Origin of the sequence: Collinsella sp. CLA-AA-H167, from assembly GCF_040095305.1 — a bacterium.
Taxonomy (GTDB): Bacteria; Actinomycetota; Coriobacteriia; order Coriobacteriales; family Coriobacteriaceae; genus Collinsella.
The window spans coordinates 1-115,343 of the sequence record NZ_JBBNGA010000002.1 but is presented as its reverse complement, the minus strand read 5'-3'; the positions used below and the strand labels follow the sequence as shown (position 1 = coordinate 115,343).

Annotated in this window: 90 protein-coding genes and 7 tRNA genes (1 of these 97 running past the window's edge); 40 read left to right on the top strand and 57 right to left on the bottom strand. The window is 58.9% G+C overall.

Annotation, left to right across the window (positions count from 1 at the left end; all coding sequences use genetic code 11):
* Both AAAT03_RS02650 and AAAT03_RS02645 read right to left on the bottom strand, forming a co-directional pair.
* Positions 1–77: the 5' end (the start) of an amidohydrolase gene (locus tag AAAT03_RS02650; RefSeq protein WP_117840351.1), read on the bottom strand. Its footprint begins 1,570 nt before the window's first position; the window shows 77 of its 1,647 coding nt (coding positions 1–77); the start codon lies at positions 75–77; its stop codon lies off the left edge, out of view.
* 2 nt (positions 78–79) lie between these two features.
* Positions 80–1,291, bottom strand: coding sequence for an MFS transporter (locus AAAT03_RS02645; protein WP_124785728.1), 1,212 nt, complete (start codon positions 1,289–1,291; stop codon positions 80–82).
* A 210-nt stretch (positions 1,292–1,501) separates the two neighbouring features.
* Here AAAT03_RS02645 and AAAT03_RS02640 point away from each other — a divergent pair, with 210 nt between their 5' ends.
* On the top strand, positions 1,502–2,275 hold the full coding sequence (locus tag AAAT03_RS02640; protein ID WP_349102538.1) for a helix-turn-helix transcriptional regulator: 774 nt from the start codon (positions 1,502–1,504) through the stop codon (positions 2,273–2,275).
* Positions 2,276–2,299: 24 nt separating this feature from the next.
* On the opposite strand, the gene AAAT03_RS02635 is transcribed toward AAAT03_RS02640, so the two are convergent.
* Complete coding sequence (locus AAAT03_RS02635; protein WP_349102537.1) at positions 2,300–3,943, bottom strand: ATP-binding cassette domain-containing protein; 1,644 nt, start codon at positions 3,941–3,943, stop codon at positions 2,300–2,302.
* On the bottom strand, positions 3,943–4,830 hold the full coding sequence (locus AAAT03_RS02630; protein WP_349102536.1) for an energy-coupling factor transporter transmembrane component T: 888 nt from the start codon (positions 4,828–4,830) through the stop codon (positions 3,943–3,945). The genes AAAT03_RS02635 and AAAT03_RS02630 overlap by 1 nt, the downstream gene beginning before the upstream one ends.
* Positions 4,831–5,029: 199 nt before the next feature.
* Between AAAT03_RS02630 and glmU the strand changes: the two genes are divergently transcribed.
* The 5 genes from glmU (at position 5,030) to gltA (ending at position 11,090) form a co-directional block, all read left to right on the top strand.
* Complete coding sequence (gene glmU, locus AAAT03_RS02625) at positions 5,030–6,442, top strand: bifunctional UDP-N-acetylglucosamine diphosphorylase/glucosamine-1-phosphate N-acetyltransferase GlmU (protein ID WP_349102535.1); 1,413 nt, start codon at positions 5,030–5,032, stop codon at positions 6,440–6,442.
* A gap of 193 nt (positions 6,443–6,635) precedes the next feature.
* The gene (locus AAAT03_RS02620; protein WP_089573682.1) at positions 6,636–7,622 is read left to right on the top strand and encodes a ribose-phosphate pyrophosphokinase; all 987 of its coding nucleotides are present in this window, start codon (positions 6,636–6,638) and stop codon (positions 7,620–7,622) included.
* A gap of 224 nt (positions 7,623–7,846) precedes the next feature.
* Complete coding sequence (pth, locus tag AAAT03_RS02615) at positions 7,847–8,476, top strand: aminoacyl-tRNA hydrolase (protein ID WP_192934494.1); 630 nt, start codon at positions 7,847–7,849, stop codon at positions 8,474–8,476.
* Positions 8,477–8,850: 374 nt separating this feature from the next.
* Positions 8,851–9,690, top strand: a complete 840-nt coding sequence (locus AAAT03_RS02610) for a sulfide/dihydroorotate dehydrogenase-like FAD/NAD-binding protein (RefSeq protein WP_117647773.1) — start codon at positions 8,851–8,853, stop codon at positions 9,688–9,690.
* Complete coding sequence (gene gltA / locus AAAT03_RS02605) at positions 9,681–11,090, top strand: NADPH-dependent glutamate synthase (protein ID WP_349102534.1); 1,410 nt, start codon at positions 9,681–9,683, stop codon at positions 11,088–11,090. Before AAAT03_RS02610 ends, gltA begins: the two co-directional genes overlap by 10 nt.
* A gap of 459 nt (positions 11,091–11,549) precedes the next feature.
* On the opposite strand, the gene AAAT03_RS02600 is transcribed toward gltA, so the two are convergent.
* The 11 genes from AAAT03_RS02600 to purF form a co-directional block, all read right to left on the bottom strand.
* Positions 11,550–12,173 carry a cytidylate kinase-like family protein gene (locus tag AAAT03_RS02600; RefSeq protein ID WP_117840354.1) on the bottom strand — a complete coding sequence of 208 codons (624 nt, stop codon included), beginning with the start codon at positions 12,171–12,173 and terminating at the stop codon, positions 11,550–11,552.
* Between the two features lie 170 nt (positions 12,174–12,343).
* Complete coding sequence (locus AAAT03_RS02595) at positions 12,344–12,982, bottom strand: amino acid ABC transporter permease (RefSeq protein ID WP_117840355.1); 639 nt, start codon at positions 12,980–12,982, stop codon at positions 12,344–12,346.
* 3 nt (positions 12,983–12,985) lie between these two features.
* Positions 12,986–13,732, bottom strand: a complete 747-nt coding sequence (locus AAAT03_RS02590; protein WP_035136546.1) for an amino acid ABC transporter permease — start codon at positions 13,730–13,732, stop codon at positions 12,986–12,988.
* 25 nt (positions 13,733–13,757) lie between these two features.
* Positions 13,758–14,633: a transporter substrate-binding domain-containing protein gene (locus AAAT03_RS02585; RefSeq protein WP_082435536.1), complete on the bottom strand. Its 876-nt coding sequence runs from the start codon at positions 14,631–14,633 to the stop codon at positions 13,758–13,760.
* A gap of 8 nt (positions 14,634–14,641) precedes the next feature.
* A complete protein-coding gene (locus tag AAAT03_RS02580) occupies positions 14,642–15,373 on the bottom strand; it encodes an amino acid ABC transporter ATP-binding protein (protein WP_117803476.1) in 732 nt (243 codons plus the stop codon).
* 319 nt (positions 15,374–15,692) lie between these two features.
* On the bottom strand, positions 15,693–16,136 hold the full coding sequence (locus AAAT03_RS02575) for a GatB/YqeY domain-containing protein (RefSeq protein ID WP_006235801.1): 444 nt from the start codon (positions 16,134–16,136) through the stop codon (positions 15,693–15,695).
* A gap of 54 nt (positions 16,137–16,190) precedes the next feature.
* Positions 16,191–17,411 (bottom strand): peptidylprolyl isomerase, encoded by a 1,221-nt coding sequence (locus tag AAAT03_RS02570; protein ID WP_349102533.1) that lies wholly within the window; start codon positions 17,409–17,411, stop codon positions 16,191–16,193.
* A gap of 224 nt (positions 17,412–17,635) precedes the next feature.
* A complete protein-coding gene (locus tag AAAT03_RS02565; protein ID WP_161194393.1) occupies positions 17,636–18,100 on the bottom strand; it encodes a PTS sugar transporter subunit IIA in 465 nt (154 codons plus the stop codon).
* A 125-nt stretch (positions 18,101–18,225) separates the two neighbouring features.
* Complete coding sequence (gene purN / locus AAAT03_RS02560) at positions 18,226–18,927, bottom strand: phosphoribosylglycinamide formyltransferase (RefSeq protein WP_349102532.1); 702 nt, start codon at positions 18,925–18,927, stop codon at positions 18,226–18,228.
* Positions 18,917–20,020: a phosphoribosylformylglycinamidine cyclo-ligase gene (gene purM, locus AAAT03_RS02555; RefSeq protein ID WP_195534941.1), complete on the bottom strand. Its 1,104-nt coding sequence runs from the start codon at positions 20,018–20,020 to the stop codon at positions 18,917–18,919. Before purM ends, purN begins: the two co-directional genes overlap by 11 nt.
* Before the next feature lie 157 nt (positions 20,021–20,177).
* Positions 20,178–21,848, bottom strand: a complete 1,671-nt coding sequence (gene purF, locus AAAT03_RS02550) for an amidophosphoribosyltransferase (protein WP_349102531.1) — start codon at positions 21,846–21,848, stop codon at positions 20,178–20,180.
* A gap of 286 nt (positions 21,849–22,134) precedes the next feature.
* Between purF and AAAT03_RS02545 the strand changes: the two genes are divergently transcribed.
* A complete protein-coding gene (locus tag AAAT03_RS02545) occupies positions 22,135–23,364 on the top strand; it encodes a putative ABC transporter permease (protein WP_117778665.1) in 1,230 nt (409 codons plus the stop codon).
* A 90-nt stretch (positions 23,365–23,454) separates the two neighbouring features.
* On the opposite strand, the gene AAAT03_RS02540 is transcribed toward AAAT03_RS02545, so the two are convergent.
* From AAAT03_RS02540 to AAAT03_RS02495, 10 genes are all read right to left on the bottom strand, one after another.
* Positions 23,455–23,871 carry a molybdenum cofactor biosynthesis protein MoaE gene (locus tag AAAT03_RS02540; RefSeq protein WP_117646157.1) on the bottom strand — a complete coding sequence of 139 codons (417 nt, stop codon included), beginning with the start codon at positions 23,869–23,871 and terminating at the stop codon, positions 23,455–23,457.
* Positions 23,872–23,938: 67 nt separating this feature from the next.
* Positions 23,939–24,937 carry a sortase gene (locus AAAT03_RS02535; protein ID WP_349102530.1) on the bottom strand — a complete coding sequence of 333 codons (999 nt, stop codon included), beginning with the start codon at positions 24,935–24,937 and terminating at the stop codon, positions 23,939–23,941.
* A gap of 35 nt (positions 24,938–24,972) precedes the next feature.
* Positions 24,973–25,437 carry a 5-(carboxyamino)imidazole ribonucleotide mutase gene (purE, locus tag AAAT03_RS02530; protein WP_006235810.1) on the bottom strand — a complete coding sequence of 155 codons (465 nt, stop codon included), beginning with the start codon at positions 25,435–25,437 and terminating at the stop codon, positions 24,973–24,975.
* 217 nt (positions 25,438–25,654) lie between these two features.
* On the bottom strand, positions 25,655–32,068 hold the full coding sequence (locus AAAT03_RS02525; RefSeq protein ID WP_349102529.1) for a discoidin domain-containing protein: 6,414 nt from the start codon (positions 32,066–32,068) through the stop codon (positions 25,655–25,657).
* A gap of 511 nt (positions 32,069–32,579) precedes the next feature.
* Positions 32,580–33,020 carry a MarR family winged helix-turn-helix transcriptional regulator gene (locus AAAT03_RS02520; protein WP_349102528.1) on the bottom strand — a complete coding sequence of 147 codons (441 nt, stop codon included), beginning with the start codon at positions 33,018–33,020 and terminating at the stop codon, positions 32,580–32,582.
* Positions 33,021–33,124: 104 nt separating this feature from the next.
* On the bottom strand, positions 33,125–33,451 hold the full coding sequence (locus AAAT03_RS02515; RefSeq protein WP_117646153.1) for a hypothetical protein: 327 nt from the start codon (positions 33,449–33,451) through the stop codon (positions 33,125–33,127).
* Positions 33,452–33,646: 195 nt separating this feature from the next.
* Complete coding sequence (locus tag AAAT03_RS02510) at positions 33,647–34,474, bottom strand: PTS system mannose/fructose/sorbose family transporter subunit IID (RefSeq protein WP_349102527.1); 828 nt, start codon at positions 34,472–34,474, stop codon at positions 33,647–33,649.
* Entirely contained in the window at positions 34,474–35,331 is an 858-nt protein-coding gene (locus AAAT03_RS02505; RefSeq protein WP_089572605.1) for a PTS sugar transporter subunit IIC, read from the bottom strand. Before AAAT03_RS02505 ends, AAAT03_RS02510 begins: the two co-directional genes overlap by 1 nt.
* Positions 35,332–35,403: 72 nt before the next feature.
* On the bottom strand, positions 35,404–35,892 hold the full coding sequence (locus tag AAAT03_RS02500; protein WP_089572604.1) for a PTS sugar transporter subunit IIB: 489 nt from the start codon (positions 35,890–35,892) through the stop codon (positions 35,404–35,406).
* 79 nt (positions 35,893–35,971) lie between these two features.
* Positions 35,972–36,406 carry a PTS fructose transporter subunit IIA gene (locus AAAT03_RS02495; protein ID WP_089572603.1) on the bottom strand — a complete coding sequence of 145 codons (435 nt, stop codon included), beginning with the start codon at positions 36,404–36,406 and terminating at the stop codon, positions 35,972–35,974.
* A 308-nt stretch (positions 36,407–36,714) separates the two neighbouring features.
* Here AAAT03_RS02495 and AAAT03_RS02490 point away from each other — a divergent pair, with 308 nt between their 5' ends.
* Positions 36,715–37,497 carry a GntR family transcriptional regulator gene (locus AAAT03_RS02490; protein WP_349102526.1) on the top strand — a complete coding sequence of 261 codons (783 nt, stop codon included), beginning with the start codon at positions 36,715–36,717 and terminating at the stop codon, positions 37,495–37,497.
* A gap of 219 nt (positions 37,498–37,716) precedes the next feature.
* On the opposite strand, the gene carB is transcribed toward AAAT03_RS02490, so the two are convergent.
* From carB to rpsF, 12 genes are all read right to left on the bottom strand, one after another.
* On the bottom strand, positions 37,717–41,031 hold the full coding sequence (gene carB / locus AAAT03_RS02485) for a carbamoyl-phosphate synthase large subunit (RefSeq protein ID WP_117646150.1): 3,315 nt from the start codon (positions 41,029–41,031) through the stop codon (positions 37,717–37,719).
* A 98-nt stretch (positions 41,032–41,129) separates the two neighbouring features.
* Positions 41,130–42,635: a glutamine-hydrolyzing carbamoyl-phosphate synthase small subunit gene (carA, locus tag AAAT03_RS02480; protein ID WP_349102525.1), complete on the bottom strand. Its 1,506-nt coding sequence runs from the start codon at positions 42,633–42,635 to the stop codon at positions 41,130–41,132.
* Positions 42,636–42,842: 207 nt separating this feature from the next.
* A complete protein-coding gene (locus AAAT03_RS02475; protein WP_349102524.1) occupies positions 42,843–43,808 on the bottom strand; it encodes a hypothetical protein in 966 nt (321 codons plus the stop codon).
* 19 nt (positions 43,809–43,827) lie between these two features.
* Positions 43,828–45,600, bottom strand: coding sequence for an ABC transporter ATP-binding protein (locus AAAT03_RS02470; RefSeq protein ID WP_118094026.1), 1,773 nt, complete (start codon positions 45,598–45,600; stop codon positions 43,828–43,830).
* 247 nt (positions 45,601–45,847) lie between these two features.
* The gene (locus tag AAAT03_RS02465; protein WP_349102523.1) at positions 45,848–46,543 is read right to left on the bottom strand and encodes an NUDIX hydrolase; all 696 of its coding nucleotides are present in this window, start codon (positions 46,541–46,543) and stop codon (positions 45,848–45,850) included.
* 21 nt (positions 46,544–46,564) lie between these two features.
* A complete protein-coding gene (purD, locus tag AAAT03_RS02460) occupies positions 46,565–47,869 on the bottom strand; it encodes a phosphoribosylamine--glycine ligase (RefSeq protein WP_349102522.1) in 1,305 nt (434 codons plus the stop codon).
* Positions 47,870–47,987: 118 nt separating this feature from the next.
* Positions 47,988–49,274 (bottom strand): adenylosuccinate synthase, encoded by a 1,287-nt coding sequence (locus AAAT03_RS02455; RefSeq protein ID WP_089572585.1) that lies wholly within the window; start codon positions 49,272–49,274, stop codon positions 47,988–47,990.
* A gap of 93 nt (positions 49,275–49,367) precedes the next feature.
* Positions 49,368–50,759: a replicative DNA helicase gene (dnaB, locus tag AAAT03_RS02450; protein ID WP_022094074.1), complete on the bottom strand. Its 1,392-nt coding sequence runs from the start codon at positions 50,757–50,759 to the stop codon at positions 49,368–49,370.
* A 224-nt stretch (positions 50,760–50,983) separates the two neighbouring features.
* Positions 50,984–51,523: a 50S ribosomal protein L9 gene (gene rplI, locus AAAT03_RS02445; RefSeq protein WP_022094073.1), complete on the bottom strand. Its 540-nt coding sequence runs from the start codon at positions 51,521–51,523 to the stop codon at positions 50,984–50,986.
* A 15-nt stretch (positions 51,524–51,538) separates the two neighbouring features.
* On the bottom strand, positions 51,539–51,805 hold the full coding sequence (rpsR, locus tag AAAT03_RS02440; RefSeq protein ID WP_006235829.1) for a 30S ribosomal protein S18: 267 nt from the start codon (positions 51,803–51,805) through the stop codon (positions 51,539–51,541).
* Positions 51,806–51,877: 72 nt separating this feature from the next.
* The gene (gene ssb / locus AAAT03_RS02435) at positions 51,878–52,330 is read right to left on the bottom strand and encodes a single-stranded DNA-binding protein (RefSeq protein WP_006235830.1); all 453 of its coding nucleotides are present in this window, start codon (positions 52,328–52,330) and stop codon (positions 51,878–51,880) included.
* A gap of 48 nt (positions 52,331–52,378) precedes the next feature.
* The gene (gene rpsF, locus AAAT03_RS02430; RefSeq protein WP_006235831.1) at positions 52,379–52,672 is read right to left on the bottom strand and encodes a 30S ribosomal protein S6; all 294 of its coding nucleotides are present in this window, start codon (positions 52,670–52,672) and stop codon (positions 52,379–52,381) included.
* Between the two features lie 505 nt (positions 52,673–53,177).
* Between rpsF and AAAT03_RS02425 the strand changes: the two genes are divergently transcribed.
* The 4 genes from AAAT03_RS02425 to AAAT03_RS02410 all read left to right on the top strand — a co-directional run bounded on the left by AAAT03_RS02425 (position 53,178) and on the right by AAAT03_RS02410 (position 55,718).
* Positions 53,178–53,268, top strand: a tRNA-Ser gene (locus AAAT03_RS02425).
* A 48-nt stretch (positions 53,269–53,316) separates the two neighbouring features.
* A tRNA-Ser gene (locus AAAT03_RS02420) sits at positions 53,317–53,407 on the top strand.
* A gap of 369 nt (positions 53,408–53,776) precedes the next feature.
* The gene (locus AAAT03_RS02415; RefSeq protein WP_229057814.1) at positions 53,777–54,466 is read left to right on the top strand and encodes a TRIC cation channel family protein; all 690 of its coding nucleotides are present in this window, start codon (positions 53,777–53,779) and stop codon (positions 54,464–54,466) included.
* Positions 54,467–54,572: 106 nt separating this feature from the next.
* Positions 54,573–55,718, top strand: a complete 1,146-nt coding sequence (locus AAAT03_RS02410; RefSeq protein ID WP_349102521.1) for a polymer-forming cytoskeletal protein — start codon at positions 54,573–54,575, stop codon at positions 55,716–55,718.
* Positions 55,719–55,940: 222 nt separating this feature from the next.
* Here the strand turns inward: AAAT03_RS02410 and AAAT03_RS02405 are convergent, their stop codons facing one another.
* From AAAT03_RS02405 to AAAT03_RS02330, 16 genes are all read right to left on the bottom strand, one after another.
* Complete coding sequence (locus tag AAAT03_RS02405) at positions 55,941–57,584, bottom strand: isopeptide-forming domain-containing fimbrial protein (protein WP_349102520.1); 1,644 nt, start codon at positions 57,582–57,584, stop codon at positions 55,941–55,943.
* Complete coding sequence (locus tag AAAT03_RS02400; RefSeq protein WP_349102519.1) at positions 57,577–61,293, bottom strand: FctA domain-containing protein; 3,717 nt, start codon at positions 61,291–61,293, stop codon at positions 57,577–57,579. Before AAAT03_RS02400 ends, AAAT03_RS02405 begins: the two co-directional genes overlap by 8 nt.
* 424 nt (positions 61,294–61,717) lie before the next feature.
* Entirely contained in the window at positions 61,718–63,556 is a 1,839-nt protein-coding gene (gene typA, locus AAAT03_RS02395; protein WP_006235837.1) for a translational GTPase TypA, read from the bottom strand.
* 117 nt (positions 63,557–63,673) lie between these two features.
* Positions 63,674–64,123, bottom strand: a complete 450-nt coding sequence (locus AAAT03_RS02390) for a hypothetical protein (RefSeq protein ID WP_349102518.1) — start codon at positions 64,121–64,123, stop codon at positions 63,674–63,676.
* Between the two features lie 30 nt (positions 64,124–64,153).
* Complete coding sequence (locus AAAT03_RS02385; RefSeq protein WP_117820634.1) at positions 64,154–64,510, bottom strand: hypothetical protein; 357 nt, start codon at positions 64,508–64,510, stop codon at positions 64,154–64,156.
* 33 nt (positions 64,511–64,543) lie between these two features.
* Complete coding sequence (locus AAAT03_RS02380; protein WP_117756926.1) at positions 64,544–65,044, bottom strand: bifunctional nuclease family protein; 501 nt, start codon at positions 65,042–65,044, stop codon at positions 64,544–64,546.
* Positions 65,045–65,228: 184 nt separating this feature from the next.
* Positions 65,229–65,305: transfer RNA gene (locus AAAT03_RS02375), tRNA-Ile, on the bottom strand.
* Between the two features lie 4 nt (positions 65,306–65,309).
* Positions 65,310–65,385: transfer RNA gene (locus AAAT03_RS02370), tRNA-Ala, on the bottom strand.
* A gap of 67 nt (positions 65,386–65,452) precedes the next feature.
* Positions 65,453–65,529 (bottom strand) — tRNA-Ile (locus tag AAAT03_RS02365).
* A gap of 299 nt (positions 65,530–65,828) precedes the next feature.
* Positions 65,829–68,540: a DNA gyrase subunit A gene (gene gyrA, locus AAAT03_RS02360; protein ID WP_349102556.1), complete on the bottom strand. Its 2,712-nt coding sequence runs from the start codon at positions 68,538–68,540 to the stop codon at positions 65,829–65,831.
* A gap of 186 nt (positions 68,541–68,726) precedes the next feature.
* Positions 68,727–70,757 (bottom strand): DNA topoisomerase (ATP-hydrolyzing) subunit B, encoded by a 2,031-nt coding sequence (gene gyrB / locus AAAT03_RS02355; RefSeq protein WP_117769723.1) that lies wholly within the window; start codon positions 70,755–70,757, stop codon positions 68,727–68,729.
* A 105-nt stretch (positions 70,758–70,862) separates the two neighbouring features.
* Positions 70,863–71,426: a DciA family protein gene (locus tag AAAT03_RS02350; RefSeq protein WP_349102517.1), complete on the bottom strand. Its 564-nt coding sequence runs from the start codon at positions 71,424–71,426 to the stop codon at positions 70,863–70,865.
* Positions 71,413–72,519 (bottom strand): DNA replication and repair protein RecF, encoded by a 1,107-nt coding sequence (gene recF / locus AAAT03_RS02345; RefSeq protein ID WP_349102516.1) that lies wholly within the window; start codon positions 72,517–72,519, stop codon positions 71,413–71,415. The genes AAAT03_RS02350 and recF overlap by 14 nt, the downstream gene beginning before the upstream one ends.
* A gap of 9 nt (positions 72,520–72,528) precedes the next feature.
* Positions 72,529–73,632, bottom strand: coding sequence for a DNA polymerase III subunit beta (gene dnaN / locus AAAT03_RS02340; RefSeq protein ID WP_349102514.1), 1,104 nt, complete (start codon positions 73,630–73,632; stop codon positions 72,529–72,531).
* A gap of 238 nt (positions 73,633–73,870) precedes the next feature.
* Positions 73,871–75,595, bottom strand: coding sequence for a DnaA/Hda family protein (locus tag AAAT03_RS02335; protein WP_349102513.1), 1,725 nt, complete (start codon positions 75,593–75,595; stop codon positions 73,871–73,873).
* Between the two features lie 15 nt (positions 75,596–75,610).
* Positions 75,611–76,963 carry an ATP-binding protein gene (locus tag AAAT03_RS02330; protein ID WP_349102512.1) on the bottom strand — a complete coding sequence of 451 codons (1,353 nt, stop codon included), beginning with the start codon at positions 76,961–76,963 and terminating at the stop codon, positions 75,611–75,613.
* 345 nt (positions 76,964–77,308) lie between these two features.
* Between AAAT03_RS02330 and rpmH the strand changes: the two genes are divergently transcribed.
* The 9 genes from rpmH (at position 77,309) to AAAT03_RS02285 (ending at position 82,348) form a co-directional block, all read left to right on the top strand.
* Positions 77,309–77,443, top strand: a complete 135-nt coding sequence (rpmH, locus tag AAAT03_RS02325; RefSeq protein WP_019127408.1) for a 50S ribosomal protein L34 — start codon at positions 77,309–77,311, stop codon at positions 77,441–77,443.
* Positions 77,444–77,463: 20 nt separating this feature from the next.
* Positions 77,464–77,802: a ribonuclease P protein component gene (gene rnpA / locus AAAT03_RS02320; RefSeq protein WP_349102511.1), complete on the top strand. Its 339-nt coding sequence runs from the start codon at positions 77,464–77,466 to the stop codon at positions 77,800–77,802.
* On the top strand, positions 77,799–78,023 hold the full coding sequence (gene yidD / locus AAAT03_RS02315) for a membrane protein insertion efficiency factor YidD (protein ID WP_022093804.1): 225 nt from the start codon (positions 77,799–77,801) through the stop codon (positions 78,021–78,023). Before rnpA ends, yidD begins: the two co-directional genes overlap by 4 nt.
* A 29-nt stretch (positions 78,024–78,052) precedes the next feature.
* Positions 78,053–78,823, top strand: coding sequence for a YidC/Oxa1 family membrane protein insertase (locus AAAT03_RS02310; RefSeq protein WP_055251326.1), 771 nt, complete (start codon positions 78,053–78,055; stop codon positions 78,821–78,823).
* A gap of 44 nt (positions 78,824–78,867) precedes the next feature.
* Entirely contained in the window at positions 78,868–79,437 is a 570-nt protein-coding gene (locus AAAT03_RS02305; protein ID WP_349102510.1) for a R3H domain-containing nucleic acid-binding protein, read from the top strand.
* Between the two features lie 168 nt (positions 79,438–79,605).
* Complete coding sequence (gene rsmG, locus AAAT03_RS02300) at positions 79,606–80,271, top strand: 16S rRNA (guanine(527)-N(7))-methyltransferase RsmG (RefSeq protein ID WP_233547406.1); 666 nt, start codon at positions 79,606–79,608, stop codon at positions 80,269–80,271.
* A gap of 134 nt (positions 80,272–80,405) precedes the next feature.
* On the top strand, positions 80,406–81,206 hold the full coding sequence (locus AAAT03_RS02295) for an AAA family ATPase (RefSeq protein ID WP_117584022.1): 801 nt from the start codon (positions 80,406–80,408) through the stop codon (positions 81,204–81,206).
* Complete coding sequence (locus tag AAAT03_RS02290; RefSeq protein ID WP_349102509.1) at positions 81,199–82,104, top strand: ParB/RepB/Spo0J family partition protein; 906 nt, start codon at positions 81,199–81,201, stop codon at positions 82,102–82,104. Before AAAT03_RS02295 ends, AAAT03_RS02290 begins: the two co-directional genes overlap by 8 nt.
* Positions 82,094–82,348, top strand: coding sequence for a hypothetical protein (locus AAAT03_RS02285; RefSeq protein WP_349102508.1), 255 nt, complete (start codon positions 82,094–82,096; stop codon positions 82,346–82,348). The genes AAAT03_RS02290 and AAAT03_RS02285 overlap by 11 nt, the downstream gene beginning before the upstream one ends.
* Positions 82,349–82,546: 198 nt before the next feature.
* Here the strand turns inward: AAAT03_RS02285 and rlmN are convergent, their stop codons facing one another.
* Complete coding sequence (gene rlmN, locus AAAT03_RS02280) at positions 82,547–83,599, bottom strand: 23S rRNA (adenine(2503)-C(2))-methyltransferase RlmN (protein ID WP_118094008.1); 1,053 nt, start codon at positions 83,597–83,599, stop codon at positions 82,547–82,549.
* An 85-nt stretch (positions 83,600–83,684) separates the two neighbouring features.
* On the opposite strand from rlmN, the gene AAAT03_RS02275 reads away from it, so the two are divergent.
* Both AAAT03_RS02275 and AAAT03_RS02270 read left to right on the top strand, forming a co-directional pair.
* A complete protein-coding gene (locus AAAT03_RS02275; protein ID WP_349102507.1) occupies positions 83,685–84,650 on the top strand; it encodes a D-alanine--D-alanine ligase in 966 nt (321 codons plus the stop codon).
* Positions 84,644–87,538, top strand: a complete 2,895-nt coding sequence (locus tag AAAT03_RS02270; protein WP_349102506.1) for a helicase C-terminal domain-containing protein — start codon at positions 84,644–84,646, stop codon at positions 87,536–87,538. The genes AAAT03_RS02275 and AAAT03_RS02270 overlap by 7 nt, the downstream gene beginning before the upstream one ends.
* Here the strand turns inward: AAAT03_RS02270 and AAAT03_RS02265 are convergent.
* Positions 87,535–88,452, bottom strand: a complete 918-nt coding sequence (locus tag AAAT03_RS02265; protein ID WP_253057054.1) for a WYL domain-containing protein — start codon at positions 88,450–88,452, stop codon at positions 87,535–87,537. The genes AAAT03_RS02270 and AAAT03_RS02265 overlap by 4 nt on opposite strands.
* Positions 88,439–89,461 (bottom strand): WYL domain-containing protein, encoded by a 1,023-nt coding sequence (locus AAAT03_RS02260; RefSeq protein WP_117776720.1) that lies wholly within the window; start codon positions 89,459–89,461, stop codon positions 88,439–88,441. The genes AAAT03_RS02265 and AAAT03_RS02260 overlap by 14 nt, the downstream gene beginning before the upstream one ends.
* 198 nt (positions 89,462–89,659) lie before the next feature.
* Between AAAT03_RS02260 and AAAT03_RS02255 the strand changes: the two genes are divergently transcribed.
* Positions 89,660–92,857 carry a hypothetical protein gene (locus AAAT03_RS02255; protein ID WP_349102505.1) on the top strand — a complete coding sequence of 1,066 codons (3,198 nt, stop codon included), beginning with the start codon at positions 89,660–89,662 and terminating at the stop codon, positions 92,855–92,857.
* A 21-nt stretch (positions 92,858–92,878) separates the two neighbouring features.
* A complete protein-coding gene (locus tag AAAT03_RS02250) occupies positions 92,879–93,097 on the top strand; it encodes a hypothetical protein (protein WP_022094153.1) in 219 nt (72 codons plus the stop codon).
* 66 nt (positions 93,098–93,163) lie between these two features.
* On the opposite strand, the gene AAAT03_RS02245 is transcribed toward AAAT03_RS02250, so the two are convergent.
* On the bottom strand, positions 93,164–96,595 hold the full coding sequence (locus AAAT03_RS02245; protein WP_349102504.1) for a SpaA isopeptide-forming pilin-related protein: 3,432 nt from the start codon (positions 96,593–96,595) through the stop codon (positions 93,164–93,166).
* A 297-nt stretch (positions 96,596–96,892) separates the two neighbouring features.
* On the opposite strand from AAAT03_RS02245, the gene AAAT03_RS02240 reads away from it, so the two are divergent.
* The 15 genes from AAAT03_RS02240 (at position 96,893) to AAAT03_RS02170 (ending at position 114,675) form a co-directional block, all read left to right on the top strand.
* A tRNA-Gly gene (locus AAAT03_RS02240) sits at positions 96,893–96,967 on the top strand.
* A gap of 555 nt (positions 96,968–97,522) precedes the next feature.
* The gene (gene purB, locus AAAT03_RS02235) at positions 97,523–98,866 is read left to right on the top strand and encodes an adenylosuccinate lyase (RefSeq protein ID WP_349102503.1); all 1,344 of its coding nucleotides are present in this window, start codon (positions 97,523–97,525) and stop codon (positions 98,864–98,866) included.
* Between the two features lie 298 nt (positions 98,867–99,164).
* Complete coding sequence (locus AAAT03_RS02230) at positions 99,165–102,515, top strand: Ig-like domain-containing protein (protein WP_349102502.1); 3,351 nt, start codon at positions 99,165–99,167, stop codon at positions 102,513–102,515.
* A 369-nt stretch (positions 102,516–102,884) separates the two neighbouring features.
* Positions 102,885–103,826 carry an IS256 family transposase gene (locus tag AAAT03_RS02225; protein WP_349102501.1) on the top strand — a complete coding sequence of 314 codons (942 nt, stop codon included), beginning with the start codon at positions 102,885–102,887 and terminating at the stop codon, positions 103,824–103,826.
* A gap of 135 nt (positions 103,827–103,961) precedes the next feature.
* Positions 103,962–104,798 carry a transporter substrate-binding domain-containing protein gene (locus AAAT03_RS02220; RefSeq protein WP_349102500.1) on the top strand — a complete coding sequence of 279 codons (837 nt, stop codon included), beginning with the start codon at positions 103,962–103,964 and terminating at the stop codon, positions 104,796–104,798.
* Positions 104,795–106,594, top strand: a complete 1,800-nt coding sequence (locus AAAT03_RS02215) for a GGDEF domain-containing protein (protein ID WP_349102499.1) — start codon at positions 104,795–104,797, stop codon at positions 106,592–106,594. The genes AAAT03_RS02220 and AAAT03_RS02215 overlap by 4 nt, the downstream gene beginning before the upstream one ends.
* Positions 106,595–106,707: 113 nt before the next feature.
* Complete coding sequence (locus tag AAAT03_RS02210) at positions 106,708–106,971, top strand: TIGR03905 family TSCPD domain-containing protein (RefSeq protein ID WP_117735816.1); 264 nt, start codon at positions 106,708–106,710, stop codon at positions 106,969–106,971.
* Positions 106,971–108,182, top strand: coding sequence for a hypothetical protein (locus AAAT03_RS02205; RefSeq protein ID WP_349102498.1), 1,212 nt, complete (start codon positions 106,971–106,973; stop codon positions 108,180–108,182). The genes AAAT03_RS02210 and AAAT03_RS02205 overlap by 1 nt, the downstream gene beginning before the upstream one ends.
* A 153-nt stretch (positions 108,183–108,335) precedes the next feature.
* Positions 108,336–109,058 (top strand): response regulator transcription factor, encoded by a 723-nt coding sequence (locus tag AAAT03_RS02200; protein WP_006236208.1) that lies wholly within the window; start codon positions 108,336–108,338, stop codon positions 109,056–109,058.
* Positions 109,059–109,069: 11 nt separating this feature from the next.
* Complete coding sequence (locus tag AAAT03_RS02195) at positions 109,070–110,635, top strand: HAMP domain-containing sensor histidine kinase (RefSeq protein WP_117786700.1); 1,566 nt, start codon at positions 109,070–109,072, stop codon at positions 110,633–110,635.
* A 118-nt stretch (positions 110,636–110,753) separates the two neighbouring features.
* Positions 110,754–111,632, top strand: a complete 879-nt coding sequence (locus tag AAAT03_RS02190) for a phosphoribosylaminoimidazolesuccinocarboxamide synthase (protein WP_349102555.1) — start codon at positions 110,754–110,756, stop codon at positions 111,630–111,632.
* On the top strand, positions 111,633–112,208 hold the full coding sequence (locus AAAT03_RS02185; protein ID WP_055251296.1) for a hypothetical protein: 576 nt from the start codon (positions 111,633–111,635) through the stop codon (positions 112,206–112,208).
* A gap of 89 nt (positions 112,209–112,297) precedes the next feature.
* Positions 112,298–113,578, top strand: coding sequence for an aminopeptidase (locus AAAT03_RS02180; RefSeq protein WP_349102497.1), 1,281 nt, complete (start codon positions 112,298–112,300; stop codon positions 113,576–113,578).
* 28 nt (positions 113,579–113,606) lie between these two features.
* A tRNA-Lys gene (locus tag AAAT03_RS02175) sits at positions 113,607–113,679 on the top strand.
* Between the two features lie 198 nt (positions 113,680–113,877).
* Positions 113,878–114,675: a TraX family protein gene (locus AAAT03_RS02170; protein ID WP_349102496.1), complete on the top strand. Its 798-nt coding sequence runs from the start codon at positions 113,878–113,880 to the stop codon at positions 114,673–114,675.
* Positions 114,676–115,343 lie beyond the last annotated feature (668 nt).

The window sequence follows — 115,343 nt, the reverse complement described above, 5'->3', positions numbered from 1 at the left end:
GCGCGAGGCTCAAGTTCCTCGGCCGTAAACAGCGCCGTCGTCTTAAGGACGATATCGGCGGGAACCACCGATTCCATGGCTACTCACCGTCCTTGGCGGCGGCAGCCTGCATGGCCTTGCGGCCGAGCTCGGGCAGGAAGAAAACCGGAACCACGGAAAGCAGGAAGCAGAGGCTCTCGAGACCCATGTTCATAGTGTAATCGGCACCGGCAATGGCGGAGATACCGATAGGCAGGAAATAGCTCATGAGCAGGGAAATGGTGCCTACGATACCGCCAGCGGAGCCAGCATACTTATCACCAATCTCGGGAAGGAGGACAGGCATGGACTGCATGATCGGGCCGTTGATGGCGGTAAAGAAGCCATTGATGACCAAAATCGTCCACAGAAGGAAACCAACCGGGGTGTACCACGTCACGAACATCGATATGGCACCGATGAGAGTAGTGACGATGAGAAAACCCTTGAACTTTCCAAGCTTATCGCAGAACGCAGGCCCAACGATGCAGCCGAAAAAGCTGCCAACGGTAACAATTGCGGCCATGAAACCAGCAGTGGCGACGTCTATGCCCTTGCCAAGCTGAAGCGCCTGAGGCAGGAAACCGGCATAGGCAGTGGTAGAGGCAAGTCCAAAACCGACGCCGATGGAGATTAGCCACACGCCAGGACTCTTGATAGCAACCTTGATGTAGTCGAGCACGGGCTCGGGCTCGGGGAGCGATTGCCCCTCGGGCACATCTCGGTCAAGCACAATCCAAAGAACCCAGGAAATGGTCATGACGACAGCAGCGACCATATAAGAGTTAAAGACGCTGCCGAACAAGCCAGCGCAGATCTGAGCGACAACGATGGCAACGCACGAAGCCGCGTAGAACAAGCCCATGGCGAAACCAGTCTGTTCACGGAACCAGGTGCCGAGCACCTTGATGAGGTTGGCGTTGAGTGCCGAGATTCCCATGCCAATCAGGAACATCGATGTCATCTGCATCGTGAACGAATCGAGCGTAAAGCAACGGAGAAAACCGCCGGCAACCGAAATTGCGGTGCAAACCGTGACAACTTTCTTAGAACCGATACGGTCACCAAGGGCACCCAGCGGAATTGAGAAGAAAACGGCGGTAAGCATAGGAACGAGGAACAGCATCGAAAAGCCGACGGTATCGATATTGAGCATAGGCATGACCTCGACGGCGAGTGCTGAGACCTGGTACTGCATGTAGTTAGCCATAAAGCACAGCAAGCAAACGACTGAAACAATCGCCCAACGCCATGAAGGAAGCTTCTCTTCCATGATGACTCCTTTAATAAGTCGGAATAATCAAACAGCTTGGAGAACCGGGCCCTGGCTCTTAGGTATTCATATTTTGCGATTGGCCCCTCACCGAAACCATTCGGCTAACGGCTTATCATCATTCGAAAAAAGGAGTAGTATCTCTACGCAAATTAACTAAAATGCCAGCTAAACCACTACGCAATCTCATCGGAGGTCATCTTGAGCTTTTTGTCCGATTCTGAATGGCTCTGCTTAAACGATCTCGTGCTTTCGATTAATTCCATCGACAGCGACCGCGAGTTTCGCTCGACCGTCCTCAAAAAGCTGCGTTTTCTCATCCCCTACGAGTCGGCTGCATTTTTCCTGAGCGACCTTTCCAGGGATCTCGTATCCACCCCGCAAGAATGGAAAACGCGCGTCTTTCTTGACCCTCTTGGCATCGATGTCCCCGCTGGGATGCTCGAGCTCTACACCGAAAAGTACTGGCAGCAGGACATGATCGTCGCCCACCGCAATCTTACGCGCTCGACGGTGCTGCGCGAGTCCGATCAGCTCAGCCCTGGCGATATCGACAGCAGTTATATGAAGGATTATCTTGGCGGCCGCCCCGTCGTCAACGTCAGTTTCTTTAATGACGAGGGCTTTTTGGGATCGCTCAATCTTAATCGCAAGAAAGAAGAGGGCGACTTTAGCGATCGCGAAGTTCAAATCCTTGAGCTCATCGAACCACACCTCACGAACCGACTATCAAAATGGCGTGTGCGCGCCGACCGCAGCTCGTCTGAAATCGTATTTGCTCACGACTACGACGTCTCAGCGCGCGAAATCGATGTGTGTCGTTGCGTGTTATCGGGCATGGACAACGCGGCCATCGCCGAAGAGCTCTCCATCAGCACTGGCACCGTTAAAAAGCATCTGGAGAACATCTTTCGAAAAACACAGGTCAACAGCCGCGTTGGGCTCATGGCGCTCCTTCAGCAGTACACGGCGCTCAAGCAGTAAGACCGTTCTCGCCCGCGAACCCGCTCACGCCCTATAAAACACGTTGTCGGCAAAGAAGTCGGTCGGCGGCTCCATGCAGGCGATCTCGCCATCAAACATCATGGCGATGTCGTCGGCTACCTGCTCGGCAAAATCCAGGTCGTGCGTTGCCATGATGACGGTGCCGCCAGCCTTCGCATGGTCACGCAGGGCGCGAGCGATGATGCGGCGGCTCTCCAGGTCCAAGCCCTTCGTGGGCTCGTCAAGCAGCAGCAGCTCGGGGCCAATCAGCAGCAGCTTTGCCAGCGCGAGCAGCTGGCGCTGTCCGCCCGAGAGGTCGTAGGGGTGACGCGTCTCCAGGCCGTCCAATCCCAGTTGCGCCGCACGCTCCCGCGCCAAGTTCTCGTCATATCCGCAGGTCGAGGCCCATTCCATCAGCTCATCGTGAACCGTCTCGGCAACCAGCAATGCTTTGGGGTTCTGAGGCAGCAGCGCCGCCGAGGCCGCTCCGCGCACCATGCGGCCGCGCTGCAGCTTGGCGGTCTTCGCCAGCACCGAGAGCATCGTCGACTTACCGCATCCGTTGCCGCCCACGACCGCATGCACCGCACCGGCCGAAAACGCCACGTCGAGCCCGCGCAGCACCCAACCGCCCGCGCGATCGTAGCGAAACCAGCTCCCTGCCAGGGTGGTAGCCGACCCGCCGTGCATTTTTTGGAGTATTCTGCTCCCATCCGTGCGCGGGAAGGCTTCCGAGCCGTTCTCGAGCGACGTTTGCGCCACAAATTCGGACGATTTGTCCAATTCCGAACTTTTTTTCGCGCTCGATACGTCCCCGGGCGGCTCCAGAGAGCCCAAATTGTCCTCACGCCTGCTGAATACTCCGTTTTTTGCACATCGGACGGCACCCCACCCCAACATGTCGTCGGAAAACAACGATTCTCGGCGTCCCAAAGAAGCCATATCCGCCACCTCGCGCACGCGACCGTCCTCAATCCGGTACGCACACGTCGCATACTCGAGCATTGGACGCGGTTGATGCGTAGCCACAACAACCGTGCAGCCCAACTCACGGTTCACGCGAAACAGCGCGTGCAGAAAATTCTTCTCGGCAACGGGATCGAGCTGAGACGTGGGCTCGTCGAGTAGCAGCACACGCGGACGCAGCGCCAGGACGGCGGCAAGCGACAGCAGCTGCTTGCGGCCGCCCGAAAGCGTATCGGTATCGCGATGAAGCCAGTCCTCCAGACCAAAGAAATAGCTGGTCTCAGCTACGCGACGGCGCATCTCATCACGTGCTAGCCCCAAGTTTTCCAGGCCAAACGCCATCTCGTGCCACACGGTTTCGCACACGATCTGGTTCTCGGGATCCTGGAACACATAGCCCACGCGCTCCGCCGATGCCCGCACGTCCATGTCGGCAACGTTCTCGCCCAGCACGCGCGCATCACCAGTGCGCTCGCCCGCCGGCGCGATCTCGGGCTTGAGCAGCGACAGCAGCGTCGACTTGCCCGAACCGGTACCGCCAACAAGCAGCGCAAATGCACCTTGGGGAACACGCCAATCAAGCCCCTCGAGCACCGGTGCCTCGGCCCCGGGATAGGCAAAACTAAGGCTCCGCACCTCAATCGCCAGCATATCCGGGTCGCACGCCGCGCCCGACACCGGGCCCCTATCCAACCGAGCCATCAGCCAAACCTCTTCTCATCAATCGCGTGCAACGCGCAAGGCAGCATCATCCAGGCAGCGTACACGACATAGCCCAGCCACGGCGCCGGAACCGAGAGCTGCGGATAAAACGAATACTGCGTCGTCGCGGTCCACGCCACCGCCACCGCGACAGCACCAAACAGTGCGAGCCCGGCCAGCGCGGCAACGTCGCTGCGCCCCAGTCGATACCGCGCATACGTCGTACGACGCGTCGCGGCACCCCACCCGCGCGAGCGCGTCGCGTCCGCGCGCTCCAGCGAATCTTCCATGCCCCAGCCCATCAACACGCTCGACGCCCGCAGGCGCGAGCGTACGGGGTCGGCCGGCGCGCGGCCCGGCACATCAATCGCATCCTGCACCGCCAGCACCGTACGACCGCGGCGTAAAAACTGCGGGATAAGCCTCATGCACATCGAGATCATGAGCGCAATCACCGGCGCGGCATTGCCCAGCAGCGCGAGTACCTTGTCGTATTCGAGCATCGATGCCGCCGCCTCAAACCACAGTATGCTCGCCACAAACAGCCCGCCCATGCACAGGCCGTATACCATGCTCTCCAGATACACCGCGCGCATGCCAATACGGAACAGCTCCGTCGAGCCCGAGGCGCTAAACAGCGGATTGAGCACCGCAACGATCAAAATTACCGGCAGCTGCCAGCGGAGCGCGCCCAGCGTGCGGGCAGCCCCACGCGTCGCAAATCCATACGCCAGCCCGCCCGCAAGTGACAGCGCAATCAGCACCGGCTGCATCGAGAACATAGTGAGCCCCAGCGTCAGCACTATATAGAGTGCCGGCACAGCCGGATGAGACATCGAGAATGCCGCGACGGGCTCGCCGCCAAACCCCTCTCGTATGTTGTCCACGGGTACCCCCGTCCCCTCGCTCAAACGACAGCTCCACAGCACCGCCAACGCCGCACACAAGCAGTGCAAACGCCACGCCGGCGGCGCAAGCCTCAACCGCCGCAAACCAATCGTTACGCGCTCGTCATATGCCTGCGGTATCATATTGCGCCGTGTATCGTTTCAAAACACACGTCTCTATAACGTAACAGGAGATCACATGGACGCAACCGCAATTATCCTCGCCGCCGGCGAGGGCACCCGCATGAAGTCGAACCACTGCAAGGTTTCGCACAAGATCCTGGGCAAGCCCATGGTCCAGTGGATCGTCGACGCCACCATCAAGGCCGGCTGCAGCCGCGTCGTGGTCGTCATCGGCAGCCACGCCGACGAGATGCGCGCCCTTATCGACGGCGCCTATGCCAACAGCGCCACCAAGGTCGAGTGCGTCGAGCAGACCGAGCGCCTGGGCACCGGCCACGCCGTGAAGGTCGCGCTCGAGGCCTGCGGCATCACCGAGGGCCCGGTCGTCGTGCTCAACGGCGATCTGCCGCTCATCACCGCCGACACCGTCGCCAAGTTCGCGCAGACCGTCGCTACCGGCGAGCTCGCCTGCACCGTCATGACCATGACCCCGCCCGACCCCTTCGGCTACGGCCGCATCAAGCTGGGCGCCGACAGCCAGATCGAGCGCATCATCGAGCAGAAGGACTGCACGCCCGAGCAGGCCGCCACGCTGCTCGAGTGCAACGCCGGCTGCTACGCCTTCGACGGCGCGCAGCTCGCCGCCCACATTGACGAGATCGGCAACGACAACGCGCAGTCCGAGTACTATCTGCCCGACATGCTCGAGATCCTCAAAGGCCACGGCCAGGCGGTCTCCATCTTCCACTGCGACGACTACCGCGACGGCCTGGGCGTCAACAGCCGCATCCAGCTCGCACAGCTTACCGCCATTGCGCGGGGCCGCATCAACGAGCACTGGATGGCCGAGGGTGTTACCTTCATCGATCCCACGCAGGCCTGGATCGGCCCCGATGCCACCATCGGCCGCGATACCGTCGTGTGGCCGCAGACGCACCTGATCGGCCACGTCACCGTGGGCGAGGAGTGCCAGCTCGGCCCCAACAGCCGCCTCACCGACACCACCGTCGGCAGCGGCTGCACCATCGATGAGACCATCGCCATCGAGGCCGTCATCGAAAACGGCGTCGACTGCGGCCCGCGCGCCTACCTGCGCCCGGGCACCCACATGCTCGACGGCTCCAAGGCCGGCACGCACGTGGAGATCAAGAAGTCCACGATCGGCGAGGGCTCCAAGGTGCCGCACCTGTCCTACATCGGCGACACCACCATGGGCTCCGGCGTCAACGTGGGCGCGGGCTCCATCACCTGCAACTACGACGGCGTTCACAAGCACAAGACCGTCATCGGCAAGGATGCCTTCATCGGTTCCGACACCATGATGGTCGCACCCGCCCAGATCGGCGACGGCGCGCTCGTTGCCGCCGGCTCCGTCATCACCGAGCCGGTCCCGGCCGACGCACTCGGCCTGGGCCGCGCCCGTCAGGTAAATATTGAGGGCTGGGCCGCCGATTACCGCCGCCGCCTGCACGAGGACGACGAGGTATAACGTTTTATCAAGCATCTAAGGAGCTGTTCCCATGGGGACGGCTCCTTTTTCTATGCTGACCTGCGCGGCCAGATGAGTGGTCGGTTCGTGTCCGTTGACGGTAAAGACGTTATCAAGACCCGATTAACCCCGCCGCGCGGTTACAATGCAAAAAGGCATCTATATGGCATTCGATGTATAAAGGAGAAGGGTAATGCCGATTAATGATCCCGAGAAGTCGGAGAATATGCGCAAGTCCATTCGCGTGTATTCCGGTTCCTCCAACCGTCCCCTCGCTCAGAAGATCGCTGAGTACCTTGGGGTCGAGCTTTCGGGCCTTACGCTAAAGCAGTTCGCCAATGGTGAGATTTACGCCCGCTACGACGAGACCGTCCGCGGCGCCGACGTCTTCCTGATTCAGTCCGTGGCCGGCGGCAACGTCAACGACATGCTCATGGAGCTGCTCATCGCCACCGACGCTGCCAAGCGCGCATCCGCCCGCTCCATCACCGCCGTCATCACCCACTACGGCTATGCCCGCCAGGACCGCAAGGCCGGCCCGCGCGAGCCCATCACCGCCCGCCTCGTCGCCAACCTGCTCGAGCGCGCCGGCGTCAACCGCATCATCACCCTCGACCTGCACCAGGGCCAGATCCAGGGCTTCTTCGATATCCCGGTTAACCACCTGTCCGCACTGCCGCTGTTTGGCCAGTACTACAACGACATGCACTTCGACACCGACAACCTGGTTGTCGTCTCCCCCGACGTGGGTCGCGCCAAGGCCGCCAAGAAGCTGTCCGACATGCTCGGCTGCGACCTGGCCATCGCCCACAAGGGCCGTCCGCGCCACAACGCCGCCGAGGTCATGGGCATCATCGGTGACATCAAGGGCAAGACCTGCATCATCAACGACGACATGATCGACACCGCTGGCACCCTGTGCGCCAACGTCAAGGAGCTCAAGGCTATGGGCGCCGGCGACATCTACGTCTGCGCCACCCACGGCATCTTCTCCGGTCCGGCCATCGAGCGCCTGAACGATGCCCCCATCGTCGAGTGCGTCGTCACCGACGCCATCCCCGTCGAGGTCGGCGGCAAGATCAAGACCATCTCGGTCGCCGAGGAGTTCGCTCAGGCCATCTCCGCCGTTTACCACGAGGAGCCCGTCTCCACGCTCGTCGGCGGCGACTTCGCGCTGTAGTCGCATCGTCCTTGCAACCCGGCGCATCGCCGCCGGAACAGAAGAAACCCCCGCGCTCCCCCTTGCTTCGCAAAGGTCGCGCGGGGGTTTCTTCTGTTCCGGCGGCTCGCTCTGCCGCGGCCGCGCTTTTGTCTGGTGGGATTTCGCTGAAACGAAGTCTCGCCTTCGGCGGGCGTGGTAGCCTTTGTCGTTGAACGAACTACTTATGTAACGAAAGGAAGCCTATGGCAGCTGCACAGCCGCTTAAGATTCGCATGGTTGCCGGACTCGGCAACCCGGGTGAGGAATATGCCGAGACCCGCCACAACGCCGGCTTTAAGGCGATCGATGAGCTGGCCCGTCAGGCCGGCGTCACGTACTGGAAAAACCAGGCCGGCGCCGAGGTCGCGCTCATCAATATCAACGATGCCGAGGAAGAGGGCGGCAAGCGCCAGATTGTGCTGGTCAAGCCGCAGTCATACATGAACACCTCGGGCGGCCCCATCTCCAAGCTCTGCCGCGAGTACAAAATCAAGGCCGAGGAGCTGCTCGTAATCCACGACGAGCTCGATATTCCCGCCGGCGATGTGCGTGTTAAGGTGGGCGGCGGCCACGCCGGCCACAACGGCCTGCGCTCCATCATCGACAAGATGGGCAGCCGCGACTTCAGCCGCATCCGCACCGGTATCGGCAACCCTCCCGGCAAGATGGCTGTCGCCGACTACGTGCTCAAGCAGCTGCGCGCCCGCGAGGCCGAGGACTTCCAGGACACCTGCGCCCGCGCCGCAGACGCCGCCGGCCTGGCAATCGTGCACGGCGTGATCTATGCCCGCGACCACGTCAACGGCTCCGCCTCCGCCAACGGCAAGCACTAAAACCTACCATTTAGGGACAGGTTTATTTCGGCAGGTTTTATCTGCGTAAACGCCGCAGTCGGCACATCGCAATAAACACGCTGCCACCATACATGCATAACGCCCCAAAGGGGGCCGGCCTCACCGATGCGCGAGGCCGGCCCCCTTTGCCGTTTTGCCTGATAAAACCTGCCAAAATAAACCTCTCCCCCTTTGGTAGGCCGAAGTGGATAAACCCTTTTCCCGACCGCCGAAGACACACGTAAGCGACATGTCCATGAGGGTATAATTTGCACCGTATGTCTGCACAACGCCTGTGCGCGTACGGTTTTATTCGGGCTACCGTCCATTTCCGTGGAGGCACGGTTCGGCGGCCCTAACAAGAGAGGGGTTCTATGTATAAGATCCTGGAGAAGACGCAGTTCTCGGAGAAGGTGTTCAAGTTCCGCATCGAGGCGCCTGCAATCGCCAAGCATGCGCACGCTGGACAGTTCCTCATGGTTCGCGCCAACGAGACGGGCGAACGTGTCCCGTTTACCCTGGCCGGCTGGAACGGTGACGAGGGCTGGGTCGAGTTCATCTTCATGGTGATCGGCAAGACCACCGAGATGCTTTCCACCTACGAGGCCGGCGAGTCGCTGCGCGACGTCGTGGGCCCGCTGGGCGTTCCCACCGAGATGGCTGAGGGCCCCTGCGCCGTCATTGGCGGCGGCGTCGGCCTGGCAATTGCCTTCCCGGTCGCCAAGCACCTGGTCGAGACCGGCCACGAGGTGCACGCCATCATGGGCGCCCGCACCAAGGACCTCCTGCTCATGGAGGACCAGTTCCGCGAGCTCCTCGACGAGGACCACATCCACATCACCACTGACGACGGCTCCTATGGCGAGCAGGGCGTTGTCACCGCTCCGCTGGAGCGCCTGCTGCAGGACAAGGCCGTGAGCCAGGTCTTCTGCGTCGGCCCCGTTCCGATGATGAAGTTCTCGACCCTCACCGCCCAGAAGTACGACACCCCCATCACCGCGTCGCTCAACCCCATCATGGTTGACGGCACCGGTATGTGCGGCTGCTGCCGCGTCGAGGTGGGCGGCGTGACCAAGTTCGCTTGCGTCGACGGCCCCGACTTCGATGCCACCCTGGTCGACTGGGATGACCTTCGTGCCCGCCAGGCCGCTTACCGTTCCGAAGAGGGCGCGTCCCTCAAGGCCTATGAGGAAAAGAGCTGCGCATGCCACTAGTTAACGGTCGTTTCGTTGCCGATATGAAGTCGCCCCGCACCCCCGATAACGAGGAGCCGGCTGCCGAGCGCGCCTGCGACTTCCGCCCCGTCGACAAGGGCTTCACCGAGGAGATGGCGCTGGCCGAGGCCGAGCGCTGTCTCAACTGCAAGAAGCCGTTCTGTGTTGAGGGCTGCCCCGTCAACATCAACATTCCCCGCTTTATCGAGCAGATCCGCGCGAAGGACTTCGGCGGCGCTCTCGATACCATCCGCGAGGACTCCATGCTTCCCGCCATCTGCGGTCGCGTCTGCCCGCAGGAGAACCAGTGCGAGGGCAAGTGCATCCGTGGTAAGAAGTCCGAGCCCGTGGCCATCGGCCAGCTCGAGCGCTTCCTGGGTGACCGCCCCGAGCTCGCCTCCACGCCCAAGATGGCCCCCAAGAACGGCAAGAAGGTCGCCGTCGTGGGCTCTGGCCCGTCCGGCATCACCTGCGCCGGCGAGCTCGCCCGTAACGGCTTTGACGTCACCGTCTTTGAGGCCTTCTTTACCGGCGGCGGCGTGCTGGTCTACGGCATCCCCGAGTTCCGTCTGCCCAAGGCGGTCGTCAAGCGCGAGATTGACGGCCTGGAGGACATGGGCGTCAAGTTTGAGTACAACTCCGTCGTGGGCAACATGGCCACGGCCGAGGAGCTGTTCGAGCAGGGCTTCGACGCCATCTACGTGGCGACCGGCGCTGGCCTGCCCAAGTTCCTCAACATCCCCGGCGAGAACCTGCCCAACGTCTTCTTCGCCAACGAGTACCTCACCCGCGTGAACCTGATGAAGGCCAACAAGTTCCCCGAGTACGACACCCCCACCAAGCACGGCAAGAACGTCGTCGTCTTTGGTGGCGGCAACGTGGCTATGGACGCCGTCCGTACCGCCAAGCGCCTGGGCGCCGAGCACGCCATCATCGCCTACCGTCGTACCGAGGACGAGATGCCCTGCCGTCGCGCCGAGCTGCACCATGCTAAGGCCGAGGGCGTCGAGGTTCTGCCGCTCGTCTCCCCGCTCGAGTTTGTCGCTGGCGAGGACGGCTCCGTGTGCGCCGTCAAGGTCCAGAAGATGGAGCTCGGCGAGCCCGACGAGTCCGGCCGCCGTCGCCCGGTGCCCATCGAGGGCGCCATCGAGGAGATTCCCTGCGACGTCGCGATCTCGGCTATCGGCACCAACGCCAACCCCTTCGCAAAGAAGATCGGCGGCAAGATGGAGCTCAACAAGTGGGGCTACATCGTTGCCGACGAGGAGACCGGCCAGACCACCGATCCCCGCATCTGGGCCGGCGGCGACATCGTCACCGGTGCCGCTACGGTCATTCTGGCGATGGGCGCCGGCAAGAAGGCCGCCGCTTCCATCACCAAGAGCCTGCTGGGCGAGTAATCACCTGCAGTGCTAGCCATCAAACGGCAAAGTCCCCGTCGAGCACACGCCCGGCGGGGACTTTTTTATGCCGGCCGCCCAAACCACCACGATGGGGCAGGCACCTTTGTGGTGGTTTGGGACTTGCCCGGTCGTTTTGTCTCAATCTGTAACAGCTGGAGTCCGTTGAGCCCTGCAGTTGTTACAGATTGAGATATTGTGCCGGCCGGCCACGCTGCATCTCAATCTGTAACAGTTAGAGACCAAATATGCCGCCTGGTGTTACAGATCAAGACGTTGGGCTGACGGCCGAACGGTTCATCTCAATCTGTAACAGTTAGAGCCATTTTCGCTGGCTTGGTGTTACAGATCGAGACTATGCAAAAGCCGAGGATAGGCACTGCCGCCAAGGCCTTCCCCTCAGCCTAAAACAAAAACCACCACAAAGGTGCCTGTCCCCTTTGTGGTGGTTTTGGTCGGCTAGCCTTCGAGCTGCGCCACTTTATAGCGGTAGGCTGCGGCGATGACGTCTTTACAGCCCTCGCGGCCCAACTTGGCGCGGTTGACGACGATGTCCTTGCCGCTCGTCATCTTCCACTTTCCGGCGCTGTAGCGCTTGTAGAACGCCTCGCGCGCCTTCTGCTGCTGCTTGACCAGCTTGGCGCCCTTCTTTTTGTTAAGGCCGCGCTTCTTGCGCACGATCTCGACGCGGTCCTCAAAGGGTGCGGTCACCAACACGGCAATGTGGTTGGGGTTGTTGTGAAGCAGATAATCGGACAGGCGGCCTTCGATAATGCAACTCTCGGTCTCGCCCAGGTCCAAAATCACCTGGCTCATCTTTTGGAACAACTTGTCCGAGTACGAGCGCGCGTCGTAGCGGTCGGGCAGAAACGCCATGTTCTCCACAGCCAGACGCTCGTCGTAGGCGGCCATCTTATCGAGCGACTCGCCCGCACGCAGCGACGCGCGCACCAGCAGCTCGTTGTCGTACAGAGGAATCCCCAACTCGTTGGCGAGGATGCGTCCGATCTCGTGGCCCTCGGCACCAAAGTCGCGCGCGATGGTAATGACCACAGGACTCTTCTTGTTCTCCAGATCGCTCATCGCGATTCCTTTCTAACAAATGAGAAAAGGCAATTCCTGATTCCCATTTTGTCACTTACGACCGTCCTGGTTTCCCAAGTGCGGCAGATTGCCCCGAAAGAGGAGCGCCGCGTACTAAATGTACGCAAGCGACGATTGAGGGGCAAGGTGCCGTGCTTGGGGAAGCAGGACTATGCGGCCACGATGCGGCGTTGATATGCCCTCACCAACAACGAGATACCAAAGTTGAGCATAAAGTACATCGCAAACACCAGGCCGTAGAGCATAAGTACCTGCGACAGATCAATCGCGTGGGCCATCACGACGTTTGCCGTGTACATGAGCTCGGCCACGTTAATGCCCGAAAGATACGAGCTGTCCTTAATGACGGTCGTGCATTGGCTAAACAGCGCCGGAATGATCGTCTTAAACGTCTGCGGCAGAATGATGTAGCGCATGGTGGCAAAAAAGCCGAAGCCTTGGCTCTGCGCTGCCTCAAACTGGCCGCGCGGAATCGAGTTGAGGCCGCCGCGCACAATCTCGGCCATAACAGCGCTGGTAAACAGCGTAAAGGCGATGGTCGAAATCACAATGTCCAAGCCCTGCACCGTAAAGTAGATAAACAGGATCCACAGCAGGTTCGGCGTGCAACGGAACAGCTCGATATAGGCACTCACCAAAATACGGAACGGGCGGGGCGCATAGCTTTTAACAAGCGCCAGCACCGTGCCAAAGATGAGCGAGAAAAAGATCGACAGCGCCGAGATCTCGATCGTCTTAACAAAGCCGCCCCAAATGTAGAGCAGGTTGGTCGCGTTGAAGATTTCCATGCGCTAGGCCTCCTCTACGTTGTCGAGCCCCAGCTCGGCGAGGCTCACGCCGCGCGGACGCTCCTTGGAGCGGCGCTCGAGCCACTGCACCAGCATGGCGAGCGGAAAGCAGATGATGAAGTACATAAGGCAGCAGACGATGTATCCCTGCAGGTAACCGTACAGACTCACAAAGTTGTCGGAACGGTACATAAGGTCGCCGCCGGCCACAAGCGCCAGCACCGACGTGTTCTTGACTAGGTTGAGTGCCTGGTTGCACAGCGGCGGCAGAATGATCTTGAATGTCTGGGGCAGCACGATGTACCAGTACGCCTGCGCACGGGTGAAGCCCTGGCTCTGCGCCGCCTCCATCTGACCGCGCGGAACCGCCTCGATACCGGTGCGGATGACCTCCGAGATGTAGGCCGCGTGATACAGGCCCACGCCCAAGAAGCCCAGCACGAACGGCGCGATGCGCACCGGCTGGTCGGCACCGGTTATGGCCTGCAAAAACTGCGGACCAGCCATGTACATAAAGAGCACCTGCACGGGCAACGGGGTGTTCTGGTAAAACTCCACGTATACGCGGCTTATGGCGCGCAGCACGCGCGAACGGGTGGTAGAGAACACACCCAGCAGCGTGCCCAGCACCAGCGACAGCAGCAGACCGGCAACGACCACCTGTAGCGTCACGCCAAAGCCCTCCCAGAAGGGCCCCATGTTTTGAAATGTCGTCGACCAACGGTCGGCGTCAAATAATCCTTCGAGCATTTGATTCCTTCCTTGGACGATGCGCCTATACAAGACCCCAGGTCTTGACCTCTTGGTCGAGCCAGCCGTCGGCCAGACGATCGCAAATCACCTGATCGACCACGGCCGAAAGGTCGCAGCCCTTCTTGGTCGCCACGCCGTAGCCCTGCTCGCCAAACTTGACCTCGGGCTGCAACAGCTCAACGGTCTCGTTCATGTAACCGGCCAGCGTGGAGCGGTCCATGGCAAAGACGTCGATATTGCCGGCGTCGAGCGAGCTCTTGATGATGGGGTAGCCGCTAAAGGCCCTAAACTCGGGCTTGCAGCTAAAGCCGTTGTCCTTGATCATCTGCTCGATCAGGCCCTGCGTGGTGGCACCCTGGCTCACGCCGATGACCTTGCCGTCCAGGTCCTCAATCGAGGTAAAGCCCGAACGCTTCTTGACCATGAGTCCCACGTAGTCGGTGCGGTACGGCGTCGAGAAATCCCAGCTCTTCTTGCGCTCGTCGGTGATGGTGTAGGTCGCTGCGACCACGTCGAGTTGGCCGTTATCGATCAGCGGGCCGCGTGTCTTGGGCGTTACGTCGGTAAACTCGACAAGCTCCTGGGCACGGGCTTCCTTGTAGCTCACGCCAAAGACAGCGGCGGCGATCTGGTAGCACAAATCGACTTCCATGCCCTCAAAGCGGCCTTTGGCGGTGTCGTAATAGCCGTAGCCGGGAACATCTTTCTTGACGCCGGCATTCAGATGGCCGCGCGACTTGATGGCCGCAAGCTTGGATCCCTTGTCGGAACCCTCGCCGCTGGTGGAGTTGCCGCAACCGGTGAGCGCGGTCCCCGTCAGCGCGAGCATGCCGGCGCCCGCCAGCTGCAAAAAGTGACGGCGCGACACGGCCGCCCTCGTCATATCCGTCATGTCCATCACCGCGCCTAGTGCAGAATCTTGGACAGGAACTCGCGGCAGCGCGGGTTCTCGGGGTTATCGAAGAAGTGCTCGGGCGTGCCCTCCTCCAGGATGCGGCCGTCCTCCATAAAGATGACGCGGTCGGCCACCTGGCGCGCAAAGCCCATCTCGTGCGTCACGCAGATCATGGTGATGTCCTCCTGCGCGAGCTCAATCATAACGTCCAGAACCTCCTGGACCATCTCGGGGTCGAGCGCCGAGGTCGGCTCGTCAAACAGGATGATGGGCTGCTTGGTGCACAGGGCACGGGCGATGGCGATGCGCTGCTGCTGACCGCCCGAGAGGTTCTGCGGATACTCGCCGGCCTTATGCGCCATGCCGACGCGCTTGAGCGCGGCGACGGCGATCTCGGTCGCCTCCTCCTTGCTCTTCTTTTGCAGCTTGATGGGCGCGAGCGTCAGATTGCCCAGCACCGTCATGTTGGGATACAGGTTGAACTGCTGAAACACCATGGAGCTATATTTGCGAGCCATTTCCAGGTGATTCTTCTTAGTGAGCGGCGTACCGTCGATGATGACCTCGCCCGACGTGGGCTCCTCAAGATAATCGACACAGCGGATGAGCGTCGACTTACCCGAGCCGGAAGGCCCGATCATTACGAGCTTCTCGCCGCGCTTGACGGTGAGGTTGATATCTTTGAGCACATGCAGGTCGCCAAAGTACTTGTTGAGATGCTTGATCTCGATCATGTCTGCCATGAATGTCCCTTCCCTGCGTTTACACGAGTTGAACTATTGTACGGAAAGAACCACGTTTCCGCAGCCCACACTACATTCCCGTAAAGAACCCGCAATCTTCCACCCACTCATTGGGCACTCATTTAAGTCTGTCCCCAGTGAGCGCCCAACCGCCCTTGTTGAGCATAAGCCAGCGAAAACCCGTACACGCGAGCAAGGTGACGTGAAATGAAAGGGCGCAGACCTTATGGTCGCGCCCTTGAAATTGAACGTCAGATTGCCGCGTGTACGGGTTTGCAGCGTCGAGCCGTTACGCGGTTTGGTAAAACCGCGTAACAAATTACGCGAGTTTGGCTCCGACGATCTTTGCCGCGGCCGGCTTATCGAAGTTGCCGCCAGTGGCCTTGCCGAGTGCACCCATAACCTGGCCCATCTGCTTCTTGGACGTGGCGCCCAGCTCGGCGATGACCTGCTCGATCAGAGCCTCGAGCTCCTCGCCCGAAACCTGCGCGGGCAGCAGGCTCTCCAGAATCTTGACCTGCTCGGTCAGGTTGTCGGTACGCTCCTGGTCGGTGCCGGCCTTGATGGACATCTCCAGTGTCTCGCTCGTCTGCTTGATCAGACGCTTGATCATGCTGTTGACGTCTTCCTCGGTCACATCGCGGCGCTCATTGACCTCGATATTCTTCACCTCGGCCTTAACCTGGCGAATGATGGACAGGCGAACCTTGTCCTTGGCCTTCATGGCCGCGATCATTTCCTTCTGCAGCTCTTCGTTGGTCATCTGCAAATCCTCTCTAATAGCGTGGGCGGCACTCGCGCGAGCACCGCCCCATGATTACTCAGTCGTCGACGAATCGTCGGTCGAACTCTTGGTGATGCCCTTCAGACTCACGTTATAGGGTACGTCCTTGGGCATGGGGTTGACGGTAATGTCGGCGTCCTTCTTGTACTGCTCCAGCCACTCACTGTACGCGGTACTGGCCGCCTGCGTCTTCACCACGTTGGAGACGTACTTCTTGATGGCCTTGGGCACCTGGTTGATGTCATCAACCTGATTATCGACATGGAAGTAGTCGGTGCACTTGATGATGTGGTAGCCATAGGTCGACTCGATGACTTCGCTCACGTCGCCCTTGTTGAGCCCCTCGAGCGCCGTCTGGTAGCTGTCGACAAAGGTGGTGAGCTTATCCCAGCCCACATCGCCCTTCTTCTCCTTGGAACCGGTGTCCTCGGAGTACTGCTCAACGGCGTCCTCAAAGCTCAGCTCACCGGAGTTGATCTTGTCCAGGCACTCCTGCGCCTTGGCCTTGGCGGCAGCCTTGTCCTCATCGGAAGCGTCGGAATCAACCTTGATCAGGATGTTCGACGAGCGACGGGCGTCGTTGTAGCTGGACAGGTTTTCGTTGATGTAATCGACAATCTCGCTGTCCTTGGGTTTGCTCGTGGGCGCGACGGCATCCTTGAGTTTCTGCTGCGCCAGACTCTCCTTGAGCGAATCCTTGTAGGTATCCTCGGTATAGCCGTAGGTCTTGAGGGTCTTCTTAAAGGCCTTGGCACCGCCCGCGCTCTTGCACGCGTCCTTCCAAGCCTTCTCGACCTCCTCGTCCGACACCGTCACGCCGTTCTCCTTCTGTGCCTGTTGAAGCAGAATCTGCTGCGTGTAGGAGTCGATGAGTTGCTTGCGATACTTCTTGGGCGTGAGGTCGTTGTCGACCAGATACTGCGCCCAGTCCTTGTCCTTGGTGTAGCCGTAGGACGTGCGCATGCTCATGATCTGCTTGGTCACGGTGTCCTCGGTGAGGTTGGTGCCGTTGATAGTAGCAGCAACACCGCCGGTCAGCTTGTAGCCCGAGGTGTCCTCGGCCTGCGACATAAGGCCGGAGCACGCCATCGCCGAGACGGAAAGCAGCATCGCCAGCACGCCGATGACCACCAGAACGATCTTGACGGTCTTGGACACGCGGGTCTTGCGCTGCTTCTTGCGAGAGTTGGAGGCGGCGCGAGCCTGCTGCTCGGGCGTCGGCTCGAGTGCGGGGTTCTTTTTCTTATTTGCCATAGTTGGCCTTTCGCATAACGAATCGAACAAACGCCATTGTGTCACAACGCAGCCCCCGCGGCACGCTTGGTGCATTGGGGACAGGTTAATCTGCACCATTTTGGTGCAAAGGGGACAGCTCTGGCAGCCGGCAGTTAGGGACGTTCCTTTTCTGCCGGCAGTTAGGGACAGTCCCCAAGTGCCGGCACATAAGGAACGTCCCTAGGTGCCGGCTTAGCCCCACCTTAGAAGTGGCGGCGGATGGCGTCGACCATGCCCTGCGGCGTGGTCTGGCCGAGCACGTCGGCTGCGGCATCGGCGTCCATAAAGATGTTCATGAGCGCCTGCAGAGCCTCGACCTGGCCGCCCGGCTCGGCGATGCCCAGATTGATGACGATCTGCGCCGGCACCGGAGCGCCCATGCCAGCCATAGCGTTAAATGTCACGGGCGCGGAGGGCTTCACCACCGCGATATAGGGCTTGGCCACAAACCCCGGATCGGTATGCGGAATGGCAATGTTTGCCGCCGGCATGGCAAGACCCGTGGGATAGGCATCCTCGCGCGTGCGAACGGCGTCGAGCCAACCGTCGGCAATGTAGCCGCGCGGAGCAAGCTCACTCTCGAGTTGCGCAAACACCTCACCCGGCGTCGCACACTCCCAATCAAAAAACACCAGCTCAGGCGTAAACAGCGCTTCGTTATCCGCCATGCGCTCACCTCTCTCACCTAGTCATTCAGGAACGTCCCCGATGACTACCCAAAACAAAAGGTGGCCACGCGCGCCTTGGCGCCAATGACCACCCTGACCACTCAACTAAATTGTACTGTGCGCCGCTAGACGCGGGGCGCATCAATTGCGACCTTGCCGCTCTCCAGCACGTGGACGCGGCCGTCGGCGAGCATTTGCACGACCTCGGGATACAGCACGTGCTCAATCGCGTGGATGTGCTCCTCGAGCGCGTCGACATCCCAGCCCTCCTCGACAGCCAGCGCACGCTGGGCGATGATGGGACCGTTGTCGTAGACCTCGTTGGCAAAATGCACGGTCACGCCAGTTACCTTGACGCCGCGCGCAAAGGCATCGTCAATCGCATGCGCACCGGTAAAGCTCGGCAGCAGCGCCGGATGCAAGTTGACCACGCGGTTGGGAAACGCCGCCAGCAGCGGTGTGTGCACCATGCGCATATAGCCGGCCATCACCACGTACTCGCAGCCGCGCTCGAGCAGCTCGTGCGCGATGATCTCGTCGGCGGCAATAGGGTCGGCATAGACATCCTTGGACAGCGTGAGCGTCTGGATGCCCGCGCGCTCAGCGCGCTGCAAACCCTTAGCCGAAGGACGGCTCGACACCACAAGCTCAATCGAGGCGTTGAGCTTACCGGCGGCGATCAGATCGGTCAGCGCCTGCAGGTTGGTACCCGAACCGCTGATGAGCACACCGATCTTGAGCGGCTCGACCGTATCGGTGCCGGTCGGACGGGTGTAGGGCACAAAGCCCAGGCCCTCACTAGCAGCCATCTGCTCGTTAGCGCTCATCGGAGTACACGACCTTACCGGAACCCTCGACGCACTCGCCCACGCGGAACGGCTTCTCGCCCAGCGCGACCAGGGCTTCGGTAACCGCGGCCTCGTCCTCGGGGGCGACGATCAGGCACAGGCCGACGCCCATGTTGAAGGTCTTGCATGCCTCGTTGGGCGCGAGCTCGGCCTGACGCGACACGTAGGTGATGACGGGCGGAACGTCCCAACCCATCTCGGCGCCGTTGCGGGTGACCACGGCGTCGACGTCGTCGGCGAGTGCACGGTTGAGGTTCTCGGTAATACCGCCGCCGGTGATGTGGGCGATAGCATGCACGTTGACGCCGCCGCGCAGCAGCTCCAGGATCGGCTTGACGTAGATGCGCGTGGGGGCCAACAGAGCGTCTGCCAGCGATGCACCGCCGAGCTCCTCGAGCGGACGGCTCAGCTCCTCGGCCTTAGCGGCGGCCTCGGGCGTGCCCGGCTTAATACCGTCGACGCCAATGACCTTACGCACGAGCGAGTAGCCGTTGGAGTGCACGCCGGTGGAAGGCAGGCCCAGGATCACATCGCCCGGGCGGACGTTTGCGGGGTCGAGCATCTTGGGACGGTCGACGACGCCCACGGTAAATCCGGCAAGGTCGTAGTCGGCAGGAGCCATGACGCCCGGGTGCTCGGCCATCTCACCGCCCACGAGCGCGCAGCCCGCGAGCTTGCAGCCGTCGGCCACACCCTTGATGATCTTTGCCATGTGCTCGGCCTCGATGTGACCGATGGCGACGTAGTCCAGGAAGAACAGCGGCTCGGCGCCCGAAGCCAGAATGTCGTTGACGCACATAGCGACCAGGTCCTGGCCCACCGTCTCGTGACGGTCCATGATCTGGGCGAGCACGAGCTTGGTGCCCACGCCGTCGGTACCGCTAATCAGGATCGGGTCTTCCATATCCTTAAGCGCGGCAGCCGAGAACAGGCCACCGAAGCCGCCGATGCCGCCGATAACCTCGGGGCGATTGGTGTCCTTGACCATCTGCTTAATCGCGTCGACGGCGCGGCCGCCCTCAGCGGTATCGACGCCGGCATCCTCATACGTCACATGCTTGCTGTCGCTCATCTGAGCCTTCCTCTCCCACTACCGTGGCGCCGCGCGGGCGCCAAACGGTGCTCATAGTTGTCCTCGATTCGGTGCATGCCATAACAGCACGCGCCGTCATATCAACAAAACAGCAGGTAAAACCTACCAAAATAAACCTGTCCCCATATGGCAGGTTTTATGCCTCGCCGTGCTCCTCTTCCCAGCTGCGGTCGTCGTATTTCTCGATCACGGCGTCGTCGTCAAAGTGCAGCGGCTTGTCCAGGTTGCGGGGCTTAAAGCCCTCCATAAACTTGTCGCGGCCAAAGCTCTCGGGAATCGCCACGGGGTAGCGGCCGGTAAAGCACGCATCGCAGTAACCGCCCTTGGGCATGACCTTAAGCAGGCCCTCGACCGAAAGGAAGGCCAGCGAATCGGCGCCGATATACTCGCAAATCTCGTCGACCGTCTTGTTGGCGCTGATAAGCTGCGACTGCACGTCGGTATCGATACCGTAGAAGCACGGCCAGATGACCTCGGGCGAGTTGATGCGGATATGAATCTCCTTGGCGCCGGCGTTGCGCAGCATCTTGACGAGCTGCACCATGGTGGTGCCGCGCACGATGGAGTCGTCGATGACGACCAGGCGCTTGCCCTCGATGTTGTCGCGCAGCGGGTTGAGTTTCATACGCACGCCCATGGCGCGCAACTCCTGCGTAGGCTCGATAAACGTACGGCCCACGTAGCGGTTCTTGATAAGGCCCTCGCCAAAGGGAATACCGCTCTCGTGCGAATACCCCTCCGCAGGCGGCAGGCCGGAGTCGGGCACGCCGATGACCAGGTCGGCCTCGACAGGCTCCTCATGTGCCAGCTGACGACCCATGTCGTAACGGCAGGCATAGACGCTCTTGCCGTTCATGATGGAGTCGGGGCGGGCAAAGTAGACCTGCTCAAAGATGCAGCTGGCGGGCTCTTCGGCTGCAGGCACGCCCTGCTCGGATACCAGGCCCTCGGCGCTGATGCGCAAGATCTCGCCGGGACGGACGTCACGGACGTACTCGGCACCCACGATGTCGAGTGCGCAGGTCTCGGAAGCAACGACCCAGCCGCCGGCGCGCGTGACACGGACGGCGGAGTCGACCGTCGCGGCGCCGTCCTGCGACGGCAGCTGCGAAACGGCTGCGGCATCGGCCTGGTCCAGACCCTCGTCCACCAGCTTGCCCAGCACGAGCGGGCGAATGCCGTGTGGATCGCGGAATGCGTAGAGCGCCTGCTCGTTGATGAGCGTCATGGCGTAGCCGCCGCGCACGAGCTCCATGGTCTTGCGAATACCCTCGCGCAGGTGGCCCGTACGCTGGGTAAAGTAGCCGATAAGCTTGGTCGCGACCTCGGAATCCGAATTGGAGAGGAACGGCACGCCCAGCTCGATCAGCTGACGGCGCAGCTCGTCGGTGTTGACGAGGGTGCCGTTGTGCGCGAGCGCGATAATGACGCTGTTGATGGTAGAGAGGTGCGGCTGAGAGGCTTCCCAGCTCTTGGCACCGGCGGTGCCATAGCGCACGTGGCCCACGGCCAGCTGGCCGGAGAGCGTCGACAGGTCGGCGTTGGAGAACACGCGGTCGAGCAGGCCCAGATCTTTGCGGACCATAACCGTGCCGCCGTCACCCACGGCGATTCCAGCCGATTCCTGGCCACGGTGCTGCAGCGCACGCAGGCCAAAGTACGTCAGTCGAGCCACGTCGCGATCGGGCGCCCATACGCCGAAAATGCCACATTCCTCATGCAGCTGGTCGGAGTCCGGATCATACGTCGACATGGTGTTCACCTGTCCCGCGGCACGCTCGGCCGCGCGGATGGTTTCTTGAGACATGGTATCCCCTCAGAGCCTCGTATTTTTGGCGTTACCCGCCTTATTATACGCACGGCGCGACGTGCTCCCCAGCGCATGAGCAGCGCTTTTTAAAAGCCCACCGAGCTAATAATCAGTTTTGTTGCCAAACATTTTATCGGTCTGTCCAGTGTAAGTGCCCGCGCCCCCAGATGGCCGCCGCGTCTGCCGTTGGGGATTACAAAGTTGCAATTGGGACGTTCGTCCTGTCTTTTGGCAGGTCGGCGGCGTATCCTTATAACCTACAACAAAGCGAGAAAGGTTCTGTATGGATCGAAACGAACTCGACCCTAGCGTCCCCAGCGCCACAGAGGTCAAGAAGATTCCCCTCATCATTAAGGTGTACGCCGTCCTGTGCATCCTTTCCGGCGTGGGCACGCTCCCGTCGGTCGCTGCCTTTATGTGGCAGGTCATCACGGCACTTGTTAACGGCAACGCCACCGAAAAGCTCGGCGACAACACGCTCGTCGCAGTCGGCCTTATCGTCGCCGGCATCATGCTCTCTGCGGCAAGTGCCGTCATCCTAATCATCTTTGGCCTGGACCTTATCAAAAACCAGCGCCGCAACGCCGCCCGCCTGTCCTACATCCTTATTGCATTCACCGTCGTCGAGCTTTTGGTCGACGTGATGCTCCAGGGTATCGGGCCCTTCTTGCTGCGCCCCGCTATTCAGCTCGGCATCCTCATCGCGCTTTCGGCCACCGTCGACCCCACGCTGCGTCAGGAGCGCGAGCTGCAGCGCCGCCTGCAGGAGATGCTCGACCGCGATGCCGCCGCCGAGGGCATGCTCGGCCGCGATGAGACCGGCGAGGGCTACATCAAGCTCAACTACTTCAACCTGTTCTGGGTATTCTTCGTCTGCTGCGTACTGGGACTTATCTTGGAGGACATCTGGCACATGACGGTCAACGACCCGGGCGTCTACCAGGACCGCGCCGGCATGCTGTTTGGCCCTTTCAGCCCCATCTACGGATTTGGCGCCGTGCTCATGACCATGGTGCTTAACCGCTTCTACAAAAAGAACCCCATCATCATTTTCCTGGTGAGCGCTGTGCTCGGCGCGAGCTTTGAGGTGTTCGTGGGCTGGTTTATGCAGACCGCGTTTGGCGTGGTCTCGTGGAGCTACTCGCACATAACGCTGTTTGGTTTGCCCGATCCGCTCGTGGTCCTCACGGGCGGACGCACCTGCACGGGCTTTGCCTGCCTGTGGGGCCTAGGTGGCCTCATCTGGATCAAGCTGCTGCTACCGAGGCTGCTTAAGCTCATCAACAAGATCCCCTGGAAGAGCCGCTACTCGGCCACCGTCATCTTTACCGTCATTATGCTGGTCGACGGCGTCATGACGCTGCAGTCGCTCGACTACTGGTACCAGCGCGTTAACGGCACGGAGCCGGACATTCCCGTCGCACAGTTCTACGGCAAGTATTTCGATAACGACTACATGGAGAACCGCTTCCAGAGCATGACCATGAGCCCCAAGGACGCCACGCGCGTTTAGCGCCCGCCGCGCCCAAAACGCAAAATGCCCGCCGGTATCACACGTACCGGTGGGCATTTTTATAAACGATCCTTCTATCGACGCAATCCTCTATGCCTCGCGCTCGACCTCACTCACGCATTCGTTCTTGATGGTGCCAACGAGCGCCTGCAGTGCATCGACCACGTGTGGGCGAATGTCCCCGCCGATAAGCACGAGCATGATGTCGTCACCTACGGTAAGCTCGCCGCTTGCCAGCCACACGCGCACATAGCCGATACCCGGCATCGCGCGCGTAGTCTCGATAGCAGACCGTACCTTTTCGGCGTCGTAGTCAAAGACCATGCCGCCCACCCTGTGGCCTGGCGCCACGCCATCGGTCTCGACTCCGCGCACCTCAGCCTTGGGCGTCGCGCGCACCACACCGTTATGCGTCAGATACATCCCACAGCCTGCCGCCGAAGCATCGGCCTTGGCCTCGCGCAGCCAAGCATCAATCGAAGGCATCAATTTGCCACTCTCGAGCATCATTTCTCCCTTACCGTCGTCGAGTAGCCAATTTGGGACGGGGCCTTTTTAGCTACTCTCGAACAACTTATTCCTCGACCGGCGTGAGCACCATGACGGCGCGTGTGTTGCTCAGCGACAGCGAACGACAGGTCACAAGCGTTACAACCTTAGTTGCCGAAGCGGCACGATCGGTGGCATCACTCGCCACGGCAGAAGCGCCGTCGAGCATCTCGGACAGGTAGTTCTTGAGTCCGTCGTCGCCCTCAAAAAGTGTCGTGCGCGCCTTGGCATACGTGTCCTCGACCACCTTGGTCGCCAGCGGACGCAACTTATACGTCGCATCGCGCGTGATGTAGTACACATATTCAATGCTATCGAACGTTGCCTGGTCAGTCGTATCCGAAATCACGTTGAACATCGACCCATCGTTCATATGGTGGCCGTAGATCGTGGTCTGCTGGTCGACCATTCCCGGCGCGGTGTCATCGCTATCCAAGAAGATGGCACCCGAGGCGTTAGACGTGCCATCGAACAGCGTGTTGAGGTATTTGGAGTTGTTGTTGGTCTGCACCACGGGATAGTTGATGTTGGTTCCCGGCACGTAAATCCAACCCACAATCTCGGGGTTCGTCTGAGCAAGCGCATCAAAGTCGATAATCGGCACGCCGCTGGCGTCCTTATCGCTTACATATTGCTTCTCGATTTTCTGATACGAATCGCTCGCCTGCTTATAGCCAATCTGGGCATTAATAAAAATAGCGGCGGCGGCGACAATCAGACCGATACCGATGATGATGAGCAGAATGGGAATAATGGAGTGGCGCTTTTTGCGCGGCGGCTCGGTGCGATCCGACGGCGCGGCATGCGATGAAGACCGGGGCGGCTTCTTAGCGGAGCTATAAGACGAAGGACGATATGCGGCCGGCGCGTCCTGTCGACGATGCGTCGCCGGTGTCACGGGGCGCGGCGCGCGCGGCTGCTGAGGAGAGGATGTCCGACCCTGCTGTGCCGCACGGGCAGCACCCGGCTTCGACGGATCGGGAATCTGAGAAGCCTTGAATCGTTTTCCCTGATAATCGGACATGGCTCTCCTTATACTGCGGTGAAACGGCGGAACGCTTAGGCGTCAGCCATCTCCTGCTTCATCTTCTCGATAACCTTGCGGTACTCGGGGTCGCAAGCACCCAGAATCTGTGTGGCATAGATGGCGGCGTTCTTGGCACCGTTGATGGCAACGCAGGCCACGGGCACGCCCGAAGGCATCTGCACCATCGACAGCAGCGAATCCATACCGCCCAGGTCACTCGTCTTCATAGGCACGCCGATAACCGGCAGCGGCGTAAAGGCAGCCACGACACCACCCAAGTGAGCGGCCTTGCCGGCGGCGGCGATAATCACTTTGATACCGCGATCGGCGGCAGTCGAAGCCCACTCGTGGACCTTCGCCGGCGTGCGGTGCGCGCTCGCAATGACGAGCTCATAGGGCACACCCAGTGCCTCGAGCTCGGCGGTGCAGCCTTCCATAACGCCCAGATCGGACTTGGAACCCATGATGATCCCGACAACCGGCTTCTGATCTGCCATAAACATAGACCTCCTGTTGAGAGCGGTGACGCAGCGAATCCGCGACCCTTAACTGCAAATAATTCAAGTATAGCCACCGATGCCGATGTGTTCGGTGAGAGACGGAATGCTTTGCGAGATTAAGGCCGAAGGGTCGGAGCTTTCCGCCTACATTCAAAAAGCATGCCCACCGTCCTTGGGTGGGACGGCGGGCACGCTTGCTTAGCTGTTGCTGGGGCTACTTGGCCTTGCTGCGACGATGGAAGAAAGCGCCGATCGCGGCGATGATGGCGCCGAGACCACCGACGGTCACGACGGTCGCCGCCGTCTGGTCGCCGGTATTGGGGATCGCCGAACCGTTCTTCTTGCTGCCCTGGGCCTTGTCGCCTGCGGGCTTGCCCGCCTGGTTGCCGCCGTTCGAGCCATTGCCGGAACCCTGGTTGCCCGAGCCGCCCTGGTTGCCGGAGTCGGCATCCCTGAGGCTCTCAATGGCCAGCTTGAGCTGGTCATAGGCCGCCTGGAGCTGGGTGTCGGAAGCATTCTCATCACCCAAGACGTCCTCGGCGTAGGTAATGGCATCCGTCAGGGCCTTGACAGACTCGTCCGTCTTGCCCCTGGTGTCAGTCTCCTTCGCCTGCTTGACCAGGGCCTTGAGCTGCTTCTTAGTCGGATTCTCGACCGGGACCACCGGGGTCTTCTCGAGCGCGCCGCGGGCGCTCTCGAGCGCCCTGAGCGCCTGGTCGACCTCGTCCTGCGTGGCGTCCTCATCGCTCAAGATGGCGCGGGCGCTCGCCAGGGCGTTCTCGAGCGCCGTCCAGGAGGCCTCGGTGTAGTCACCGGCCTTGAGGTCGCCGGCAGCAACCTCGGCATCAACCTTTTCGATCGCGGTAGCGAGATCATCCTTCGCCACCGGATCGGGGACGGCCGTACCGTAGAACTTGAGCTCCGCCATGCTGCAGTAGGCATCAACGTCGCCACCGCCGGCGTGAATCACCTTGACGGTCACGTAGCGACCGCGCGCGGCGCCAAAGCTCATCTGCTTCCAGTCGCCACGGTCGGTGAGCACGCGGCCGTCGTTGTCGAAGGCGAACGTACCCATCGACGCGGCGGTGCCCATCTCATAACCGTCGGCAGTGTCGGAGACCAGTATCTCGGCCTCGAAGATATCGCCGTTAGTGCCGCCGTCCTGGCGCGGCAGGAATGTAACGTCGGTGAGATCGTAGCCGCGGCCCAGGTCGACACTCAGATACTGGGGCATACCGGTCCCATGGGCCCAGTCGCTGTGCCAAAGCGTCCGCTCGTCGCCGTCGAGAGCGTTGACGGCGTTGCTGCCCTCGTAGTCGGCCTCACTCGAGAAGTCGGCCACCTTGACGTTCTTGCGGTTCTCGGGCGTGTTGATGAGGATTTTCTCATCGACAGGGCGCATCTTGAGGCCGTCGATTGCCTTCTCGATCTTGGCAGTGGCGTCTGCGACATCCTTCTTGCTATAGCTGCCCTGGCCGCTGTCGAGGAGCTTCCGAGCCGCCTCGACCGCAGTGGTGAGAGCTGCATAGGAATCCTTGGTGTAGACGGACTCGCTGTAGCCCGCGGCCTTGGAAAGCGCTGCCACGAGCGCAGAGGTATCGACACCAGCCTTGACCTCGACCTCATAGGATGCGGTCTTGGAGGGGTCGAGTACCGACGCCACCGTGATCTTTGCCTTGCCGGCCTTGTTGGCACGCAGGTAGTAGCTCACGCTGTCGCCAGCCTGAACAGCGGAGACGCTTACCACAGAGGGGTCGGAGCTCTCGACCGTCACATAGGGGTAGCCAGCGCTCTCAGGCGTAGCCTTGGCGTCGACGGGCGTAATGTCGCCTTCAAAGAACTCGGTCTGGTTCTTGCCTAGCTCGACACCCTCGATGGCCTCGACACCCTGCGTGTAGTTGAAGTTGACCTCACGCAGTGTGAGCATCTGGTCACCCGATGCCTCAAGCGGCGTGACCTCGACCTTGGTCGCCTTCTTGCCCTTGTTCTCGGCAGAGAGGTCAAAGGCGTAGCGAGCCAGGAAGGAATCGTACTCCCCGCCCGCGAACTCTTGGATCGAGCCATCCTCGAACGTCACGACGGCCTTGATCTTCTGTACGGTTCCGTTGCCGCCGTTGCGGTTAACGACCTCGACGCTATCGAGTTTCGACGGCGTCTTAAATGCGAATGTCATCGTGGTGGGAAGCTTCACGTAACTCGGTAGCTTACCCTCGCTGTCCCAGTTGCCACTCCAGTTCCACAGGAACTCAAAGCCGTTGTCGCCCTCGTTATTATCGAACAGCGCGTTATAGCTCTTCTGCTGGATAAGTTTCTCGACGTTGGTCCCGTCGTCGGTCGTGAGCTCATCGTTGGTCATCGTGATGTTGAAGGCATCCTGGGCGTACTCGGCGACCGTTGGCTGAGGAACGTCCGGCATCGTCACCGTGCCGTCGCTCGCAAACTCAAGTGCGTCGCATGCCGGGCCGATAAGCCAAGATGTCGAGGGCAGTTCGACCTTTCCGGCGGTCTTGGCCTTGAGCTTGAAACTCGCCACCGCGCCAGTACCGTTGTAGAGCTTGCCATCGCCGCGGTTGGCAAAGGCGAGATTGATAGTCTGCGTTCCGTCCACGAACTGGACCTTCTCGCGAGACAGGTTCTCCATGCCGGCAGTCGAGCCGTCCTGCGCGATGCTCTCGGACACAAACTCGAACTGGTCGCTCTTGAAGTTGACGAGGGCGCCCAGGGCGTTGACGTTCTTGGCGTCGGCCGCATAGACATCAACGGTGATCTCATCACCGGCCTCGACCTCGGTCTTGCTCGGAATCACCGCGAGCGAACCTGCGACCTTGCCCTTTTGTTTAGTGCCGCCGTCAAGACCCGCCATGGTGAACGAGTAATCGTAGACGTCGTAAACGCCGTTATCGTTGAGGTCGGCGAAGTGGTCGCGGATCTGCGAACCGAACGTCGGGGTATCGGGCTCGCGATTCTCGAGGCCCAGATAGTTCTTCATGTTGGAGTAGTCTCCGTCGGAGATCGTGGCCTTGTTGAGGTTGGAGCCCACGGCGAAGCCATCCGTGCCGTCGGTCTTGTAGATGGCAATCTCGGACGCGGAGAAGAAATTGCCGACCGAGGCGAGCGGTGTCATGCGCACGTAACGGGCGGCCACGGTGCCGTCAAACGCTACCGTCTTACAATCAGCGGAACGTGCCCAATCGACCTCCTGGCTCGTCCAGTGGACGCCATCGAGACTCGTCTCAACACGCATCTTGGTCACGGTGCCGTTGCCGGCGTCATCGCGCGGATAGTACTCGAGCTTATCGAGCTTGTAAGCGCGTCCATAGTCAACGGTAAGCGCCTTGCCCAGATCGTTGCCACCGGAGTGGAAACCGCCGTCGCCCGACTGGAACTCATGGTCGAAGGCGAGCTCGGCCTTATGGCTGCCGTAAAGTGAGCCCTCCCAGGTGATTTCCTCGGCGTCGGGGACGTTCCGCCACGGATCGAGTGCGGAGTTCGCCTCGAGCACATCGCTCCAGGCGGAGTAACCTTCGGCGTTGCGCGAACGAATCTGGTAGGTGTGCTTGCTATTGTAGGCGAGGTCGGTGTGCGTGAACTCGGCCGCATCACCCACGGCAAACACAGTGCCGTCGACCTTAAGGTCGTAGGAGGTAGCACCATCGACCTTTCCCCAGGTGAGCTTGATGCTCGTTGGGGTCGTGGCGTCCTCGGGGGCAGCAAGGTTCGTGGGTGCGGAGAGGTTCTCGTTGAGGCGATCGGCTGTGAGCGTGGCGTCGGCGTTCACGAAACCGCCCAGCTCAAGCGTCTGCGCCGCTGCAGCAACATCGGTCTTCGCGAACTTGACGTAGACCTTGGGGTTCGTGGTGATCTTGGTGTTGTTGAAGCTCTCGCCCTGCTCGGCCTCGGTGCCGTCCGCATCGCTGCCGTAGTGGTTGAGGTTGGGGGTCTCGCTGTAGAAGTAGACCGCCTGGCCGGCCTCGGGGGTCGCGGCGTCAAAGGTCTCCTGCGAGTCGACCTCAACCACGTTGAGTGCGGATCCGCCGTTCTTGGCGACAACGCTCGTGGGCTTGGCGGACACATTGGCCACGAAGGTCGTGGTGCGGTTGGAGTCGTAGCCGTTGTAGCCGCCCTGCGAGGCCTCGGCGGTAAAGGTCGCGGTGCCGCCTGCGGCCTTGGAGCTGTAGACGGTGCTCACATGCTCACCGTAGGAGATATTGTCGATCGTGCCGTAGGAATCGTCCTCAGTCGTGTTGTTCTCGATGGAGGAGCCGTCGTCCTCGTACTGCGTAAAGGTGCCGTCGCCCTCGGTGGCGAAGAACTCGACGATACGCTGGCTGCGGTCGGTACCCTTGGTGTTGGTGTCGCTCACGGCCTCGGGGTTGTTGTTCTCGGCGTACATCGGCACGATAGCGTTGGCCTTCACAAACAGCGGCAGCTTCCAAAGCGGAGCCTCGTAGTTGTTGAGAACCTGGCCGCCGCGATACTGCTTACCCGAGAAGTAATCGATCCAGATGGTGGGATTCTCGTCGGTGCCGTAGTTGGGGAGGTAAATCCCATTGCGAATGTCGTTGCCGTTCTCGTCTGCCTGGGTATCCTGATACACCGGTGCCACTAGGAAGTTCTCACCGAACATATACTGGTACTGCGTCGAAGTGCTTGCGGCGTACTCGGAGTTGTCGGAAAGCAGCATGGCGCGGATCATGGGCAGGCCGGCATCGCCGTTACCCGTGTCGATGTTGGCCGCCGAGGCCGCGCTCGTGTAGATATAGGGCATGAGCTGCGCCTTGAGCTTGAGGTAGAAGCGCGAGATGCCTGTGTAGGGATCGCCGTGCGTCATGGGCGATTTACGGTAGGTGCCCCAACCGTCCATGTCAAGCATAGAGGGCGTGAACGTCTTCCACTGGTAGTCACGCGCAGAGATGATGGGGTCGCCGCCAAAGATGCCATCCATGTCGGAGCCGATGTTGGGGTTGCCCGAAAGACTCTGACCGATATACGTGGGGATATGGAAGCGAATGTACTCCCAGTTACCGCCATACTGGTCGCCGGTCCAAATGCCACCAAAGCGCTGCGTGCCGGCCCAACCATCGAGCGTGATGATGTTGGGGCGCTTGTTAGCGCCGGTCGTCACCGTGTCATAAGCTGTCTTGATGCCATTAAGACCAAAGGAGTAGCCAGATCCAACCCAGGCAACGTCGGTCTTAAGGGTAGTGATGCCTCCCGTCTTGACCTCGGCGTCGAAGTCGCGAAGCAGATGCCACGGGGTCTCAGGGTTGCTGTCGGGCTCAAGGTTGGACTGGGTCCACAAGCCCGTGCTCACACCCTTGGAGTTGGCATACTCGGTGAACTTCTTAAGGTTGTCGACATTGGCACGCACAGCGTTAAGACGGTCGGCCGAGCTCGCTCCGTCGGAGTTGACGCCGCCGGTCTTGTAGTAACCGTTCTGGCCATAGCCGGCGCCGTAACCGTCGTTCGGCAGGAACCAGCCGAGCGGCATGTCGTTGTCCTCGTAGTCATCGATAACCTGACGAGCAGAGAACTGGCGGTCGAAATCGGTCGCTTTCATGTTCTCGGTATCAACCGTAGGGCCCTCACCGTTGAGCGTCTCGGCCGCAAGTGTGCCGTCGAGCTTGTAGCCCGTCGACATGCCAGACTCGTACTTAACGTCGCCCTTCTCGCTCGAGGACTTGCTGCCCTTGGTCTCCCACTTCTTTTGACCCGAGGTCGTTGACCAGCCATCACGGTTATAGGCATTAAGATGACCAAGGTAGAACCCGTACTCGGGCAGCAGTACCGGGTTACCGGTCACCTTGTAGTAGTCCTGCAGCATCTCGGTTGCCACGTTCGAAGCGCCCTCGTTGGTCGCCACGAAGTAGTAGGCATCAAACTCATTCTCGCTGTGCAAAGTCGTGACCGTCGATGAGTCCGTGGAACCGAAGTCGTAGGAACCCTCTGCAAACGTGTTTCGGAGTACGCCGTAGCCGTCACTCGTCCAATAAAACGGGTTGGGCGAGGCAACGCCGCCATCGGTCCAGTTGTTCGTGTTGGAGATGGCGATGGTCTGGTTGGTGTGCAGGAAGCGTCCGTTCTGGGTGCCGCCGCCAAAGAAGTTCTCGGACTTCTCCTTGGCGAGCGTCTGGACGGTACCCTTCTTATCAAGGTCGAGGGACGCGGACTCGGAAACCACGACACGGTCGCCTGACTTGATACTCATCTTGCCAGTCGCCTTGTCCAGGATCACGGTCGCCTTTCCGCCGGTGATCTCGATAGTGTCGCCCTTGTCGGCAACCGTCGCACTCGGCTTGCTGTAGGTGTCCGAGGTATCGGGCTGAGCCTGGATCTTAGCCGTGTGGGACTTACTACGCGGCGTGGCGTACTCGGAAAACTCACCCTTGGGGTCGACGTTATAACGGAAAATACCGTCCTCGAGGAACGTAATACGGCCCTTGATGCCGTCAGCGAAATCGATGTCGACGACATTCGAGGCAGACTGGGACACGGTCGCCGAGTCGACGCCCTTGAGTGGCGTGGCAATCGCCTGCTGGGGATTGGCAAACACGAGCGTCGCTGCAGTGGCAACGAGGACCGCGCTTCCCTTCACCCACCGTTTCGTAAAAATGGAATTCCTGCGCATCTGGTCTCCTTTCTTCCGACATGCTGAGGTACCGAGGACGCCCCCCGGCAGCATGGGAAAACGTATCAAACGGAGATGTTCGGTACATTCCGCACAATGGGGGCCACCCGTTACCAAGGGGCCAACTGGTAGTAACCAGATAGCCACCTACTAGGTCATATCAACATATGGGAGCACTTGCGCACCCAAGTTCGGAATTCTCCCAGCGGCAGCAAAATAAGCGTCAACGGCAAGGTGGGCTTAATAAGCCATACCAATTGGTTCTTCAGTCAAATACCAATCTAGCAAAAATGTACTGTTTGTCTGGTATTACACAGACCATACCTTTCCCTCGGGAACTGGGCTTCGCGAAGTTTCCCGAGGGAAAGGCTCAGCCGCCATCCTGCAACCTACCGGGGATTGCCATGACGTACGTTGGCTGATTTGGTTTGGAATGAGATGTTGACGGTGGCTGATGGGCACAACTGTCCCGGGTGCATTTCAAGATGCACCTAAATGTCTGTCTTTATCCTTATAGATTGTCCAGGTAGTCGTCGGCATCATAGGTAAGGCTGTAAGCTTTATTCAGGATGCGCACGAGCTCCTGGGCATCGTGCTCGCCGAGCGCTGAGAGTTGTTTCGAGAGCGATGCCACACTCTCGGCATTTTTTTTCGCCGCGAAATCACGGCCTTCCTCGGTAATGCTCACCAGCACACGCCGACGATCGTTTGGATCAGTCCTGCGCTGAACGTAACCCTTACTCTCGAGTGAATCCAAGATATGCGACATGCGCGCACGGGAGAATTTCAGCTTCTTGGCAATCTCGGAGGGAATGACATCACCGTCAATACCCGATAGATACTGTAAAACCGGTGCCTCGCCCACACTGACGCCGCCGGCAGCACTCAAGGATCCCTTGGCAAGGGAACGTGAGTACACAATCAGTTTTCGAGCGACGTCATCGTAATCCACTGGGGATATTGTCCTTTGCAACTCTAGAAGGGCCATAAAACCGTCATTTGCCGTACATTAGTTAACATTCGCAACAATTATTTATGATACCCCAACGCGGAAGTCTATTGCTCGTCCTTCTTGCGTCGCATAAGCTCCTCAACGTCGACACCAGCGGCCTCGAGCATGCGCTCGACATTCTTTTTGGCGTTGGTCGTGCCGACCTTAAGCACGATCGAAAGCGGAGTGCCCACCACCAGGCACACGATGCCCACGGGGACACCCCAGCCGGGGCCGCCCTGCATACCCCACATCCCCATCAAAAAGCCAATCGCCACGAGCGAATAGCCCAGGCGCAGCCAAACATTGAGCCGCTGAATAGCATCGGTCTGCATCTTTGCCTCGCGAATCAAGTCGTCGCGCGAAAGGTCGTGTCCATGTTTCTCGTGCATATGGTCCTCCTCGTGCAAAGTGTGCATCATGCGCAAGTGCATCGTTTGTCGAATACGTCATCTTTCAAGAGCAATATAGCGGGTGTCGTGTAGGCGATGGAGGTCGCTGGCCATATTGCCCTTGAAGGGCGGCGCAAAATCAGAAGGCCGTGCGGTTGAGGCCGCACGGCCTTACAGGGGGCCAGGGGATGATGACTAGTAGCTCAGTGCCGGGTCGAAGAAGCCAATGAGAACGCCCACAAATGCGATCACAACGAGGATCAGCATCATAACGATGGGGTTGACCTTCTTCTTGGTCATCATGTACCAGCAGAAGATGATGAAGATCATCGGCAGCAGGTGCGGATAGATGCCATCGAGCGTGTCCTGGAACTTACCGCCACCGGGCAGCACCAGGTTGGGGCTGCAGGTGATGGAGACCCAGGTAGCACCGACTGCACCGATGACCATGGTACCGACCATCACGATGGAATCACGCAGAGCCTTGGCCTTGGGGCCGACGAGGGCCTCGACCGCCTTGCCGCCGAGCTCATAGCCCTGGTTGTAGGCAAAGCGCATGCCAAGGAACATGAGCAGGTTCCACACGACAATATAGAAGATGGCGCCGAGCGGGGAGCCGCCGGTCGAGAGACCGAGGGCAATACCGAGCAGGATCGGGATCAGGGTACCGACGATCAGCGAGTCGCCAAGGCCGGCGAGCGGGCCCATGAGGCCGGCGCGGATGCCGTTGATGGCGTCGTTGTCGATGGCCTCGCCGTTTGCGCGAGCCTCCTCGAGGCCGGCGGTGACGCCGACAATCATGGTGCCGATCTGCGGCTCGGTGTTGAAGAACGCGGAGTAGGTCTGGAGGGCCTGCTTCTGCTCCTCGGGCGTGTCGTAGAGCTCCTCGACAATCGGAAGCATGGCGCACAGGTAACCGAAGGTCTGCATGTGCTCCTGCGAGAAGCAGGTCAGGTTGCCATAGGACCAGTTACGGAACGACTTGGCAAGCGTTTTCTTAGAGAGCTTTTTCTTCTCTGCCATTAGATGTCCTCCTCTTCCTCATCATCTGAGCCCGAGGCGATAGCTGCCTTGGGAGCGTTTGCGAGGTCGATCTTGAGCGAAGCGATCTCATAGTTGATCAGGGCGAAGAAGCAGCCGATGCCGGCAGCGGCGATCAGGTTGCAGCCCATAACAGCGGACAGGGTGAAGCCGAAGAAGAACGTCAGGAAGTCCGTGGGCTTAGAGATGACCTGCTTGAGCAGGATGGCGATACCGACGGTAGGCAGCAGCGAGCCGACGGTAAACAGCGTCTTCATCGCGATGCCGTCCATGGGCATGTAGGTCTTCATGAGGTCGACCATGGCGGTGCCGCCCATGGTGATGATGAACGTCGGGAGGAACGAGCAGACGATGTGACCGATCCAAGGCAGAACGTTGTTGACCAGGTAGAGCTTGTGGAGATCGCCCTTCTCGAGCCACTTCCAGCCCATGCCCTGCCACACCAGGTTGATGGTGGCGGTGCCATAGAAGAGCACAGTGCCGAGCGTGCCGACGGCGGCACCGAGGGATGCGGCCATGCCGGCAGCCTCAGCGGAGGCGGGATCGATGCCCGAGTTCTTGATGGCGAGGATCGCCAGCGGGATGCCGATATAGGACACGGCGCGGACGTCGGCGGAGACGGTTCCGCCGGGGGTCACGAGAGCGATGTAGACAACCTGGATGGCAGCGCCGACGAGGATACCCGTCTGCATATCGCCCATGATGATGCCGACGATGAGGCCGGCGACCAGAGGACGACCCAGAGTGTAGTTGCCGATCGTCGTGCCGCCCATGCCAGGCAGTGATGCCAGGCAGGCGAACAGGCCGAACAGCGCGGCTTGGAATGCATTGATTGCCATGCTTTCCCCTTTCTTTATTCCTCAGCCCCTTTCACCAAGGGCTGTAGATACCAAAATGCGGCTGGCACCTAACTAGAAGCCAAACTGACCGCGGAACTTGGGCCATTCACCGATGGACTTCTCCTTGATAAGGGCGAACTCGACCGTGTAACCGGCGTTGGTGAGATCCTCGAGCGCCTGGGCCTCTTCCTGCGTGATCGACTGGTTGTTGCCAAGCTTGGTGGTGCCGGGACGATCGTTGCAGGGACCGACGATGATGCGGTCCATGCCGGGCTTAAAGCCAAAATCGACGAGAAGTTCCTTCATGTCGAGCGGGTTCTTGGTGATCAGGAAGTACTTGGTGTCGGACTTGAGAACCTTCTCGGAGACCTCCTTGAAGTGCTCCTTGGTCCACACGAACGTCTTCTTGCCCGAGGCACTCTTGTAGGCCTCCTTGAGCACGGGGTTGGACGCTGCAGCGTCGTTGACGGCGATAAGACCGTCGCAGGGATACTCGAGGGCCCAACGGGTAACGGTCTGTCCATGGATCATACGGTCATCAATACGGATGAACGAAATCATGCGTTCTCCCTTTCTTTATCACCGGGGGTCTTTCCTCTTAACCCCCGCTCCATCACGAAAATTTGGGCGGATGCGCTGCCTAGATGTCGTCGTCCTCGTCGTCGGCGTCATCGGTCGGGACAACGAGCTCGGACATACCGTTCTTGCCCTCCTGCAGCATCATCTGCTTGAGGGAATCCAGGTCCATGGTGGCAAGCCCCATCATGGCGGTCATAGCCATGGGCAGATTCATACCGCCGAAGGCAATGGTGTGGGCGAGCAAACCCTTCTCGGCCAGCGTGTTCATGGCATTGGTGAGCGGCGATCCGCCCAGGATGTCACCAAGCAGGACAACCTCGTCATCGGCGGTAACGGGAGCGAGCATCGCCTTGACGTTCTCGACATACTCGTCAGCGCCCATGCCGTCCACGAGACTCGTCGACAAGATGTTCGGGGCGTCATTGCCGAGCATCTTGAGGACACTGTGCAGTCCGGGAGCGAGCGTTCCGTGACTGACCATTACCAGATACCGCATGCGGTCTCCTCTCGACCTGCCGTGTGTCGCACGGCTTTGCTTTTTGCTGAGATTATTGTTGCGCCGGGGCATGTTCGGTACAAGAAAATAGTTGCGAACGGCAACTATTCATCGGTTAACGGTAGCAACTATTTTTGTGCCTAAATTATTTTTTCTTCTAATTATTTTTAAAATAGCAGGTAGATTGCCTGATAAATGTTTTATGTTCCTTATGCACCATACATACCAGCAAGAATCGGGCCTGGCATCTCCGGTTTGCCCCGCAGTGTCAGACCATGTCACGTACGCCCACGACATGGAGGTACCCCATGGATATGATCTCGTTTCTCGCCTCCGAACCCTTCGACCGCAGCGGTGATACGCCGCTCTATGTCCAGCTTAAACATCGAATCGCTCTGCTTATCGCCAGCCAGGCGTTCGATACCAAGACGCCGCTGCCACGCGAGCTCGAAATCTGTGAGCGGCTGGAGTTATCGCGCGCGACCGTGCGCCGTTGCTTCCAAGATCTCGTCATCGAGGGGCGCGTGGTGCGCAAGCGCGGCCAGGGCACGTTCATCAAGCCCCAAACTTCAGCACCCGGCATCGACCTGGCCCTGAATTTCAGCGCGCGGATGCGCGAAGCGGGACGGGTTCCGAGCTCGCAGATTCTCGCCTTTTCAAGCATACCGGCCGTCCGCGGCATCGCCTCCGGGCTCAAAGTGCCCGAAGGGACACCCGTCTGGGAGATTCGCCGCCTGCGTCTCGCCAACGACAAACCCATGGAGCTCAACTACGTCTATATCCCCGTGTCACTTTGCCCCGAGCTCACGCGCAAAGACGTGGATGGCTCGCTCTACGCCTACATCGCGGAAAAGACCGGCATCCTGACCGCAAGCGTCGATGCCGTCTACGAGACGGTCAACCTCGACAAGCATGAGGCGCGTCTTTTGGGACAGAACACCGGTAAGGCGGCGATGCGCATCGTGCGTTCGACCTACGACAAGACGGGAACCCCGTTCGAGGTAGGCGTGCTCATCAGCTGCGACGGTCAGGCAAAGCTGCACGTGCACATCGCCGCCGACAAAACAACCTTCACCGCCACAGCCCAATAAATCCAAAACGTGGGCGCCGTCGTTCAAACGAACGACGGCGCCCACACTCATTTTCTATTCAGCCCTAGTCATCGCACAAAGCCCCTTCGGCAGCACACGGTGCAACCGAGTCACCGTAGGCCGGGGCGGAGGGGGCTGAGTTTCCCACTGAGCGACTCTGCTTGCAGCCGGAGCGAAGGGGGAAACTCAGCCCCCTCCGCCCCGGCCGGCCAGTTCAACCTACACCGTATGCTGCGGCAGGTCCTGCAGGGCGATGACGTCCATGCCCATGTCGTTGGCGCTGCCGTGACCCTGCTGGTCCTCACGCACCGCCTCGATGGCACTCACGTACGTGTTGGCGGCAGACATCGCGGTCACGCAGGTCACACCGCGTCGCACTGCCTCGGTGCGCAGCAGATAGCCGTCGCCGCGCGAGCCCGGACCGTACGGCGTGTTGATGATCACCGCGATCTTGCCATCGGCGATGAGGTCGCCGATGTTGGGGCGCTCGCCGTCGTGCGGGCCGCTAATCTTCTCCACGATCTCGCACGTCACGTTGCCTCCACGCAGCACGCGCGCCGTACCCTCGGTAGAGCAGATGTCAAAGCCCAGATAGCGCAGGATACGGGCGACCGAAAGGATATGGCGCTTGTCGCGGTCGCACACGCTAATGAACACCTTGCCGCAACTCGGGCCGGGCAGCTTGTAGTCGATCGCCAGCTGCGTCTTGGCGTATGCCTCGGGATAGCTCTTGGCGATACCCATGACCTCGCCCGTCGACTTCATCTCGGGCCCCAGGATGACGTCGGCGCCCGGGAAACGGCCCCAGGGCATAACGGCTTCCTTCATGCAGAACCAGTCCAGCTGACGCTCATCGCTCGGCAGGCCCAAGCTCGCGATGGAATCGCCCGCCATGATACGCGCCGCGCACTTGGCCAGCGGCACGCCGGTGGCCTTGGAGATAAACGGCACGGTACGGCTGGCACGCGGGTTGGCCTCGATCACGTAGACGGTCTCACCCTTGATGGCATACTGCACGTTGACCAGGCCGCGTACGCCCAGCGCCATCGCGATGCGGCGCGTGGTCTCGCGGAGCTTCGCCTGCAGGCTCTCGCTAAAGCTAAACGGCGGAATGCAGGTCGCAGAGTCGCCGGAGTGAATACCGGCCTCCTCAATATGCTCCAGGATGCCGCCGATGTAGACCTCTTCGCCGTCGCACAGGGCATCGACATCGGACTCAATCGCACCCTCCAGGAAGCGGTCGAGGTACACCGGGTAGTCGGGGCTAATGCGCGCAGCCTCGGCCATGTAATCGCGTAGATGCCCGGCATCGTAGGCGATCATCATGCCGCGGCCACCCAGCACGTAGCTCGGACGCACCAGCAGCGGGTAGCCGATGTGCGCGGCCACGGCCTCGGCCTCCTCAAACGAGGTGGCCTGACCCGCCGGCGGGTACATAATGCCCAGCTTGTCGAGTAGGGCGGCAAAGCGCTCGCGGTCCTCGGCAAAGTCGATGGCGTCGGGCTTTGTGCCCATAATGTTGACGCCGCTCTCCTCGAGCATGCGCGCCAGTTTAAGCGGGGTCTGGCCGCCGAGCGTCACCACGACGCCGTCGGGGCGCTCGACATCGATAACGTCCATGACGTCCTCGTAGGTGAGCGGCTCAAAGTACAGACGGTCGGACGTGTCATAGTCGGTCGAGACGGTCTCGGGATTGCAGTTGACCATGATGGTCTCGAAGCCGCGGGCCGCCAGCGCGTAGCTCGCGTGCACGCAGCAGTAATCGAACTCGATACCCTGGCCAATGCGGTTGGGGCCGGCGCCCAGGATCATCGCCTTGGGCTTGTCCGCCGGCGTGGTCTCGTCGGGAGCCACGCACTTCTTGGCATCCGGGCTCGTGCGGTAGATGTTCTCGTACGTCTTGTAGTGGTACTCCGTGGCGCTCGAAAACTCCGCAGCGCAGGTATCGACCGTCTTCATGCTGGGAACCACGCCCAGACCCTTGCGATAGGCGCGCACAAAGCGCTCGTCCGAGCCGGTCAGCGCGGCAATCTCGGCGTCGCTCGTGCCGTACTGCTTGAGCAGGCGCATCGCGTCGGCGTCGATATCCTCCACACGCAGGCCGCGGATGCTCTCCTGGACCTGCACCATGTCGTTGATACGGTTGAGGTACCACGGATCGATACCGCAGATGGCATGGATGTGGGCGATGTCCCAGCCACGGCGCAGGGCCTCGACCACAAAGAAGATGCGGTGCTCGGTCGGGGTTGCCACGGCCTGAGCGAGCTCATCGTCGCTCAGCTTGTCGGCACCCTCCTTGCCACCGGCGCAGATGCCCTGGTGACCGTCCTCCAGTGAGCGCATGGCCTTGCCGAAGGCCTCCTCAAAGGTGCGGCCGATCGCCATAATCTCGCCCACGGCCTTCATGCGCGTGGTGAGCGTGGGGTCGGTACCCTTAAACTTCTCGAAGGCAAAGCGCGGCACCTTGACCACACAGTAGTCGATCGTGGGCTCAAAGCAGGCGGGCGTTGCCTTGGTGATGTCGTTGACGATCTCGTCGAGCGTGTAGCCCACGGCCAGGCGAGCGGCGGCCTTGGCGATGGGGAAGCCCGTGGCCTTGGAGGCCAGTGCGGACGAACGGCTCACGCGCGGGTTCATCTCGATGACGATCAGACGGCCGGTCTGGGGGTTCACGGCAAACTGCACGTTGGAGCCGCCGGTCTCGACGCCAATCTTCTCCAGAATGGCGAGCGACGCGACACGCATGCGCTGGTACTCAAGGTCGGAGAGGGTCTGCGCTGGCGCCACGGTGATGGAGTCGCCGGTGTGCACGCCCATGGGGTCGAGGTTCTCGATGGAGCACACGATGATGCCGTTGCCGGCGTGGTCGCGCATGACCTCCATCTCATACTCTTTCCAACCCTCGATGGACTCCTCGACCAGCACCTCATGGGCAGGCGAGAGCTCAAGGCCCTGGCTCACGATGGAGACGAGCTCCTCGTGGGTATGCGCGATGCCGCCGCCGGCGCCACCGAGGGTAAAGCTCGGGCGCAGTACGCAGGGATATCCCACGCGCTCGGCGATAGCCTCGGCGTCGGCCACGCTGTAGGCATAGCCCGAGCGCGCGACCTCCAGGCCGATCTCGGCCATGGCCTCATTAAAGAGTTTGCGGTCCTCGCCGCGCTCGATAGCGGCCAGGTCGCAGCCGATCATCTCGACGCCGTACTTGTCGAGCGTGCCGTCCTTTGCCAGCTCGACGGCGGCGTTCAGACCGGTCTGGCCGCCCAGCGTGGGCAGCAGCGCGTCCGGGCGCTCTTTCTTGATCACGCGCTCGATAAACTCGGCGGTGATAGGCTCAACATAGGTGCGGTCGGCCAAGCCCGGGTCGGTCATGATGGTCGCCGGATTGGAGTTGACCAGGATGACCTCAAAGCCATCCTCCTTGAGCACCTTGCAGGCCTGGGCGCCGGAGTAGTCGAACTCGCAGGCCTGGCCAATAACGATGGGGCCCGAACCAATAACGAGGATGCGCTTGATGTCAGTACGTTTAGGCATGTTTAAAACCTCCTAGAGAGGCTGACTCAATGTTTTGGAAAAGTCAGCGAGGGTGCAGCTGGTGCATCAGGTTGCCGTGATGTGAGGGCGCGCTGGGCTTATGCCCGCGCGTCCGAAGCAGAACGGCAAGATGATGTGCCAGATGCAGCCGCAGCGTCGACCGGTCCGCCGTTCGGTAGAACGGCGGAACCATCGTCGGCGAAATTCCAGCCGGCGAGGCGGTCCTTCGCGGTGTCGATGTCCAGGTAGTTCTCCTCGCCGTCCATGAGTCGCGTAAAGGCGGTAAAGAGATAGTGGGCATCGGTGGGGCCGGGCGAAGCCTCGGGGTGGTACTGGACCGAGAAACACGGGGCGTCGAGCAGCTGGATGCCCTCGGCGGTGCCGTCGTTGAGGTTCACATGTGTCAGGCGAATGCGACCAAAGCGCTCGTTCATCACGACCGGCGCGACGCCGCGACGCACCCAGGCGCGCAGGTCGCCATCGGCCGCATGCTCGGTTTCGCCGCCGGAAAGCTCCGGAATCAGTTTGCCCAGACTGGGGAACAGCAGGCCAAAGCCGTGGTTTTGCGCGGTGATCTCCACGCGACGGCTCACCAGATTCATAACCGGCTGGTTACCGCCACGGTGACCGAATTTAAGCTTTTCCATTTGGGCGCCGCAGGCCAAGCTGATCATCTGGTGACCCAGGCAAATACCAAAGACCGGCACCTTGCCGATCAGCTGCTGCACCTGCTCGTAGGTCTCCACCACGGCATCGGGGTCGCCGGGGCCGTTGGACAAAAAGACGCCATCAGGATTCATGTCGAGCACCTGCTGGGCGGGCGTATCCCACGGCACGACGGTGAGGTCGCAGCCGGCACGGACCAGGCCCTCCAGAATACCGCGCTTCACACCGCAGTCGTAGGCGACCGCTTTGTGACGGGCAGGAGCGGCAGCCACAAGCGCAAAGCCATGCGTGGCAGGCAGGTCGGCGGCCACAAACTCGTGAGGCGCGGGACAGCTCACGGTCTTGACCAGGTTCTCGCCCACCAGCGTGGGCGCTGCGTCCAGACGCTCGGCGAGCTCGTCGACGTCGAAGATCTCTGTCGAGATAATGCCCATCTTGGAACCATTGTCGCGCAGATGGCGCACCAGAGCGCGGGTGTCGACACCCTCGATAGCGACGATGCCGTGAGCGCGCAGGTACTCCGGCACGCTGACGGCCGAGCGCCAGTTAGAAGGCGTGGCGCACATGTCGCGAACGATCATGCCGCGCATAGCCGGAGCGCTCGCAGGGCGCACGGCGTCGCCGGGGAAGGCCGACTGGACATCGGTCTCGTCGATACCGTAATTGCCGATCTGCGGATAGGTCATGGTTACAATTTGGCCGGCATAACTCGGGTCGGTCATGACCTCAAAGTAGCCCTCAAGCGAGGTGTTGAAGCAGACTTCGCCGGTCGCGGTGCCCTCGGCGCCGCATGCACGTCCATAAAAAATGGTCCCATCCTCAAGATACAGGATACAGGGACCGCAGGCGCCCTTGCTGGTTTTGGCCAGCATACGCTGGCAAAGCTCGCTGGGCGCGAAGGTGCGGGCGGCAGCGCCCGCGGTATGGTTGTTCGCCATAATTCTCCTTCCCGGTCTCACAGGACCGGCTTAAAGGTGTGTAGTTAGGCCTCGCGGTATTGTAACCGCAAGCATGCCTCATGGCGTTAATTTCATCGAAATGTTTACGAAATGATAATTATGACTTTCTATGCATAATGATTTTTTAATCCCCGTCCCGGAAAAATCATCCCGCGGGGCTTGTGGCTCACGCGGGATGATGGCGTCTTATTTTATCTTGTCCTGCTCCAGCAGTTCGGACGGTATGCGATCGGGCTTGCCGCCGCGGAAAATCTCGCGGCCATGCAGACGATGCTCCAGGTCACGTTCGGCCTTTTCCTCGTCAATCTTGGTCTGGCTCACCACCGGGTCCTCAATCAACGACGACACCGAGTTCACCTGTTTTTGAATGCGCTCGGCAATGGTGTCGTCCATGCTTACGATGCGCATCTTCCAGTCGATACTCGTGGCGTTGGATGAGCTCTTGGTCCACACGAACGTCAAAATGGCGCTCTGACGACCCCGCGCGGGAAACATGCCAAAAAAGGAATCGTGCTGAATGTTGCTATCCTCGTCGATATAGGCGTGAACGTTATACACCACGCGGTCAATCTCGTCGTTGAGCAGGGCGTTGGTCGCAAGCGCCGCGGCCTGGATCTGCCCGTTGGACAGCAGCTCGAGCTCATTGGCAGACGATGTGTCCAACACCGTCACCTCGACCGTGCCCGTACGCTCATCAGCTTCATCGACGGTAAAGTCGAGCGGGAACTGCGTAAAGCCGTTACCCCACTCAAGGCCGCCCTTGAGCGCGGTCGAGACGGTATCCACCGAAACGCTCTCGGACAGGTTGGCGGTATTCAGACGGCGCATCACGCCGTAGCCGATCTGCATGCCCACGATCAGCACCAGAATACCGATGACCACGGCCATCGCGGTCTTCGTAATGGTATGGCTCACCTGCGAGCCCGAAGGATCGTCCTCGGACAGCGGGTCGATATGTTTTGCCTGGCTCGCGCGGTCCTCACTGCGCAGCTGCGCTAGCGCCGCTTTGTCACCGCGCTTGGCCGCAGCCTCCTTCTCACGCATGCGCTCGGTTCGCTTTTTGGCAAGCGTGGGATCCAAGACACCGGATGCATCGATTTCGGAGAATAACTCCGTCACTTCTTCCGGAGTCAAAGGGTTCTTGTCAGCCATAAACTTCCTGTCATATCAATCAGTCGAGCTCGTGCGCACGCGCACCTTCGAACTGCATTCGATAGTAACGGGCATAGGTGCCGCCACGGGCGAGAAGCTCCTCGTGCGTGCCACGCTCCACAACGCGACCATGCTCAACGGTCGCAATCTCATCGGCATGCTTAATGGTCGAAAGACGATGGGCGATGATAATCGTGGTGCGGCCGCGTGCCAGCTCTTCGAGTGACTCCTGCACCGCCTCCTCGCTCTCGTTATCCAAAGCACTCGTCGCCTCGTCCAAAATCAGGATCTTGGGGTTCTTGAGAAACACGCGCGCGATGGCAACGCGCTGTTTCTGTCCGCCCGAAAGACGGCTGCCGCGCTCGCCCACGACCGTGTCATAGCCCTGTGGAAGCGACTCGATAAAGGCATCGATGTTGGCGCGACGGGCGGCCTCGGCGATCTCCTCTGTCGTAGCGCCCGGCTTGCCGTAGGCGATGTTCTCGCCGATTGTTCCGTCAAACAGGTAGACATCCTGCTGCACCAGGCCGATGGCGCGGCGCAGGCTCTGCTGCGTCACATCGCGCACGTCCTGGCCGTCGATGCTAATGGATCCGGCAGCCACGTCATAAAAGCGCGGCAGCAGCGAACAGGTCGTGGACTTGCCACCGCCCGAAGGGCCAACCAAAGCGATGGTCTGCCCGGGCTTGATGGACAGATTCATATGGTCGATAACGGGACGCTCTTCGGCATCGCCCTCGCCCAGCTCAACGTCCTCGTAGTTAAAGCACACGTCGTGATAATCCACGGCGCCGGCGGTCACCTGCAGATCCGTGGCGCCCGGCTTGTCCTGGATATCCGGCGCGGTCGAGAGCACCTCGTCCATACGCTTAAAGCCGGCGATAGCCTTCTGATACGTTTCGGCCGAATTGACGAGTGTCTCGAGCGGCGTGCAGAACAGCGAAATATAGAGTGCAAAGGTCGCCATATCGACCGCCTGCAGCTGCCCCTGGGCGACCAGCCAGCCGCCCAGCAGCACCACGATCACATAGAGCACACCCGAAAGCAGGCCATATGTCGCGGTATAGACGCCCATGGCGTGATACATGTTCTCCTTGGACGAAAGATAGCGATTGTTTGAGGCGCGGAACTTGAAGCGTTCGGTCTCCTCATTGGCAAAGCTCTTGACCACGCGCATGCCCGCCAGCGAATCCTGCAGCTGCGCATTGATGCCGCTGATCTTTTTGCGGTTGTCGCTAAAAACCTCGCGCATGCGCATGTTCTGCCAAAACATGATGACCGCAAACGCTGCTGTCACCACAGCCATGGCAAGCGCCAGCACCGGGGCGATGGTAAAGAGGATCACAAACGAGCCGATAATCTCGATGCCGCAGATGATGATCCACTCGGGCACGTGATGCGCCGCCTCGCAGATATCGAACAGGTCGTTGACCACGCGACTCATCATGTCACCCGAGCTGTTACGGTCGAAGTACGCAAAGCTAAAGCGCTCGTACTGGTCAAACAGGTCCTCGCGCATCTTGGACTCCATGCGCGCGCCCATCACGTGGCCCCAGTAGCTCACAAAGTAGCGGCAGGCGCAACGGATGATATACATCAGCACCAAACCCACCGCGATCATACCGAGCGCCTGCATAATGGCAGCCTGACCCTGGGTAAACAACCCGCCGGTCAGATTGCGCAGAATAATAGGAAACGCAAGGTCAATGGCAGCAAGCACCAGAGCGCAAACAGTATCGGCAACAAAAAGCCCCATCTGGGGCTCGTAATACGAGAGAAACCTTTTAAACATGCAATCCTCGAAGAGAAATAAATAGCGTGAGAAATCCGGTTGAACCGGTCAGGCTGAAAACAAAGCGTCCCAACAAGCATAACGCCGATGTTCTGGCAGCGTCAGCGAAAACGTCCCTAAGCGAGCAAGGTGCCTTGAAAGAGGAGCGACGCGTACTTCGGTACGCGAGCGACGATTGAAAGGCAGATTGCCGCTTAGGGGCGTTTGCAGCGTCGACTCGTTACGCGGTTTGGTAAAACCGCGTAACCTAGAGCTCGGCCCCACCCAAGCGGTGCGCGATGCTATCGCAGGCCAAGGCGCCCACGACGGTCTTGGCGTCTTCGATCTTGCCGTCGAGCACGGCGTCGATCAGCTCGTGCAGCGGCACCAGGTCCACGTTGACAAACTCGTCATCATCGGGGTTGGGCGCATCAAACTCGAGCTTGGTAGCCAAGTAGATGTGGATGATCTCATCGCAAAAACCGCAGGACGTGACAATCGACGTCAAAAAGCGAATGCGACCAGCCCTAAAGCCCGTCTCCTCATGCAGTTCGCGCTTGGCGCAATCGAGCGGGTCCTCGCCTGGATCGAGCTTGCCGGCGGGAATCTCGACCGTCACGCGGTCGATGGCGGTGCGGTACTGACGCACCAGTACGATCTTGCCGCTCTCGGTCAGTGCCACAACGGCCGCTGCACCCGGATGGCGAACGATATCACGGGCGCTGCGGCGACCGTTGGGCAGCTCAACCTCAAGACGGTGGACGTCGAGGATCTTGCCCTTCCAGGCGCACTCCTCCGAAAGAATCTTCTCGTGCAGCTCGACATCGTGCGGGTCGTCGTCGCCCAACACCAGCATCGGCTCGTCGACAACCTCGCCACCCGGCTCGCCCTCGGCGTGTCCGTACGCGCGGCCATCTTCCTCGACGATCTGCGCGTCCACGAGTTCTTCGTCCTTCTCGTCCATCCGTCTCATTCCTCTCGGACTTTAGGCATCCCATGCGTCGCGGCCACGCAGTGCGCGCAGACCGATGTCGTGACGCAGGGTCTTGCCCTCAAAATCAATCTTCTCGCAGGCATCGTAAGCAAGGTTGCGAGCGTTCTCGAACGTGTCGCCCAGCGCGGTCACGGCAAGCACACGGCCACCGTTGGTCACGAGCTGACCGTCCACCACGGCGGTGCCGGCATGGTACACGGTCACGTTCTCCATGGCCTCGGCGTCGGCGATGCCGGTGATGACTTTGCCCTTCTCATAGCTGCCGGGGTAGCCCGCGCTCGTCAGGACAACGGCCACAGCCCACTCGTCACGCCAATCGAGCTCAATCTGATCAAGCTCGCAGTTGGCGCAGGCGAGCATAACCTCGACCAGGTCGTTCTTGAGGCGCGGCAGCACGACCTGCGTCTCGGGGTCGCCAAAGCGGGCATTGAACTCCAGCACCTTGGGGCCGGCGGGGGTGAGCATAAAGCCGCCGTACAGGCAGCCGCGGTAGTCGATGCCCTCGGCAGCGAGCTCGGCCACGGTCTGCTCCATGACCTTCACCATGGTGGCGTGTTCCTCGTCGGTCACGATGGGCACCGGGCTGTAGACGCCCATGCCGCCGGTGTTGGGGCCCTTGTCGCCCTCGAGCGCGCGCTTGTGGTCCTGCGAGGTGGCCATGGGGCGCACGGTCTTGCCGTCGGTAAAGGCCAGCAGCGAGCACTCGGGACCGGTCAGCATCTCCTCGATGACCACGGTGTTGCCGGCATCGCCAAAGGTGCCGCCAAAGCACTCGCGCACGGCCTCCTCGGCCTGCTCAAGTTCGGTCGCCACGATAACGCCCTTGCCCGCGGCAAGGCCGTCGGCCTTCACGACCAGCGGGGCGCCGTGCTCACGCACGTAGGCGAGAGCCGAAGCCTCGTCGGTAAACGAGCCGTAAGCTGCCGTCGGGATACCGGCGCGCTCCATGAGCTGCTTGGAGAACAGCTTAGAGCCCTCCATCTGGGCGCCCTCGGCACCCGGGCCAAAGCAGGGAATACCCGCCGCGCGCACGGCGTCGGCCACGCCCGCCACGAGCGGAGCCTCGGGGCCAATTACCACGAGTCCGCATCCGTGGCTCTGAGCAAACGCCGCCACGGCCGCAGGATCGCAGTCGTCGAGAACAACGTTCTCGCCGCAGCTCGCGGTGCCGCCGTTACCCGGCGCAATGTAGAGCTTGCCGGCGCGCGGTGATGCTGCGAGCTTAGCTGCCAAAGCATGCTCACGGCCGCCGCTGCCCAACAACAGGATGTCGATGGTTTGAGTGTCCGCCTTCAAGGGTACCTCCTCTATGGATTAACGGCCCGCTCCGCGCGAGCCCTTTGCAAGCAAATATACCCCTCGGCCGCCCGTCCGGGCTGCAAAGGGGTATATCGCAATAACCAAATAGTCCCGATTACTTCCAGAATCGGTTGATGATCTGCTCGCGACCAGCGCCGACGCCAATGAACGTCACGCGGGTGTGTGCCAGATCCTCGATAAACGCCACGTAGTCCTGAGCCTCCTGCGGCAGCTCGTCAAAGCTGCGGCAACCGGTGATATCGCACTTCCAGCCGGGGAGCTCCTCGTAGATGGGCTTGGCATGCTCAAAGCGCACCTGATGCTCGGGCACGCTGGTGTAGCGCTCGCCATCGACGTCGTAGGCCACGCACACCTTGATGGTGTCGAAGGCCGAAAGCACGTCGAGCTTGGTCACGGCGATGTCGGTGAGGCCGTTGACGCGCGAGGCATAGTTGGCGATAGGGCCGTCAAACCAGCCGCAACGACGACGGCGACCGGTGGTCACGCCGTACTCATAGCCCTCCTCGGTCAGCGTGTGGCCGGCCTCGGACTCATAGGAAAGCTCGGTGGGCATGGGGCCCGAACCGACGCGGGTGATATAGGCCTTCATGACACCCAGCACGCGGTCGACGTTCTTCATGCCCACGCCGGAGCCGGTGATGGCGCCGCCGGCGGTGCAGTTGGAAGACGTCACGTACGGATAGGTGCCGTGGTCGATGTCGAGTAGCGTCGCCTGGGCGCCCTCAAACAGCAGGTTCTTGCCCTCATCGATCATGTTGTTGAGCAGCAGGCTCGTCTCGGTGATGTAGGGGCGCAGGCGCTCGGCCATCGGCAGGTACTCGTCGCAAATCTGGTCCACGGTGTAGGTGGGCAGGTTGTAGATGAGCTCGAGCTCGGGGTTCACGCGGGCGAGAGCGGTCTCCAGCTTGTCGCGGAACAGCGTCTCGTCCAGCATATCCTGCATGCGCAGGCCAATGCGGGCCATCTTGTCCTGATAGCACGGACCGATACCGCGCTTGGTGGTACCGATGTTCTTCTTGCCGAGCTTCTGCTCAAAGGCGCCATCCAGGTCGATGTGGTACGGCATGATGACATGCGCGTTGCCGCTAATCTTGAGGTTCTTGGTGGTGATGCCGTCGGCCTCGAACATGTCGATCTCCTCAAGGACAACCTTGGGGTTGACGACGCAGCCGTTACCGATCACCGACACATGGTCGGAATACATGATGCCGGAGGGCACCTGGTGCAGGCCGTACTTCTTGCCGTTGACGACGATGGTGTGGCCGGCGTTGTTGCCGCCCGAGTAGCGCACGACGGCATCGAAGTCGCCGGCGACCAGGTCGCAGATCTTACCCTTGCCCTCATCGCCCCACTGGGCACCGACCAAAACGGTTGACGGCATGTTTACTCCTTACATTCATGGACTGTCTACGCGCCACGCCGGCACGCAGAAGCACAAAACATTCCCAGTATACCCGTGCAACGGGCGCCTGTCCTACTCCTCGGCATGTGCCCCATCAAGCTCATAGAACTTAGTGGATGCCGGCAGGAACATCAGGTCGACGTCGCCAATCGGGCCCGAACGGTTCTTGGCCACGACGATACGCGTAACGCCCTCGTCGGGTCGATCGTCGCGCGAGGCTTCGGCCTCGTCGGCGGAGCGGTCCAAGAACATAACGATATCGGCGTCCTGCTCGATGGAGCCCGATTCACGAAGGTCGGAAAGCTGCGGGCGCTTGCCGGTACGGGATTCGACCTGACGCGAGAGCTGCGACAGCGCGATGAGCGGGATCTTGAGCTCCTTGGCCATGATCTTCAGACCACGCGACATCTCGGAGACCTCGACGGTACGGCTCTCGGAGCGGCGTCCCGGCGGAGGACTCACCAGCTGCAGGTAGTCCAGGATGATGATGGCCTTCTCCTTGTTGTGGAGCATGCGGCGGCTCTTGGCGCGAATTTCGGTCACTGTGGTGCCGGGCGTATCGTCAATCAGAATATCGAGCTTGGACAAGGTCTGCGTGGCCTCGTTGATATTGGCCCACTGCTCGGGGCTAATGCGGCCCATGCGGAAGTCACTGATCGAAATCATGGCGTAGGCGCAAATCAGACGCTGGGCAATTTCCTTGCCCGACATCTCCAGAGAGAAGAAGCCGACGGTATAACCGGCGGCGGCGGCGTTGAGCGCCAGGTTCAGGGCGAACGACGTCTTACCCACAGCAGGGCGGGCGCCGATGATGATGAGCTGGCCCTCGCGAAAACCCATGAGCATGCGGTCGAGCGACGGGAAGCCCGTGGGCACGCCCGCAGCCTGGCCGCCGGCCTGGCACACTTCCTCGGCCTCGTTATAGGCCTCGACCATAAACTCGGTCAGCGTCTTGTAGCTCGACTTGACCTCGCGCGCCGTGACCTTGAGCAACTTGCTCTCGGCCAGCTCCACGACCTCTTTGGTGTCGGTGGGGGCGTTGTATGCCAGCGCGTTGATCTCGTTGGTGGCGCCGATCAGCTCACGCAGCATCGAATCGCGGCGAACGATAGCGGCATGGTGCTGCCAGTTGACGAGCGACAGGGTCTGACCCATCAACTCCAAAATGTACGCTTCGCCGCCCACGGCATCGAGCTTGTTGATGCTTCGCAGGTAATCGATCAGCGAGATGGAGTCGATGGGAATGCGGCTGTTGTACATATCGACCATCGCGGTATAGATGGTCTTATGAATGGGCCGGTAGAAGTCATCGGGCTGCAGCTCGACCTGGGCCTCTTCGACTACCTCGGGCGATAGCAGCATGGCGGCCAGTACATTGGCCTCTGCATCTTGGTTTTGGGGGAGACCCAACTTGGAACCACGGTCCTCGACCGTCAACCCGGTCTCCCTATCGTCATATGCCATGAGCATCCTCATTCATATCGCTTGCGAGCATCCATAGTATCAGTCACAGTCCCAAAACGGGCCGCGCCCCGGCAATCATCACCGGACGAAACGGATGAACGGTCCTGTATATAGGACTTCGACGCAACGTTCACCATGACACTCACTCAGCGCAAAAAACAAAAGGGCGCCCTGGTTTCCCAGAGCGCCCTTCTTAGAACAAGATTGTTGCGTTGCAGCAAATGCTACTCGGCAGCAGCCTCAGTCTCGACCTCGGCGGTCTCGGCCTCGGCGACCTCAGCGGCCTCCTCGACCTCAGCCTCGGCAGCGAGCTCCTCGGCGGTAACGCCGACGAGAACGACAACCTCGGCCTTGATCTCGCGGTACAGCGAGATGGCAACGGTGTGGGCACCGGCAACCTTGATGGGCTTACCGAGCTCGACGCGCTTGCGGTCGATGTCCATGCCGAGCTGAGCCTTGATGGCGTCAGCGATCATAGCGGCGGTAACGGAGCCAAAGAGGATGCCCTCGTCGCCGACCTTGACGTCAACGGTGACCGTCTTGCCCTCGAAGGCAGCCTTGGTCTCGTTGGCGGTAGCCAGACGGACGGCCTCGCGCTTGGCGATGTTGTTGCGACGCTCGTCAAGCTGCTTGAGGTTGCCCTTGGTGGCGGCAACAGCGAGCTTCTTGGGGAACAGGAAGTTCTCAGCGTAACCCTGAGCGACCTCTACGACGTCACCCTCGCCGCCCTTGCCCTTGATCTCATCGAGAAGAATAACCTTCATGATGCGTCTCCCTTCTTAGCCGCGGTCGCGGTTGCCACGAGAGGAAACCACGGGGACGGTGTACGGCAGGAGAGCCATCTCGCGGGCGCGCTTGATGGCGTTGGCGATGTCATGCTGATGCTGCGTGCAAGCGCCAGTGACGCGACGGGGCTTGATCTTGCCACGGTCGGTCATGTACTTACGGAGAAGCTGAGTGTCCTTATAGTCGATGAACTCAGTGTTCTCCTTGCAGAACTGGCAGTACTTACGACGCGGCTGACGTGCAGAAAAATCATTAGCCATGTCAAAATACCTTTCATTTGGCAACTTCGGCGAACCGAAGCCGCCTCTCACTCAAAAATAGGTGAACAACCCTTAGAACGGGATGTCCTCATCGTAGACGTCGACCGCGGGCGGCGTGGCCACCGGTGCGGCAGGACGTGCTGCGGGCGCGGGAGCTGCGGGGGCGTAACCGCCCTGATCGTAGCCACCCTGGCCACCACGGGAGCTCATAAACTCGATCTCATCGACGATGACTTCAAGCTTGCTCCGGCGCTGGCCGTCGCGCTCCCAAGAGCTGTAGCGCAGCTTGCCCTCGATCGCGACCTTGTTTCCCTTTGCCAGGAAACGGCTCACGGCCTCGGCGCGGGTGCCGAACATAGTGCAGTCGACAAAGTTGGGATAGTCCTCCCACTCGCCAGTCTGCGCGTTGCGGCGACGATCGTTCACGGCGACGCCAAAGGACAGAACCTGGGTTCCGCCGGCAGTGGCGCGCAGCTCGGGATCGCGGGTGAGGTTACCGGTGATGTTCACTCGATTGATGCTCATAACTCACTACTTCCTCTTGGGGCACAAGCCCAGTCCAAAACGACAGTCTTACTCCTGGTCGTCGCGACGGACGATCATGTGGCGGACCACAGCGTCGGTGATGCGCAGGACGCGATCAAGCTCGGCGATCTGGGTAGGATCTGCGTGGAAGTTGATGAGGGTGTAGTCACCATCGGTGAGGTCGTTGATCTCGTAGGCGAGCTTGCGCTTGCCCCACTCGTCAACGGAGTCGACCTTGCCAGCGCCCTCAGCGATCGTGGTATCGATACGCTTCATAACAGCGAGACGAGTCTCGGGGTCGAGCGACGGGTCAACAAAGAACAGCAGTTCATAAGCCTTCATATTGTCACCTCCTCTGGGCAAATGTGGCTTCAGGTCGTGAAGGTGCGCCTGAAGCAGGAAAAGACTTGGTAATAATATCTTTCAACCTCCCAGGCTGCAAGAATATGCAGCTACAACCTCATGACCTCCACATATGCCCATACTCACACGACGTTTCATGCGCATTCCAACCAAATGCTGACCAAAAGCTTGACGGATCTGTTGACAAGATACGGTGCCGTGGGGACAAGCTGAGCCAAGCCGCAGGTCAACGGGCACAAGGCTGTGGTCGCAAAATGCATACCAGTGGCCCACAGCACCACCCAAAGATTTTTAAATTCATTGCCAAGTCGCTTATGAATACCCTTTTTTGAACAATTGAGTTGATCAACCACGCTGGTCGGAAGCCGTTTTTTGGCACCTCAAGCCCCACTGCAGCGCCAAGCACGGCCAAGCGTTTTAAAAAATGCCAACTTTTCTGTTTGCACTTTGCGATTCCTCGTGTATACTGACTTTCGCATTTAACGGAGAGTTGTCCGAGTGGCCGAAGGAGCACGATTGGAAATCGTGTAGGCGTCAAAAGCGTCTCCAGGGTTCAAATCCCTGACTCTCCGCCAGTTAATTCCAAAGCAGGCCTTCGAGCCTGCTTTGTTTTTACCCCACGCGGAGGGGTGGCAGAGTGGTTGAATGCGGCGGTCTCGAAAACCGTTTGGCCTGTATAAGGTCACGAGGGTTCGAATCCCTCCTCCTCCGCCATTTTGGTTGAAAAAGCTCCCGAAAACGGGGGCTTTTTTGTTTAGAGTCCCTTACAAGCAAATACGGCGGAGGAGGAGGGATTCGAACCCGCCAGGGCGCGGAGCGTAAAGAAAACGCGCCAGTGGCGCGTTTTTAGCGCAGCGCGGTCGGCGTAAGCCGACCGGATAAATTTTGAGCGCTGCTCAAAATTTAGACATCCCTCCTATTCAACCACGCCCCCATCGCGTTCAGCATCGACCCAGATCCCCAAACATGGAACCTACGCCCGCATCCAGTCCTGACCGTTTGCCGAGCAATAGGGTCGCAATCGGCGCCGAACATGTACTATGTACGGGCATTGTCCAAATCCGTAATCCAAAGGACCCCATCTTGCCCGTCGTCGCCGCTATGACCGTTACCTCACACGCCACGGATGCCATGGTCGCCATCCCGTTTTGGCTCGAAATGTTCGCCGTCGTCGCGGCTTCAATCTCGGGCGTGTTGGTCGCGCGCGAGCACAAACTCGACCTGGTGGGTGCAGTTGCGCTCGCCGTGGTCTGTGGCTTGGGCGGCGGTCTTTTACGCGACATGACGCTGCAGGTGGGCAACGTCTACATCCTCAACCAGCCAATGGCGCTGCCGCTTTCCATTGCCACGGCAGCCATCATCTATATTTTCCCGGCAATCGTCGACAAGCCCGAAAAACTCATTCCCCTGCTCGACATCATCTCGGTCGGCATCTACGCCGCCACTGGAGCAGACAAGGCGCTGGTCTACGGCTTTGCACCGGCGGTGTGCATCATGATGGGCTTTTTCACCGCGGTGGGCGGCGGCATGTTGCGCGATGGCTTTATGGGCGTGGTTCCGGGCATTTTCCAACGTACTAACTTTTATGCCATCGCCGCCATCGCCGGATCGACAAGCTATGTGTGTCTCGTTATGAGCGGCATTATGAGCAATGTCGCCGCGCTGGTCGTATGCGTTGTCGTGACCATGGGTCTGCGCTGGCTCTCGCTGCGCTTTGACATCAAAAGCCCCACCGAAGAAGATATCGCGCGCTTCTTGCACCGTAAAAAGTAAACAGCACGGCACGACCCTTCGAAATGCAACCGAGAGGTTCTTTTAGAGCGCCCACGCGTTGGGTACCCTGTTAGGTGTATGTCGAGCATCTGACGAAGGATTCACTATGCCCTGTAATCAATTCCCGTCGACCCAGCGCCGTAAAGCGTGGGTCCACATCACGATCCTATTCGCGCTCGTCGCCCTAGCGGTCACCGCACTTCCCACGGCGTCGTTCGCCGGCACAGACACCGCAGGCAACGTACTTGCGACCGACAATGACGCCAATTCGTCCGGCGTCGAAGGTGACCTGTACTGGGCAGGTCAGGCCCTCAACTTGGACGATGCGTCCATCGGCCGCGACATAATTGCAGCAGGCGAGAGCCTCTCCATCCGCGACTGCACGGTGGGCGGCGCCGTCCGCTTGGCGGCGCGCACCATCGACATTGCCAAGACTACGGTTGATGGCAGCGTGACCGTTGCCGGCCAGCATGTCGTGCTCAATTCCGACAGCACCGCCAACTGTTTCTATGCGATAGGCGAGACGGTTGCCCTGCGCGGCTCTACCAAGTCGGCAGCGCTTGCGGGCGATACGGTGACTATCGATGGCACCGTCGAGGGCGATGTCGAGGTTTGGGCCGATAAGCTCATCCTGGGCAAGAACGCCCACATCACCGGAACCGTGAACGCGCACGTCTCCGAGGACCCCGAGCGCGCCGCGGGAGCCGAGGTCGGCGCGCTCAAGATCGACCGCACCGAGAGCGAGGATACTTCCACCGTTAACGATGCCATCGGCGGTATCGTCGCCGCGGCACTCTCGACTTGCTTTGTCGCCTTACTGCTCGAACTCGTCTTTCCGCGCGCAACCGCCAGCGCCGCCGGCATGCTCCGCCAGCGCCCCATGCCCCTGTGGGTGAGCGGTCTTCTGGGCACGATTGCTATCGTCCCCGCCGTCCTACTGCTAATTATCTCTATCGCTGGTCTGTCGCTTGCCGGAGCCCTCATGTGCGGTGTTATTGGCATCGCGCTGGTGTCGAGTGCCTTCGCGGGCTGCGCCATTGCCCGCATGGTCGGACACAACCAGAACCGCTACGCCATGGCAGCCGCCGGCGGCGTGATCGCGGGCGCGCTTACGGCAATCCCCCTCGTAGGCGGCTTCATCAGCGGCGTGGCCTTTGTCTTCACGCTCGGCTACATCATCCAAATCATCTGGCGCAACGCCCGCCTCAAGCCGCAGCAGCCGGCTAACACGCCAGGACTCCCCACCGCTTAGCCACCAACCGCCACAAAGGAGACAGGCACCTTTATGGTGGTGTAAAAGGGTCAGGTTTCTTTGCACCGACAAACGAAGCGGGGCACCCGGTCACATTCGACCGGGTGCCCCGCTTTTCTTGGAGGGTTCTCTAGTAACTTTTTCAAAACCAATGATCATCAGGTCGGTAGGCCTGCGCGTCACTCGCTACGGAGGCAGTACGCCACTGAGCAAGGGGGGCAATTATTTTTCACGGCGACCTCCTCCTCGCTTGATGACGAACGCGACAACAATAGCCGCCACTCCGATGGCAGCCAAAACCGCCACCAGTACCAACGTTCTATCTCCCGTCGAGGGCATAAAGCCTCGACTTACTTCTTTGCTTGGGGTGTTGAGCACCGACAGTTCAATCGAACCCGTCCCGGCATCGGCTGCATCAACCCGCAGAGGGCTTTCGACCGATACAGTCACCTTGGGCTTCGCGGCCGCCACCTGTTTAACGTCCAGACCCTCGGCCGTAACCGTCACCGTACGCTTGCCCCCAAAGGCGGTGTAGCCCTTGGGTGCCGCGACCTCTTCGACGGTATAGACGCCCGCGTCCACACCGGTCAATTCCACATGGCCGTCCGAGCCCGTGGTGACGCACGCGTCGGCATCCGTCGACCACGAGCCGTCAGTCGTTAGGATGCGCCCGCGGTCATCGATGATGCGCAGCTTGGCGCCCGCGATCGGTTTATCGTCCGAGCTTGAGCGCTTGATCAGACTGAGACCCCAGGTGTAGGCGCACGCATCGTCGCTCGGCGTGCGGGTGAAGCCGGCGTCGCCGGACTGGTCGGCGAGGGGAGAGCGCGGGTAGCGCAGGTAGACCTCGTTGGGGTTGCCCTTGGTGGCGCCTCGATTGCAGTTGGCCCCCAACGGCGCATTGTAGACAGCAACCACGCGGGCGCCCGCGGTGAAGGCGTCGGCCCCGCCGAGCGCGGCGATCAGGTCGCCGGTGCGCACGGTGAAGGCATTGCCCTCGACCGAGACCCTGCACTGTGAAGTAATGTCCGTCCACCCTTTAGCCAGCGTCGAGTTGGCGTTACCGCCCTCACATGTGACGGCGTCAAAGCCGCCGTCCGCGCCCGCCGCCACGTACACGCGCATGCTCGCGGCCACCTTGGAGGGGTCGAGCCCCGCGCTCATGGTGTCGACGAACTGCACCGTGTAGGCGTCGTAGGCCGTGAGGCCCGCCGGGACCGTGGCCGAGAGGCGCCAGTACAGATCGTCGCCCACGGTGGCGTCGACGGCCTTCTGCCAGTCGGCGGTGTTGTCCTCCAGCACATGCTTGAACACCTTGGGGGTCGCCGCCTTGGGCTTGACGGTTACGGCGCTGCCGCCGACCAGTGCCACGATCGGCGCGGTGCCGGCCTCGCCCTGGGCGATGGCGTCGTCGTCGGCGACGATGAGCCAGTATCCGCTGGGCAGCTCGGCCGTCGTGCCCGCGTTAAGGGCCACAGAAGGTACACCGACATTGCAAATCGCACGGGCAAGCTTTGCCGTCAGCGCAGTCGACATATGTCCGCCCGCATTCAGCCACTCGGCAGCCTCTTGCGCCGTCGATGCCGAGCTATCAAGCCCCGCATCATGCAGCACCGAAAGAGCAGTTTGACGAACCGTGTCATTCGCCCACGTTACGTCAGTTGCAATTTTTTGGCCAGCATCGTCATCGTCGGCAACGGTCGCCGAAAAGAGCTGGTACGCGTCATACCGCGTCGCAACTGTACCGCCCACCGTAATGGCACCGGTGCCCGCCGCGCAGGCCGTCCCAGGGGCAATCGCGAAAGAGAAGACGGCAACCATGGCTATTGCCACAACGGTCAACAAATGACGAAACACCTTATTCACGGCGACCACCTCGATCTTGATCGCGATGGCGACGAGCATGCATCCATGTCGCAGCAAAACACAGCAGCGATGCACCAGCCAAATACGTCATAGTCAAGCCGGCACCGCCCGCCTCAGGAAGCATGGTCGAATACTTGTTGGTAAAGGTCGGCGACTCCCGGGAGGCACCGTCATACGTGACGACGGTGTCGAGCTGCTCATGCTCATTGTCGATAGTCACGTTAACCGTAACATCGTGCACGGTTGTGTCGTAGGCGATATGGTCCTTGACATTGTTCTCGGCACCCTCGGGGACGACCTCAGAGATGGTGTAAGTGTAGGTATCGGCCTTGTTGTAGTCGACGTTGAAGGAGACATTGCCCTCGGCGTCGTTGGTCACCGTCTGGAGCACCCTGCCGTCGCCATCCTTAAGTGTAAACGAGAACTGTCCCTTCTTGAATGTGCCACCTTCAAGCACTTTCTTAGCCTGGATTGTTGCGGATCCCTTTAGACGATTGTCATAGACCCAAATCTCGTCCTTTTTGTCATCGCCTACGATCTCCGCGCCGCCGGCGATGGTCTTCGCCTTAGCTAGCGCAGTTTGATAATCCTCGTCGCTTTCGTTGCCCTTGAGCATGATCCACGTAGGCTCGGCCTTGGCGTAGCCAACAGGCGCCCTGGTCTCCTCAAGCTGGTAGAGCACGCAACTGTTCATCGCGCTGTCGCTCGTGCCGAACGATATATTGCCGTTGTCATCGGTCTTAGCGGTGGCAAACAACGATCTGGCGCTCTCCCCGCCCATATCCACTCTGTAGAGTGCGAACTCCGCCCCCTTGAGCGTCGCACCGACCTGCTGCGCATCGTATTTGGTCATCGTGATGCCGTAGCCGTTGCCACCTGCGCTGGCAGAAGCTTTTTTGATTTCCCATGTTTGATCATCAGTCGCAGAACCGTCCTTCACACCCGTAAGCATGGCGGTATTGGAAAGAGGAACCTTGTTGCCAGGATTTCCGCTCGGGATGACCTCGTACTCGACCTTGAGGTATTTCTCATCGGGCACGTTAAGTGTCAATCTCGTACATGAGCCAGATTCGTTGTTGATTTGCTCCATCTTTGACGAATAATCCTTATCGGCCAGCTCAGACCAATCGTTGTTCACGCGCTCATAGATCTTAAGCGTCGACGGCACCAACGTGCACTTGGCATCCATGGTATCGACCAGCTCGAGGACACCAGTGTCACTCTTAAGATCGACAGCTGACTCGTTAACGAAAATGGTGTATTTGATGCGATTACTATTGTCGACCTGTTCGCCGGTCTTCTTGATGACGTTGTTCTTAATGATGACAGCACCACTGCCATAGTCGAATTTCTTGCTTCCCGACTCGGCGCGCGCAGAATTGGTGAACTTCACCTCGTTTGTGGAGGTATCGAGCTCACCACGCTTGACCGCCGTCTGATACGTAAGCTTAGCGTAACCGGCGTAGTCGCCGAGTTCCGTCGTGGGGATGGAGAAAGTGACCGTGTTGCCTCTGCTGCTAACGTTGCCAGCGGCAAGTGTCCGACTCTTAACGACCTCCTTGGCCTCGCCTCCGCGCCCAAGCCCCGTATGTTGATCGTAGGGATTCTGCACGAGCGTGAACTTGGCGGAATTCGCGACATAGCTCATACCGTCCGGAAGGGTGTCGATGATATTCAGCGGTTTCCCGCCCAGCTTTCCAGCTCCAAAGTATTCGAACTCGCCATTTGCGCCCTTATTACCCTTTTGGCGGTTTGCATACACCGTCCAGCCGACGATCCAGGCGCCCTTCTCATCCGAGCCGTCAACGGTATGCCAATCGAAGTTCTCAACCCAAGACACCTTCGACTCCGCTTCCGGCTTCTCGACCGCGGACTTCGTTTCTTGGTTGACAACGTACTTGACGGGTTCGGTGAACGGCCACTTTAATTTCAGGCCCGGCGCGCTGACCGACGCAAAGTTTGAGTACCAGCCCGACAGCGCTTCTGATGTGGTGTCGTAGGTGATAACGGCGTAGTCCTCTTTCTCGAGGGCGTCCTTCACTTTGTTGGTAACGATGATTTTGAGGTCGTAGTTTTCCTTTGTTTCATTACCCGGAAAGCTAGCCGTTGGATTCCAGTCGGCGCCCCGTTCCAGCACGGTATCGCCGATTTTAATGGTAATGGAGCTTTCGTCGACACCAAGTTTCTGCGACCATGCCGACTGAAACGTGTCCTTCACCGTCACCTCGTCTGGATGGACCGCATTGACGATCGCCTTCAGCGCGACCTTCGTCTCCCATGTCGCCCTGCCCGTCGTCGCCTCATTGGATCTCACGAGCCTCTTGGTGATCGGCACAACACCCGTCAGCTGCGGCGTGAAACTGCCTTCATCGGTACCGGAAACGGAGCCTTCACGCTCGATGGTCGCGTTGTTGCGCACGGTGCCGTACGAGCTCGTGTCGTTCATCTTTGTGTGATAAACGATGCAGTAGGTGGCGTACTTATCCTCAAGGTTATCCCGGAACTTATAGGAAAAGGATTGTTCCTTTGGGTCAAGGTTGCCTTTCTCAATCTCGACTCCGCTCGCCTCCGAGTCGCCTTTGTAAACCGTAAAGTAGTTGCCCGTATACGTCTGTTTTCCGTCCAGATAATCGGTGAACACGTAGCCGCTCATGTCGGCCTTGAGCTTGCCTTGGTTGAGTCTGACCGTCCACTTGATGTCCGACGGTGTGCCCGATCCGTTGGACTTGTCAATCATGTCGTAGCCGAATGTAACAGGCTCAGCCGTAGCTGTTTTGTTGTCGCCGTCGGTTGAACCAGCCCAATTCCACATTGCCGTATTGTCAGCTTTGATCAAATCGCCGCTGTTTGCCGAAACGCCGCTCTTCAGCTCCGTTTCGTACGTGATCGTGTGGTCGCCCTGGGAAAGATTGCCCAGGCTGTCGAGGGTCGCGACCTGGCTGTCGATCTTCGGCTGGGGTTCGAGCTTCGTGCCGTCGAGTGCGAAGCTGCCTATCACAAAGTTGAAGTTGTCGCCCAGCGCGTCGGTTAACTTGACATTCGTGGCATACGACTCGACGGTGAGTTTAACGGTCCAGGTAACCTTGGCCACGCCATCTGCTCCCTGGAAGAAGGTCCCCGACTTCGTCCCTGTGACTTTGCCGTCTTTGGTGGGGATATTGATCATTCCCGCACCAGGAAACACGAAAGATGCGTTGCTACCAGAACCGACATTCTTGTTTTTAAGCTGGAACGAGAAGTTTGCCGCGACATGAATGTTCGCAGGATTCCGTTCAAGCCAGCCCTTGTCAAACGTAAAGACAACCTTATTACCTTCGATCTTCCACGTGCCAGCTTGGGCGGCAGAAGATTCCGAACCCTCCATGAGGTTGCCACCTGCGTCATCAACGACGATGGTGCCTGGCAGCTCATAGACAGCGATGTTGTTCCCAGACGAAGGCGCCTTACCGCTTTTAAATTGTACCGAAAAAGCTCCGTAGAGCTTCGAAGTAGACGTTACGGCAGTATCACCCAAAGGCTGATTATGGTTCTCATCGGTATACAGCTTGACCTCAACCGTTGCCGTATCGTCGTTGATCTCAATCGGCGTTGGTGTCGTCGCATCCTCGGCGCGCACGGGGGCTGCACCGTGAAAAACTGCGGCGGTGAGGCTAATTAAAATGAAGATCAGGGCCGCCATACCCAGCGACCGTGAGCGGTGTGCGTCCATAGTTGTCCCCTAATTCCTACAACACGTTGTGGAATACGGCGAATCGTCGGATCGAACACAAACCCCAACATCAACGAGAACCTACCTAGCGCATTGCAAGAACCCATCGGGGAGCAACTTCTAAGACGGTTCGTCTATGCCACAATGCATAAAATACAATATAGATACCAGTCATGTAAACCGCAGGTAAATAGGTCTTTTAATTTAATACCAGTTGATATTTACCTGTTACCGTTTATGCATTAAAGCGGTTGTATTTCAATGATTCATGTATATGTTTAAACAACTTAACTTTGCTTGAAAAGCCGCTCGGGGGGATAACCTCCTCCGCCGTGGTGCAAACGAACCCGTCCCCTTGCACCAAAAAGGGCGCCGACCATCGCGGTCGGCGCCCTTTCTTGTTAGTCGCTATAAAGCCCAGCGCTTATTTGTTGACCTGGCCGGCGCGGACGGCGGCCTTCTTGCGGTCGGTGGCATTGAGCAGACGCTTGCGCAGGCGGATGTTCTTGGGAGTGATCTCGACCAGCTCGTCGTCGGCGATGTACTCCAGCGCTTCCTCCAGCGAGAAGGTGCGGGGCGGCACCAGCTGGACGGAGATATCGGAGGTCGAGGAACGCTGGTTGCCCAGGTTCTTGGTACGGGCGATGTTGACGACCATGTCGCCGGCCTTGCTGCGCTCGCCCACGATCATGCCCTCGTAGCACTCGGTGCCCGGCTCAACAAACAGCTGGCCGCGCTCCTGCAGCGTACCCAGAGCGTAGGCGACGGCCTTCTCGGTGGTCATGGAGATCATGGCGCCGTTCTGACGGTTGCCGATCTCGCCGGCGTAGGGGCCATACTCCAAGAAGGTGTGGTAGAACACGCCCTCGCCGTGGGTGACGTTCATGATGCGGTTCTTAAGGCCCATGATGCCGCGGGTCGGGATCTTAAACTCGAGGTGCGTCACGATGCCCGAGGTATCCATGCTCGTCATGATGCCGCCGGAGGTACCGAAGACCTCAACGACCTTGCCCGAGTACTCGTCCGGGCACTCGACGACGGCCTGCTCGACGGGCTCCATCTTGTTGCCGTTCTCGTCCTTCTTAAACAGAACGCGGGGACGGCCAACCTGGAACTCAAAGCCCTCGCGACGCATGGACTCCATCAGAACGGACAGGTGCAGGATGCCGCGACCCGAGACCTCGACGCCGCTCTTGTCCTCGAGCTCCTCGATCTTCATGGTCACGTTGTTCTCGGCCTCGTTGAACAGGCGCTCCTTGAGCTGACGGGCGCCCACGATGTCGCCGTCGCGACCGACGAGCGGGGAGGTCGAAGCCTCAAAGACGATGGACAGGGTCGGCGGGTCGATCTCGATGGGCTCGAGCTCAACGGGGTTCTCGGGATCGGTGTAGACATCGCCGATATCGGTGCGGTCGATGCCCACGACGGCAGCGATGTCGCCGGCGCCGACTTCCTGGCACTCGGTGCGGCCCAGGTAGTCGAAGGTAAAGAGCTGCTTGACGGTAGCGGTGGCGCTGGAGCCGTCGTTCTTGACAACCAAGATCTGGTCGCCCTGGTGGATGGTGCCGGAGTACACACGGCCGATGCCGATACGGCCAACGAAGTTGGAGTGGTCGATGGTCACGCACTGCATGGCCAGCGGGGCGTTCTCGTCAACCTCGGGCGCGGGCATGTCGTCGATGATCATGTCGAGCAGCGGATACATGTCCATGTTGCCGTCGTTGGGGTCAAGGCGGGCAAAGCCATTCATGGCGCTGGCGTAGACCACGTGCTCCATGGCGAACTCGAGCTGGTCGTCGGTGGCACCCAGGTCGGCCATGAGGTCCAGGCAGTCGTTGTAGGCCTTCTCGGGGTTGGCGCCCGGACGATCGATCTTGTTGATGACGATCATGATCTTAAGACCGGTGTCGATAGCGTGACGCAGCACGAAGCGGGTCTGGGGCATGGGGCCCTCAAAAGCGTCAACCAGCAGCAGGGCGCCGTCGGCCATACGCAGCACACGCTCGACCTCGCCGCCAAAGTCGGCGTGGCCCGGGGTGTCGATGACGTTGATCTTGACGTCCTTGTACTCGATAGAGATGTTCTTGGCGAGAATCGTGATGCCGCGCTCGCGCTCCTGGTCGTTAGAGTCCAGGACGCGGTCCTCGACCTGCTGGTTGGCACGGAAGGCGTCCGTGGCACGCAGGAGCTTGTCGACCATCGTCGTCTTGCCGTGGTCGACGTGGGCGATGATGGCGATGTTCCTCAGATTGTCTACGCGCATGTAGTTCCCCTATCTTCTATCCATATACAAACGGCACGCGTATGCGGCCCGCCCAGCGACACAACGCTCAGCGGGAATATTGAGCCTTTTACCGAAAACTCGTTTATTTTAGCGATTTTAGATGAGAGGGGTTTCCTCACCTGCAGGTTCAGGGTCGCTCCACATAAAACCATCGCCGGCACCCATGCCCTCATACAGCACGTATGCCGAAAAACCGCTCTCGAGCGTGGTTTCGAAGAAGCTCACGAGCAGGGCGTCGTGATAGCCGCCGTCAATTTCGACACAACCGGTGTAGCCGATGGCATAGCGGGCGATGCGGCCCAGCCCCTCGTCCTTAAGACCCATCTTGTGCTCGGAGATAAAGTTGGTGGCAGCCTCGAGGCATGCCTCCTCGCCATCTTCGTCGAGCGCCGCCAGATATCGGTTGGAAGCAGCGTCCTCGATCGCCACAACTACGCCCGGATTCTCGCCGACGGCAAGGTCGTCCAAGAACGCGCCGATCAGATCGCACACCATGGCGTCGAGCTCGGTGGAGACGTTACCGGCGTCCTGCATATCCTGTGCCATCTTTAGACCTTCCCATCGAGTCTCGCGTCGTTACAGTTCCTGTGCCTCGGCAGCGATCTTGGCGGCAGCGTCGCGGGCGCGCATCATATCCATCGCGCGCTTGTCGAGTACCTTGATCTGGTTGGTCAGCATGACCGCATCGACCACACCCCAGATTACCAAGCCTGTTGAAATCGAAAACCCAAGCGCACCAACTGTACCACGAAGGCGCGAGCAGATTGCCGCGACAAGGGCGGAGACGACAACCATCTTGATAAACGAGCCGCGGCGCTCGCGAAGCGTGCGGGCCTGCGTCACATAGGCAATGCGAGCCGCCTCAGAAGCCTCCGAGCGCATCTGGGCCTCGCGTGCAATGGCCGCCGCCTCAACCGACATACCGCTGGCCATCAGCGAACACTCCGCAACCCTGCCGCCCCGCATTTAGAAGTCATCGGGGGAGAGCGTATGGACGAACTCGTCGAACTTCTCGAACTCCTGCTCGTCGTCGACATCCTCGGCGTGGGTGGAAACAGTGCCCAGGCGATTCATGATGTCGTCCTCCACAAACATGGGAGCATTGCTGCGCACGGCAAGGGCAATGGCATCACTGGGACGAGCGTCGATCTTGCGCTCCTCGCCATCGGCCAGTACGACGATCGTCGCGTAGAACACCGGCGGCTCGGCGCGGACGATCTCGATGCGCTCGAGCTTGGCGCCCAGGGCGTCAACGGTATCGAGCAACAGATCATGGGTGATCGGGCGCTCGGCGCGGCCGCTATCGATGCCGCGGCTGATGGCAGCAGCTTCAAACGAACCAGTCTGAATGGAAAGGGAACGCAGCGGCGCGGGCGAGTCCGATTTGCTGCTGCGCTCACGAAGCACGATAAGCGATGGCACGGGACCGGCGGCCATGACGATGGTCTCTATGTCGACACGAACCATGGAACACCTCCGGTACGTAGCGGTTAACACGCGGCAGCCCGCCGCATTGAATAGCTATACTACCCAATCTTTCGCACAGCACACAAAATCAAAGTAGTTAATTTGGGACGGGGCTTTTTTGACTACTTTCAGTAGGTAAGAAAAAAGCCCCGAGGCAACGCCCCAGGGCTCTTCACAGTTTTGATGGTGGACCTGACAAGATTCGAACTTGTGACCTCCCGGTTATCAGCCGGACGCTCTAACCAACTGAGCTACAGGTCCATCATGGTGGAGGTTAGGGGGATCGAACCCCTGACCTCAGGCTTGCAAAGCCCGCGCTCTCCCAGCTGAGCTAAACCCCCACGGAGACAGTAATAAACACCCCAGCGGCGACTCGGCTCTCGCTGGGGTGTTTATTGCGAAAGAAAGTGGTGGACCTGACAAGATTCGAACTTGTGACCTCCCGGTTATCAGCCGGACGCTCTAACCAACTGAGCTACAGGTCCATCGCGCAAGGGATATATTAGACGAGTCGTTACGCGCGCGTCAACAACTTTTTTGAAAATCTTTGAGGGGTGTCGGCCCCGGCTGCCCGGCGGCATGCGAAGTCGCCTGCTCGGACAGTCCTGCTCGCACGGAGAGCACATTAAGTGCTCTTCGGCTCGTGCGGAACTCGCGATCGACTTCGCATGCCGCCGGGCAGCCGGGGCCGACGCGAGGTTCAAGATTGTCAAAAAAGCGGTCGGCGCGCAGTGCGCCGACCGCCGATATATGGGGTCTGATATTTTCTACCAGCTAGTTCCTCTTACTCGTCTAGGAGATCCTCTGGCATGTCGTTGCCGTCGCCTAGATCGACAGGGGTTTCTTCGGGGGCAGAGCCGTCTTCTGTGGCTTCGCCTTCGGGCTTCTCCTTGGCGGCCGTCATGCGGGCTACGGCGCAGATGCGGTCGTTGTCGTCGACGGTCATCATCTTGACGCCCTGGGTGGCACGGCCGGTCTGGCTGATCTCGTCGGTCTTGACGCGAATGACCGTCGCGCCCTCCGTCACGATGAACAGCTCGTGCTGCGGGCCCACCGTCTTCATGGCCGCGAGGTTACCCTTACGCTCGGTCATTTGGATGGTGTAGACGCCCTGGCCGCCGCGATTCTGCTCCGGGTAGTCCGCGACCGGCGTGCGCTTGCCGTAGCCGCGCTCGGTGATGACGAACAGATCGCCGTTGCCGTTAGTGACTTCCATGCCCAGAACGCTCACGCCGTCCTTCATACCGATACCGCGAACGCCGCTAGTATCGCGGCCGGTGGCGCGCACCTGCTCCTCGGAGAACATGATCGCCTTGCCCGCGGTGGTGGCCAGGATAATCTTGTCGCCCTCGCGCACGCGGCGCACGTTCAGCAGCGCGTCGTCGTCACGCAGGTTGATAGCGATCAGGCCGTCGCGACGGCTGCGGTCATATGCGCTCATCACGGTCTTCTTGACCATGCCGCTCTTGGTGGCAAACATCAGATACTCGTCGGCAGGGAACTCGCGGCAGCTGATGACGCTCGCGATCTTCTCGCCCTCCTCGAAGGGCAGCAGGTTGACGATCGCGGTACCGCGCGCCTGGCGCGTACCCACCGGCAGCTCGTGCACCTTCAGGCGATAGACCTTGCCCTTGCTCGAGAAGAACAGCACGTACTCGTGCGTGGACGCGATGAACATCTCGTCGATGACGTCGTCCTCTTTGAGGTTGACGCCCGAGACGCCCTTGCCGCCGCGCTTCTGGGCGCGGTAGGCGGCCACCGGGATGCGCTTGACATAGCCGGTGTGGGTGATGGTCACGACCATGTCCTCGTCGGCAATGAGGTCCTCGACGTCCAGGTCCTTCTCGACATGGCTGATCTCGGTGCGGCGCTTATCGCCGAACTTCTTGGAGATCTCGCGCATCTCTTCCTTAATGACGCCCAGGATCTTCCCCTCGTGCGCCAGCAGGTCCTCGTAGTAGGCGATGGCGCGGCGCAGGCCGTCCAGCTCTTCCTGAATCTTGTCGCGCTCCAGGCCGGTCAGGCGGCGCAGCTTCATCTCGAGGATGGCCGTGGTCTGCTCGGGCGTAAAGCCAAAGCGCTCGATCAGGCGGCTGCTGGCCTCGGAGTCGGTCTGCGAGGAACGGATGATGCTGATGACCTCGTCAATATGGTCGAGAGCCATCAGGTAGCCCTCAAGGATATGCGCGCGGGCCTGGGCCTTCTTAAGGTCGAAGCGGGTGCGGCGGGTGACGACGTCGACCTGGTGGTCGATGTAGTGCTGCAGCATCTCGCGCAGGCTCAGGCATTTGGGAACGCCGTTGACAAGCGCCAGGTTGTTGGCGCCAAAGGTCGTCTGCAGCGAGGTGTACTTGTACAGGTTGTTGAGCACGACCTGCGGGATGACGCCCTTCTTGAGTTCGATGACCAGACGGATACCCTTCTGGTTGGACTCATCGCGCATATCCGAGATGCCCTCGATGCGCTTGTCGTTGACGAGCTGGGCGATCTTCTCCTGCAGGGCGCCCTTGTTGACCATGTAGGGAATCTCGGTAAAGACCAGGCGGCTGCGGCCGGTCTTGGTGGACTCCACGTGGGCCTTGGCGCGCACGGTAATGGAGCCGCGGCCGGTCTCGTAGCTCTGCTTAATACCGGCACTGCCCATGATGATGGCGCCGGTGGGGAAGTCCGGACCGGGCATGATCTGCATGAGCTCGTCGACAGTGGCGTCGGGATTATCGATCAGGTAGCAGGTTGCCTCGATCGCCTCGGTGAGGTTGTGCGGGGCGATATTGGTGGCCATGCCGACGGCGATGCCCTGGCTGCCGTTGACCAGCAGGTTGGGGAAGCGCGCAGGCAGCGCCTGAGGCTCGGCGAGCGATTCGTCGTAGTTGGGCTGCCAGTCGACGGTATCCTTCTGCAGGTCACGCAGCAGCTCCATGGCGGGCTTTGCCAGGCGGCTCTCGGTGTAACGCATGGCTGCCGCGCCGTCGCCGTCGATGTTGCCGAAGTTGCCGTGACCGTCGATGAGCGGCGTGCGCATGGAGAACCACTGCGCCAGGCGAACCATGGCCTCGTAGACCGCGAAGTCGCCATGCGGGTGGTACTTACCGATAACTTCGCCGACCGTCCAGGCCGACTTCTTGTGTGGGCGGTTGGGGTAGATGCCGCTCTCGTTCATTGCGTACAGGATGCGGCGGTGCACCGGCTTTAAGCCGTCGCGCACGTCCGGCAGGGCGCGGGCCGTAATGACCGACATCGAATACTCGATGAACGACTGCTTCATCTCGCGGCCAAACTCCGAAATCTGGAGCTGGCCGCCGTTGATATCCTCACCGGCCGAGGCACCACGGTCGACTTCGCCAAAGCTCTCCTCGAGCTCGGCGTCGTCGTCCTCTTCCTCATCATCATCGGCATCGGGGTTATAGGCGTCCGGGTCGCCGTCCTCGCCCTGCTCAGCACGGGCAAGCAGGCGCTTCAGATCATCGGGCATACCGGCGTCGCCGGCCTCGTCCATACCCTCGTTATTGTTGATATCGTCTGCCACGTTACCTCCTCATGGTTTGCGTGGTCCATTAATCATCCTGCCACGGAGACGGCTTTTCCAGGTGCCGCAGATTCGCTCGAAAGAGGAGGGAAGCGTACTTGGGTACGCGACCGACGATTGAGGGCGAAGGTGCGGTGGCTGGGAAAGCCGAACAGGTTAGGCGTCTAAGAAGCGCGCGTCGTGCGCGTGTTTTTCAATGTACTCGCGGCGATAGCCGACCTCGGAGCCCATCAGCTCGCGCACGGCGCGGTCTGCCACCACGGCATCCTCGATCGACACGCGCTGCAGGATGCGGGTCTTGGGATCCATCGTCGTCGAGGCGAGCTGTTTGGGGTCCATCTCGCCCAGACCCTTGTAGCGCTGGACGGTATAGCCCTTGCGCTTCTTGGTGATCTTGCCATCCTTGGCCTTGCCGTCTTCGTCGTTATCGTCGGGGTTCAGGCCCAGACTCTGGATGGTGTCGCGCAGGATCTCGTCTTCGGGCTGGCGGCCGTTGGGATACACGTAGTGGATCTTGTTGCGCACCTTAATGCCAAAGATGGGCGGGCAGGCAACATAGACGTAGCCGGCATCGATCAGCGGACGCATGTACTTGTAGAAGAACGTCAGCAGCAGGATGCGGATATGCGCACCGTCGACGTCTGCATCGGTCATGATGATGATCTTGTGGTAGCGCGCCTTGGTGATATCGAAGTCGCCGCCGTCGCCGGCACTCGTCGTGACGCCGCAGCCGATCGCGGTAATCAGCGACTGGATGGTGTCACTCGAGAACGCGCGATGGTCACCAACGCGTTCGACGTTCAGAATCTTGCCGCGCAGGGGCAGAATCGCCTGGATGTCTCGGCGACGGCCGTCCTTGGCCGAACCGCCTGCCGAGTCGCCCTCTACGATGAAGAGCTCGGTCAGCTCGGCATCGCGCACCGAGCAGTCAGCGAGCTTACCGGGCAGGGACGCCGTCTCGAGCAGGCTCTTGCGACGGGTCGCCTCGCGCGCCTTGCGGGCGGCGTTGCGCGCCTTGCAGGCCTGTTGCGCCTTCTTGACGATCTCGCGAGCGGGCTTGGGATGCTCCTCGAGGTAATCGGCGAGTCCGTCGGTCACGATCTTGAGCGTGAGCGCGCGCATATAGGAGCTACCGAGCTTGGCCTTGGTCTGGCCCTCAAACTGCGGATCGGGCAGCTTGACCGAGATAACGGCCGAAAGGCCCTCGCGCACATCGTCGCCGGTCAGGTTGGCGTCTTTTTCCTTGAGCAGGTTCTGTTTGCGCGCGTAGTCGTTGATCACGCGGGTGAGCGCGGTGCGGAAGCCCTCAAGGTGCATGCCGCCCTCGGGAGTGTAGATGTCGTTGGCAAACGACATGACGTTCTCGCCGTAGCCGCTATTCCACTGCAGGGAAACCTCGACCTCGCCCATCTTGGCCACGGGAGCGTCCGGGTCCGATTTGCCCTCGATGTAGATGGGCTCCTTAAAGGCCTCGGGGACGTCCTTGCCCTCGTTGAGGAACTTGACGAAGTCGATGATGCCGCCCTCGTAGCAAAACTCCTCCACGTGGGGAGTCGCCTCGCGCTCGTCGGTCAGCACGATCTTGAGGTTCTTATTGAGGAACGCCGTCTCCTGCAGACGGTTGTGCAGCGTATCGAAATCGTAGATGCAGGTCTCGAAGATCTCGTCGTCGGGCCAGAAGGTGACGGTGGTGCCCGTCGAATCCGAGGTGCCCACGACCTCCATCTTCTTGACGGTCTTGCCGCGCGAGAACTCCATCTCGTAGGTGTTGCCATCGCGACGAACCTGAACGACCACGCGCTTGGACAGTGCGTTGACGACGGAGATGCCTACGCCGTGCAGGCCGCCCGAGACCTTATAGGCCGAGTTATCGAACTTACCGCCGGCGTGCAAGATCGTCATAACGACCTCGAGCGTCGGGATCTTTTTAACAGGGTGCTCGTCGACGGGGATGCCGCGCCCGTTGTCGACGACCGTGATGGAGTTGTCGGCGTGGACCGTCACCTGGATCTCGGTGCAGAAACCGGCCATGGCCTCGTCGACGGAGTTGTCAACGATCTCCCACACCAGGTGATGCAGACCGCTGGCGCTCGTCGAGCCGATATACATGCCCGGGCGCTTACGAACGGCCTCGAGACCTTCGAGAATCTTGATCTCGCCGCCATCGTAATCGTTTTCGTTTGCCACACGTCCTCCTTCAGTCAAGAAAATGTGTACAGCCTTACTAGTTTATCGTAAAAAAATACCCTCGGGAACGAGGGTATTTGGCTCTACAAGGCCACCAGATGCGATTTAAGGCTCTTTTTTGCTTTGCACGCCCTTGGCCCACTCGGCGCTGGCTCTCATGGCATTCTCGAGGGCCTCGCGCAGTTTTTGGTCTTCGATGGGCGCCACCTGGCGCTCGATCTCGGTGCGCTCGGCCTCACTTAGGTCGGCGTGCGGGGCCGGCGGGCGCTCGGTCGGCACCGGGCGCAGGCGTTCCTTGGCGGCGGGCGGCGTGTGACCGGGCGCGGTGGTTTTGAACGCCAGGCCGTCCACATGCGCGCCGGCGCGCTCCATGCGCGCGCGGATGATCTCGCGCAACAGCGTCATTTCCTGCGTCCACGAGGGCGAGTCGAGATACACCAGCAGCTCATTGGACTCGGGCAGGTAGCGCAGTCCCGTCACATGCCGTCCCTCGCGCGTGCCCGAGCACACCGCGTTCCATGCGCGATAGACCGTACGCGACTCCTCGGCGGCCTCCATCTGCGCACGGCGCTTAGGCGTTGCAGCCGCCAGGATGCGCTGGCGCTCTGCGTTCAAAAATCCGCTGAAGGCGACTGTTTCGCTCTCTCGCTCGTAATTAGCACGTCTCACCCATGCTCACCACCTTGGCTCGATCAAGCAGGTCGTCGGTAAAGTACCCCAGGTTGGTCGTAGTTATGACCGTCTGGATATCATCGCCGATCAGCCGCAGGAAAGCGCCGCGACGCTCGCCGTCGAGCTCGCTCATCACGTCGTCCAGAAGCAGCAGCGGGGCGGTGCCCAGGACATCGCGAGCCACGGCAACCTCGGCCACCTTCCAGGACAGCACCAGCGTACGCTGCTGTCCTTGGCTGGCAAATGAACGGGCGGAGCGACCCGCCACGGTAAACTCAATCTCGTCGCGATGCGGTCCCACCAACGTCACGCCGCGGCGAATTTCCTCGTCGGCATGCTCGTCAAGGGCAGCCAGCATGCGCTCGTACGCCCAACCCTTCAGCTCTTCGCGATCCTCGACCTGGGGCAAATCCCCCAGCGTGGACGCATAGGTCACGTTGGCGACCTCACCTGACGCCACTTGCCCGTAGGCAGTGTGCACATGGCCCGCCAGCCGGTCGAGCAGGGCCAACCGGTGCACGAGCAGGGCCGAGCCCGCGCGGGCAATCGAATCGTTCCACGCGCCGAGCATCTCACGGCAGCACCAGGTCTCCTTGAGCAAGGCGTTACGCTGGGTCACGCAGCGCCCATAGGTGCTCGCAAGATCGGCATAGCGTGCGCTCAGCTGCATGCCAAAGTCATCGAGGGCGGCGCGGCGCACACTGGCGCCTCGCTTAACCATGTCCAGATGGTCGGGGCAAAACAGCACGCTCGGCAGAATCCCGCGCACACCGGCGGCAGAGCATCTCTTGCCGTTGCGACTAAACGAGCGCTTACCGTCCCCCGCGCTCAATCCCATATCAAGCACGCGGCCGTCGCCCTCGAGCCTCAGCTCGATCTTGCACGAGCCCACGCCGTCATGGACGAGCTCGGCTGCGGTCGGATGCCTAAACGAGGCGCCGCTCGTCAGCAGCTGCAGCGCCTCTATGAGATTGGTCTTTCCCGCCGCGTTGGGTCCCGCAAGTATCGTCACGCCCTCGTCCAGGGCAAGGCGATAGCTATCGAAGCTGCGGTAGTGCGCGACGGAAAGATCGCGGGCGAACATAGTCATGGCGCAGCGCTAGATGCGGACCGGCATAACCAGGTACAGGTAGTTAATCTTGTCGTAGGACTTAAAGATGCCCGCCTGCGAGTAACTCTTGAGCTCCAGCGTGATCTCCTTCTCCTTGGACAGGGCATTGAGGCAGCCGAAGATGTAGTGGTAGTTGAAGGCGATGGTACCCGACTCGCCCTCAGCCTCGACATCGATCGTCTCCTGCGCAAGGTCCTGGTCATTGGAAATGGAGGACAGGCCCATCTGCCCGTTCTCGACATCGATCTCGAACTTGACGGCGGGGTTGGCGCTCGCGATAACGGCTACGCGCTTGAGGGCGGCGTTAAAGGCGGCGACATCGATCTTGACGCTCGTCACGCACGAATCGGGGATGAGCTGCTTGTAGTTGGGGTACACGCCCTCGATGCGACGCGACACGTAGGTGGTGTTGCCGGCCTCGAAGACGACCTGGGTGTCGGTAGCCCCGATCATGATGGTCGCTTGGCTGGCCATGATGTTCAGCGCGTCGTTAAAGGCGTCAGCCGGAACGTTGAGCTCAAAGGAGCCCTCGAGGGTCGAGGTCTCGACCTGCGTATCGCACACGGCCAAGCGGAAGGAATCGGTCGCCACCAGGCGTACGGTGTTGTTCTCGACCTTCATGTGCACGCCGCCCAGGATGGGGCGAGCCTTGTCGGTCGAGGTGACGCGCCACACGCGGCCGACCATTTCGGACAAGACATCGGTCGGCAGCTCCACGGCACTCTCGATGGCATAGGCCGGAAACTCGGGGAAGTCATTGGCATCGAGCGTGTTCAGCCTAAAAGAGCTCTTCTCGCAACCAATCAGCACCTGGCGCTCGGACAGCTCAAAGGTGACCGGGGCATCGGGGAGGGTCTTGGTGATATTGGAGAGCATCTTACAGGAGATAACCATCTCGCCCTCTTCTTCGACATGCGCCGCGATGCGATGACGGATCGAGATAGTGTAGTTAGAGGTCTGGAATTCCAAGATGCCGTCTTGGGCCTTAACGAGCACGCCCGACAGGATGGGAAGGGTGGATGCCGAAGCGACACCCTTCATAACGACGCCGATGGCTTGTGTAAGCGAGCTCTGGCTGACGGTGAACTTCATCTTTTAATACCTTTCTATAGATATAAATATCTTAATAATAGTAATAGCACTGACGAAACTGTTGATTACTCCCAAAGACGCAGGTCAGACCCAGAAAGAGAATCGACAGCAACCTGTGTGCAACAGGGGTGGTTTTCCACGTTCAAAACCTGCGCAAAACTTTTCATCACCGCGGGTTGGGTTTTAGACACCTTATGCCCGTGGTTTCGACAAGTTTTCAACAGGTGTCTCTATTTCCCTACGAGCGCAGTGTAATTTTATCGCGCAGCGACTTGAGGTCTTCGGTGACGGTGCGGTCTTCCTGGATCATCTTCTGGACCTTTTTGTAACTCGTGCTGACGGTCGAGTGGTTGCGGTTGCCAAATTCGGCGCCCACCGCCGTGGTCGTCATCTCGCACATCTCGATGGCCAGGTAGATAGCGATATGGCGTGCTTTGGCGATATTGGCGTTGCGACGCGGGCCGATGAGCTCCTCGTGCGTCACGCCGTACTGCTCTTCGATGACGGACTGAACCGTCTGGACGTTGATCTTTTTGGCCGATGTGTCAAAGTACTGGCTGGCGATGGCGTCGATATCGTCAAAGGTGAGCTCCCCGCCCTCGCGCTCGCGGTCGCCCGCCTCGCCGGCGCAGCGCTCGCAAAAGCTCTCGAGTTCGCGGATATTGGTGCCCGAGACCTCGGCCATGTGTTTAAAGTGCTCGTCGGTTAGGTGCCCGCCGTCGCCCCCATAGGCCGCCAGCAGCGAGTCGTCGCCTGCCTCGGGAGCGGCGACGATGGTGTTCTCGTAATAGCGCTGCAAGATCTTGTATTTCATCTCGTAGCTGGGCTCTGCGACCAGGCAGAGCATGCCGGCGTTGAAGCGGCTGGTCAGACGCTCGTCCATGCTCAGGTCCTTGGGGGCGCGGTCTGCCGCGATGACGACCTTCTTGTTGTTGCGGATGAACTCGTCCATGAGCTGGAAAAAGTAGTCCACGCTCGCGCGCTTGCCGATGATGTTTTGGATGTCATCGATGATGAGCACGTCCACGCCGTGGTATGCCTGCATGATGGGGGCGTTGCTCTTCTTTTGGCGGTCGAACTCGGTCATCAGGTCGTCCAGATATGCCTGGGAGTTGGCATACTTGACCTTGATCTCGGGCGACTTCTCGGCGAGCTCGTTTTTGATGGCAAGCAGCAGGTGCGTCTTGCCCAGGCCCGATTTGCCGTAGATGAACAGTGATGTGCACGTGCCGCGCTCGTCCGCGAGGGCGGCAAACTTGAGTGCCGAGCGATAGGCATGGCTGTTCTCGGGGCCGTAGACAAAGTTCTCAAAGGTAAATTTTGAGTTCGCGGCGAGCGGGGCTCCATCCGTATTCTGTTCGGCCGGCGCGGTCGGTGCTGGCATGGGTGAAGCGGGGGTCGCATCTTGCGTGGATTTAGTCGGCGCTCCGCCCTTCATCTGGTTCATCATGCGACGAAAATCATCGGCCGAGAGCGTGTTCTTGATTGCAATGCCCGAATCCGCGCCCGCCGTTGCGTCGTGAGCGATGGGCATGTGTGTGACGGGTGCGTTCGTTGACGTCGCCGCCGCGGTCGGCAACGGTGCCATGGTTTCACGGGAAACATCGCTGTGCTGGTGCCCGATTGTCGGCACGTCGCCTGCGGAGGCCGGCACCGCCGGGGAAGCAGCGGGAGCCGTGGCGGGCGCCGTCGCGGCAGCGGATTCCGTCGCGGCGCCTTGCGGTGCCACGATGTCGAGCGCAATCGGTGCAAAGGCGATTTCTTCCAGATAGGCCTCAATGGTCGGCTGATGCTTTTTGAGCTGCGCGATGGCAAAGCGCGAGGGGGCCTCGATCGTGAGCGTATCTTCGGTCAGGCTTATGGCGCGCGATTGCCCCAGCATGTTGATGAGGCGTGCATCTTGGCCGTCGCGCTGGCAAAAGGCGATGGCATCCCCCAGGATGATGCTTGCTTCCTCGTCCACTATCTCTCCCGTTCTTTAGCTCTGAGCTCGCACGCGAGCGGCGCCGAGTTCGGTCAGATGGTATTTCTGGCCATGCTTGATGACCAAGCCGGCCTGCGCCAAGTCATTGAGCGTGCGTGACCAAGTGGGGGCCGAGTTTCCAAACGCCCTCGCCAGATCGGTAGCACCGCACGCTTGATTTTGCGCCAGATAGCCCAGCGCGGCGTTGCCGCGATCGCTTACGAACACGTCCGGTTGTGGCTGCGCATACTGATTTGCTGCATTAGGATACATCATTTGAGCTGCTGGTTGTTGAGAACTCTGCATCGGCGGCATTTGCTGTTGAAAACTTTGAGGCCACTGTTGGTAAGGCTGCGGAGGCATCTGCTGGGCCCAGGGGTTGTACTGCTGCTGCGGCATCTGCTGGTACGGTTGCTGATATCCCTGCTGGTACTGCTGCGGGAACTGCTGGCCATACCCCAGTGGCGGCATCTGCTGATATGGATATCCCTGTTGGTACGGCTGATAGCCCATTTGCTGGCCACCCGGCGCCCCCGTCGCCTGCTGCATTGCTGCTGTATCCTGATCCGCCAGCGGCATGGCCTCTGGCACGTTTGGGGGCATCGACATCGACGCCGCCTGGGGCTCTTGTGTAGGAAGCATTCCGGGCTGCTGCATCTGTCCCACGCGGGGCTGCATCTGTTGCGTTGCCATGGGCTGCTGCGCAAAAGCTCCCGGCAGGGGATATGCGGGCTGCTCCGTCTCGGGCCGCACGGCAGCACCGCGCCCGCCGGCGCGTTCGATTTCCTGCACGCGTTTAGGGTCCAGGCTTACCGTAACCACGGTGCCGTTGCCCATGTTGTCCTCGATGGACACGGCCCCGCCGGCGTTTTCCAAATACTCCTGCACCATGGGAAACCCTGCTCCGGTTCCACGGATATAGCGCTTCATCTTGCTGTTTGCGCTGGTAACGCCAAAGTCGAAAGCACGCTCCTTGTCGTCGATGCCGGGTCCTTGGTCAGCAAAGCGGATGGTGTCTCCGCCGTCCAGAATCGAGATGATGGGCTCGGCAAAGTGCGCGTGGATAAAGTTTTCGACAATCTCGCGGATGACCATGAGCGAGATATGGCCACCTTGTTCTTTCATGCACTGGTAGACGGTGTTGGTCGTCTCTTCCAAATACGTGCGGACATCTTGCGGATCAATGACGATCACACGCGGTGTCGATAGCATATCGTCATAGACGGCGATGCGCGCGGCGTACATGGCTTTTGGCGCCTGCGTGGTCGTCTGCTCGCCTTCCTTACGCTCTTCGCGCACGCCGGTGATGTGCTCGTTGTCGGGTGCCGGGTCTCCGGAATCGACCATGGTGTAAAAGTCGTCAGACATGCCGCTCGCAATCTTTCAAAAGGTTTCGAACAAATAGTAGCTCACCGTGCAATGTTTCTCATCTTTCGACAACTTTTCAAAACCTGTTGAAAACTTTGGAAAACGGACGAAAAGTTCTCAACATTGCCAACATGACCTGTTGAAAACTCGATGAAATATCGTGAAAAGTTGCCATGCACTGCTAAATCGAGCTCGGCTTATGGGGGAACCGTGTGAACTGCGCAACCTTTTACCTTTGATTTCTTGACATTTGAACATTGATTTCCCTACAATCTTCAAGCTCACGTGTCTATATCTGCGTCCGCGCCCCCGCGGACACTCGAAATGCAGCAGGAGGAACTTAAGATGAAGCGTACGTATCAGCCTAATAAGCGTAAGCGTGCCAAGACCCATGGCTTCCGTGCCCGTATGGCCACTAAGGGTGGTCGTGCCGTGCTCGCCCGTCGTCGCGCCAAGGGCCGCAAGCGTCTCACTGTCTAGCAGCGATACACACATCTCGCATGAAGACTATTAAGTCTCGGCAAGATTTCGAGCATGTGTTCAGTCAGGGGCGTCGTTTCAATCACCCTCTGATTCGAATGACCATATGTGAATCGGTTGGCGAAGGCGACTCCGGAAGGGTCGCCTTCGTTGGTGCTAAACGGCTCGGTTGTGCTGTCGTGCGCAACCGTTCTAAGCGTGTGATGCGCGAGGCCGCCCGCAGCTGTGGATTTCCCGTTGCGGGTTATGACATCATCTTGTTCGCAACTCCCAAGACGAGGGTTTCCTCGCCGCGGGAGATGGACAATGCATTGCGTTCGCTTATGAAACGCGCCGGCGTTGCCGGGGAGGAGCGATGAGCAATCACGTTTTGCGACGTGTTGCCATCGCTCCTATTCGCATATATCAACAGGTTATTTCGCCCTTATTGCCTGACGCCTGCATTTATTACCCAACGTGCTCGCAATACGCCGTCCAGGCGATTGAGAAGTACGGTGTTTTGAGAGGCTGCTGGCTTGCCGTGAGGCGCATCGCTCGCTGCAATCCCCTGCACGTCGGCGGTTATGACCCTGTGCCCTAGCGGGCACTCGCTATCGGAGGAAAACTTACATGTGGGATTGGATCGTTAACATCCTTTTCGAGCTGCTCAAGCTCATCCAGACCTTTGCGGTCGACTGGGGCCTGTCCATCATCATCCTGGTGGTCATCATCCGTCTGCTGCTGACGCCGCTTATGCTCAAGTCGACTAAGTCGACGGCACGCATGCAGGTGCTGCAGCCCAAGATGCTCGAGATCCAGGAGCGCTATGCCGACGATCCCCAGCGTCAGGCCGAGGAGATGCAGAAGTTCTACAGCGAGAACAAGTTCAACCCGATGGCTGGTTGTCTGCCGCTGTTGATTCAGATGCCTGTCCTGTTCGCCCTCTTTACGCTGCTGCGTAACCTGCCGGACTACTTTAACGACGGCACGTTCTCGTTCTTTAATATTCTGCCCGACCTGACCACCACGCCGAGTGCCTCCTTTGCCGATGGCTTTATGGTCGCGCTGCCTGCGCTGGTCTGCCTGATCCTGTTCGCTGTCCTGACCCTGATTCCGCAGCTCTATATGTCGCGCAACCAGACCGGCCAGCAGGCTCAGAGCATGCGTATGATGGCCGTTGTCATGACGGTCATGATGCTTTGGATGGGCTGGAGCCTTCCCGTTGGTGTTCTGCTGTACTACGACGTCTCGTCTGCTTGGCAGGTTATCCAGCAGATTTTTGTGACGCAGAAGGTCATCGACAAGGCGAAGGCCGATGAGGAGGAGCGCCTTAAGAACGCGCCGCTGCAGGTTGAGGTCACTCGTCGCGAGAAGAAGCCGCGCCCGCACAAGAAGAAGTAGCAGGATATCAATCTTATTTAGGTACCTAACTTTTGGAGTACGTTATGTCTGAAGAGATCATCGAGGATATGCTTGAGGAGGTTGCCTCGCAGGTCGCGGGCGATTATCCCGAGATTGCACAGCGCTACAAGGCTGGTGAAGAGCTGACCGACGAGGAGCTCGACACCATTGCCGATGTCGCGATTTCCATCCTGCGTTCCATCCTTTCGCACTTCGATGCCGCCAACTCTCCTATCGATGAGTATGAGGGCGACGAGGGTGAGCTGATTCTGGATGTAACGGCTCCCGACCTTGCTGTTCTCATTGGCCGTCATGGTCGCACCCTTGATGCCCTTCAGGTTATGTTCTCATTGCTGGTGAGCCGCAAGCTCGGCTTTAGGTATCCGGTTGTAGTGGACGTCGAGGGATACAAGAGCCGCCGTCAGGACAAGGTTGCCTCCATGGCTCAGTCTGCTGCCGAGCGTGCCATCCGCACTCATAAGAGTGTTTCGCTTCCGCCCATGAATGCCTACGAGCGCCGACTGGTTCACATTGCACTTCGTGGCAATGACGCCGTCGATACTCATTCTGAGGGTTCTGACCCCGATCGCCATGTGGTGATTGTTGCTCGATAATCTACTCGAGCTTATGCTAAGGGGACGTGGTTTCCACGTCCCCTTTTTTTGTCAAAAGTTCTCGATACACTGATTTTTGTCAGAAAGGAGCTTTCGTTGTTAGTACTTACTGATCAGCAGGCTGACGAGATGTTGAGTCGTCTAACTTCCTATTGCAAAGAGTATTCCTTGAGCGTAACTGATACTGAGCTGAGGAAATGTATTCAACATTTGGATTTGGTTCTGGAAACAAATAAGACAACCAATCTCACCCGTATTCTTAACATAGAAGATGCTGCGGTGCTTCATATCCTCGACTCACTTGTTTTGCTCCCCTATATCAATAAGGCTCCTGAGGGAGCTTTGCTCGATATGGGAACAGGTGCGGGCTTCCCTGGTATTCCGTTAACCATAACCATGCATCGTAAAGCTACTTATATTGACTCTGTTGGTAAGAAGGTTGATGCTGTCAATTCTTTTGTTGATGTTCTTGGATTGAAACATGCTCATGCGGTTCATGATCGCCTTGAAGAATATGCTCGAAGCCATAAGAAGCAGTTTTCTGTCGTAACCGCCCGTGCACTTGCCCCTCTACCGATTCTTGTTGAGTATGCTGCTCCGTTCCTCAAAGACGGAGGGCTATTTGTTATCACCAAGGGTAATCCTTCGGATGAGGAGCTTGCTTCCGGCATGTCAGCAGCTAAGATTTGCGGCTTCACTTTGCTTCTGAATGACGCAATCGATTTGCCTGAGGGCTTGGGCCACAGGGAGTTCATTGTTCTTAAAAAGAGTCATCCGGCATCCGTTTCATTGCCTCGTGCAAATGGCATGGCAAAGAAGAATCCGCTTGCCTAGATGTTTCACGTGAAACATAATGGATACTAACAACTTGCAGTGTTTCACGTGAAACATGGCGGTTGATATCGAATCGGAATGTTTCACGTGAAACATCCTCCGTTTGACAGCTTTAATACACACCAGGAGGGACCGTGGGATTTCGCGACGTTAAGCGTTCTAAGAGCGCAAAAGACACGCGTATCATTGCAATCATCAATCAAAAAGGCGGCGTCGGTAAGTCAACGACGGCTGTGAACCTTGCAGCAGCACTGGGTGAGCAGGGTCGTAAGACACTGATTGTCGATTTTGATCCGCAGGGAAACAGCACCAGTGGATTTGGAATTGAAAAAGAAGACCTTGATCGCTGCATCTATGATGCATTGTTGAATGATGTGCCGGCAGAATCGCTTGTTCTTGATACAAATTGCAAAAAGGTATTCGTAATTCCAGCTACGATTCAGCTTGCAGGTGCCGAAATTGAGCTCGTAAGCGCAATTGCTCGTGAAACCCGCCTCAAAGATTTGCTTGAGCCGATTCAGGACGAGTTCGATTTTATTTTCATTGACTGTCCTCCTTCGCTCGGCCTGCTTACTATCAATGCCTTGACCGCAGCAGACAGCGTTTTGATTCCGATCCAGTGCGAGTACTACGCACTCGAGGGCGTTACGAAGCTGCTAGAGTCAATGAAGATGGTCAAATCACGTCTGAACAAGGGCTTAGACACCTATGGTGTGCTTATGACCATGTATGACTCGCGTACTTCTCTATCGAATCAGGTTGTTGAGGAGGTTCAATCATACTTTGGTGATAAGGCATTTAAGACGCTAATCCCCCGTACGGTTAAAATCTCCGAAGCTCCGTCTTTTGGAGAACCGGTAATTACCTATGCACCTCAAAATAAGGGTGCAAAAGCGTATATGAACCTTGCAAAAGAGGTGATCAAGCGTGCCTAGTGTAAAGAAACGTGGCGGATTGGGACGTGGACTCAATGCTTTGGTCTCAGAGGCCGAGTATGAGACCGGTGGTTCTGCTGTATCTGCTTCAAATGCCGCATCTGTAACAAAACTACCTATTGAGGATATCGTTCCCAACCCTAATCAACCGCGAATTCATTTTAATGAAACTGAACTTCGCGAGTTGAGCGAGTCAATCCAAGAGCATGGCGTTTTGCAGCCGCTCTTGGTTCGCAAGCATGGAAACGGCTATGAGATCATCGCTGGTGAGCGTCGTTACCAGGCGTCAAAGCTTGCTGGTCTTGAGGAACTGCCTGTCATCATTAAAGATGTTAATGATGAAGAGATGCTGGCTCTTGCTCTTATCGAAAACCTTCAGCGTTCTGATCTGAATCCCGTCGAAGAGGCTAAGGGCTATCGCCAGCTCATTGATGCCAGCGGTATGACCCAGGAGGCATTGTCGAAGGCAGTAAGCAAATCACGCTCTGCAATTACAAATTCGTTGCGCCTTCTTGATCTCCCCGAAGTAGTTCAGCAGATGATTTTTGAGGGTAAACTTACTGCTGGTCATGCACGTGCGATTCTTGCAGTTCCCTATGAGGATGCTCGAATTCGACTTGCAGAAAAGGTTGTTGCAGAGGGCCTTTCCGTAAGAGCGACAGAAAATCTTGCTCCATTGTTTTCTGCCGGAGAGACGCCTAAGACGCCGAGGCCTGCAACGCCTCAGTCTTTTAAAAAGGCTGCCCGTGTGCTTCGCCAGGTATTTAATACCAACGTGTGTGTGAAGAGCTCGCGTGGAAAGAATAAGATTGAAATTGAGTTTAAAGACGAAGAAGAGCTTTCTCGTATTCTTGGTGAAATGATTCAGTTTGATCAAGGGGGCCAAGATGAGGAATAAGATTATAGCTGCGATTGCATTGGCGACGACTGTCGCGGCTGGTGCCTTTGCTGGCTATAAGATCGCGACAGACGATGAACTTCGGGGTCGTTTGCTTCGTGGTGCGCAAGATATTGTCGATTCTTCCAAGAAGAAAATGGATGTTATGACAGAAGATGTTGCCATGCGCACTGCTCAGGTAACAAAAAATCCTAAGATTAATCAAGGTTGGGTTAGCAACCAATGGGAAAATGTAGGCTATTAGGTACCTAACAATTACCCTGCATATTTTGAGCGGCCCTTGTCTGATTCATGAGACAAGGGCCGCTTATTTTGTCCGTAAACAATGGGGAAGCTAGCAGCGGTCCAAAATTGAGGTCAATAAATGAAACGGCCCCTGTTGCATATCCTGCAACAGGGGCCGTCCGATGTTTCACATGAAACGTTTTGGAGTGCGACTCCCCTATGCGTTCTTCTGAACTTTGAAGCGCTGTTTCAGCTGTCCGCAAGCGGCGTCAATATCGTTACCACGGGAGTTACGAATCGTGGTCTCGATGCCACGGGACTCAAGACGACGCTGAAGATCCTCAACCTTATGAATCGGCGACGGCTTGAGCGGACTGCCCTCGATGTCGTTAAGTTGAATCAGGTTAACGTGGCACAGCGTTCCCTCGCAGAAGTCGCAGAGTGCCTGCATCTCGGGATTCGTATCGTTGACGCCTTCGATCATGGCATACTCATAGGTCGGGCGGCGGCCAGTCTTCTCGGTGTAGAGCTGAAGCGCTTCGTGAAGGCGAAGCAGCGTGTATTTCTTAACACCGGGCATGAGCTTATTGCGCGTCGACTGGATGGCGGAATGCAGGGAAACGGCAAGCGTGAACTGCTCGGGGATATCGGCAAATTTGCGAATACCGGGAATAACGCCGCTGGTAGAGACGGTGAGGTGACGAGCGCCGATACCGATGCCATCGGGGTCGTTGAGGATACGCAGTGCCTTGAGAACCTCGTCGTAGTTGGCAAACGGCTCGCCCTGGCCCATGAAGACAACGCTTGTGGCACGCTCGCTAAAGTCGTTGGATACATGAAGCACCTGGTCGACGATCTCTTGAGCGGTCAGAGAGCGCTTGAGGCCGTTGAGACCGGTAGCGCAAAAGGCACAGCCCATGCCGCAGCCTGCCTGGGTGGAAACGCAGACGGAAAGCTTGTTACGACGTGGCATGCCAACAGTCTCGACGGAAATGCCATCGTGGTACTCGAGCAGATACTTGCGCGAGCCATCTTTGGAAACCTGCTTGGTGAGTTCAGTCGGCGTATCAAAGGCAAAAGCCTCTTTAAGCTGCTCACGGAAAGCCTTGGGGAGGTTGGTCATATCGTCAAACGAACAAACGTTCTTCTCAAAGACCCATTCGATGAGCTGCTTCGCGCGGAAGGCAGGCTGGCCAAGTTCGGCCACGAGCTCGCGAATATCGTTTTGGCTCAAGTCGCGAATGTCCTGAGATTTAGTCCTGGGATTCATGGAAGCCTTTCGATTTTGGGGAAACGTAGAGGGTATCGCTACAATATGGTATCAGCTGCAGAAATTATAGAGGAGGAGTCTGCCCATGCCGGGTAAAAGCCTAGAGAACATGCACGTAGCGGTCTTGGCGGGCGGTCATTCCGCCGAGCGCGAGATCTCGCTCGATTCGGGAAAGAACGTTGTGGTGGCGCTGAAGGAAGCCGGCTACACCTCGGTGGAGCTGCTTGACACGGCCGCTGATGACTTTATGGTAACCATGGCGACCGGCGGATTCGATGTGGCATTTATCGCCATGCACGGCGCCGGCGGTGAGGATGGCGCCATGCAGGGTGCCATGGAGACCCTGGGTATCCCCTACACGGCCTCGGGCGTACTTGCCAGCGCCTGCGGTGCCGACAAGGAGGTCTCTAAGCTCCTATACGCCAAAGCGGGCATTCCCATTGCCCCCGGCCTTGCGCTCGAGGTGGGCGACGAAGTCGATATCGATCATATCGTCGAGGTTTGTGGCGAGCGCTGCTTTGTGAAGCCGGCCGTCAACGGTTCCAGCTATGGCATTTCCCTGGTCCATGAGCCCTCCGAGCTGCCCGCGGCAATCGCCAAGGCGTTTGAGTACGGCGACAAAGTGCTGGTCGAGAAGTGCATCGAGGGTACCGAGATCACCGTCGGCGTATACGGCGAAGATGACGTGCGCGCCCTGCCGATTGTCGAGATTCGTAAGCCCGAGGACTGCGAGTTCTACGATCTGGACGTGAAGTATGTCGACCCTACGGATGTCCATCGCATTCCGGCGCAGATTTCACCCGAGAATTACGCTCGCGCTCAGGAACTTGCCTGTGCCGCTCACAAGGCCCTCGGTTGCCTGGGTATCTCGCGCAGCGACTTTATTGTGAGCGAAGACGGTCCCATTATCCTCGAGACCAATACCATTCCCGGCATGACCGATACGTCGCTGTATCCGGATGAGATCCGCCACACCGACGACATGACGTTCCCGCAGGTCTGTGACAGCCTGATCCGTATGGGCCTTCGTCGAGCGGGCATTGCATGCTAATCGAGGACGCGGTTTCGTCAGGAACGCCGCAGTTTGTCATCGACTCCTATGCCACGCTTGCCGACCGCGCCAAAACGCAGTCCTTCGGCCTTATCGAGGAAGATGTGATTGTCCTCGATACCGAGACCACGGGTCTTTCGGTGCAGGACAACGAGCTGATCGAGATCTCGGCGGCCCGTCTTTCGGGCCGCGAGGTCATCGACCGCTTCGATACCTTCGTGCATCCCAAACAGCTGATTCCCGCCGAGATTACCGAGCTCACGAGCATTACAAATGCCGATGTGGCAGATGCCCCGTCGGCGGTTGAGGCCGTCGCCGCTCTCGCCGATTTTGTCGGTGGCTGCCCGGTGATCGCACACAACGCCACGTTCGACCGCTCGTTTATCGAGTCGGTCAAAGGCGGCGTCAACGTGAGCGATATTTGGATCGATTCGCTGGCGCTGTCGCGCATCGCGCTTCCGCGCCTGGCCTCGCACAAGCTGTCTTTTATGGCCGATCTGTTTGGCTGCGACTCGGTATCACACCGTGCCAATGCCGACGTCGACGCCCTGTGTGGCGTATGGCGCGTGTTGCTCGTGGCGCTCACCGACTTGCCCCAGGGCCTCATGGCGCGCCTAGCCGACATGCATCCGGACGTGCCTTGGTCCTATCGTCCTATCTTCTCATTCTTGGCAGGGCAGAACCCTGGTTCTATCTTCTCTCTCAGCGCCGCTCGTGTTGACGTTCTCAAGGCCGATCGCGCCGACGATCGGGTGGACGCCGATGAACTGCCGGTTCTCAAGATGCCGAGTCGTGAGGAGATTGAGGCAGACTATGCGCCAGGTGGCCTAGTCAATCGCATGTATCCCACCTACGAGCCGCGTGATGAGCAGATCGCGATGGCGCTCGAGGTCCGCGATGCGCTGGTCACGGGCACTCATCGAGTAATTGAGGCAGGCACAGGCGTCGGCAAATCGATGGCCTATCTGGTACCTTTTGCCGAGGCAGCGCGCCGTAACAACATCACGGTTGGTATTGCGACCAAATCGAACAATCTTGCCGACCAGCTCATGTACCATGAGCTGCCAAAACTTGCCGAGCAACTGGACGGTGGTCTGTCATTTTGCGCGCTCAAGGGCTATGACCACTATCCGTGCCTGCGCAAGCTAGAGCGCATGAGCCGCAGCCAGGTCGAGATTACCACCAAGCGCGATCCGGCGGACACGCTCACGGCGGTCGCGGTCATTATGGCGTACGTCTGCCAATCAGCCGATGGCGACCTCGACTCGCTCGGCATTCGGTGGCGCAGCGTCAACCGTCCCGACTTTACGACGGCCTCGCGCGAGTGCGCTCGTCGCCTCTGCCCGTTTTTCCCTGATAAATGTTTGGTCCACGGCGCTCGCCGTCGTGCGGCGCATGCCGATGTGGTGGTCACCAACCATTCCCTGCTGTTCCGCAGCGTCGCGGCCGAGGGCAGGATTTTGCCTCCGATTCGTCATTGGGTAATCGACGAGGCCCATTCCATCGAGCGCGAGGCGCGCCGTCAGTGGGCGCGCGTGGTGTCGGCGGACGAATCACGCGTTCTGTTTGAGCGTCTGGGTGGCTCGAGCACCGGCGCGCTAAGCCAGGTTTCCCGTGATTTGGCAACCTCCGAGGGCTCTACGCTCTATCTGGGCCTTACTGCCAAGGCGACGTCGACGGTTGCGCGCGCGAGCATGGCAATCGCCGACGTGTTCGATGGCGTTCGCGAGCTCGGCCGCCGTGCGCGTGGGGGTTATGACAATGCCAATCTATGGATTGGCCCCGAGCTGCGCGAATCTGACGACTGGCATGATTTCTTACAGTCGGCCTACACTGGCATCGACGCATTGGAACAAGCTGACAAGAGCGTCGACGCGCTGGTGCAAGCCGTCGCCGCCGACAAGCCCGAGGTTGTTGTCGACCTGGGTGATATCTCGCGCCGCCTGCACGAGCTGGCCGAGAACCTCAAACTCATCATTGATGGCACCGATGAACACTACGTGTATTCGCTGCAGGTCAATCGCAGACTTCGTGCCGGCGGAGAGTCGATGACCGCAGAGCGCATCGACATTGGCGAGGCTTTGGCAACCGAGTGGCTACCCGAGGTTCACACGGCTATCTTTGCCTCGGCGACCATGACGGTGTCCAAAAGCTTTGAGCACTTTAACCATGCGGTCGGCCTTGATCGCATCGGTGCTTCAACGTCGTCATCGCTGCACTTGGATTCGAGCTACGACTTCGATTCGAACATGGCTGTAGTCGTTGCGGGCGATATCCCCGATCCGCGCGATCGTGAGAGCTATCTTACGGCGCTCGACCGCGTACTGGTCGACGCCCATCTTGCTATGGGCGGATCGGTGCTCACGTTGTTCACCAATCGGCGCGACATGGAGGACCTATACGCCCGCGTTGAGCCCAAGATGGCCCGTGCGGGTCTGGAGCTCAACTGCCAGCAGCGCAACTCATCTCCTCGTCGCCTGCGCGACCGGTTTATCAACGAACCGACCTCGTCGCTTTTTGCGCTCAAGGCCTTCTGGGAGGGGTTTGATGCCAGCGGTGAGACGCTGCGCTGCGTCATCATTCCCAAGTTGCCGTTCTCGAGCCCCACGGACCCGCTCTCGTGCGAGCGCAACCTGCGCGAAGACCGCGCATGGGCGCGCTATTCGCTGCCCGAGGCGGTGCTCGAGGTTAAGCAGGCCGCGGGGCGTTTGATTCGCTCGTCGACCGATAGCGGTGTGCTGATCTTGGCGGATCCTCGCCTGGTGACGAAGGGCTATGGCAAGAAGTTCTTAACGTCGCTGCCCACGAGCTCCTACCAGCGCATCGAATCGGCGCAGATCGGGCACTATCTACAGCTGTGGCGTGCACGCCACGAGCGGCGGCGCTAAAGCGGACAGAAGAGGGTTTTTGCCATATCGCACAGACGCTTTGACAGGGCGGGGTCATCCAAGATGCGGATGGCTCCGCCCGCTGCGATTATCTGGCTCAGCAACCAACGCTCGGAGCCGTAATGTACGGTTACCGTTGCCATGTCTGTCCCGCTGCGCTCGATGAGGGTGATGCCGGCCCAGTCCAGATGCTCCGCCATATCGAATGGCATCAAGAGCTTTGCGCTACGCTGCGTCCGGGCAAGGGAATCGTGGAGGGATGCAACGTCCGGTGCGTGAGGCACGACGGAGTCTTCCGTCAAGGCGAGTCCCTCGATTTTATCCATGCGATAGGTGCGCTGCTCATCGACCGCGATGTCCCAGGCAATCAGATATGTTTGGTCGCCGTTTGCTGTAATGCGCAAGGGGTCGACCAGACGCTCGCGTGGCCGCGCATCGTCCATCGAGCGATACGAGATACGACAGCGAACGCCGTCCTGAATGGCGCAGCTCAGCTGCTGCCAGTGCGACCCGTGGTTGACGGTGTCAAAGACGTGCTGGTTATAGCCGAGCTCTTCGGGTAGAAGAGCATGTCGAATTCGAGCCGCCGCCTGGGGCTCGATCCCCAACGATTCAAGTTCGTGGTTGAGCACAGCGCCCTCGGCGGCACTCAGGCGCAGCGGTAGTACACGCCCGGCGTCACCGGTGAGGACCACGCGCTCGCCGTGGCATTCGCAGATGATACGCGCACCCGATTCTCGGTCCGCGAGCGTCGAGACGATCTCGAGAATCTCGTCGAGCGACGCCCCCGTGATGTCAAAGCGACTGCAAATCTCGGTTCGTGTCATGCCGCTCTCGCCGGCGGCGTAGAGGGCCTCCATGATGTCGATGGCGCGCGAGAGCCTCTGCTCGCTGGTGAGTTTACGCACGGGCATGCTCGTGCACCGTCCTTTCAATGAGGTGGTTCCACGCCTGCTTGAGCGATTTGGGGGCCATGGGCCTCATGCCGTCCATGGCGTGGGCCATGCAAAATGAGGCGGCGGCTTCAAGATCGCGCACGTCAACGGTCCAAGTCCATCCCGAATCGGTGTGTGCGAGCTCACCTCGCCCGCGCGTGAGGCCGTTGATCATATCGATCTGCGTCTGCGGGGCGAACGAGAACGTAGCCGCAACGGGCGGGCGGTCGGCAAAATCGAATTCAAAGAACAGGTAGTCGCTGAGGTTGAAGTCCGCAGGGATAACGTAGGCCTTCGAGGGGCGCCAAGCGCGAACGATACGGTCGCAGCGGAATGTCCTGATGTCGTCGGTGGCATTGTCGAGGCCGCAGAAGTACGCAACGCCCTCGCGCTCGAACATGCCGTAGACGCAGACGGTACGCTCTTTCTGCTCACCGCGTCCGTTCTGATATAAAAATCGCAGCGCGCATCGCTCGGCAAAGGCGCTCCATACCGCATCGACGGTGGGAGAGCGGCGGATCGGTGCTTCGTCTACCGCCGACATGCCGGTGAGGTAGGCAATCTTGGAACGAATATCGGCAAGCGGCGCGGCAAAAGTGGATGAGCCGGCCGCTATTGTCTGGTCGATAGCGTTGAGCAGGATATCGGCGTCGTCTGCGGTGATGAGGCCGCCTGCCGCAAACGTGTGCTCGCGGTCGATTGTCCATGAGCTTTCCTCGGTCTCCTGCGCGCCGGCGGGGCGAACCTCCTTGATTAAGATGCCGCGTTCGAGCAGTTTGTCACGATCGCGCCGAAACTTGCGCTTATCCGAGTCGATATTGCCCGAGCCATATCCCAGGTCAGAATCCAAGACGATCTGCTCGGTCGTCAGCGGTTCGGGGGAGCTGTTGAGCACAAAGAAAAGATTGAGGATGCGCTGAGCCGTTTTATCGAAACTGGGCTCCGAATTCCCCTTTTTAATTGTCGCGGTCGCGTCGCTTGCCGTCATAGAGTCCTCGCATGAGAAGGTGGTTTGCTGCCATGATTTTAGTCCGATATGGAGATTAGGCTATATCCTTGTCCGCTCGGGGCGTTAAGATGGCCCGAATTCGGTCGTTTGTGCTCGCTCGGGGTATACTTTCGACTATATACGGTTCTAATGTGCATACATTGGGCCTATTTGTCGGATTATGGATGTGGAGCGCACATGGCGAACACCCAGAACTATATTAACCACCTGCTGCAGAACACCGGCATTACGCCGGCATGCAGCGAAGAAGAGCGCTTGGCTGCCGAGGATATCGCTCAGATCTTCCGCAACCACGGCTTTGATCCCGAGGTTCAGGAGTTCAATGCCCCGGCGCCCAGCAGGTTGGCATTTGCCGTTACCGGTATTCTTGCGTTTGCCGGCGCCCTGCTGATGGGCATCGGCGGCGGCATCGGCTTGGTCGGCACCTTGCTGGCCATTGTCGGCGCCGTTCTTTACGTGCTCGAGCGCACGGGCCACCCCGTGGTTTCACGCCTGGGCAAGACGGGCGTGAGCCAAAATGTCATCGCCTACCACAAGGCCTCGGGCCCGCTCGCGTCTCCGCGCAACCGCCCGGTGGTCGTTGTCGCACACTACGACTCTCCCCGTGCTGAGTTGCTCGCCCGCGAGCCCTATGCTTCGTATCGTGCGCTCATCGCCAAGCTGTTGCCCGTTGCCACGGTTGCCCCTGCTGCCGTTGCCATCTTGCGTATCCTGCCGCTCCCCGGCGCGCTCAAGGTTCTGCTGTGGATTGTCGCGATCCTCGCTTCCCTCGTTGCGCTCGCCAACGCGGCAAACATCATTTCTAACCGCTACATTCTTCCCTATACGTCCGGCGCGGTGTGCAACAAGTCTTCTGTCGCCGCTATGCTCGGCGTTATGGACAACGTTGCTCCCTTCCAGGGCGAAAACGAGTTTCCCGACGATGTTCCGTTCGATACCTATTTTGGGGAGCAGAAGCGTCGTGCCGAGGAGATGGCGCGCGCAGCAGCGGAGTATGCCGCGGCCCAACAGCAAAACGACTACGGCAACACCATCGAGTATGAAGAGCCTACCTACGCCGAGGATGAGTTCGGTCAGCCGATTGCTCCCGACGCTCAGGCCGAGCCCGAACAGGGTGAGGATTTCGACGAGCAGATCGAGGGCTTTGAGGGTGCGTCTGCCGACGAGACGCTGATTGGCGCCATTGTGCCCGAGGATCAGAATCAGGCTGTCCAGGCCGAAGAGTTCAATGACGAGGTTTCCGCTGCCGAGCCGGCGGAGGAGCCTGTCGTGGCCGAGCCCGAGCCCAAGCTCTATCGCAATGCCGCCGGCAACATCCGCTTTGGTTCGGATGCCATCCGTGCGCTCGGGATGCTTCCCGAGTTCTGCACGCTCGATTACGAGGAGGGCGAGGAGCCGACGTTTGAGCCCGAGCCTGCCCCCGTCGTGACTGCACCTGCGCCCGCCGTCACCGTGGATGATGAGTCTGCCGCGGTTACCGCTGCCGTTGCCGAGCTTGAGGCGGTGTCCGCGATCGATCCCGCGGCAGGACTGGACATTTTGGCCCCCGCCGCGCCGGCGCAAGACGTTGCGGACGAGTCTGACGACGATTACGTTGAACAGCCGAGGCGCGTGTCTTACGAGAGCGATACTGATTTCTCGGCCGAGATTCCCGCGGCAACGCCCCATGCCGATATTGCATCCGCGTTCTCTTCGATTGGCACCAGTGCTTCCAACTTCTTTAAGGGTGCGCTTGCAAAGGGCAAGAAATTTGTCGACGATTTCGAGGAGAAGCGCGCTGCCGCACGCGAGGCTGCCGAGCAGGAGGCTATCGCTCAGCAGCAGGCAGCCGAGGCGGCACGTGAGCGCGCGGCGCAAGAGTTCGAGCAGAACGAGGCTATGCAGTCCGTGCCCGTCGACGCTGCCGAAGCTACGACGTCCTTTGAGTCCCAGCAACCGGCGTCCGCGGATGTTGCTGAGGCGACGACGTCTTTCGAGGCTCAGCAGCATGTCGATAGCACCATGTCGTTTGATGCCGCGCAGTTCGATTCCACGATAACGTTTGAAAAGCAAGGCACCGCGATTGCCGAGCCCCTTCCTGTTTCCGATGAGCAGGGCGACGCGGTAGACGATGACGAGCCTATTGATGCTGCCGAAATCCAAGATGTCGCCGGGCACGAGCCCGTCGAGGTCAACTGTGACGAAGAGCAATACGCGGCAGCCGATCAAAGTGATTCAACCGAGGTCGAGCAGGAGGAAGTGCCTGCGGTTTCCGAGACTCCCGAGACGGATGAGTCGAGGCCTTACTCCACGCAGATTTTCACCATGCCGACCCCGAGTGGTTCCGGTGCCACGGTTGCCAATGTCGCTCCCACCCAGGACGAAACGGTCGATTCCCTTATGGCCCAGATTTCCTCCCAAGCATCGCCGCGTCCGCAGATGAATGTTCCCGATCCGGCGTCGGCACCGTCGCCTGCACCCTCCTCGTCTCCGCTGGCTTCGGTCCCCGATCCGTCGCTGCCGTCGATGAAGCAGACAAACGTTGCGTCTCGCACGTCGCTGTTCGACCTTCCCGACCCCTCCGCACAGGTCAACGACCCCTTTGCTACCGCCCAGGGTCCCGAACCCACATCGGCACCCGTTGCGCCTCCTATGCCCGTTGCGTCGGGCGCACAGCCGATCGAGACCATTTCGGCTCCCGCCCCTGCGGCACCCAAGTCTCGCAAGCGCGGCCTGGGCGGCCTGTTCGGTCGTAAAAAGAAAAACGAACAGGACAGCATGAGTGACTGGCTGGGCGTCGAAGACGATTACGATGCCAAGAAGTCCGGTCGCGGCATCGGTTCGTGGGATAATTTCGAGGACGATAACGATGGCTGGAAGGGCGGCGCTACGTCTTCCGACGGCGCTTCTTCCGAAGATATGCTCTCGGCTGTCGCCTCTATGGGTGACGATGAGCTGCTCGGTCACGATATCTGGTTTGTGGCAACGGGCGCCTCGGATTGTGATGGCGCCGGCATGAAGGCCTTCTTGGCTTCGCATCGCGATAAGCTCCGCGGCGTATTCTTCATCAATCTTGAATCCGTCGGCGCCGGTAGGCTTTCGGTGGTGACGGTTGAGGGCGAACAGCAGCTGCTCAAGGGCGATCGCCGCATCATGAACCTGGTCAGCAAGGTGTGCAAGTCGTTCCATGTCGATTGCGGCGCGCTCGAGATGCCCTATGCCAAGACCGATGCCTATGCCGCGCTCGAGGCGAGCCGCCGAGCCCTCACCATCGCCGGCGTGGACGGCACGCGCCTGGCTTGTGCTCGTACCGAGGACGACCTGCCCCACAATGTCAACCCGACGAACATTGCCACGGTATCCGAGGTCGTGACCGAGGTTATCCGCCGTTCGTAGACGGAGCTCTAAGGAGTCAACGTGTTTTCGTATATTAAGCGCCATTGGCCTGTCTACGTGATTTTGACCTTGATTGCCATTGCGTTAGGGTTTGGAGCTGCCTACATCGTGGGCGCGAAGGGCTCGACCCCCGCCTCCGCAATCAGCGAAGAGGTGGAGCAAGAACAGAGCACGGGTGCCGATGGGATTCCTGAGTCCGAGCAAGCAATCGTTGATGGTGGATCTTCGTCTGCAGAGTAGATACGGCGATTTAAATGATTGAAAGCGGGCGAGCCGGGGGACTGGCTCGCCCGCTTTTTCATCGCGCTAGCGCTTCTTTGGGATTGACCTAAGGCGAGCGAACCATAGGGCTGCGGCACCCGAGGTCAGGAGCGCGGTGATGCAAGCGGCGATGGGGGCTGATCCTGTTGCCGGTAGGTCCTGCGGTAGGGTACAGCGTTGAATGACACTGTCCTCGTCATGTGACTCAAGTTTATCGCCGCCGCCGTTGCGGCAAAGATCGACGCGTGCGCTGTTGGTGAGTGCAGTTTGGGGTGTGTAAGCCGACGTTGCCTGCATGTGCACGACTGCGCCCCGAGCATCTGTGCCAAGGATTGCTTTGGCATCGTCAAGGTCGTCGTGCTCATCTTTGAGATCATTGCGGGTCCAAGAATCCGTATCGCTTCGAGTCGTAAAGTCGGCGGCTACCGCACCGTATTCAATGCGAATGCCCGTTACGACGGTATTGGATGCAAGGTCGAGTTCTTTCGCCTCGAGTGTGGCGGATTCCGTGGTCGAGACATCCGCCTTCCAGAGGTGCCAGCCGTCGTAATCGACGAGGCGGCAATCTTCACCCAGACTCTCTTTTACTTCGTCAGACTCAAGCCAAGGATTTTCGTGCCCATCGTCAAGCGTCGCGTTTGCCGGCTCATCGACGTCTGTCGAGTCCAACGGCGTCGTGCGATACCACACGTTGCACAGACCGTTGAGGTCGCCGATGGCGACGGGGGTTTCGATTGAGACGAATCTCGCCGTGCCGTCTTTGGCGCACTCAAGATCATCGGTAATCGTAAACTCATCAACCCAGGTAGCTGAATCGTTTCGAGCGTCGATGGTATAGGAGAAAAGACCGTCCGTATTGGTTTGCGTTGCGGCGCGATTTTTACCATCGCCGTTGGCCAGCAGACCCTTCCCGATAGGTTGGACAAGCTCCTGACGCTTGTCGACCTGTCCTTTGATCTCGATGGGCGCATCCTTCATCGCGACGGATTGGACTTCTCCCGTATCCTTTATTTCAAACGTTATCTCCTCGGCAAGGTCATAGGTCCGCGGAGACATCATTTCGCGCAACGAGTAGGTGCCGGGTGCAAGATGTTCGACGCGGTGCGGCTTGTCGGATGAGGTCCAGGAGTCTATTTCGGTTTTATCGGGACCATATAAGGTGAGTTGTGCGCCTTTCACTTCCTGCTCTCCGCTTGCATCGACCTTGGAGATATCAACCTTGGTGTAATCGTCGGATACGTTAAGCCGTGCTTCTACAACGGGTGTTTTCTGGTCGACATAAGCGAGGTCTACGATATGGGGCGTCCGGTCGAGTAAGAAGCCTGCCGGCGCTTGAGTCTCGACAACCTCGTAGCGTGCGGTGCCAGATCCCAGCGGGAGGTCGTCCGCGCGTGCTTCTCCAGTTTCATCCGTCGTGACGGTAGCGACAGTCTCACCGTCGAGCGCGGCAATGCTACCGTCGGGGCGCACGATATCACCCGAGGCACGGATCTCAAAGATGGCGCCCGCGAGGCTGCTGCCGTCTACGACATCGGTTTTAACGATCCTGATGTTTCCGGTCGCGGCGTGGTCATAATACGAGGCGATTGCAACGGGCGTTAGGTTCATGTCGGCGGGTATGTTTACCTCGATCTCTTTGCCGACAAGATAGGGCTCTTTGGCCGAGGTTTCGCGTACATAATAGGTGCCCGGCACGAGCGATTCGGGCAGTGTGACGGTCCCGGTCGCGTCAGTCGTAAAGGTGTCCATTACGTTATGTGCTGGATGCCAGCAAGTTTGTGAGACAGGTTTGTGATTGCTGTCGAGGAGTTGGAAGGTGAATCCGGCTAGGGGAACAGAAGCGCCTGTTTGGGCATCGCGTTTTACAATCTGGAGATGCGTCGACAGAGCGTGGTTGTCCACGATATATTGAAGCTCGGCGCCGTCGGAAATCTGATTGGCCTCGACGGTCCATTCCCCTGCACGTTTAAAACCCTCTGGGACGGTTTCCGGAACCTCACGAACCGTGTAGCCGGCGCGGTCGTATGGGATGGCTCCGTGGACACCGGCGGGTCGCTTGCCTGCGCCAAACCATGCTTCGGGCTGATCTTTGGTGGAGGCAAAGCCATAGATGTTTGTGGTCAGTGTGCCAACAACCTGCTGAGAGCTGTTACTGACAACCTCAAAGACAACATCTCCTGCCGGCTGCTCCAGGCCGGATTGATCGCTATTGCCGTAGTCCTTGAATTTTGAAATCTCAAGGTCAAACGCAATGGGGATATCGGAAACGCGAGATTCGATCTCGACCACGCCTGAATCGCCGAGTTGGTCGGCTCCAACGGTGTAAGACCAACTGTCACCGGAGGGCAAATAGCCCTCGGGCGCCTTCGATTCATAGATGGTAAAGGTTCCCAGGGGGACATCGGTGAGGGTAGCTCGACCGCTTTCATCGGTCCTGAGAGTTTGTGTCCATCCAGGGGTTGATTGCGATACGCACACGAATTCTGCTCCTGCGAGCGAAGCCCCAACTTGGGGGCCTGCATTCGTTGCGGCGTCGAGCTTTACAATGCGCAAGGTAATGGTGCCGGGTTGTTCATCAATGGTGACGTATCCGCCGTTATCCGTCGTGGTAAAGGCAATGTGATCGTGCCGGGGGATATAACCAGCTGGCGCTGTTGTCTCAACTAGGTAGTATGCCGTGTTGGGTAGGAGTGTTGCCTGCGCTCGACCGTTGCTGTCCATCTGGACGGTGCCGACACGCGCGCCGCTGGCGCTCTCAAAAACATCGAATGTTGCCCCGTCAAACTGATAAGTATTGTTTCCGCTGGTAATGGCAGCGTTTGCAGACTGCTTTTGGAAGGAAACAGAGACCGCCGGCAGTACATAGAGCATGTCTTGACGTCTGCTGCCGCCCGATACGGTTCCTAGATAGCGCCGCGCGCGGTGCGGAGCGGCTTTGATGCTTCCTGATTTTGCGCTGTCGTGGAGCCACCGCGCAGCCGCCACGACTTCATTGTCGGCGGTAAAGTGTCCGCTCTTGGTTTTACCCTGAGCGGTCGTGTAGGAGTAGGTGCCGTCGACATGGGTAGTGCCGTTGAGCATCCATACGGCAAGCTGGGTGGCGGCGCGGGCGCGATCGGGTGAAAGATGGTAACCGCCAAACGACGTGGCGGTAGGATATCCGTGACAAACGATTGCCGCGAACTCGTCGTCGAGCCACACCCAGCCTTGATCAAAGTTGAGCCATGGGCCGCCCGGCTTGGTGGGGCCGGGGCGCTCCTGGTTCATGCAGTAGGCAATCGAGGCGTCTTGAGCTTCATACTTGCCGATAAAGAAGGGCCCACAATCATCGCTAATAGTGCGGAAGCCGAGCTGGTCGTAGCCATCGACGGCAAATGCGGCTCCCGGTGCCAGGCAGCCGAAAAGCAGGAAGAGGAGCAGGAGCAGCGGACCTGTTGCGATTGCGCTGTGGACAGAGTGCGTGGGTGCGTTGGACATGGCTGCTCCTTATCCCTCGTGCGCCGCACGGGGAGGCCGCGGCGCTTGGGATGAGGCTACCGCCATGGTTCATGCGGGTAAGTACCAGAAGCTGACCAAAAGCTTGCCCGATTTCTGACAAATCGAGCTCAAATACAATAATCAGATAAAAGTACAGGTAGAAGATGGTAAGAAAAGAAAGACAAAGGTCCTCATCTCCACAATTGACGCGATTTTCAAACGAATCTCCACAGCTAAAACAAGCATCACCACTCTTGTATCGAACAAGACAACCGCGTTATACTAGCCAACACACAAGCGGGCATCGCCAAGTGGTAAGGCATCAGCTTCCCAAGCTGACACTCGCGGGTTCGAGTCCCGTTGCCCGCTCCATTCGAATTTCAGGCACGGTAACGTTTCGTTACTGTGCCTTTTTCAATAAAGTGCCGGGACTCGAACCCGACAGGGTGCGAGCGTTAAATAAACGCGAAGCGTTTATAGCGAGCAGGCAAGGTCGCCGATAGGCGACCGCAGCCGGTGCGGATTTGCGAAGCAAATACGCGGACGTCCCGTCGTCCGCTCCATCGAGCGCGGGAGACCTTGGGACGGCCAATTCAACAAAGTCTTCCCCATCGTCTCCGTGAATCCGAGGAGATCGACCGCAGCCGGTGCGGATTTGCGAAGCAAATACGCGGCCGTCCCGTTGCCCGCTCTATCAGCCAAGGGGGATGCTGGGACACTCGGTTCGATCCGGTCTCCTTCGACGGCTTTGAGGACCGGGGCATGCTGACCACAGCCGGTGTGCGTCCGCGACGCGGACGCGCGGACGTCCCGTTGCCCGCTCCAATTCCAAAATGTTAGGTTCATGCCTGCTGCCCATACTTGCACCTGCGCACGGTACAATGGTTGGGTTACGACCAACGTGCCAATAACCAAAAAGGAGCCGCTATGATCGATCGCTATACCCGCCCGGAGATGGGACACATCTTCTCCCTCGAGAACAAGTACGCCATTTGGCAGGAGATCGAGGTTCTGGCCTGCGAGGCCCAGGCGGAGCTCGGCAAGATTGGCATTTCTAAAGACGAAGCCCAGTGGATCCGCGACCATGCCAGCTTTGAGAAGGCAAAGGTCGACGAGATCGAGGAAGTCACGCGCCACGACGTCATTGCCTTCCTGACCAACATGAAGGAATACATCGATGCCGATGTTCCCGAGGGCGACCCCAAGCCCAGCCGCTGGGTTCACTATGGCATGACCAGCTCCGATCTGGGCGACACTGCTCTGTGCTACCAGCTCACCCAGGCTTGTGACCTGATTATCGAGGACGTCAAAAAACTCGGCGAGATTTGCAAGCGTCGCGCCTTTGAGGAGCGCAACACACTCTGCGCCGGCCGCACCCATGGCATCCATGCCGAGCCGATGACCTTCGGCATGAAGTTTGGCTCTTGGGCCTGGGAGCTCAAGCGCGACCTGGATCGTCTTGAGGACGCCCGTAAGAACGTTGCCTTTGGCGCTATCTCGGGTGCCGTCGGTACCTATAGCTCCATTGAACCGTTTGTCGAGGAATATGTCTGCGAGCACCTGGGTCTGGTTCACGATCCGCTGTCCACGCAGGTCATCTCCCGCGACCATCACGCCTACCTCGCCGGCGTCCTCGCTACCACGGCGGCCACCTGCGAGCGCATCGCTACCGAGGTCCGCAATCTGCAGAAGACCGACACGCTCGAGGCCGAGGAGCCGTTCCGCAAGGGTCAAAAGGGCAGCTCCGCCATGCCGCACAAGCGCAACCCGATCACCATGGAGAAGGTCTGTGGCCTGTCGCGCATCGTGAAGTCCAACGCTCAGGTTGCCTTCGATAACGTCGCCCTGTGGCACGAGCGTGACATTTCGCACTCCTCTGCCGAGCGCGTCGCCCAGGCCGATAGCTTCATCGCGCTTGACCATATGTTCCAGTGCCTCATTCGCGTTATCGACGGCCTGCAGCTGTATCCGGCCCGCATGATGGCCAATCTCAACAAGACCCGCGGCCTCATCTTCTCCTCCAAGGTCCTGCTTGCCCTCGTCGATACGGGTATCACCCGCGAGGATGCGTACGCCATTGTGCAGGAGAACGCCATGGCCACCTGGCACGAGGTGCAGGATTGTGTCTCTGGCCCCACCTTTAAGGAGCGTCTCGAGGCCGATCCGCGCTGCACCGTCAGCCAGGAGAAGCTCGACGAGATTTTTGATCCGTGGGACTTCCTCACCCGCATCGATACGGTCTTCGATCGCCTGGAGCAGCTCGAGTTCTAACTGATCGATTGGGGACGAAGTTAAACCTTTCAGTTTCCTTTTGACCCCCCCTTTTGAAGTACAACTTTCCAGCTCAAGCCCCGTTGGTAACTCGTTTTGCCAACGGGGCTTTTGCGTGAGAGTGCTTGGAAAAGCTACATTACAACGGGCGATTTTTAATGCGGGAATGTTGCTTGCCGATAATTTGACTCTTCCGACAAACACTAGCTTGCCAGTCTCAGTCGGGGGGGGGTATCCTTAAGTCAATTTTAATGTGTGGGAGAATACTGCATTTTCACGAGAGATTGGACTTAGGGGAATGAGAAAAGGATTTTGGAGGATAGCCGCAGGCATCTGCGTTGCTTTAACGGCGGCAACGTTTGGGCTGACGGTGGCCGCCCCGCATGCGGATGCTGTCATGCTGGAGTCGCAGGATGGTTCCATGGGTGCATCGTTTCTCCCATACGATTCGTCTACAGGCGATGTGTGGTCAGAATTTGATGTCGCTGTTGGACAGACGGTGAAAGGAAGGCTTTCCTTTTTTAATAAAAATCACGAATGGGCGCCCATTGACCCTAGTGATATCGATATCACATCGTCTGATGAGGATATCGCTAAAGTGAGCTATAAATCACGTGATTGGGTGTTGACAATTAGTCCCACCAAAGTCGGCACAACGACTATAACCATGAAGAGCAAGGCTGACGAGAGTTTAAACGGTTCTCTTAAGATTAAGAGCGTGGCTAATGTCAATCCAATTAAGGTGAGTTTCGTATCCTATGACCAATCTGGTGCGACGACAACGACTGCAACGCTGGGTTACACGGATGATTGTCCGCAAAAATGCGGGAACACGCACTATGCATTGCTAGAGGGGACAGTTTACGTTCGCCCCAAGGACGAGACCCGTGCGGCTACATATTTTGAAATAAAGGAAGATCCCTCAAAGGATTCCAAAGTTCAGGCAAGGGTGAATTCGAATTATTATTCATATGGAACTTCTGAGCTAAGCGCTTCTTTGCAACTCGAGGCGTTGGCGAAAGATGCAAAAGAGGCCAAGGTTCTTGTCGACTATTGCAACGGCGAGACCGAGACGAAGAAGCTATGTGATGTTGTAACCGAGAATCAGGAGCCTGGATTCAATGAGCGTGGGAACAAAAAACAAAAGATGCTGGTTGGGGACAGCTCTTATCTGTCTGCCATTCTCAACGTTTCCCCAAATGAAGCACTGAAGGCATGCCAGCGTGCACATTGGGATGCGCTCGTTAGCTCTGTAACCTATTCTCTAGAAAGCAGCGATGTTGTTGAGCTTATCGATGGTGAAAACTCGTTTAAGGCAATAAGGCCTGGCACCGTTAAGGCTCATGCTCGTGATGGCCTTGGCAATGACCATCCCTTTGAGATAGAGGTTGTCGACCCTGCGGAAGTGAGCCTTTCGAAGGCTAAGTTTGTGTCGAGCGATTATACATTTCCCTGTGAGGTCAGTTCAGATAGTATATCCAAAGATTGGCTTTGGCTGGAATGTGACAGGGGGTTTGAATATCCAAAGGGCGTGCTGAGCAAAAGCGCTGAGGAATTGATGGACTCCTATGCCGGCGCAAAGTATTCTTTCACTTCAGATAATCCCGATGTCCTCGAGGTAAAAGGACCGATGTTTAATGGTGGCAGTTACTTGGGGTATTTAGTGCCTCATAGTTACGGCGATGCAACGGTTTCAATGTACTTGGGTGGTCGTCTCTGTGACACGATGACCGTTCATGTCGTCAAGCCTGGCGAGGAACCTGCAAAAACGACGGTTTCCATTGCGGATGGTTACTCAACATCTATGGACAAGGGCACGACTCAGCAGTTGAAGGCAAAGGTTTCCCCTGACGATAAGGCCAGTAAGGTTGTCTGGTCCTCTTCTAACGAGAGCGTCCTTACCGTCGATGGCAACGGTCTTGTTACCGCTGTCGGTGACGGTGATGCCACGATCACGGCAACGGTTGATGGGGTCTCTGCAACCACGGATACAATTACGGTAACCACTCCGGTCGTAAAGGTCTCGGGCGTCAGCCTCAGCGCGTCGAATCTTAAGCTTGCTGTGGGCGGTGAGCCCTCGACGTTGACCGCAACGGTTGAGCCCAACAATGCAACGAATAAGAATGTGTCCTGGTCTTCGAGCGACCCAGAGGTCGCCACGGTTGCGGACGGCGTCGTGACCCCGGTCAAGGCCGGTGCTGCCACGATCACCGTTACCACTGAGGACGGCGAGTATAGCGCCACGTGCAAGGTGACGGTTATTCAACCTGCAACGGGTATCACACTCGATAAGCAGAAGGTCACGCTTGCGGGCGCTGCAACCGAGCAGCTTAAGGCAACGGTCGTTCCCGCGGAGGCTGACCAGACGGTTGTCTGGAAGTCCAGTAACGAGAGCGTCGCTACGGTCGATCAAACCGGCAAAGTGACGTCTGTTTCCAAGGGCGCCGCGACCATCACTGCTTCGACCGAAGATGGCACCTATTCTCAGGATTGCGCGGTGACCGTCTCTAATCCCGCAACGAGTCTTACAGTCGATCAGTCCTCCCTCAACCTTGCGAAGGGTGAGGGAGGTACCGTAAAAGCCTCTCTTGCCGGAGCCCTGGCAGGTGAGGTCGACGAGACCAAGCTCGCTCTGGATGACACGGGTGCCTCGAAGGCATTTAAGGTTGTCGACAACGGCGATGGCTCCTACACCGTCACTGCCCTCAAGACTGGTTCCGGTTCATTCGTCATCACCGCGGGGTCGCTCTCCCAGACCGTTTCGGTGAGCGTGACCAATCCCGCCCAGAAGGTTGAGCTCAACAAGACGAACCTTTCCTTTACCGTAGGCGACGCCTCCGCAAAGCTCTCCGCAACGGTGACTCCTGCAGATGCAGACGATGCGACCGTGAGCTGGACCTCCAGCGATTCGTCGATCGCTACGGTTAAAGACGGCGTCGTGACGCCGCTTAAGGCCGGCACCGTTACGATTACCGCCACCTGTGGCGACAAAACCGCGACCTGCGCCGTTACCGTAGCGGCAAAGACCATTGCGGGCGTTGCGGGTAGCAACGGAACGGACGTTAGCGTAAGCGCCGAGAACAATGTCGCTGCCGGCATTGCCCAGAACAACAGCATCTCTCTTGTGGTCGAGGAACCGACAAATCTTACCGACGCCGCCAATGCTACGATTTCCGGCCTTGAGCAGGGGGCTTCCAAGGTTGCCGAGAAGCTCGATATCAAGCTTCTCAAGAATGGCGAGGTTATCGAGGACTTCGATGGCATGTCCTTCATCGTCCGTGTCAAGATGACTGCCGCCATGAAGGCGCTCACCAATCTCAAGGTGCTCTACGTTGCTGAGGATGGTTCCACCCAGGCTATGGATACGTGGATCGAGGGGGACTACCTCTGCTTCCGCACGAGCCACTTCTCGACGTACGTGGTGACGGGCGAGGAGGCCAATGGGGAGCCGGCTCAGCCTACGCAGCCCGTGACGCCGTCCCAGCCTGGTCAGCAGACGACGACCAAGGTGACCAAAAAGTCTACTAAGACTACTAAGGGCGCGCTCGCCAATACGGGCGATCAGGCCCCTGCCGTCGCCTTTATTGCTACTGTCGCGGGCGTTGCGCTGATCACCTTCGCTCTTATGCGTAAACGTTTCGAGCGTTAAGGTACCCCGCTCGTTTAAGTACGACTGTCCAGTCCAAGCCTCGTTGGTAACTCGTCTTACCAACGGGGCTTTTCCGTTACAGGCTTTATCCCGTGTGTCTGGAGCAGCTGAGCTTCGAGTAGGGTTGACCTAATTCGACCGCCTGCGGATGCATTTCAACCATTGGCGCCTTGCCCGTTTTGGGGCTTATAGGACAAAATGTGTGTCCACTTTAGGGGCATCGGCGCAGGTCGATGCCCCTTTTTCAGCCGTTTAAATTCCGTGCCCGCTTTTAACCGCTCGGACAGAATGTGTGTCTGGTTGCCTATCGTTCCCGCAGGTAGATAACCTTTTCCGGAACCGTTAAATACCCCTTCGGAAGAGGTGCCCATGAAGGCCGTTTATTGCCCCTACTGCGGCGGTCGGACCAAGCGCAACGGCAGGACCTCATCGGGATCCCAGCGGTGGAGGTGCACGGCCTGCGGCGCGTCGACGACGGTGAGGTACGACGACACGGCGACAAGGCTGGACGAGTTCCTCGGGTGGCTCCTCTCCAAGGACTCCCAGGCGGCGATGCCGGGCGGCGGGCGGTCCTTCAGGCGCAGGACGGCCGAGTTCTGGGAGGTCTGGCCCATGCCCGTCCCCGACGGCGGGAGCGGGTTCGCCAAGGCCGTGCGAGAGACCTGGCCGCGCACCAGGGTCCAGAGGTGCACCTTCCACGCCTTCTCGCAGGTCAAGCGCTACACGACGACGCGGCCGAAGCTCCAGGCGGGGCGCGAGCTCTACCTCGTCGCGCGCGACCTCATGGGCATCGAGACGCTGCACCAGGCCGAGCTCTGGGTCGAGCGTTACCTCGACTGGTGCGGGTTCTGGGCCGACTTCCTGGAGGACAGGACCGTGGTGGACGGCAGGAGGGTCTACACCCACGAGAGGCTGAGGCGGGCGCGCTCGTCGCTGTCGTCGCTGGTGTCGGCGGGGACGCTGTTCACCTACCTCGACCCCGCCCTGGCCAAGGCCGGCCCGCTGCCGTCGACCAACAACATGATCGAGGGAGGGGTGAACTCGCAGCTGAGGGCCGTCCTGCGCAACCACCGGGGGCTGACGTCGGTCAAGCGCGTTAAGGCGGTGTTCTGGTGGTGCCACGCGCACTCGGGGGACGCGAGGACGGCGCGCGAGAAGCTCGCCACGATGCCGACCGACGCGGACATCGACTTCCTGTTCAGCGTCTACTCCGCCTCGCCGTCGCGCGAGGACGGAGGGCCGGAGTGGGGCGACAGGGCCGTGTGGGAGGACCTCCACCACAGGGACCCGTACCCGTTCTGGCTGGATTAATGGATGGAAACGGATGTTCTATCGGGACACACATTTTGTCCTATAAGCCCGTTTTGGGCAAGGCACTTTTTTCACTGCCGCATTGGCTCCCGGTAATAAAATGAACTTTACTGCTGTTTCGATGAAAGGAGGAGCGTGCCCAGACGTATCAAGCGAGCCACCATTGTCTCGTCCGTGCTCATACTTCTTGCTGTCGTCTGTGCGGTTACCCTGACGTATACCGTTCGAAGCAGTTCCCCCTCCTCGAATGAAGCTGACAAGGATCTCCCGGAACTCAAAATTGGCGTTACGGATAACGATCCCTATGTGTATATCGATACCACGGGCGACTACGCCGGTATCGATATCGATATCGCACGCGAGGCTTGCAAACGTGCGGGGCTCAGGCCGCAATTCGTCGACATATCTTGGAATGACCGCGATCGCCTGCTCAAAAATGGCGATATCGATTGTCTGTGGTGCGACTACTCGCCCTGTTATCGCGAAGACGATTATTACTGGACTGAGCCGTATCTAACCATAACGGTTTCGGTTGCCGCCAAGAAAACGAGCGGCATCAAGTCCTTGGCGCATCTCGACGGAAGCAAGACCATTGCAGTGATTGCCGGTTCGGTGAGTGAACGCCGGCTGCTTGCGGGCGATCTGGAAATCTCGCCGGACGTGCGCATCAAATCATATGGCTCTGCCGAACTCTGTAAAGCTGCCCTTGCCAAAGGGTATGTTGACTGTTGGATGGCGGACGTTCAGTCGCTCGGTCCCCTCGTCGCCCAGTATCCCGGCCTGTATCGTGTGTTCGCCGACAACGTTATGACGGTTGACCTTGGCGTCGCGTTTGAGGACGGCTATGAGGGGGAGCACGTCAAAAACCTCAATACCGTGCTGTTCGAGATGGATCGAGATGGCACGATTGAGCGCATTGTGGGCAAGTACAAGGCGGGGGCGACGACGGACGGGCAAGGAGCGGAATCATGACAAATGATGAGCGCCGCTTACGCCGAAAGGCATTAGTCACCGCGGCTATCTGCGTTGTGGCCAGCGCTGCTTTGTTGGGTCTGCTGTATGTGGTCGGCACGCATCGCTGTCTCGATAAAACGCTTGGGTTTTGCCAGGAAACCATGGTGTTTTTAAAAAACGCCTGCGAAAAATATGACCGATACGAACAGGGAAGAAAAACCGAGGCGACGCACAATTTGGATGCCGCGCTCGAGTCGTTTGCGACGTTCTTGCCATCTGATCACGTTGAAGTCAACGATGACCTCGTCGAGGAGTACGTCCATACCGAGCACCTTTCGGGAATGTTGGTCATGGACGCCGACGGTCATATGGCCGCTCATTACGATATCGACGGCCGCGATCCGCTGATGCTATGGCGAGAGGAGCTTGCCTGTTCGTCGGTCGCATCGATGTACCGAGGCTCCAAGGTGTCCTACTCGACGGTCGTTGAGCGTCGAGATGTCGACTTTGCCGTGAGTGTTGTTCCGTACGGTGATGGCGTAGCGCTGGGGTATCGATCGCTTGCGCCCGAGCCCGCCGATGATTATTCGTATACGATCGCCGACGTGCTCGTGAACAACACATTCCATCAGAGCCCAACGGTGTTCGTGATGCGCGATGCGCAAATCGTTTCTTCAAACGATTCGACCGTCGATATGGCTCTCGCCCGGCTTCTTGCCGATAGCGGAATTGATTGGAAAGACGAAGGCTTATCACGTGTCGAATATCGGGGAAGTACCTGGTATGCCGTGCGTGCGGCGTATAAGGACTATCGCCTGTTTGCGCTCTATCCCAAATCTGAGGTCATGTCGGGCAGGATTTCATTTATCACTGCCGGCGTACTGGCGTTCCTGGTGTTTTTGGTTGTAGTGCTGTTGGTGCGTATCGTCGCCGATCGTCGCAATTTGGCCGAAAAGGACAAGCAGCTCGGCATCATCAATGCCATCAGTACCACGTATGAGTCGACCCTCCTGTTGCATCTCGACACGCTTGAGATCGAGGGGATTAACATGTCGCCATCGGTGGCGAAGATATTTGCCGAGCACGCCGAGGCATATGACTTTTTTGCAACGGTTTGCCGTGACATTGTGAGTCCCGAAAGTCGCGAGGCGGTCATGGAGCTCTTAGATATAAAGACGCTTCGGGATCGTATGGAGGGCGCGCCGTACTTGGATGCCGAGGTACGAGACTGCCGAGGTACGTGGTATTCGCTGCAGGTTGTTCCACAGCGCCGCGATGAGCGGGGTCGACTGGAATCGGTCGTCGTGGCAACGCATAACATCTCGATGACAAAGCGCGCCGAGGAGCTTTCTTTCCAGGACAAGCTGACGGGACTTCGCAATAGAAATTACCTTGAGTCCCTTGGCGACGACCTGGTGAACGAGTCCCTGCCCGTGAGTGTGATCATGATGGACTGCAATTTCCTCAAGCGTACCAACGATCTCTACGGTCACGAAATGGGCGATGAGCTGCTACGGCGTACGGCGTCTGTATTGAGGCGGGCGGCAGGCGAGAAATTTGTGCCTATGCGCATTGGTGGCGACGAGTTCTTGCTGATTTACCCTCACACCGATCGCGAATCCGCATGTGAAGTAGTGCAAGATCTTCGCCTCAGCCTTGCTGCTGCGAGCGATGAGGTGCTGACGGTCAGTGCGTCGTTTGGCGTCGCGACGGCAGAGGCACCCGGTTATACACTGACCGAGATTTACCACATCGCTGACCACAACATGTATCAAGAGAAACGAAAAGTCCACGCTCGGGAAGCAGATTGCTAGTATTGCTACCGCCGGTTTGCGCATTGGGGAATGTTGAATCGGTGCCCGCGATACTTTATCGGTTCGGACGGGGATAATAGACGTCTGAAATTGCTTTACGAGAGGGGAACGCAATGATTAGTTTTGATTACAAGCCTCAGGGCGTATGCACTCGCAATATCCACCTTGACCTGTCCGATGACGGCAACAAGGTGGTGGGCGTCGAGTTTACCGGTGGCTGCAACGGCAATCTCAAGGCTATCTCTAAGCTGGTCGAAGGTGCTCCTGCCGATCGCGTCATCGAGGTTCTCGCTGGTAATACCTGCGGTATGAAAAAGACTTCTTGCGCCGATCAGCTCACGCGCGCTATCGAGGCCGCTCGCGCCGAGATCGCCTAATGAGTATCGCCGACCACGTCAAGAACGGAATATCGCGCCGCGGCTTTGTGCTCGGAGGGGCTGCCGCGGGCGCTGCCACGGTGCTTGCCGGATGCTCAAAGAAAACGGGCACCAGCGACGATGCCGCCGGCGAGCCGCAGGTTATCAAGGACGATTCGAAGATTGTCTCGATCACTGATGAGTACGAAGCTGTTGATATCGATCTTGAGCCGGCGGCGTCGTGGACGCTGCCGCTGGGCACGCTGCTGTACTACTGCGATGGCGACTACGCCGCCGCGATGATGGCGCCTGCTTCTGCCCTGCATGCCAATACGCTTGGTGTGCTCAACCTGGGCGATGGCTCGCTTACCACATTAATCGAGGATCCTATCGAGGGCACGGGATATGCTTTTTACGATGTCCGTGCCGGCGATGGCGTGTTTGCGTGGGTTGAGATGAACTTTGCCAACTCATCGTGGAAGCTCTACGCTCAAAATCTGTCGGGCGCTTCGCTCTCTGGCGACGTGACTGAGCTCGATCGAGGTGGCAAGGACTATGATCCGCCCCTGTTTACGGCGTTCGGGTTATCGGTCATCTGGTATAAAATGCCTTCGGCAGGCGGCAATAAAACGAGTAGTGATTCGTTTTGCTATCGTCGCTCGCTTGATGAATCCAAGGCCGAGGTAATTTGGAAATCGATGGGCCGCTTTGCATCGGCCCCGCGCGCGAGCGACGGCATTTTGACCATCTCGCCGCGTGTCCGCAACGACGAAGGCGTCTACTACGGCATAACGGCAATCGATCTGACCGATGGCAACAACACCAAACGTGCCCAGCTAGTCCTTCCCTCGTCAGTCTCGCCTTTCGAGGCCGTATATATGGGCGATACCTTCGTGTTTTCTATCGAGGCGACCTATAGTGACGTGGGCAGCCTGGGCAACATGGGCACGTATATCGGTAATGAGGGAGGGCCATACCTCTTTCTGTCCCGCGAGCCGCTCGCATGTGCTGCCGGCAAGAAGAATAAATATCTCGTTAAGGTACAGGCATCGCATTTTCTCATCGACACCTCTGCCAAGACCTATGGCTCGCTGTTGTCGCCCGACCGCGCTTTGGAATATGGCGATTATCCAGCTACGGCGGGAAAATCGGACTCATTCCTTACGTACGCCACGGTGCGCAACAGCCAGGGTATACCCGAGACGGTCACCGCACGCCTATTCTCTCTTTAAGCTTAGAGGGGTTAAAAAGGCGCCAACAGGGGAATAAACGCGTTGTAATTGTGAGTACCGCCCGCCGAGCTGCCGCGTCATAGTGGCATCCGGCGGGCTCAGGTGCGTTAAAATGGGCTTGTTCTTAGCTGATTGAGACAGGGGGGCCGTGTTATGGCTTCAGATGCAAAAAAGATTCTGCTGGTCGAGGATGAGAAGGCAATCCGTGACGCCGTCGCTGCCTATCTCGAGCGCGAAGGCTACTGGGTTGTGGGTGTCGGCGACGGCCAGTCCGCGATCGAGGAGTTCGAGAAGCATCAGTTTGACCTGGTCGTGCTCGACCTTATGCTCCCCAAGATCCCCGGCGAGCGCGTTTGCCGCACCATTCGCGATACCTCGGATGTCCCCATCATCATGCTGACTGCCAAGGGCGAGATCGAGGACCGTATTATCGGTCTTGAGCTCGGCGCCGACGACTATCTGATTAAGCCGTTCTCGCCGCGCGAGCTTGTCGCGCGCGTACGCGCCTTGTTCCGCCGTGCCCATCAGGCCGACGAGCCAGCCGTCGAGGTACTCGACTTCGGCGATCTGGTCATCGATATCTCGGGCCACAAGATTTTGGTCGAGGGCAAGGAAGTCGACCTGACGGCTTCCGAGTTTAAGCTGCTCACCACGCTTGCCCGTCACCCCGGTCGCGTCTACAACCGCATGGAGCTGGTCGAGAAGGTGCTCGGCTACGACTTTGAGGGCTATGAGCGCACCATCGATAGCCACGTGAAGAACCTTCGCGCCAAGCTGGGCGATGATCCCAAGAAGCCCAAGTGGCTCTACACCGTCCACGGTGTCGGCTATCGCTTCGAGGCTCCGGCCAAGACCGATAAGTCGGACGAGAAATAGGGAAATCACATATGACACCTGCGCGCTTTGAAATCGGACAAAAGCACAAGCAGGAGAGCGAGGCGGGTTCCAAGGCTAGTTGGAACACGCCTCGTTCCGATTCACGGCCAACGATGAGCTATCCCTCGCGCATGGCACTTGCTTTTGCTCTGACATCGCTCATGACGGTATTGGTGCTGGTGGGCGTGGTCTCTGTTGTGTGGGGCACGGTCTTTTCGGATTACACGCGCTCCAATATCGTCGAGATCGCCAATTCTGCTGCCGAAAAGCTTGCGACGTCGTATGAGGAAAACGGCAACTGGACTGCGGGCGAGCTGCGCACGGTCGCGACATCGAGTTTGGTATCCGACGACCTGAGTATGCAGGTCGTCAACAAGAAGGGCGTTGTCGTCTATGACGACTCATGGCCTTCGGCAAGCGCGACCGCCGATGTGCGCGAGAGCGAATCGGCGTCGAGCAGCTCGAGCGGTAAAAAAGCATCGCATAGCCCGGTCTCGTCTGCTCCAACCGACTCCGATAGCGTTGCCAACGTCGAAATCATAACGTCTTCGGGCGAGCATGTCGGACAGGTAAAGCTATGGGCCATCGGCTCCGATGCCTTGCTCACCAAGGCGGATTCTGCATTTAGGGAGAAGACCTTTAACGCCATGGCCCTCGCCGCGGTTGTTGCAATCTGCATTTCGGTCGTTATCGGATCGCTCGTGTCGCGCATGCTCACCAAGCCGATTCATCGTATTACGAGCACGGCCAAGCAAATTCGCGATGGCGATCTGTCCGCTCGTACTGGTTTGCGCGGTGATGACGAGATTGATCAGCTGGGTGAGACCTTCGATGAGATGGCCACTTCGCTCGAGAAGGATATGAAACACGAGAAGCGCCTGACCTCAGACGTGGCTCACGAACTTCGTACTCCGCTTATGGCCATGCTCGCGACAGTCGAAGCCATGCAGGATGGGGTGTATCCCACCGACGACGAGCATCTGGAAACCGTTGCATCCGAGACACGTCGCCTGGCCCGTCTGGTGCAGCAGATGCTCGATCTATCGCGCATGGAAAACAGCACAGCGCCGCTCAACCTTGAGCCGGTGGACATGGTTCCCTTCGTGCGTTCCATCGTCAACGCTCAGGAGCGCCTGTTTGTTGACCGCGATCTGCGCTTGCGCTTTGCAGATGAAACCCAGGGTCACGACGATGTCGTCGAGGCCGATCCCGACATGATCACACAATGCGTCATCAATCTCATGAGCAACGCCATGCGCTACACCCCCGAGGGCGGTTGGGTCGTGGTGTCGGTGCTCAGTGACCGCAAACACGTCAGCGTCGCCGTTTCTGATACCGGCATCGGTATTGCCAAGGATGACTTGTCGCGCATCTTCGGCCGTTTTTGGCGCGCCGATGCCAGCCGTGCCCGTGAGGCGGGCGGTCTGGGCGTGGGCCTCGCCGTGACTAAACAGATCGTCGAGCGACATCATGGCTACATTTCCGTGGAGTCGGAGCTTGGAAAGGGTACGACTTTTACGATTCATCTGCCTCGCGAGCACACGGCGGACGCGGCATCTACTACAATGGAGCACTAGCTTTTCGCTATTCGGTGAAGGAGGGGTTTCATCCCTGCCGCTCCGAGTTTGCGAAAACGTGCGGGAAAGAACCCGCATTACTGTCGTATTTTGGTAAGGAGTGACTCACGTGACAACGATGGAGCGTCGTCCGGATTCCCGTGGCAAGGTTCGTGATATCTACGATGCCGGTGAAAACCTGCTGATGGTCGCCACCGACCGCATTTCTGCGTTCGACTTCATTCTTCCCGACGAGATTCCGTTTAAGGGAGAGGTGCTCAACCGCATCTCGGCATTCTGGTTTGATAAGTTTGCCGACATCGTTCCCAACCACCTCGTTTCCATCGACCCGGCGGATTTCCCTGGGGAGTTTGCTGAGTATCGTGACTACCTCGCCGGCCGCGCCATGCTGGTTAAGAAGGCCCAGACGATTCCTATCGAGTGCATCGTCCGCGGCTATCTGACCGGTTCGGGCAAGAAGACCTACGACGAGAACGGCACCGTCTGCGGCATCCAGCTGCCTGAGGGCCTGACCGAGGCTTCCAAGCTTCCCGAGCCGCTGTTCACGCCGTCCACGAAGGCCGAGATTGGTGACCACGACGAGAACATCTCGTTCGAGCGTTGCTGCGAGATCGTGGGCGAGGATATCGCCACGCAGATTCGTGACCTTTCCCTCAAGATCTACAAGGCCGCTGCCGAGTACGCCGCGACCCGTGGCATCATCATTGCCGACACCAAGTTCGAGTTTGGTGTCATCGATGGCAAGGTCACGCTGATCGACGAGTGCCTCACGCCCGATTCCAGCCGTTTCTGGCCTGCTGCCAGCTACGAGGAGGGCAAGATCCAGCCCAGCTACGACAAACAATTCGTCCGCAATTGGCTCAAGGCCAACTGGGATATGACGGGGGAGACCCCGCACCTGCCCGCCGAGGTCATCGATGGCACGTCCGAGCGCTATCGCGAGGCCTTCCAGATCATCACGGGCTCCCAGTTCACAAGCATGAAGGAGAACGCATAAGTGAGTACCCGTAGCGCCACGAACAAGCGCACGCAATCCCACGAGGTTACCGGGGTTGCGCGCAAGTCCGCCGCATCTGCTAAGCCTGCCCGTCAGGCAGCGAGCTCTGTCCGCGTCGTGCCGGCTTCGTCTAAGGCACGCCGCAAAGAGCTCGAGAAGGGCGAGAACCTCGAGGGCCTCTCTAAAGAGGAGAAGCGCGCCCGCAAGGCTAAGCAGCGCGCCAAGGAGGACCGCATCTACACGGTGTCGAATATCCTTCTCAAGCAGGATGAGGACTACACCAAGCGCCGTCGTATCTGGTGGGCCGTGCTTACTATCGGCATGGTACTCGTCGTGGCAATTTGGGCTTCGCTCTACTTCGCTCCCGCTGGCATGGTGTCCAGCCCTGTCCAGATGGTCGGCATCGTTTTGTCCTACGTCGTCATTTTGGGTGACTTTATCTACGACTTCGTTCGTATTCGTCCCCTGCGCAACATGTACCGCACGCAGGCCGAGGGCATGTCCGAGAACAAGCTCAACGCCCTTATCGAGCGCTCGGCTGCCGAGGAGGACAAGAAGGACTCCAAGAAGAAGTAGCGTTTGCATGCATACTTATCGCTAAGATATAAGGCGCGTCGTTTTTGCGGCGCGCCTTTTTACTGTTCTATAGATAGATGGAGTGGCACATGATTCGAGCTGCCCTGACGGTCGAAGAGGCTCTGGAGGGCATGAAGGCCCTAGAGCCCAAGATTAAAAACTATGCGCGCCTGGTTGTCCGCAAGGGCGTAAACGTCAAGCCCGGCCAGGAGGTTGTCGTTCAGTCTCCGGTCGAGTGCGCGCCGTTTGCGCGCGTGGTGGTCGCGGAGGCCTATGCCTCCGGTGCCGGTCACGTGACGGTTATTTGGGCCGATGACGCCGTGACGAGGCTCACGTACGAGCATGTCGAGAAAAGCTATTTTGAGCAGACGCCCGAGTGGAAGCGCCTGCAGCTTGATTCACTGGCCCAGGATGGTGCCTGCTTTATCTTTATCGAGGGTGCGGACCCTGCCGCTCTTAAGGGCATCGATCCCGCTAAGCCTGCTGCAGCTTCTAAGGCAAGGAACACGCAGTGCAAGGTCTTCCGCCGCGGACTGGACTACAACATCAACCCGTGGTGCATCGCCGGCGCGCCGGTCGTTGCCTGGGCGCGCGAGGTGTTCCCGGGAGACGCCGATGAGGTTGCAATCTATAAGCTGTGGAATGCGATTCTGCATACCGCTCGCGCCGATGGCCAGGACCCGGAGAGCGACTGGGAACTCCATGACGCCGCATTCGAAAAGAACCTGCGTTTCCTGAACGACAATCGTTTTGACTACCTGCATTACACCTCGGCAAATGGAACCGATCTGACGATTGGCATGACGAAAGGTCACGAGTGGGCCGGCGGCAAGGGCAAGACGCCCGATGGGCACCCCTTCTTCCCCAACATTCCCACCGAGGAAGTCTTCACCTCGCCTGATCGTATGCGTGCCGACGGTATCGTGTATTCGGCTATGCCGCTCATTCACCACGGTAACAAGGTTGACGATTTTTGGATTAAGTTCGAGGCGGGCCGCGTAGTGGACTACGATGCCCGCGTGGGTAAGGCGACGCTTGCGAGCATTATTGACACCGATGAAGGTGCCGCTCATCTGGGTGAGGTCGCGCTTATCTCCAAGAATACGCCGATTCGCGAAAGCGGCGTTCTGTTCTATGACACACTCTATGATGAGAACGCCAGCTGTCACCTTGCGTTGGGTGTTGGTTTCCCTGAGTGCATCGAAGGCGGGTACGACATGTCCAAAGAGGAGCTCCTGGAGCATGGCGTTAACGTTTCGAGCACGCATGTCGACTTTATGATCGGTACGGACGACATTGATATTGCGGGCATTACGCCTGATGGACGTGAAGTTGTGATTTTCCAGAACGGCCAATGGAGTTGGGAATAGTCCCAGACCGTGGTACAATGCCACCCGCGGGCCGTTAGCTCAGCTGGCAGAGCAGGGGACTTTTAATCCCAAGGTCCAGGGTTCGAACCCCTGACGGCCCACCCAAAGATTGTTGAGACGGTCAACTTCGGTTGGCCGTCTTTTTTGTCGCCCTTTCATGGGTTCGAACCCGAAAGGGCGCGGAGCTGAGGAAACGCGTGAGCGTTTGCCAGTGCAGCGCGCGAGGCGCGAAGCGCCGCAGCGGCTGCCTGCAGAGCAGGCCGAACCTCTGACGGCCCACCCAAAGAAAGGAAAACGAAATGAAAACAGATAGATACGGAATTAGCGGCAGCACATTAAAGATAATAGCGGCCATTTCGATGGTTCTCGATCATGTAAGCAGGATCGTCCTGACCAATGGAATCATGACTCACGCATCGTACAATCAGATATCAGACGAACAGTGGGCGATTCTAAGCGAGGCTTCGGATGTGCTTCATATTCTTGGCAGAATTGCATTTCCCTTATTTTGCTTTTTGATAGTTGAGGGATTTTTGCATACTCATGACATAAAGAGGTACCTGCGAAATATGCTTGTCTTCGCAATCATTGCGGAGCCCATATACGATTTCGTTCAAACCGGGCAACTATTTGACCTTCGGCAACAAAATGTTATGTGTGAGCTCCTGCTTTGCTTGGTCTTCTTGATAATTCTGGAAAAGATACAAAGCCTTTCAAAATGGAAGAGGTACATCGCAGAAACTGCTCTGATTGTTTTGACAGCACTGGCAGCTGAATACACTAAACTAGATGGCGGTGTGTATGGCATTCTGCTTGTGGCTGCATTCTATTTATTCCACGACAGCAAGGCCAAGATGTTCTTTGCTGCAGTATGCGCAGTGCTCCTTTCGTCATGCCATATAGTTGGCGGCGGATTTGAGTTTGCTACAGCTAATATATTTAATCCTGATGTTGCTGCCGCGGTCGTTTCGTTGCTGCTTATCAATCTTTATAATGGCAAGCGAGGGCTGAAGCTCAAATATTTCTTCTACATTTTCTATCCGGCTCATCTTGCTCTGCTTTATGGTGTCTCACTTATTGTTTTGAACTGTCTTTAAAAACTCTCAAACAAGTCTCTGAAAGCAGAACTAAATTGACCCTAAGACTGCTTGTGAATTTCCGGAAGACCTGTGAGATACGAGGATAGACAACGAGGGCTGTAGAAAGATGCTTCGAAAGCATGAATGGCAGCGAGAAAATGAGTTCGGAAGCACCCCTCTGGATGCTCCAGCATAGAATAGAAAGCGATCGGCTCCGGCTGGTCGCTTTTTTGTTACCGATGCACGGTTCGAACCCGAACTTCTATATATAGGAACGCTTGGCGAACAAAACCTGCCTTTTACCGACGGGAAACAAATAACCGATGCTTTTGGAGTAAAGTGGCGCTCCAGAGATGACCGATGCCTCAACATCTATAAACCAGCTGGTCACCGCCAATATCAGAAGCTGATGCTTCAGTTATAACCTCAGTGACGTGACTGAGGGACCTATTCATTTGTGAACAAAATATGGAGTACGGGATTCCCGCCCCCGGCGCCCCTCCGGTCTGGCAATATATCTCCTTGCCGCGCGGCCCGGTCGGACCGGATCAGCCGCACAGCGTGCACCTTGAGAACCGGATACTGCGAGGATGGACACATTCAGTGTCGCATCCGGGCAGACATCGAACCATTTGAAATGGTCTAACTTGGATTTGTTTTTCGCAAGGCCGCCGAGAGGCGGCCCC

What these genes read in the sequence shown, in the direction of transcription:
- AAAT03_RS02645 (WP_124785728.1), bottom strand. Translation starts at nt 1,291, where the DNA reads ATGGAAGAGAAGCTTCCTTCATGGCGTTGGGCGATTGTTTCAGTCGTT.
- AAAT03_RS02635 (WP_349102537.1), bottom strand. Translation starts at nt 3,943, where the DNA reads ATGGCTCGGTTGGATAGGGGCCCGGTGTCGGGCGCGGCGTGCGACCCG.
- glmU (WP_349102535.1), top strand. Translation starts at nt 5,030, where the DNA reads ATGGACGCAACCGCAATTATCCTCGCCGCCGGCGAGGGCACCCGCATG.
- AAAT03_RS02620 (WP_089573682.1), top strand. Translation starts at nt 6,636, where the DNA reads ATGCCGATTAATGATCCCGAGAAGTCGGAGAATATGCGCAAGTCCATT.
- pth (WP_192934494.1), top strand. Translation starts at nt 7,847, where the DNA reads ATGGCAGCTGCACAGCCGCTTAAGATTCGCATGGTTGCCGGACTCGGC.
- AAAT03_RS02610 (WP_117647773.1), top strand. Translation starts at nt 8,851, where the DNA reads ATGTATAAGATCCTGGAGAAGACGCAGTTCTCGGAGAAGGTGTTCAAG.
- gltA (WP_349102534.1), top strand. Translation starts at nt 9,681, where the DNA reads ATGCCACTAGTTAACGGTCGTTTCGTTGCCGATATGAAGTCGCCCCGC.
- AAAT03_RS02600 (WP_117840354.1), bottom strand. Translation starts at nt 12,173, where the DNA reads ATGAGCGATCTGGAGAACAAGAAGAGTCCTGTGGTCATTACCATCGCG.
- AAAT03_RS02595 (WP_117840355.1), bottom strand. Translation starts at nt 12,982, where the DNA reads ATGGAAATCTTCAACGCGACCAACCTGCTCTACATTTGGGGCGGCTTT.
- AAAT03_RS02590 (WP_035136546.1), bottom strand. Translation starts at nt 13,732, where the DNA reads ATGCTCGAAGGATTATTTGACGCCGACCGTTGGTCGACGACATTTCAA.
- AAAT03_RS02585 (WP_082435536.1), bottom strand. Translation starts at nt 14,633, where the DNA reads ATGGACATGACGGATATGACGAGGGCGGCCGTGTCGCGCCGTCACTTT.
- AAAT03_RS02580 (WP_117803476.1), bottom strand. Translation starts at nt 15,373, where the DNA reads ATGGCAGACATGATCGAGATCAAGCATCTCAACAAGTACTTTGGCGAC.
- AAAT03_RS02575 (WP_006235801.1), bottom strand. Translation starts at nt 16,136, where the DNA reads ATGACCAACGAAGAGCTGCAGAAGGAAATGATCGCGGCCATGAAGGCC.
- AAAT03_RS02570 (WP_349102533.1), bottom strand. Translation starts at nt 17,411, where the DNA reads ATGGCAAATAAGAAAAAGAACCCCGCACTCGAGCCGACGCCCGAGCAG.
- AAAT03_RS02565 (WP_161194393.1), bottom strand. Translation starts at nt 18,100, where the DNA reads ATGGCGGATAACGAAGCGCTGTTTACGCCTGAGCTGGTGTTTTTTGAT.
- purN (WP_349102532.1), bottom strand. Translation starts at nt 18,927, where the DNA reads ATGAGCGCTAACGAGCAGATGGCTGCTAGTGAGGGCCTGGGCTTTGTG.
- purM (WP_195534941.1), bottom strand. Translation starts at nt 20,020, where the DNA reads ATGAGCGACAGCAAGCATGTGACGTATGAGGATGCCGGCGTCGATACC.
- purF (WP_349102531.1), bottom strand. Translation starts at nt 21,848, where the DNA reads ATGTCTCAAGAAACCATCCGCGCGGCCGAGCGTGCCGCGGGACAGGTG.
- AAAT03_RS02545 (WP_117778665.1), top strand. Translation starts at nt 22,135, where the DNA reads ATGGATCGAAACGAACTCGACCCTAGCGTCCCCAGCGCCACAGAGGTC.
- AAAT03_RS02540 (WP_117646157.1), bottom strand. Translation starts at nt 23,871, where the DNA reads ATGCTCGAGAGTGGCAAATTGATGCCTTCGATTGATGCTTGGCTGCGC.
- AAAT03_RS02535 (WP_349102530.1), bottom strand. Translation starts at nt 24,937, where the DNA reads ATGTCCGATTATCAGGGAAAACGATTCAAGGCTTCTCAGATTCCCGAT.
- purE (WP_006235810.1), bottom strand. Translation starts at nt 25,437, where the DNA reads ATGGCAGATCAGAAGCCGGTTGTCGGGATCATCATGGGTTCCAAGTCC.
- AAAT03_RS02525 (WP_349102529.1), bottom strand. Translation starts at nt 32,068, where the DNA reads ATGCGCAGGAATTCCATTTTTACGAAACGGTGGGTGAAGGGAAGCGCG.
- AAAT03_RS02515 (WP_117646153.1), bottom strand. Translation starts at nt 33,451, where the DNA reads ATGCACGAGAAACATGGACACGACCTTTCGCGCGACGACTTGATTCGC.
- AAAT03_RS02510 (WP_349102527.1), bottom strand. Translation starts at nt 34,474, where the DNA reads ATGGCAGAGAAGAAAAAGCTCTCTAAGAAAACGCTTGCCAAGTCGTTC.
- AAAT03_RS02505 (WP_089572605.1), bottom strand. Translation starts at nt 35,331, where the DNA reads ATGGCAATCAATGCATTCCAAGCCGCGCTGTTCGGCCTGTTCGCCTGC.
- AAAT03_RS02500 (WP_089572604.1), bottom strand. Translation starts at nt 35,892, where the DNA reads ATGATTTCGTTCATCCGTATTGATGACCGTATGATCCATGGACAGACC.
- AAAT03_RS02495 (WP_089572603.1), bottom strand. Translation starts at nt 36,406, where the DNA reads ATGCGGTATCTGGTAATGGTCAGTCACGGAACGCTCGCTCCCGGACTG.
- AAAT03_RS02490 (WP_349102526.1), top strand. Translation starts at nt 36,715, where the DNA reads ATGGATATGATCTCGTTTCTCGCCTCCGAACCCTTCGACCGCAGCGGT.
- carB (WP_117646150.1), bottom strand. Translation starts at nt 41,031, where the DNA reads ATGCCTAAACGTACTGACATCAAGCGCATCCTCGTTATTGGTTCGGGC.
- carA (WP_349102525.1), bottom strand. Translation starts at nt 42,635, where the DNA reads ATGGCGAACAACCATACCGCGGGCGCTGCCGCCCGCACCTTCGCGCCC.
- AAAT03_RS02475 (WP_349102524.1), bottom strand. Translation starts at nt 43,808, where the DNA reads ATGGCTGACAAGAACCCTTTGACTCCGGAAGAAGTGACGGAGTTATTC.
- AAAT03_RS02470 (WP_118094026.1), bottom strand. Translation starts at nt 45,600, where the DNA reads ATGTTTAAAAGGTTTCTCTCGTATTACGAGCCCCAGATGGGGCTTTTT.
- AAAT03_RS02465 (WP_349102523.1), bottom strand. Translation starts at nt 46,543, where the DNA reads ATGGACGAGAAGGACGAAGAACTCGTGGACGCGCAGATCGTCGAGGAA.
- AAAT03_RS02455 (WP_089572585.1), bottom strand. Translation starts at nt 49,274, where the DNA reads ATGCCGTCAACCGTTTTGGTCGGTGCCCAGTGGGGCGATGAGGGCAAG.
- dnaB (WP_022094074.1), bottom strand. Translation starts at nt 50,759, where the DNA reads ATGGCATATGACGATAGGGAGACCGGGTTGACGGTCGAGGACCGTGGT.
- rplI (WP_022094073.1), bottom strand. Translation starts at nt 51,523, where the DNA reads ATGAAGGTTATTCTTCTCGATGAGATCAAGGGCAAGGGCGGCGAGGGT.
- rpsR (WP_006235829.1), bottom strand. Translation starts at nt 51,805, where the DNA reads ATGGCTAATGATTTTTCTGCACGTCAGCCGCGTCGTAAGTACTGCCAG.
- ssb (WP_006235830.1), bottom strand. Translation starts at nt 52,330, where the DNA reads ATGAGCATCAATCGAGTGAACATCACCGGTAACCTCACCCGCGATCCC.
- rpsF (WP_006235831.1), bottom strand. Translation starts at nt 52,672, where the DNA reads ATGAAGGCTTATGAACTGCTGTTCTTTGTTGACCCGTCGCTCGACCCC.
- AAAT03_RS02410 (WP_349102521.1), top strand. Translation starts at nt 54,573, where the DNA reads ATGCCCTGTAATCAATTCCCGTCGACCCAGCGCCGTAAAGCGTGGGTC.
- AAAT03_RS02400 (WP_349102519.1), bottom strand. Translation starts at nt 61,293, where the DNA reads ATGGACGCACACCGCTCACGGTCGCTGGGTATGGCGGCCCTGATCTTC.
- typA (WP_006235837.1), bottom strand. Translation starts at nt 63,556, where the DNA reads ATGCGCGTAGACAATCTGAGGAACATCGCCATCATCGCCCACGTCGAC.
- AAAT03_RS02390 (WP_349102518.1), bottom strand. Translation starts at nt 64,123, where the DNA reads ATGGCACAGGATATGCAGGACGCCGGTAACGTCTCCACCGAGCTCGAC.
- AAAT03_RS02385 (WP_117820634.1), bottom strand. Translation starts at nt 64,510, where the DNA reads ATGGCCAGCGGTATGTCGGTTGAGGCGGCGGCCATTGCACGCGAGGCC.
- AAAT03_RS02380 (WP_117756926.1), bottom strand. Translation starts at nt 65,044, where the DNA reads ATGGTTCGTGTCGACATAGAGACCATCGTCATGGCCGCCGGTCCCGTG.
- gyrA (WP_349102556.1), bottom strand. Translation starts at nt 68,540, where the DNA reads ATGGACGAGGCCGGCGACGCCGGTATGCCCGATGATCTGAAGCGCCTG.
- recF (WP_349102516.1), bottom strand. Translation starts at nt 72,519, where the DNA reads ATGACTATGTTCGCCCGCGATCTTTCCGTCGCGCACTACCGCAGCTTC.
- dnaN (WP_349102514.1), bottom strand. Translation starts at nt 73,632, where the DNA reads ATGAAGTTCACCGTCAGCCAGAGCTCGCTTACACAAGCCATCGGCGTC.
- AAAT03_RS02330 (WP_349102512.1), bottom strand. Translation starts at nt 76,963, where the DNA reads ATGTCTGACGACTTTTACACCATGGTCGATTCCGGAGACCCGGCACCC.
- rpmH (WP_019127408.1), top strand. Translation starts at nt 77,309, where the DNA reads ATGAAGCGTACGTATCAGCCTAATAAGCGTAAGCGTGCCAAGACCCAT.
- rnpA (WP_349102511.1), top strand. Translation starts at nt 77,464, where the DNA reads ATGAAGACTATTAAGTCTCGGCAAGATTTCGAGCATGTGTTCAGTCAG.
- yidD (WP_022093804.1), top strand. Translation starts at nt 77,799, where the DNA reads ATGAGCAATCACGTTTTGCGACGTGTTGCCATCGCTCCTATTCGCATA.
- AAAT03_RS02310 (WP_055251326.1), top strand. Translation starts at nt 78,053, where the DNA reads ATGTGGGATTGGATCGTTAACATCCTTTTCGAGCTGCTCAAGCTCATC.
- AAAT03_RS02305 (WP_349102510.1), top strand. Translation starts at nt 78,868, where the DNA reads ATGTCTGAAGAGATCATCGAGGATATGCTTGAGGAGGTTGCCTCGCAG.
- AAAT03_RS02285 (WP_349102508.1), top strand. Translation starts at nt 82,094, where the DNA reads ATGAGGAATAAGATTATAGCTGCGATTGCATTGGCGACGACTGTCGCG.
- rlmN (WP_118094008.1), bottom strand. Translation starts at nt 83,599, where the DNA reads ATGAATCCCAGGACTAAATCTCAGGACATTCGCGACTTGAGCCAAAAC.
- AAAT03_RS02275 (WP_349102507.1), top strand. Translation starts at nt 83,685, where the DNA reads ATGCCGGGTAAAAGCCTAGAGAACATGCACGTAGCGGTCTTGGCGGGC.
- AAAT03_RS02270 (WP_349102506.1), top strand. Translation starts at nt 84,644, where the DNA reads ATGCTAATCGAGGACGCGGTTTCGTCAGGAACGCCGCAGTTTGTCATC.
- AAAT03_RS02265 (WP_253057054.1), bottom strand. Translation starts at nt 88,452, where the DNA reads ATGCCCGTGCGTAAACTCACCAGCGAGCAGAGGCTCTCGCGCGCCATC.
- AAAT03_RS02260 (WP_117776720.1), bottom strand. Translation starts at nt 89,461, where the DNA reads ATGACGGCAAGCGACGCGACCGCGACAATTAAAAAGGGGAATTCGGAG.
- AAAT03_RS02255 (WP_349102505.1), top strand. Translation starts at nt 89,660, where the DNA reads ATGGCGAACACCCAGAACTATATTAACCACCTGCTGCAGAACACCGGC.
- AAAT03_RS02245 (WP_349102504.1), bottom strand. Translation starts at nt 96,595, where the DNA reads ATGTCCAACGCACCCACGCACTCTGTCCACAGCGCAATCGCAACAGGT.
- purB (WP_349102503.1), top strand. Translation starts at nt 97,523, where the DNA reads ATGATCGATCGCTATACCCGCCCGGAGATGGGACACATCTTCTCCCTC.
- AAAT03_RS02230 (WP_349102502.1), top strand. Translation starts at nt 99,165, where the DNA reads ATGAGAAAAGGATTTTGGAGGATAGCCGCAGGCATCTGCGTTGCTTTA.
- AAAT03_RS02225 (WP_349102501.1), top strand. Translation starts at nt 102,885, where the DNA reads ATGAAGGCCGTTTATTGCCCCTACTGCGGCGGTCGGACCAAGCGCAAC.
- AAAT03_RS02215 (WP_349102499.1), top strand. Translation starts at nt 104,795, where the DNA reads ATGACAAATGATGAGCGCCGCTTACGCCGAAAGGCATTAGTCACCGCG.
- AAAT03_RS02210 (WP_117735816.1), top strand. Translation starts at nt 106,708, where the DNA reads ATGATTAGTTTTGATTACAAGCCTCAGGGCGTATGCACTCGCAATATC.
- AAAT03_RS02205 (WP_349102498.1), top strand. Translation starts at nt 106,971, where the DNA reads ATGAGTATCGCCGACCACGTCAAGAACGGAATATCGCGCCGCGGCTTT.
- AAAT03_RS02200 (WP_006236208.1), top strand. Translation starts at nt 108,336, where the DNA reads ATGGCTTCAGATGCAAAAAAGATTCTGCTGGTCGAGGATGAGAAGGCA.
- AAAT03_RS02195 (WP_117786700.1), top strand. Translation starts at nt 109,070, where the DNA reads ATGACACCTGCGCGCTTTGAAATCGGACAAAAGCACAAGCAGGAGAGC.
- AAAT03_RS02190 (WP_349102555.1), top strand. Translation starts at nt 110,754, where the DNA reads ATGGAGCGTCGTCCGGATTCCCGTGGCAAGGTTCGTGATATCTACGAT.
- AAAT03_RS02180 (WP_349102497.1), top strand. Translation starts at nt 112,298, where the DNA reads ATGATTCGAGCTGCCCTGACGGTCGAAGAGGCTCTGGAGGGCATGAAG.
- AAAT03_RS02170 (WP_349102496.1), top strand. Translation starts at nt 113,878, where the DNA reads ATGAAAACAGATAGATACGGAATTAGCGGCAGCACATTAAAGATAATA.